Origin of the sequence: Dokdonia sp. Hel_I_53, from assembly GCF_007827465.1 — a bacterium.
Classification (GTDB): domain Bacteria; phylum Bacteroidota; class Bacteroidia; order Flavobacteriales; family Flavobacteriaceae; genus Dokdonia.
Map to the genome: position 1 here is coordinate 2,367,743 of NZ_VISL01000001.1, position 115,343 is coordinate 2,483,085.

A 115,343-nucleotide genomic window follows, 5' to 3' on the forward strand; every position below is an offset into this window, starting at 1 on the left:
GATGTAACCATCGTATCTTTTGGAAAGATTATAAAAGAAGCTTACAAAGCAGCAGATGAACTTGAAAAAGAAGGGATTTCTTGTGAGATCATAGATTTACGTACGGTACGACCTATGGATTATCAAGCAATTTTTGATTCTGTAAAAAAGACAAATCGATTAGTGGTTCTTGAAGAGGCGTGGCCTTTTGGAAACATATCTACAGAAATTACCTATCAGGTTCAAGATAATTGTTTTGACTATCTAGATGCGCCTATTCAAAGAATTAATACAGCAGATACACCAGCGCCATACTCACCAGTATTACTTAAGGAGTGGTTACCTAATAGTGAGGATGTTATTAAAGCTGTTAAAAAAGTGTTGTATAAATAACGCTTTCGCGAAAGCGGACTTATCTTTGACCCTTTCCAGAAACGAAAGGGTTTTTTATTTAATTAATGTTTAGACTATTAGATGCATTCTAAACGACTCAAATGTATTCCTTTTTTATGCAGCTCCTACTGGCTGTGAGGTTGAAAATGAAAAATCTATGAGACTAAAACATTTTTGTGCGATAGCAGCCCTACTTTTTGCTACGTTGTTAGTTGCCCAAACAAAAGTAAGCGGCGAAGTATTTGACACTACTGGTAACCCAATACCATTTGCAAATGTCATTTTTGTAGGCTCTAACGAAGGTACTATTACTAATGAAAATGGTCGATTTTACTTAGAATCTGATGCAAGTTGGAACCAAGTACGCTTTTCCTTTATAGGCTTTTCAAATAAAATACTGGATCTTGACAAAAGCGTGAATTATGATCTAAAAATCACCTTAGATGAAGAACAAGGCACGCTAGATGAGGTAGTTATATTTACAGGTAAGACAGACAAGAAAAACAATCCTGCGATAGATTTGCTTCGTAAAATTTGGGATAATAAGCGTGAGAACGGATTAAAGCAATACAACCAGTATGCTTATGATAAGTACGAGAAATTAGAATTTGACTTAAATACCATTGATAGCTCTCTCATTAATAGCAAAATATTTGATGGGATGGAATTTATTTTTGAGCAGACAGATACGAGTAAGATTACAGGTAAAACCTACCTTCCCATATTTGTAAACGAGGCTTTCTCAAAAGTATATGGAGATAATATAATAAATAAGGAAAAAGAAATTCTTGAAGGTAATAAGAATAGTGGCTTTAGTGAGAATCAGACCATTATTGGTTTTGTAAAGAGTTTGTACAGTGATTATGACATTTATGATAATTACTTACAATTTTTTGATAAAAGTTTTACCTCTCCACTTTCACGCACGGGTATACAAACGTATAACTACATACTAGCAGATAGTGCTTACAGAGAAAATAAGTGGTGCTATAATATTATTTACTATCCTAGACGCAAAAATGAACTCACCTTTAAAGGTGACTTTTGGGTAAACGATTCTACCTACGCTATAAAGGAGATAAATATGCAACTTTCTAAAAGTGCAAATGTAAACTGGATTAAAGAGATTTACATGGAGCAAGAATTTGATATTGTAAATGATTCCACTTTTTTACTTTCTAGAGATTATTTCCTGTCAGATTTTGCCATAAACAAAAAAGAATCTTCTCGAGGTATGTATGGTAAACGTACAACGCTCTATGACAATCACTCATTTAATAATGAATTAAACAAAGATTTTTACGACAAGGAAGTATACAATTACGATAAAGATATTTATAATCGTGATGATGCTTTCTGGGAAGAAAACAGACTCGAGAAGCTAAGTGATGATGAGCAAGGTGTTTATAAGATGCTAGACACGCTTAAAACTGTTAAAAAGTTCAGAAACTTATATAATGTAGGTTCTATTTTGGCTTCTGGGTATTATGAGATCCCTAGTCTTAACTTTGACTATGGTCCTATTTTTGCAACTTTTGGTTTTAATGAGGTAGAAGGATTAAGGTTAAGAGCTGGAGGTAGAACATACTTTACGCAGAATGATCCTTGGAGATTAGAAGGTTTTGTGGCTTACGGATTAAAAGATGAACGTGGTAAGTTTGGGATTTCTGGAAAATGGTTGTTAGACAAGAAAAGTAGACTTATACTGTCTGGAGGTTACCGTCAAGATGTAGAGCAAATAGGAGCAAGCTTAACGACCTCTCGAGATGTGTTAGGTAGAAATCTAGCATCTTCATCATTAGTAAACACAGCAACTAATGATAAATTGACAAATATCCAGCTCGTTAATGTTGCCGCCGAAATTGAGGTAGTACGTAATTTACAAGTTCGTACAGACTTCTCATTACGAACTTTAAAATCTGCTTCAGAAACATTTAGTCTTGATTATTATACTGATGAGACAGAAACCACCACCACTGGTGAGCTAAAACAAGCAGAATTTGTTTTTACCACTATCTGGGAACCTGGAAAGAAAACCTCTGGATTTGGAGTAGAACGTAGAGTGACTAATGAATGGTTTCCTAGTTTTTACGCCAGCTATACTAGAGGAACAGATGGAGTTTTAGGGAGTGATTTTAGTTATGACAAGGTGCAGTTTTCTGCAAGAAAAGCCATACGTCTAGGAGGTATAGGAACATTAAATGCCTCTACAGAAATAGGGAAAACCTTTGATGAAGTACCATTAGCCTTATTAAGTCCAGTACCCGGGAACCAATCTTTGTTTTCTATATTTAATACTTTTAGTCAACTTAATTTTTATGAGTTTACTACAGATGAATATGTTTCAGTACAATTAGAGCATAATTTTGGTGGTCGCATCTTCAATAGAATACCATTTCTAAAAGGTCTCAATTTGAGAGAGATTATAGGAGTACGCGGGATCATCGGTGATATCTCACAAGGTAATATTGATTTAAATAGACCTGCCTTTCAAGATTTATTATTTGAAGAGGGAGATATCATAACTGCGATTACTCCAGAGATGATAGCACCTAATCTTGAACCTTATTATGAATATAGTATTGGCGTTGGTAACATTTTTAAAGTGTTTCGTATCGATTTTAATTTTAGAGGAAATTACAGGGAATTACCAGACGCTAGAAAATTTGGAGTGACAGGTAGCTTTGGATTTTACTTTTAAAACTTAAGGTTAAAAATAATCTTCTAATCTTGCTATTACTGTTATGTAACCTAAACTTAACATGTAAAATTTTGGCAGTAAAGCTATTTCAGTGTATTTTTGCACCCCGAAAGAAATACTTTTGATTATTTTGGGTATAACAATCTGATTTATAAAATATTAAAAGTTCGCTTTCGCGAAAGCGTAATAGTAACCACATTTTAAAAATTTCTCAAACAATTTAGGAATGAGTGATTATTTAGATGTTTTTTCAAAAGATATGACAGCAGAAAAAGTAACAACATTTGATGTATTAATTGAGATTCCAAAAGGAAGTCGAAATAAATATGAATACGATTTTGAATTAAAAAAAATACGATATGACCGTATGATTTTTTCTTCAATGATGTATCCAGCAGATTATGGATTTATACCTGAAACGTTAGCACTTGATGGAGACCCTCTAGATGTTCTAGTACTTGTAACAGAGCCTACATTTCCAGGATGTGTGATTGAGGTAAAACCTATAGGTGTCTTTCATATGGCAGATGAAAAAGGCCCAGACGAAAAAGTAATTTGTGTACCTGTTACAGATCCGTCTGCAAGTAAACTAACAGATCTTTCTGACTGTAACCCGCACCTTATTAAAGAAATTGAGCACTTCTTTCAAGTTTATAAAGATCTTGAAGAGAAAAAAGTTGATGTCGGAGGATGGGGAGATGTACATGAAGCAAGAGAGATTGTCGCTAAATGTATCGTACGTTACCAAGAATCTGACGTACCTCGTAGTGAGGTAAGTATCTATTAAATAATATTGATGTGATTTAAAAATCACATTTCCACAGAGTTAGCCCCAAGCCTCAACGCATTGCGTTGAGGCTTTTTTAGTTTGAGTGATTTTCCTACATTAGCAGGTGTTAAAAATTTTAAGGGATTTATTGAAAATCCTTAACTAAACCAATTAAAAATTTATGGAATCAATAATGATTTACGTTCCTATCGCGCTAGCAGCTCTAGGTCTTATTTTTATGCTTGTGAAACAATCTTGGGTAATGAAACAAGATGCAGGTGATGGTAAGATGAAAGAAATATCTGACCACATTTATGAAGGTGCTCTCGCTTTCTTAAAAGCAGAATATAAATTACTTACCTTTTTTGTTATTATCGTGAGCATCTTACTAGCTGTGGTATCATTTATTGTACCTACTACACACTGGTTAATTGTCATTGCATTTATATGTGGTGCTGTCTTCTCTGCATTTGCTGGTAATATAGGGATGAAAATTGCTACAAAAACAAATGTACGTACGACACAAGCAGCTCGGACAAGCCTGCCTAAAGCACTTAATATATCTTTTGGAGGAGGAACAGTAATGGGACTAGGTGTTGCAGGACTTGCAGTATTAGGCTTAACTGCATTTTTTATATTTTTCTTTCACTTCTTTATGGGTGGTGTATGGACAAATACTATGGATATGACCATTGTTTTGGAAACACTAGCCGGATTCTCCCTTGGAGCAGAGTCTATTGCGCTTTTTGCAAGAGTAGGAGGTGGTATTTATACTAAGGCAGCAGATGTAGGTGCAGATTTAGTGGGTAAAGTGGAAGCAGGAATTCCTGAAGATGACCCTCGTAATCCTGCAACAATTGCAGATAACGTGGGAGATAATGTAGGAGATGTAGCTGGAATGGGAGCAGATTTATTTGGTTCATACGTTGCTACCGTACTTGCTGCGATGGTGCTAGGTAACTACGTAATAAAAGACATGGGCGGAAATATAGCAGATGATTTTGGCGGAATAGGTCCAATACTGTTGCCAATGGCCATTGCAGGTGTAGGTATTATCATTTCTATAATAGGGACGCTTTTAGTAAAAATTAAAAGTAATGATGCTAAGGAAGCCCAAGTGATGGGTGCACTTAATATAGGTAACTGGACTTCCATTGTTCTTGTAGCTTTGGCTTGTTTTGGATTATGTATTTGGATGCTTCCAGAGACGATGCAAATGGAGTTTTTCGGAGAGGGATTAGTAGAAATATCCTCAATGCGCGTATTTTATGCCACCCTTGTAGGTCTAATTGTGGGCGCGGTAATTTCATCAGTGACAGAATATTATACAGGATTAGGAAAATCGCCTATTCTCAAAATCGTACAACAATCGAGCACAGGTGCAGGTACAAACATCATAGCAGGTCTTGCTACTGGTATGATTTCTACATTTCCATCTGTATTATTATTTGCAGGAGCTATCTGGGCATCTTATGCGTTTGCCGGATTTTATGGAGTGGCGCTTGCTGCTTCAGCAATGATGGCTACAACAGCTATGCAACTTGCCATTGATGCCTTTGGACCTATTTCTGATAATGCTGGAGGTATTGCAGAGATGAGCGAGCAAGAGCCTATCGTACGAGAGCGCACAGATATTCTTGATTCTGTAGGAAACACGACTGCGGCTACTGGAAAAGGCTTTGCTATTGCATCTGCAGCTTTAACTTCATTAGCATTATTTGCTGCGTATGTTACATTTACTGGAATTGATGGTATTAATATTTTTAAAGCACCAGTCCTCGCCATGTTATTTGTGGGAGGTATGGTGCCAGTAGTTTTTTCTGCTCTGGCAATGAATGCTGTAGGTAAAGCTGCTATGGAAATGGTTCAAGAGGTACGTCGCCAGTTTAAAGAGATTCCAGGAATCATGGAAGGTACTGGAAAACCAGAATATGATAAATGTGTGGCAATCTCTACTGAAGCTTCCTTAAAACAAATGTTATTACCAGGGGTGCTTACCATTGGGTTTCCATTAGTAATTGCTTTTGTTCCACTCGCATTTGGGATGAACCCTCTTGATATAGCAGAAATGTTAGGTGGATATATGGCTGGAGTAACTGTGAGCGGTGTGTTGTGGGCAATTTTTCAAAATAATGCAGGCGGAGCTTGGGATAACGCTAAGAAGTCTTTTGAAGCTGGTGTAATGATTAATGGAGAGATGACTTACAAAGGTTCTGATGCACACAAAGCAGCAGTTACTGGTGATACAGTAGGGGATCCTTTTAAAGATACTTCTGGTCCATCCATGAATATATTAATAAAACTTACCTGTCTCATAGGTCTTGTGATAGCACCTATTCTAGGTGGTCATACGGATGATATTGCTTTAAAAGGTGACATAGATATGGCCGTAGCAGTTATAGAAGCTGGGACTGACGCTAGAGAGTTTAAAGAAGTTCAAAAAGAAATTCGTTTCTCAGTAGCAGAACGTGCGAATTCATTTGTAGGGACAGTTGAGGTGATCACAGATGATAACGGTGTTAAAACTACAGAAACAAAAGAATTTACAGGAACAGAAGCTGAGGTCAAAGCACAGATGAAAGCATTTGAAAACCAATTGAGGAAAAAATAGCTATTTTTTCACTTTATTAAACCAATTCTAACCGCAAGACTTCCTAGGTCTTGCGGTTTTTTATGCACAACAGTTAGGGTTTAATAAAAGTAACGTATAGCCGTAAATAAATTAAGGTTAACAAACCTTTACATTCTCTTTAAGGCTTATTAGTATGGTCTATAACTATCTTTAAATAAAAAAAGATATGATTTTACCTAGAAGCGAAATGCCAAACTTAGAACTAGAGTTAATAAATGGAACTAATTGGAAATTATCTGACCAAAATCCTGAAAACTTTACACTGCTTACTTTTTATAGAGGACTTCATTGCCCAGTTTGCAAAAAGCAGTTAAAAGATCTCACCTCAAAGATTGAAGACTTTACAAAGCGAGGTGTAAACTTAATTGCAATAAGTATGGATTCAGAAAAGCGTGCAAATAAAGCCTCAGATGAGTGGGAGCTTACCTCACTGCCGCTGGCTTATAATTTACCTGCAGAAAAGGCAAAAGAATTAGGTCTACATATTTCTGAGGCCGTTTCAGATAAAGAACCAGATTTTTTTAGTGAGCCAGCGATGTTTCTTGTGCGTCCAGATGGGACACTGTATTTTTCATCAATCCAAACGATGCCTTTTGCAAGGCCTCAATATGAAGATGTTTTAAATGCTATAGATTTTGTTCTCAAAGAAGACTATCCTGCACGTGGAGAGCTTAAAGGTATCCCAAAAGCAGTGTCATAGTATGCAACTAATTTTTAATTAAAATTAATCCATACGCTTTCGCGAAAGCGTAACCTCATAACAACCCATATAGCATATGTTTTCAAAAAATAAAGACCCCATTCAAATAGACGGCTATCAATCTTATGGTACAAAAGATCATCTGTATCTCATAGGTAGGGCATTAGAACATGAGGGAGTTAATTTAGAGAAAACAGGTTTTATTTCTGCGTTTAAAAACGCTTTTAAGCAATTTGCTACAGATGAGTTGAGACATGCTAAATTAAGAGTAACATTGCCCGATGATAGCGTTTTTTATACCACTACTGATGCAGAAGGCTATTTTAAAGTAGATGAAAAAGTAGAAGGTCTTGGAGAGTTAACTAATAGTGAGGGATGGCTACAATTATATGTAAGTTTTGATGATGTAGATAAAGATGTGGTAGTGATTGGAAAAAATAAATTCCCTTGTGAGATGCTCATTCCTTCTCAAACCGCAGAGTATGGTGTTATAAGTGATGTAGATGATACAATTTTGCACACAGGTGTGGCATCATTGTTAAAATGGCGGGTTATTTTTAATACTCTTTTTAAGGACGTTGGAAAGCGCACTTCGCTAAAAGGTGCCCCCGAGTTATATCAAAAATTACATAGAGGAAAGTCTGGAACAGCGGCAAATCCAATGTTTTACGTAAGTAATAGTCCTTGGAATTTATATAAATATTTAGAAACTTTTATACGTAATCAATTATTCCCTAAAGGACCTATCTTACTAAGAGATTTTAGAGGACCCTTTGAAAAAACACCAAAGCCTGAGAAGCCTCATAAGCAGCATGAGATTCGCAATATTCTAAAGACGTATCCAGATCTAAAGTTTGTGCTTATAGGTGATAGTGGTGAGCATGATGTAGATATATACCTAGAAGTTGCACAGGAATATCCAGAGCAGATTCTAGCGGTATATTTGAGGAGTGTAAATCACAAGAAAAAAGTGCTGCGAGTTCAAGGTGTTCTAAAGAAATATGAAACTACCCCCGCAGTACTCGTAGAGAAAAGTGAATTTGCAGAAGAACATGCAAGATCAATCGGTTTGATTAAGTAACTATAAATAAAAAAGGCTGTCTAAGAGACAGCCTTTTTTATATCTAAATAAGATGGTTGTTTTACATTAAAAAAGCCCATTTAATTCCGCATCAATACGGTTGATAATGTTTCCAAGATCCTCGGGGTTATCTACAAAATTAATATTATCTACATCAATGATCAGTAACTTCCCTTTATCGTATCCGTGTATCCATGCCTCATAACGTTCATTAAGGCGACTCAAGTAATCTATAGAAATAGAATTTTCATATTCCCGCCCACGTTTATGTATTTGTGATACTAGGTTAGGTATAGAACTACGTAAATAAATCATAAGATCTGGAGCATCTACAACACTCTCCATTAAGTCAAATAAAGATTTATAATTATTAAAATCACGATTTGTCAATAAGCCCATTGCATGAAGGTTAGGCGCAAATATGTACGCATCTTCATAAATTGTGCGGTCTTGAATGATTGTTTTTTTACTATCACGAATGTCAAGTAACTGACGAAAACGACTGTTTAGGAAATATATCTGTAAATTAAATGACCAGCGCTCCATCTCGTTGTAAAAATCGTCGAGATAAGGGTTGTCTACTACATCTTCGTATTGCGGTGTCCACTTAAAATGTTTTGAGAGAAGTTTCGTCAAGGTAGTTTTACCTGCCCCGATATTACCGGCGATGGCGATGTGCATATGATAACTTATTTAGCTAATTTAATTCTGAAGGCTTTTACCTTTTGGTGGCTGTAAATATACAGGATTTCATTATTCAAATAAAGTTGTTCTAGCGGTAATTCTGGTAAATTTATCTTTAAAAATTCCCTTGCATTTTTCTTTTTGTATTGAAATATTGTATTTGCAGATAGTAGTAAATTTCCATGAGACTGGCTCATAAATTCAATATTCTTTAAGTGATTTTCATCCAGAAAACTGCCATAAATATTATACTCAGAGAGTGAGTTATCATCTGCAACCCAGGCAAAATTAAAATTACTCACTACTAAAGTTTCATTAGACTTTCTAGGAGGAAATTGAGTAGTAATTTTTCGTAGTCCCCAGTCATAAATTTCTAAGCGTTGTTCATCTGTGTTAAAAATCCAAAGCTTACGGTCCCCCGCATTAGATGCATGACTTATATTTCTATATGCAGGAATAGTACTAAAGTTAATCCGTTCTATTTCTGAAAGGGTATTGTCAAGAATTACCACTGTATTTGAATTGTCATAAAAAACAATAATCTTTAGAGGATTGAGGATATCTATAGAAGTAATTTTTCCTAACTGTAATGCACTAAATTGCATAGTTATGTCATCCCATTGTTTAATTATTTGATTGTCTTTTGCGTAGTACAAGGCATTGTAATCATCTACTCCAATAAAAAAATCTGCTTTAAGGGGCATCTCAAAAACAAGTTCAGCCGAGTATTCTTGAGCTCTAGATAGTATGGCTGAAGTAATTAAAAGGATGAAAATCATCTTTTTCATAAGAAGGCAAAGTACAAAATATTAGTCTATCTAGTATCTTCACATCATGAAAGAAGATCTTAAAAATAGAGAGGATGTGTATTCCCTTGTAACTAACTTTTATACAAGAGTGAGAGCAGATGTACTTTTGGGACCTATATTTAATAGGCACATTAAAAATTGGCCCTCCCATTTTGAACACCTTACAGATTTTTGGGAAGGTAACCTTTTTATGAAACGTATTTTTATAGGGCACCCATTGCGCGAGCATAAAAAAGTAGACCGCGCAGAAGGGTATATTATAAATGAACAACATTTTAACCTCTGGTTAAAACATTGGGAGCAAACTGTGGATGTTTTGTTTGAAGGCGAAAAAGCAGAAACTGCAAAGTTCAAAGCGAGAAAAATAGGTGGATTTTTCTTGGTACACTTATTAGATATGAAACCTTAGCACTAAGTATTTGAGTTATGCTTTTGCGAAAGCGTGACTAAAAAAAAGCGATCTCTATTTATGAGATCGCTTTATTAGTTTAATATAAACTCTTTAATGTTTATTAAAGATTAAACGCAGGTTTCACCTTATCTACATAATCTAACTTTTCCCAAGTAAATAGCTCCACTTCGACATCTGTTTTCTTACCGTCAAAACTCTCAAATGTTTTTGTCACAACCTCATTTGTTCTACCCATATGACCGTATGCGGCAGTCTCGCTATAAATAGGGGAGCGTAATTTTAGTCTACTTTCTATAGCAGATGGACGCATATCAAAAAGTTCGGTTACTTTTTCTGCTATTTCTCCATCAGTAAGATTGACATGCGAAGTTCCGTAAGTTTCTACAAAAACTCCCATAGGTTCTACTACACCAATAGCATAAGATACTTGCACTAAAATCTCATCTGCAACTCCAGCAGCTACAAGATTTTTTGCAATGTGACGTGTCGCATACGCGGCAGATCTGTCTACCTTTGAGGGGTCTTTTCCTGAAAACGCTCCGCCACCGTGAGCACCTTTACCTCCATAAGTATCTACAATAATTTTTCTACCTGTAAGACCAGTATCTCCATGAGGGCCACCTATTACAAATTTACCAGTTGGGTTGATGTGATACTTAATATTGTCATTAAAAAGACTAGCGATATCTTCAGGTAACATACCCACAACTCTTGGAATTAAAATATCTTGTATGTCACCTCGTATACGTCCTAGCATTGCCTCATCTTCATCAAATTCATCATGCTGTGTTGATACTACTATAGAATCGATGCGTTGAGGTACATTGTCATCACTATATTCAATGGTGACTTGTGCCTTAGCATCTGGACGTAAATACGTGATTTCATCGTTTTCACGACGTAAATTTGCCAGTTCTTTAAGAAGTCTATGAGATAACTCTAATGCTAAGGGCATGAAGTTATCTGTTTCTTTGGTGGCATAACCAAACATCATACCTTGGTCACCTGCTCCTTGCTCTTCTTTTGTTTTTCGATCTACTCCACGGCTAATGTCGTCAGATTGTTCGTGTATAGCAGAGAGTACACCACATGAATTTCCGTCAAACATGTATTCTCCTTTTGTATATCCAATCTTATTAATGGTTTCGCGGGCTATTTTTTGAACGTCTAGATATGCTTGACTCTTAACTTCACCAGCAAGTACTACTTGCCCTGTAGTTACAAGGGTTTCACAAGCAACTTTAGATTCGCTATCAAAAGCTAGAAAATGATCAATTAGTGCATCAGATATTTGGTCTGCTACTTTATCTGGGTGTCCTTCAGAAACAGATTCTGAAGTAAATAAATAAGCCATTTAGTATGGTTTTTAAATTCTTGTTTGTACTCTAGAAGGTGATTTGACGTATGCGCCTCAAGAAAATTACACAGAAAAGAATATTCTATGAATATTTCGATTTTAGGCATTTTTTTATGAGGTTGCAAGCAGTCAAATCTGTCCTCTTTACTTATGCAGCAAATGTATAAGGAATTTAATTGGTATGCAAGGTTACGGTAACTTCCTCATGTATGTAAACGTGTTTGAATAAAAAACCCGCTCTACAATTATAGAACGGGTTTTGCATTATTAAAATTTTCGCGAAAGCGTAACTAAATTATTTTTTCGCTAGGAATGGATACCTATAATCCGTAGGTGTGACAAAGGTTTCCTTAATCATACGCGGGCTCACCCAACGTAGTAAATTTAAAGCAGAACCTGCCTTATCATTTGTTCCAGATGCACGAGCACCACCAAATGGCTGTTGCCCTACAACTGCTCCCGTAGGTTTATCGTTTATATAAAAGTTACCAGCAGCATTTTTAAGCGCTTTTGTAGCTTCTTGGATTGCATAACGATCTGTAGATAGTACTGCGCCAGTTAAAGCATATTCACTTGTTTGATCTACAAGCTTAAGCATCTCGCTCCAGTCTTTATCCTCATATACATATATTGTCATTACAGGACCAAAAAGTTCTGTGTGCATAGTAGCATACTTTGGATCTGTAGTTACGATAACTGTAGGCTCAATAAAGTATCCTTTTTTCTTATCGTGACCTCCACCTACAATAATCTCTGCATTTGCATCCTCCTTTGCTTGGTCAATATATTTGGCAAGCTTATCAAAAGAATCTTCATGTATAACGGCCGTAATAAAATTGCTCATGTCTTCTGGAGATCCCATTTTAAAAGATTCTACATCTTTTATCACAAGCTCTTTTATCTCTTCCCATCTAGAAGCAGGAATGTAACCACGACTAGCTGCACTACATTTTTGTCCCTGGAACTCAAATGCACCACGAGAGATTGCTGTAGCTACTTGTTGTGCCGGTGCACTTGGGTGTGCTACAATAAAATCTTTTCCTCCAGTCTCACCTACAATACGAGGATACGTCTTGTAGGTGTGTATGTTTTCACCAATCTTCTTCCAAATATCTTTAAATACATGTGTAGAACCTGTAAAATGCAACCCAGAAAAGTCTGGACTTGCCAGTACTGTATCTGTAATCATTACCGGGTCACCGTGTACTACTTGAATCACACCATCTGGTACGCCAGCCTCACGGAAAATATCTAAAATAATTTTTGCAGAAAGCATTTGGCTATCAGAGGGTTTCCATACAACTACATTGCCCATTAATGCACAGGCAGCAGGTAAGTTTGCCGCGATTGCCGTAAAGTTGAAAGGAGTAATTGCATAAATAAACCCTTCGAGTGGTCTATATTCTAATCTATTCCAAGCTCCAGAAGTAGACTCTGGTTGCTCGCTATAAATCTCTGTCATAAACTGTACGTTAAAACGTAAGAAGTCTATTAGCTCACAAGCCGCATCAATCTCAGCCTGATAGATCGTTTTAGACTGATTGATCATTGTAGCGGCATTGATCTTAGCACGATAAGGTCCTTGAATGAGCTCTGCAGCTTTTAAGAAAATACCTGCGCGTTGCTCCCAAGGCAGTTCTGCCCAAGCAGTACGAGCTTCTAAAGCTCCAGCGATCGCCTGATCAATATGTGTTTTTTCTGCTAGATGATATTCACCTACAACCTTTTTATGATCATGTGGTGGGTGAATGGTACGTGTATCTTTGGTGCGTACTTCTTTCCCGTTGATGTACATCGGTACTTCTGTATGCGCGTTAAATAATTCTTTATAAGCTGCAGCAACGGCCTCACGCTCTGGAGAACCAGGAGCATACGATTTTACTTCTTCATTGACAGCAATTGGAACTTGAAAAAATCCTTTTCCCATAGTTGTTTTGTGTTTTTATTTTAAGAGCTGCAAAGTTACAAATTCTTAAAGGGATGCTATATTGGTTTAAGATCCCTCTAACAATTTGAGTAGTTACGCTTTCGCGAAAGCAAAACTGCATACCATTTTAGATTTTATGTCTACTATAGAAACGCTGAAACAAAGTTTCATGTTTTTGAATTTGATACGTTTAACCATTTTTTAGGCAAAAAAAGTCCGAAGCCTAAGCTTCAGACTTTTAAGTATGGATAGTGAACTTCTAGAAAATCCCTCCTCCTTCTTTTTCATCTTTGTTACGTCTCTTTCTTGATTTTGCCCGATATTTATTGCTGCCTAACCTCACAGAAAGTGCTGCATTAATAGTGTTACTTTCCCAATTGAACTGTATGTTCTGATTGAAAGGCCTTGTTCCTGTGCCTTGAAATTTCATAGTATTAAAAACGTCATTGTAGTTAAGGCTAAAGGTTGCTTTGTCTTTCCAGAAAGTATAGCGTGCTCCTACGTTTGTCATGAACATGGGGTCTATATCAAATTGAACATTTTGGTTGGGACCTCTATATAACAAGAAAGCAGAAAAGCTAAGTTTTTTTGTAGCCTTAAAATTGTTGAAAACCCTAAAATTGTATACAACATTGTCAATCTCAAAATTTGCATCCTCAATGTCATTTACTGTTGGGTCTGTAATGCTTGGATCTATTGTTTCTGTGAAAGAGGTCTGTTTTTGAGCAAATAGGTCAAAGCTTGCATTTATGCTCCACCATTTTGTAGGCTTATAGTTAGAAGAAACTTCTACTCCATAAGATGCCGTATCATCAAAGTTGTCATTTGTAAATACTAAGCTGTTAAGGTTAGGATCTGTACGATTGTATAGTAGGGCTTGATTAATCATATCTGAAACTTTACGATAAAAAAGGCCTGCAGTAATTGATCCCTTTTTTAAGGTGCGGGTATAGTTTACCTCGACTGAATTTGTGAATTGTGGAACTAATGATGGATTTCCAAAGCCTGATAATAAAGGAGTACTAAACTCTCTGATAGGGTTCACTTGTCCTATGCCCGGACGATCTACGCGACGACTATAGCTAAATTGATATTGGTTTTTTTCTGAAGCGCTATAGGTAAGAAAAAGGGAAGGGTAGAGCTGTTGGTAATCATTTCCAAATATTCTAATTACACTATTTCCTGCTCTAGTCACCTTTACAGAAGGATCTGTTTCAAAACTAGAAAGATCATCTGTAACAATACCTTCTTCAAAAGTTTCATTTGTTCTAGCATTTACAGAAACAGACTCTACTCTAAGTCCAAATTGAGCAGACCACTTATCCCATTTTTTGTTTAAGGATCCATATAAGGAATAAATATCTCGTGAATAATCAAAATTTGTGGATGGAGAAGGGATAAATGTTTCAGGATCAGAATTGAGATTAAAGGGGTTGATCACGAGCTGATTGGAAGATCGATTTATTTTGGAGTCAAATATTCTAGCTTGAGCTCCAGCTTCTACTTTTAAACTTTCTGATATTGGATGTTCATAATCCAAATTAATAGTAGTTCTATTGCGCTCTGTATCAATTAAGTCATTATAATCTTGCGCAGTATTTACTCCCAAGAAACGAAAGTCACCACTCTCATTTCCATCAAAAATGTTATGGTCTATTTCAAGTTCTACATAGCTACCTTCTTTAGCTAAATCTACTTTATAATCCACGTTGTATTGCTCTGAGGTATTTTTATTCCCGTTATGAAAAGTTTGAAAAACATCATTTTCATCTACGTTAAAATCAACATCTGCAGTGCCATCTACATAACCATTAAAGAGATTTTGATTTGTGAATATAGAAAGCGTGTTCTTATCGTTTATATAATAATCTACCCCTACTTTAAATAAATTGGAATTGTTGTCATTAAAAAATCCAAAATCTTGATAGATGCTCTCATTAGGTCTATCTACAAAACCGTAGTTCCTTTCTTTATTGTAATTTCCTCCCCAACTGCTATAGAGATTTACTTTTCCATTTCTGTAATTGAGATCTACTCCAGCATTCCATTTAGGGTTGTCTTGATACGTAAACCCTGTATTTAAGGTTGCATTATACCCTAAGTTCGAGTTCTTGTGAAGTATAATATTTATGAGTCCGCTCATTCCTTCTGGATTGTATTTTGCAGAGGGATTGGTAATCAACTCTATCTGCTTGATAGATGTAGATGGTATTTGTTTTAACAATTGGTCAACGGGAACATTAGATAGTTTTCCGTCTACCATTACTTGTACATTTTGATTTCCTCTAAGTGACAAGGAACCAGTTTGTTGATCAACACTAACAGATGGAAGGTTATTCATAATATCGCCAGCTGTTGGACCTGTAGTAGAAAGGTCTTTTCCTATTGTTATTACTTTTCTATCTACTTTTTGCTTGATAGTCGTTACCTCTGCAACCACAGTCACTTCGTTTAGTGTGGCGGCTTCTTCTTCTAAAGCGATGACCCCAAGATCTATCTTTTTGTTCTTTTTGGTAACATCTATTTTTTGAGAGTATGTTTTATAACCTATAAACTGGATTGCAACGGAGTGCTTACCTTCAGGAATCTTATCTACAAGAAAATTTCCATTATCATCAGAAATACCCCCAGTAATAATACCTCCATTTGCGTCCAAGATTGTTATAGTAACAAATGGTAATGGCTCTTGTAATTGTTTATCTATGATAGTTCCATTTATACTTCCCGTACTTTCTGGTGGTTCTGCTATGTTAGAATAGCTAAGGTTTGTGAGGAATAAGAGTATTCCTAAGATTAAATTTCTCATGTGATTAAATTTTTTGATTGATGAAATGCGAGGTGATATGTAAAACAAATTACTTTGTAATGCATACTAGATATTCACAATTAGTTTGGTTTATATTTAAAAGACTAGAATTTCGAAGTTTTGTTACATCATTTAATCTTTTATTTATAAAAATCTTGCTTTCAGTTTAGATTTGAGAAATATTATCTCGTATGTTTCTAAAAGAAAATCAGAAATTGATGGATAAAATTCTAGGGTTGAGATTTATATAACAATTTGGTTTTACTTAAATAACTATTTCCATAGATTCATGTCCATTAATTACAATGCTTACAGTTTCTTGCAGTTAGTAAAGAAGAAGGGAAGTTTGATATCTTTCTAACACTGGCTGACATACTTGGAGAATAAATAAAGTGTAGAATTAATTGAGCGCAAAAGGAGCGCTTAATTTAAACGTAGGAATGCATACTCTAAATTTACGAGTAGTAGTAAAATTAACCATTTGATAAAACCCTTCCATCGCCCCAAATGGGGACATTAGTAAGCATCCAGAAGTATAGGTGTGAGATTCTCCAGGTTTCAACACAGGTTTTTTTCCTATTACGCCTTCCCCTTCTACAGTTTCAGGTAAATTTAATGCGTCTGTTATTCTCCAGTGGCGTGCCATCAATTGTACGCTATCTTTACTTTGATTTTCAATAGTTATAGTGTACCCAAAGGCAAAGTGCATTTTATGATTTTTATAAAATGTGCCTTCAAAAGATGTCTCTACTGAAATCTTAATACCTCTAGTAACTTGTTGTACCATTATTAAAATAAAATCGCTGTAATCGCAAAAAAGAAGAAGGCAAATACAGATGCCCCCATCATAAACACGAAATTTAAAAATACAAATTTTATTAATGTAATGAGTCTCTGTTGTTTATAAAAATTACGAAGTGCTTTGTAAAAATAGAAAGGTCCTATAAATAGGATGATAATGCTGGAAAGTAAGTGATCGCCAGGTAGAAGTATATCTGGTAACAAGCAAATAATTAAAACGACAAAAATCCAACTGAAAATGTGAAATATAAACACCAAGTGTTCCATATAGTTTGCTTTCTTTTTACTATAAATAATCCAAAAGAATAGCGCAAAAATAGGGGCGAAGAAAAATAGAAAAAAAGGTGTTTTTGAAGCTAAATAGCTGGCAAATCGCACAGGATTTTCTTTAATTCTATCATAGTCTTTGTTTTTTGAATACAACCATAAGTTCATCTTTGTTTTTTCGTAGTGAATACTATCTAAAGCTAGATCTGCATTCTTAATGTCTGTGGTTTCGTAAAACGAATGAAAAAAAGCTCCTTTTTTTGCTAAACGATTAATAAAATTATGTTTTTTTATCTCTTCTTCAGAAATGTAGACATAGGTGTTGTCTTCTTTTTTATCCTTACTTTTTTTAATAGAAACAATTCCAGCTTTTATTTCTTGATTAAGTTTTTCTTCGGCTGTATTTAATTCGGATTCATTTGTGATGTTTTTTAGACTTTTTAAATCTAAATTAAGTGAGTCTTCATTTATAGTGTTTAAAGGAACCTCTTCACCGTTTACAGTTATTTTATTGTCCGTAAAACTAATCTCTTGAGGGGTTTCAAAAAATCCTACGATGGCAAGTAGAATAAAGTAAAAAATAGAAGCACTTAGAAAAAAGCGAAATGGATTTGCATATTTCAGGCGCTTCCCTTTAGCATAATTTTTTGTTATCGTACCTGGTTTAAAAAGCAGGTCTTTCAGGGTGTATCTAAAACGTGAATCATAGGTAAAAACACTCAATACAAATTCATTAAAGAAGTCTGCCAGAGATAGCCTTTTTGTGGTATTAATTTGCCCACAATAAGCACAAAATCGATCCGTAAGGTCGAGAGGATGTCCGCAATTGAGGCACTCAACACCACGATAGTGCATCGCTTTACGGCTAGATGGCTTGATATCTGTTTCTTTCACAATATAAATATAATGGTTTTATATAGTTGACGTGAAATTTTAAGCAGTGTTACGCTTTCGCGAAAGCGTACACTAAAAGAAATTTAGTTTTAGGTCCATTAGAAGTGAGATAGTTTATCTTATTTTAATTAGTTATATCAGAAGAGTTAGTCTGCCCGTATCCTAATAACTCATCATATCTGCTGCCAGGGCGGCGATAGTAAGCAAGTATCTTGTAATTATTTTCTGTTTGCCAGTAATTACCATCTATATTATTCTCTTGATCTCTTGTGCCATCACTATTTAAAATAACATACCTATAGTTGTAAAATCCTTGCTTAAGTAAATAGGGAAGTTCATACCGTTGCGTTTTTGGGTTAAAAGAAAGCTTTGTACCTTCATCTGTAACATAATTATTGAAACCACCATAAATATGCACTGTCTGATTATCTAGCAATTTTGGGTGAGCCAGTGAGAAATGAATCCAAACATATTCTGACTCTGTAACAGGTGTACGACCTTGTAATGTGGTAATAACAAAACCTCCATTTATATCAGGATTATAAGTATACGATTGGTCATATCGTGCAGGGTCTGTATATAAGTAATTGTGATATAAGCTTTTAAGTTCTATACTTTGTATAGCTGCTGTTGCTGCTCTCACATCTTTATTTTCAAAGAAGAAGAATTCATTTCCTGCCCAGAAAGCTGTTTCCTCATCATATCTGTATTCTAACTTAGAGCCCATAGTATACTGAGGCTGCACTCCAGTAATAGCATTTCTCAAGTCATTATTTTGAACCAGTAGGGTATGAAGATTCCTCTTTGGGTTGATGATAGCATTATCACCGCTATCTATGAAAAACCTAAGCGTTTGCTTGGTGTTAACATATTGTAAGTCGCGAGATCTCTTAACTTGAGCACCTATAGAAAAAAGAGGGTCATATACCATAAATTTTCTAGAAAAAACAAGTTGTTCTTCTTCGTCATAAATACTTAACAAGTAGTTGCCACTCTTTAATAAGCGTTTAGTCATGTTATTAGGGATTCTCAGCTTATAGTTTGTATACAATTGTAATGTGGCAACAGAGTTTTCAAAATTGAGTATTCGTACATTGTCCATCCCTAGCATATATTCAGAGCGAGCGAGTATACTGGGAGTCCAGTCTGCATTATGGTGGGTAATCTTATAAAAATAATCTCGCTCATCTCCTATAATATCATCAAAAGATAGCTCTAGGGATTCTCCTAATCTTAGTATAGGAAGCTGGCCAGTTTCTGAGCCTCCGCGCAATTGTATCGTTTTTATAAATGGAGGTTCGGGAGTCTCTTGAGCAACTTGTGCAATTTGAGAAAATGCAACAAATAATAAAACAAGGGTAAGAGGGTATTTCATAAATATAACAATAGGTGTTAAAGATAAACAAATTTAATGCCGAGCTACGCTAGCCATATCTTAGAGGTTATATTCGCTTTCGAGAAAGTTTAACCCCCACTATACTTTACGATCATGATAGCGAACAAGACTAGGAGGTATCATTATATGATAAAAAGTTTCAATAGTTAGAATGTCAAAATTCTGATATTATTTAGAATATTTATAAATAACACTTTCCCTAGGTCCTACTCGGAAAAAAGTCTTCTATGTTGTAAATTTGCACACCTCAAATTTAGAGGATTTTAGATAACATTAATCTACTGACATATGTCTAAAGACATCAGAATCAAAAAGGGTCTTGATATCCGATTAGTGGGCGAAGCAGAAAAAACAATTTCTGAAGGACCTAGATCGCGTACCATAACTATTAGACCTTCAGATTTTCATCTCGTAACTCCAAAAATGGTGCTTAAAGAAGGGGCGACTCTACAGGCCGGAGACGAGATTTTTTATTCAAAATCTCAAGAAGAAATCAAGTTTTTGTCTCCTGTAGCGGGTACAATCACAGAAATTAAGCGTGGCGCACGACGTGTGATCACAGATATCGTGATTGAAGCTGATTATAATGGGTTGCAAAGGGATTTTGGGATCTTGCCTGTTAATGCAACAGCCGATGAAACCAAAGAAAGATTGCTTGAGGGTGGCGTTTGGCCTTTTATAAAGCAGCGTCCCTACGATGTGATTGCAAAACCTACAGTAACTCCAAAGGCTATTTTTATTTCTGGTCTTAACACGGGGCCACTTGCTGCAGATCTTGACTTTGTGCTTTCAGGTAAAACTGCAGAGCTTCAAGCGGCGGTAAGTGCATTAGCTAAGCTTACGGATGGTGGAGTGCATGTTTCTATCGCTTCAAGTGCTTCTTTATTCTCAGGATTGAGTGATGTTACTACATATACGGTTAAAGGACCGCATCCTGCAGGAAATGTAGGAACTCTTATTAATAAAACAAGTCCTATCAATAAAGGGGAAACTGTTTGGACGGTGGCTGCTCAAGATCTAGTGATCATCGGTGAGTTACTGTTAACTGGAAAATTTAATGCGCAACGTATTATTTCAGTTTCAGGATCTGGTATTAAAGCTCCTAAATATTACCGTACCATGATAGGAGCTGAGGTTTCTACATTTGCATATGATGCAGGTGTTGAGGGTGATAATAATAGGTTTATATCTGGTAACGTTCTCACCGGTAATAAAGTAAGTCCTGAAGGTGCTTTAGGTTTTTATGCAACTGAATTTGTGGCAATACCTGAAGGTGATGATTACGAATTCTTTGGGTGGAACAAGCCAGTTTTTGATAAAATATCGCCATCAAGAGCACTTACATTTTCGTGGATGCAACCTAAGAAAAAATATGATCTCGACACGAATACAAATGGAGAACATCGTGCCTTTGTAGTTACAGGGAATTATGAGGAAGTTTTTCCTTTAGATATCTATCCTATGCAAATCTTAAAAGCTTGTATGGTAGAAGATTTAGATGAAATGGAAGCACTAGGAATGTATGAGGTAGCTCCAGAAGATTTTGCTCTTACAGAATTCATATGTGTGTCTAAGCAACCACACCAAGAAATTATTCGTAAGGGATTAGATGTTATGTATAAAGAAATAGGGTAAGTTATGGGAATGAAAGAAAGTTTACATAAGCTTAAAATGAAGTATGAAGGCAAAAAAATGGCTCCGGCCTTTAATGCGCTTCACACTTTTTTATATGCTCCTAATGAGACTACACATAGTGGAGGTCACATACGAGCGGTAGATGATTTAAAAAGAACAATGAATACGGTAATTATAGCGCTTATTCCTTGTTTGATTTTTGGAATATTTAATGCAGGATATCAGCATTATTATGCAGTTGCTGAGGTAGCTGGTACTGCTGCAGAGTATAAAGTGACTAGTTTCTTTGATACAAATTTTTGGAACTGGGATAACTTTGCAATAGGAGCCTGGACGGTATTGCCATTAGTGGTTGTTTCATATGGAGTAGGACTTCTAGTGGAATTTATTTTTGCCGTAATTAAAGGGCATGAAGTAGAAGAAGGGTACTTAGTAACAGGAATGCTTGTGCCACTTATCGTACCTATTGATATTCCACTATGGATGCTGGCTGTAGCAGTTGTGTTTGGAGTCGTTATTGGTAAGGAAGTATTTGGAGGGACAGGAATGAATATTTTAAATCCAGCACTTACCATCCGTGCATTTTTATTCTTTGCATATCCTACGTGGATGTCTGGAGATAAAGTTTGGGTGCATCAAGCAGTAGAAATGGCAGGACAACCTGACGCAATATCTGGAGAAACTATCTTAGGTAGCTACGCGCAAAATAGTGCAGTGGTTTATGATTATTGGGATATGTTCTTAGGATTTATACCAGGTTCTGTAGGAGAAACTTCAAAAGTCCTTATCGTATTTGGTGCAGCTTTTTTAATTTTCACTAAGATTGCAAGTTGGAGAATCATAGTGTCTGCTATTGTAGGAGCACTGGTAATGGGTCTTGTATTTAATGGTGTTGTTGATGCGGGTTGGATTGATAATTCAAGCAAATTCTACGGATTAATGAGTGTTCCATTCTGGCAGCATTTATTAATAGGAAGTATTTTATTTGGTGCCGTTTATATGGCTACAGACCCAGTTACAGGATCTCAAACAAATAAAGGGAAATGGATATACGGATTTTTAATAGGATTTATCTCTATCATGATACGTGTATTTAATCCAGCATATCCAGAAGGAGTATTCTTAGCAATTTTATTAATGAACGTTTTTGCACCTACTATTGATCACTATGTAGTTCAAGGTAATGTGAAGAAAAGAATGAAACGTCTTAAACTTAAAACAGCATAACCATGGCAAAGACAGACGGAAACGGATATACAATTCTCTTTGCTACGATTATGGTAATCGTAGTAGGAGGTGTGCTTGCAGGACTAGCTACTGGTCTTAAGCCAGCTATTAAAGAAAATGAACGCTTTGAAAAGCAGCAGAATATTCTGTATGCAATGGGTGTGAATGAAAACGTAGAGGGTGAAGGGAGTGTAAACTTTATTCCTACTGATAGAGTAGAGGCAGAATATGACAAGTATATAAAGGAAGCTTACATAATTCAAAATGGTAATATTACTCAGAGTGACGAGGCTTTTACTGTAGATATGAAAAAGCAAAGTAAACTTCCTAAGAACGAACGCAAAATGCCTTTGTTTGTAGGTGAAAAAGACGGTCAGAAATACTACGTAGTTCCTATGTATGGAAAGGGGCTATGGGATGCGATCTGGGGTTACGTTGCATTAAATGATGAGCTAATTGTGCAAGGTGTTTATTTTGATCATAAAGGAGAAACCCCTGGACTTGGCGCAAATATTAAAGAGCGTTATTTTATGGATGATTTCACTGGAGAACGCATCATGCAGAAAACGCAATACAGCGGTATTACTGTTGCAAAAGGGAATAATGACCCAAAAAATGAGCGTAAAGATGACAATAAAGTAGATGCCCTTGCGGGTGCTACAATTACTGGAGATGGAGTAAGTGCAATGATTAAAACCACTCTAGGTAATTACGTTCCATTTATTAAAGATTTTAAAACTAAAGCATAATGGCGATACTATCTAAAAAAGACCAGCGTCTCATTCTTGATCCGCTAGCAGACGACAACCCAATTACAATTCAAGTATTAGGTATCTGCTCTGCACTTGCGATTACTGCACAGCTTAAAGCATCCATCGTGATGGCTGTTTCAGTATTATTTGTACTAGGTGTAGGAAATGTTGTGATCTCGCTTATGCGTAACATCATTCCATCTAAAATTAGAATCATTGTGCAACTTATCGTGGTTGCAACGCTAGTAATTGTTGTAGATCAAACGCTCAAAGCATTTGCTTACGAGCTTAGTAAAGAACTTTCAGTTTTTGTAGGTCTAATTATTACAAACTGTATCATTATGGGTCGTTTTGAAGCGTTTGCTTTAGGTAATGGGCCATACAGATCATTTTTAGACGGTATTGGTAATGCATTAGGATATGGTGTGATACTTATTGCTGTAGGTTTCTTTAGAGAACTTTTAGGTTCAGGAACCCTACTAGGATTTAAGGTGCTTGGAGATCCTATTGAGAAAACAGGTCTCTATGCATTTGGATATGAGAATAACGGTTTTATGCTCTTATCTCCTATGGCGCTTATCGTGGTAGGATTAATTATCTGGGTACAACGTAGTAAGAATCCAGCATTAGTAGAGGAAAACTAGTATAAACTTTTTCACGCTTTCGCGAAAGCGTAAACCTATAAAACAAAAGATATGTTAGAGCATATTGAATTATTTTTTAAATCCATTTTCATCGATAATATGGTATTTGCAACCTTCCTTGGGATGTGTTCATACCTAGCGGTGTCTAAAAAGGTATCTACTGCCGTAGGATTGGGAGCAGCCGTAATATTTGTACTTGCTGTTACTGTACCCATCAACTGGCTTTTAGATCAGTACATTTTACGTGACGGTGCCCTAGCTTGGTTAGGACCTGAATATGCAGAGTATGATTTGAGTTTCTTATCATTTATACTCTTCATTGCTACTATTGCAACCATGGTACAGCTAGTAGAGATTGTAGTGGAAAAATTTTCCCCTTCACTTTACAATTCTTTGGGTATTTTCTTACCACTTATAGCCGTAAACTGTGCTATTTTAGGGGGGTCTTTATTTATGCAGTCTAGAGATATTCAAACGTTAGGACTTGCTTTTAACTATGGAATATCATCAGGAATTGGTTGGTTTTTAGCAATTTTAGCAATTGCCGCAATACGTGAGAAAATCAGATATTCAAATGTTCCACCTCCATTGAGAGGGTTAGGGATTACATTCATCATAACTGGGTTAATGGCAATAGGCTTCATGAGTTTTGGAGGAATGCTCACTGGGGGTGATGAAGAAGAAGGTGTTGCTTCTCCTACAACAGAATCTGCACAGACTTTAGAAGAAAATGAAAACAATCAGCCGGTAGCTATGATCGATGCTGAAATTGCAAACGAAAAAGAAAACTAAATATGATACTACTAGCATCTATGTCTGGCGTTGTTATCGCAACCATTGTAGCTTTTTTAGTGCTAACTTTACTTCTTGTGGGATTATTGCTTTTTACAAAGCAAAAATTATCTCCATCAGGTCCAGTTACAATTACTATTAATGGAGAAAAAGAGGTTGAAGTTGCCTCTGGTGGAACTTTACTCTCTACATTAGGAAATAACAAGATCTTTTTACCATCTGCTTGTGGTGGTGGAGGTACTTGTATACAATGTGAATGTCACGTCCTTGAAGGAGGTGGTGAAGCCTTACCTACAGAAACACCACACTTCTCACGTAAAGAACTTGCTCATGGAGCACGTCTAGCTTGTCAAGTAAAGGTAAAGCAAAATATGAATATCACTATTCCAGAGGAGGTATTCGGAATTAAGAAATGGGAAGCTACAGTGGTTCGTAACTATAACGTAGCCTCCTTTATTAAAGAATTTGTAGTAGAGATTCCTGAAGATATGGGGTACAAAGCTGGTGGGTATATTCAAATTGAAATACCTGAGTGTACCATAAACTATAAGGACATCGATATTACAGCGCATCCAGAGGAGCACGAAACACCTGATAAATTTCAAGCTGAGTGGGATAAGTTTGGCTTATGGCCATTAACCATGAAGAATAATGAAACTGTTGAGCGTGCTTATTCTATGGCTTCTTTTCCAGCAGAAGGTCGTGAGATTATGCTCAATGTCCGTATTGCTACACCGCCATGGGATCGCTCTAAGAATCAATGGATGGATGTAAATCCTGGAGTAGCTTCTTCATACATTTTTGCTCAAAAACCTGGAGATAAAGTGACGATTTCGGGACCTTACGGTGAATTCTTTATCAACGAGTCTGAGGCAGAAATGCTTTACGTAGGTGGGGGAGCAGGAATGGCACCTATGCGCTCACACTTGTACCATTTATTTAAAACCTTAAAAACAGGACGTACCGTTACGTATTGGTATGGTGGACGTTCAAAGCGTGAATTGTTTTATCTAGAACATTTCCGAGAGTTAGAGAGAGAATTTCCAAACTTTAAATTTTACCTAGCTCTTTCTGAGCCTATGGAAGAAGATAACTGGAAAGTTAAAGAATCTACCGAAGGAGAAGGAGATGGTTTTGTAGGGTTTATACACCAAGTGGTTATAGATCAATACTTAAGCAAACATGAAGCTCCAGAAGATATTGAACTTTATTTCTGTGGGCCACCATTGATGAATAACGCTGTTCAGAAAATGGGTGAAGATTACGGTATTCCAGATGAAAACATCCGTTTTGATGATTTTGGAGGATAATATATAATTTCCTTTGAGAAATATTACAAACCCGATACTACTATGTGTCGGGTTTTTTTATGAAAAATTGCTGGATATCATGCATTACAATACTATGTAAATAATTTATGACTAGTATCTTTGTAGTATGGCAAAACTCCTTACAGAACAAGAGCTACATAACCTAGCGATGAACATCGTAGGAGATGATCTAAAGAGTCAAGGTTATGAATTTATGGCAGTAAATTCCAAACTTAAAAAAGATCCACAGTTTGTAGCATTAAAAGACAAAAAGCTACATTTTGTGATTGTACGTGCACGTACGTTTCCAGAAGATGCTAATGTGTATGATGAGGCACAGATGATAAGAATGCGAGATCATGCGCTCAAATTTGAAGCGCGTACTTTTTATGCCGGAGTAGGGTTAGGTCATGGAGATAATTATCAATTACCAGTCGAAAAGGACAAACCATATAGAGAAATTTATAACGGACTTCAAGAAATTTTATAATGCGTTTTTACTACTTTCTAGTTATACTAATATTTTTTAGTTGTAATCAAAAAAGGACTTCTGATGAGATAACTATTTCAGGACAAGCTTTTGGTACATTCTATTCGGTAATTTACTTTGGTAAGGGTAATGAGGCTCCCCGTATTCAGAAAGGAGTTGATAGTGTGATTTATAAGGTGAATAAATCAATGAGCACCTATATACCGGCTAGTGATATTTCTAAAATTAATCGTGGCGACAGTACAGTAGTTGTGGATGATATGTTTATAGATGTTTTTACGCTTTCGCGAAAGCTTTATAAAGCCACTTCAGGATATTTTGACCCTACTGTTGGAACATTGCGTAATGCTTACGGATTCGGTGATACGGAAGCTATTAGAATAATGGACAGCACAAAGTTAGATTCATTGATGCGATATGTAGGTTGGGATAAAGTAATACTTAATGAAGATCATACTATTACCAAGCGTAGTCCTGAGATTTATTTTGACTTTAATGCGGTGGCAAAAGGCTATGGTGTAGATCGAATAGCGGTGTACTTAAAGTCTAAAGGATTTGAGAACTTTCTTATAGATATAGGCGGTGAAATTGTTGCTTCTGGAATAAATTACAACAAGAATAAGCAATGGATAGTAGGTGTAGAGGGTATAGATTCAAACGTCTTAAATCGTTCCGCTATTGCTTCTGTAAGATTAGCGAATAAGGCTATGGCAGGATCTGGTAATTATAGAAAGAACCGTGTAGATGAAATTACGGGCAAAGAATATGTACATACTATCAATCCGCTTACGGGTTCTGCCGAAAAAAGTGATGTGCTTAGTGCAACTATTATAGCAAACGATTGTGCGACGGCAGATGCTTGGGCGACCGCATGTATGGCCATGGGGTTACAACGTTCTATAGAAGCTCTAAAAAACCATGATGTGGAAGCATATTTAATATATGACGGAGGTGTTTTTAAAACTGATAATTTTGAAGTTTTGAATCCATAAAAAAGTCATTCTAATTATATTTAGAATGACTTTATAAAGTTATAGCAATTTTTATAAGGTTATTCGATATCCACCTTAACATTCAAGTTAGAAGCACGTTGCAAAAGATTTTCAACAAGCATAACTTGTTGTTCTACACGATTCACTTCTGCCATACGCTCAGTATATTGAGCCTCAGATATAGCACGCCTCCTGCGCCTTTCTGTTAGGACTTCTAGAGCTTCATTTATTCGTTCCCTCGCAGTACGCGTGCGCTCTGTAGATACTCTTACCGTTCTGGTTAATACTTGTCTTCTTTCATCTCTTTTGAGTCTAGCTTGTCTAGCACGTTCTTGTCCAAATTCTCTACCAGTTAGATTTCCCTTATTACGACCGTAAGCATTTCCATTATTGTTATTACCATTTTTAATTTTCTTGCTCTTTAATTTTCCATTGTTGTCCTCGTCATAAACATCATCCGTAAAGATTCCATCATCATCATTGTAGACCTCACCATCATCATCATTATAATCACGTTTATCTCTTTCCTTTGATTGAGATTTACGACGGTTGTTTTGCGATGTATTCTTTTTAACTTTTGGGTTGTTCTTGTTCTTATTGTTATTTCCCTTACCGTTGCCATTTTGAGCAATAGCTGGTTGAAAAGCAAGTATTAACATAACAAGAATAATTTTTACTATTGCTTTCATACTTAATCATTTAATTCGTTTAACATGTCATCTAACTTTTCTGAAGATTTTTCAATTTGAATATTCAAAGAATCAAGTTCCTCAATTTCGTTATCTATTTCTTTAATTTCTTGTTCAACCGCTTCATTCATAGGCTCAGGTTGATTAGTTTCTTTTTTTTCTTGACATCCTACTAGCATTGTAAGTAGAAAAATCATTGATAGTATGTGTTTCATAATCTTATAATTAGACAATGAAAATACTATAAATGTGGAGAATTAGAAATTGTGTTATCATTAATTTATGATATACGTTAAACTGATGTTATACAGATATCACTTTAAAATGATTGTTATTTATAGCATATAGGTAATATCTCGCCAGGAGCTAGTCTATATCTATCAACTTCGTGACAAGAAAGCTGTTTTGTATAATCTATCTCTTCAACTTTAAAACCTATACTTCTTAGTTTGTCAAAGTAGTCGCGGCCGTAGACACGCACGTGATCATATTGTCCAAATATTTTAGCACGTTCATCGCGGTCTATAATGGTGTCATCTTCAAAAGTTATGGCTCTATCAAGTTCTTGCGGTATTTGTAAAATGGCCATCCCACCTGATTTTAAAACGCGATATAACTCTTGCATTGCCCTAGTATCGTCTGGAATGTGTTCTAAAACGTGATTACAGAATATGAGATCGTAACTGTTTTCGCCGAAAGGCAAATTACAAATATCTGCTTTTACATCTGCCAGTGGCGAGTTGAGATCAGTAGTAGTATAATTTAGATGATGGCTTTCGCGAAAGCGGGAATAAAAAGCTTGCTCTGGAGCAAAATGTAATACTTTTCTAGGAGTAGAAAAAAAATCTGTCTCTCGTTTGAGCCATAACCATAATAATCTGTGGCGTTCAAGTGACAGGGTAGATGGAGATAGCACATTTTCTCTAGGTGTACCGTAGCCGTATGGTAGAAACCTCTTAAATGTCCTACCATCTATAGGGTCTTCATATCTATCTCCCTGAAGTGCAAACGCTAATAGCGGGCGTACTAGGTAACTCAGCCTGATTAACACTGGCCGAGGTATTGTATTGAGGAAATATTTAAAGACTTTTTTCAACCTCTATAGCACTAAAGCTTGCTGTCGAAAAGGAGTTTCCTCTTCGCTTTCAATACCTAATGCTTTGTAGATGTATGCAAACGTAGAGAGTAATTCTGGTTTACCATCTATAATTGCAACGTCATGTTCAAAATGTGCACTGGGCTTATTGTCACGAGTAGTAATGGTCCAGCCATCACTATGTTGTTTTATATTTTTTGTTCCCATATTTGTCATAGGCTCAATAGCGACAACCATTCCTTCAATAAATTTTTTACCACGACCTCGACGGCCATAGTTAGGCATTTCTGGATCTTCATGCATTACAGCGCCTAGACCATGCCCTACAAGCTCTCTTACAACACCATAACCATGATCTTCTGTAAACTTTTGAATCGCATAGCCTACATCACCTACGCGGTTTCCCAACTTAAATTGTTCTATGCCTTTATATAAAGATTCTTTAGTAACTTCCAGTAATTTTTTTACTTCTGGAGTAACTTCTCCCACTTCAAACGTATACGCGTGATCACCATAATAGCCATTTTTTATAGCACCACAATCAATAGATATGATATCTCCTTCTACTAGTGGTGTGTTATTAGGGATACCATGTACTATTTGTTCATTAGGACTAACACACAAAGAATTAGGAAAGTCATACAAGCCTAAAAATCCTGGGATAGCATCTTGTGAGCGTATATATTCTTCGGCTAGTTTATCTAACTGAAGCGTGGTTACTCCTGGTTTCACCTCGCTTGCTAGCATACCTAAAGTCCGAGAAACTACTAGGGCACTTTCTCGCATTATTTCTATTTCTTCTCTTGTCTTTTGTATAATTGCCATTGTTATTTATCGTCTTTAAAAAGTTCTTCTATGCGCGATATGAAACTTTTATAAGTTTTCTTCTTTTCTGGTTTTCTCTTTCTTTTGTGAACTTCTTTACTGGATTGATGTGTACTCAAAAGTTGGTAAATTTCTCCCCAGCCCATCATGCCCCTCACATCACGATCGTCTATAAATACATCTGCATTTATTTTGCGACTTATTTTTGTACTATATTCCTCTTCTGGATAACTTTTGTTCACTGCGTAAAACACGATTCCATTTTTTGCACAAAAATCAAGAGCCTCTTCCAGTTTATTTCCAGATCTATAGGTCCATAAAATGATTTGATGACCTTCATGTTGCAATCTTTTGAGTGTGTCAAAAGCAAATAGCAATGGTTTACCTATTGCAGGATATGCATTTTCAACGATGGTTCCGTCAAAATCTACAGCTATGGTTATCGTTTCTTTAATGGGAAGTGATTTTTAAGCAAAGATAGTAATTAGCAAAAGAGATTAGCTTGTAGAAATATTCATAAAAAAGAAAACCTAATTATCAGTTTACTGAAATTAGGTTCTTTGATGAATTACGCTTTCGCGAAAGCGTATATATTCTTATTTAATTACTCTGCATATGCATGTGTGTAGTCTTCTCCAGTAAGAATTTTAACCATATCTTTTTCTAAACTCTCTAAAGGGTACTCAACTATACGTCCTAATTCCTCTCCATCTTTTGTGAAAATAAAAGTAGGTACATTTGTGATCTGTTTATCTTTAACTAGGTCTGCAGGTTCCTCTTTATCTTCAGAAACCATAATGAGGTTTACAGAATCACTGCCATAATCTATTTCATCTAGTATTTTGAAAAACGCAGGGACTTCACGCTGGCTGTCTTCACACCAACTTCCCATAAATACAGTAACACGTACGTCTTTAATATTTTCTTTTACAGCCAGTAATGAAGATTCATCTAGCGAATGTGCTTTGTAGTTCTCAATAAACCACGTATTGTAAGGATTAGCCTCAAGTGTATCACGAGTAAACTCGCCTAATAGCACAGGTATCTCTTCTATTACATTATTTATTGTATCATTTTCTTCTGCTACTTTCTCTTCTAGCTCTTCTGTAACTTCTTCTACAGATTTGTGCTCTTTACAGGCAACAGTTAGTAATAGTGTTACTAAAATGAGTATCCATTTATTTTTCATAAGCATGTTTATATGTTTCTCCATTAAGTATTTTAATCATATCCTTTTCTAAACTTTCTATAGGACGCTCTACTATACGTCCTATCTCTTTACCATCTCTTTTAAAAATAAAAGTAGGTACGCGTTTTATATTTTGACCTGAAGTAAACTCAGTTGGGTTTTGTTTCGTACGATCTACTGTAATAAGTTCTAAATCACTGTTATCAAAATTTGCAACGTCCAAAATTTTAAACATACGTGGTGTCTCACGTTTGGAATCACCACACCAAGTACCCATAAAGGTTGTTACCGTTACTCCATTAAGTCCGTTTGTAATATCTGGTATTAATGTTTTGTTTACACTATAATTAGAATAGTTGGTAGTATACCAGGTATTAAATGGAGCTTCTTCAAGCGCTTTCCTATCTTCTTTTCCAACTAACATTGTCCTCATTATTTTCTTCTCAGGTTCTGGTGAAGCAACTTTTTCACTACTTGTGTCTATAGCAACGGTCGTGGACTGGCTAGTATTATCTTTACTTGTAGATTTTGTACTTGAACAACTTAAGCAAACGATTGCTAGGCTTAAACTTAGTGTAACATTCTTCATTTATGGTGAGTTTTATTTTTTAGATTAAAGGTACGCAATCCATTACTTTTGGTTGTTCAACGCCAATTAATTTCAATATTGTAGGAGCCACATTAGACAGTATTCCGTTATTGATAGTAGATAATTCTTTGTCAATAAGAAGTATAGGCACAGGATTTGTAGTGTGTGCCGTGTTAGGTGATCCATCAGGATTTATCATTACTTCTGCATTCCCATGATCTGCTATAATAAGTACGGTATAGTCGTTATCTATAGCAGCCGTAACGATATCTTGAGTACATCTGTCCACAGTTTCACAGGCTTTAATGGCTGCATCCATAACTCCTGTATGTCCAACCATATCAGGATTTGCAAAATTGAGACAAATAAAATCGGCCTCGCTTTTACTAATTTCTGGGAGAATTTTATCCCTTATTTCATATGCACTCATTTCTGGTTGAAGATCATAAGTTGCTACCTTGGGAGATGGAGCGAGTATTCTAGACTCACCTTCAAAAGGTGTTTCTCTTCCTCCAGAAAAGAAAAATGTAACGTGAGGATATTTTTCAGTCTCTGCAATGCGTATCTGTTTTTTACCAGCCTTTCCTAGGGTTTCTCCTAAGGTATCTGTAAGATTATCTTTGTTAAATATGACATGCGTATTCTCAAAAGTCTCATCGTAGTTAGTCATTGTTACATAATGAAGGTCAAGTTTTTTTGTATACTGTTCTTCAAAATCTCTCTGGGATAGCATCTCTGTTAATTCCCGACCACGGTCTGTTCTAAAGTTAAAAAAGATAACAACATCCCCCTCTTGAATTGTAGACTTATGATCCTTCTCAAGTGTAATGAAGAGTGGTTTGAGAAACTCGTCTGTTGTGCCTTGGTCGTAACTTTCCTGTATAGACTTACCAATATTAGAGGTCTCTTTTCCTATTCCATTTACGATAAGATTATACGCAAGCGCAACGCGATCCCAGCGATTATCTCTATCCATTGCATAATAGCGACCTATGACGGAAGCGAGCTTTGCATTGTATTCCTTACTAAAAGTGTCTATGTCTTCAATGAATGATTTTCCAGATTTTGGGTCAACATCGCGTCCATCTGTAAAGGCGTGAATGTAGGATTGGGGGACACCAGCGTTTTTGGCAGCTTTAATGAGACCCTTGAGATGGTTGATGTGAGAATGCACACCACCGTCAGAAACTAATCCTAAAAAATGAACGGATTTGTTATTTGCTTTCGCGAAAGCGAATGTCTCTTGTAAAACCTTTTCGTCTTTAAGAGAATCTTCTTTTATGGCTTTATTAATTTTTGCAAAATCTTGATACACAATTCTTCCAGCACCTAAGTTCATGTGGCCTACTTCGCTATTACCCATTTGGCCATCAGGAAGACCTACATTTTCTCCGTGTGTGAGCAATTGGGCATGTGGATAGTTTTTAAATAAACTATCTATAAAAGGCGTATTTGCTTGATCTACAGCAGACACTTTTTTGTTTGGAGCCATTCCCCATCCATCAAGTATCATTAGAATCGTTTTTTTATTCATCGTTTTAGCGTTGAAAAGTAAAGATAAAAACAAAACCTCGTGAAGACGAGGTTTTGAGTATGTTTTGACGCAAACGGTTGCGTAGGGAATCGTTTTTATGCTTAGAGTTTTATTACATGGTTTTTGGACCTGTATAACCGTATTTTTGAATACTCTCTTCTATTTGTTCAATACGATTTTCTGGATCAGGGTGTGTGCTAGCAAATTCTGGTTGTCTACTACCACCACTTGCCGCTTTAAGAATTTTCATTACTCCAATCATTTGATACGGATCATATCCAGCACGTATCATAAAGCGTACACCTAGATCATCGCTTTCTAACTCATCATCGCGGCCATTACCCATAAGAATACTTTGTCCTATAGACCCAGCGGCTGCACCAGCACCTCCACCTACTTCGGCTCCCATAGAAATGGTTTGCCACATATCAGAATTTGCCATACGCTCGGCGCTATGTTTACCTAAAACATGGCCTATCTCATGACCTAATACGCCAGCGACTTGATCTTCATTCTCTAGCTTAGAAAGTAGGGCATAGGTGATAAAAATTTGACCTCCAGGTAATGCAAATGCATTTACCGTTTGCTCATCTCGTAAAAGATGAAATTCATAATTATAAGGTGTTTCCCTTGCCATAGTATTGTCTACCAGTTTCTTGCCTACTTGATCAACAAATGCCTGTAGTTGTTTGTCTGGGTGTAAACCTCCATGCTGTTTTGCCATTTCGGGAGCATATTGTAAACCCATAGCTATTTCCTCTTCTGGAGAGACAGAGATGGCCTGCACTTTTCCAGTATAGGGATTTTCTTCACGATTACTACAATTTTTAAAAAGCGCAAAGGCTACAATTGCGACACCTATTAATAGTCTAATTTTAAGGCCACTACCTCTTCCCATAATTCTGATGATTAGTTTGTGGCTCTAAGTTAATAAAAAAGTGAGTAGTGTTCTGGAAATAGCTTAGAGTTTAGCACCATTTTAAGGAAAACAAAAAAATCTCAATTTCAAGTAGAAATTGAGATTTTTTAAAGTATGAACGTATACGTTTCTTAGCGTTTTACTTTACAACAACCCTCCAGCCGTATTTATCCTCTGCTCTGTTATACTGTATATCATTTAGCATTTTTTTAAATTTCAACCCGTAGCTATTTTCGGGAGCATTGAGTTTATGGTTCACATCCTGATACCCAAAGCTCTTAAAAGGAACGACTACAGCAGCGGTTCCTACACCAAAAATTTCTTTAAGTTCACCAGCTTGTGCTGCCGCGACAATTTCTTTTACAGATACTTGTCTCACTTCAACGTCAATACCAGCATCTTTTGCAAGTTGAATAACGCTCTTACGTGTGATTCCATCTAAAATTCTATCATTTGTGGGAGCTGTAAGTAATTTATCACCTACGCGAAAGAATACATTCATCGTTCCTGCTTCTTCAAGAAACTCATGCGTACTTGCGTCGGTCCAGATTATTTGTTGATATCCCTCTTTTTTAGCAAGATCTGTAGGGTAGAACTGTGCAGCGTAGTTACCCGCAGCCTTTGCAAAACCTACACCACCATCTGCTGCACGACTGTATTTTTCTGCAAATACGACATTCACTTCTCCTGCATAATATGATTGAGCAGGTGAAAGTATAATAATAAATTTATAGCGATCTGAAGGTGATGCAGATACCCCAGACTGCGTCGCGATTACAAATGGTCGTATGTAAAGCGAGTTGCCTTCACCTGATTTTATCCAAGCATCATCAAGTTTTAAGAGCTCTTTGAGGCCCTCCATAAAAGATTCTTTAGGAAATTCTGGCATCGCTAGTCTAGCGGCAGACTTGTTAATACGAGCCCAGTTGTCTTCTGGGCGGAATAAAAATACTTTCCCATTATCATCTTTAAAGGCTTTCATTCCTTCAAAAACAGCTTGTCCGTAATGAAAAACTTTAGCTCCAGGATCCATGGGGATTGGTCCGTAAGGTATAATTTCAGATTGTTGCCATTGCCCATTTACATATTCACAAGAGAACATATGATCTGTAAATACACTCCCAAAAGGAAGATTATTAAAATCTACGTCACCTATCTTACTATTACTACGCTTTTCTATTTTAAGAGTTGATATTGTTTCCATATCACAAATTTAAGAATTTAGTATGCTCAACGCGCTTTATTTATCTAATTTTGCATTGTTGTAAACAAAAAGCAATGATTATGAAGATATTAGCAATGATTTTCTTAATAGCAGTATCAATAGTGAGCTGTAAAGAAGCGCAGAATGAGAATGATAACGCTTTCGGGAAAGCAGAAAAAGAAGAATTATTGACACCAGAACAAGAAAATGGTCAAAAAGGCTATGGTGAACCTATTAATTTAGATAATGTTTTGACAAAGAGTGAGGTAGCTCAAAGATATGCAGCTCTTAAAGAAGGAGATACTACTGTGTTAAAATTTAAAGCTCCTATCAATGCTGTGTGTGCAGAGAAAGGATGTTGGATGCGTTTAGACATCACAGATGAGCAACAGGTTTTTGTAAAGTTTAAGGATTATGGCTTTTTTGTACCTACAGATACAAATGGGGGACAGGCAATAGTTCAAGGAAAAGCATATTTAGAAGAGGTCTCTGTTAAGGAATTACGTCATATGGCAAAAGATGGTGGAGAATCTGAAGAAGAAATTGCTACCATTACTGAGCCACAGCGCGAGTTACGTTTTATGGCAGATGGAGTCTTACTTACCTCAGAATAATTAATAAACTTCCAGCACAACAAAGGGTAGGTGTAAACCTACCCTTTGTTGTGCTAAAGAGTTTTTTAGTATCTCATAACACGTTATTATAATGAAGCGAGAAATCATAACAACAGCAGACGGCTCAAAAACGATACACATTCCAGAATGGAATGAACAGTATCATTCCAAGCATGGAGCAATACAAGAAGCAAGACATGTTTTTCTTGAAACTGGACTTTCACATTATATGGGTAAATTTCCAGAACAAAAAGAAGTTGCGATTCTCGAGATGGGTTTTGGAACAGGTTTAAATGCATTGCTAACCTATTATGAAGTTGCAAAATATAATGTTTCATTCAATTACGTAGGTGCAGAAGCCTATCCGGTCTCCCTAGAAGAAGCATCAGCTATGGAATATGCCAGACAGCTGCAAGACGGTAGTGCAGAAATGATTTATACTAAATTACACAATGCAAGTTGGGAGCAAGAAACTAAAATTAGTGATAATTTTAAGCTTACGAAGCGCAAGCAGCGCTTTGAAGATATTGCAGATAGCGAGGTTTTTGATGTAATCTATTTTGATGCCTTTGGCCCAAGGGTTCAGCCTACATTATGGACAGAAGAGATTTTTACAAAAATGTTTAATGCCTTAAGGCCTAGTGGTGTTTTGACAACCTATTGCGCTCAAGGAGCTGCAAGAAGAGCCATGCAAACCGTAGGTTTTCAGGTAGAACGATTACCTGGTCCTCCAGGCAAGCGTGAGATGTTGAGAGCGACAAAGGTTTAGAAAAATAAATAGACAGCACCATAGCTGCCAAAAGATTTAAAAAACGGTATCCTGTGTTTCGTCCGTAAAAAGTTCCATAAATTTCATGCCACGATAAGAATTACCATGCGCATTTAATTTTGGACTCCATGTGGCAATCGTATATTGATGAGGTAATAAGGCAATCATACCCCCGCCTACACCACTTTTTCCAGGCAAGCCTACCTTAAAAGCAAACTCTCCTGCTTCGTCATAAAACCCGCAGGTTTGCATGATGGCATTGATACGTTTTGATTGTGAAGGAGTTACAATAATGTAATCTGTATTGAGCTGTTTGCCATCGTTTGCTAAAAAACCAAAAGTATAGGCGATCTCTTCACACGTCATTTCTATAGAGCATAGATGAAAATAGAGGTCAATGACTTGATCACAATCATTTTTAATATTGCCGAATGATTTAATAAAATTAACAAGCGCATAGTTACGATAGCCCGTTAGTCTCTCTGAAGTAGCAATTGCTTCACTATACTCAAGATTTTTAATTCCAGAAACCATTCTCAAATAGTCTAGTAACTCTCGTTTTGGATCTTTAAAGAGGTCACATAAAATGTCACAAATCACAATAGCGCCAGCATTAATTAATGGGTTTCTAGGAATACCATTTTCAGTTTCTAGCTGTACTAATGAGTTAAAGGCCGTGCCAGAGGGTTCAAAATCCATACGTTTCCATAGCTCATCTCCTAGTTTTGATAGAACTAAACTTAAGGATAATACTTTTGCAATACTTTGAATTGAAAATTTTGTTTTTGCATCACCAGCGGTATGTACGTGACCATCTATTGTAGTAATGCAAACCCCAAAATAATCTGGAGAAACTTTTGCAAGTTCCGGAATATAAGAAGCCACCGCTCCACTATCTGGAAGGGTTGCTATTCTAGAAAAGGTATTATTTAATATAGATTGGCAGCTAGACATGATTAATTATTTTGAGGTTGGAGTTGGTGTAATAGCCGTACCCCTTGTTCTGTTTTTTCAATAAGGTAGGAAGTGCTTTTTCCTTGATAAAATTCAGGGTATTTAGCGCTTTGTTTACGCTTTCGCGAAAGCAATTCTATTATAAATAAGTCATCTACAGTTTCAGTAACGTAGAGTTGATATATTGATCTTTGCTTGTCACCAGCTTTTTTAAAAGATTTTAAGGTACTAGGATTATATAGAAAATCACCATAGAAGTTTGAAAATTGCTGATTTATAAATCTTGTGATCTCTCCATCTAACCAAAAGGCGTAGGCTTGATTTCTGAAGCTTACCGTCTTTTTGCCAGTTGCAAATTGAGTAGTTGCAAAAGCTGGTTGCGTGGCTCTGATTTGAGCTATCGCATGCTCATAAATTTCACTGGTTTCTTGAGCAGTTATCAACTGTGAATAAAAAAATATACAGATAATGAGAACTACTTTTTTTATCATGAAATATGTTTTTTTATTTTTTTCCATATCGTCCATAGGGCAAATCCAGCAATGATTGTAAAGCTCAACGCAATACTTCCATTTTTTAAATTCCCATATAGAAAATAGCCAGTCGTAAAGAGTGCTCCATATACAAAAACACATCCCAAAAGCATTGCCAGTATACCTTGTGGAACGCTCCATTCAATACTGATGTCTGCTTTGTCTTCTGGTGATAGTTGATCAATCACTTTTTTCCAGCCAGGACCTCCTGGGGAAGTCCGTTTGTAAAATCTGGTAAGTGTCGCTTGTGTTTCTGGTTGTGTAAGAAAGGTCACCACTAGCCAAATAATAGATGTAATAAGTACAATAAAAGGAAATTGATAGTAGCCAGGCATAAGGGCATTTTCTCCAAAGAGATATGTACCTAGTGGAGTAAAAGTGAGTATCATAGATAGCGTTCCAGATGCAAACATGGCACTTATTTCTGTCCAAGCGTTGATGCGCCACCAAAACCATCTCAGAATGAATATGAGTCCTGTACCAGCCCCAAACATAATGATGATATTAAACAACTGTAGCGCATTTTGTAGGGCTAAGGCCATAAGTGCACTTATAATCATTAAAATAATAGTAGATAGTCTCGCGACGTATACTTGTTGATTTTCTGACGCTTTTGGGTTTACCTGTGCTTTATAAAAGTCATTTACAACATAAGAAGCTCCCCAGTTAAGATGCGTAGAAATAGTACTCATAAATGCTGCTGCCAAGGATGCCAAAACTACTCCTAATAGGCCGCTAGGTAACTTAGTTAACATAGCGGAGTATGCGAGATCTTGACCTAGTTTATCGTCAGAAATGTGAGGAAAGGCCGTTTGAATACTCTCTAAATTTGGGAATACAATGAGCGATGCAAGTGCAACTAAAATCCAAGGCCATGGTCGTAATGCGATATGCATAAAATTAAAGAAAAAAGTAGCTCCAATAGCGTGACTTTCATCCTTAGCAGCAAGCATACGTTGTGCCACATAACCACCACCACCAGGTTCACCGCCAGGATACCAACTACTCCACCACTGCACAGCGATGGGAATTATAAAAAGTGTTATGAGCAGCTCTTTTTCGTTTACACTGGGTATAAATGCAAGTTTATCTACCACGTTGGGATGTGCTACAAGATTTCCAAGACCACCTACTTCTGGTAAATTTATGATGTAATAAGCAGCACCTATAGCGCCAGCCATTGCCACGAAGAACAAAATAAAGTCCGTGTATACCACCCCTTTAAAACCTCCAATCGTACTAAATAATAGTGTGATTGCTCCTGCAATTGTTATAGTGATCCATCCTTCGAGACCCAGCATCACTTCACCTATTTTTATAGCCGCTAGCATTACACCAGCCATGGCAAACATATTAAAAAACACACCGAGGTAAATTGCTCTAAATCCTCTTAAAAATCTAGCGGGCTTCCCGCCATATCTAAGTTCGTAAAATTCGATGTCTGTTTTTACATTGGATTTTCTCCATAGTTTTGCGTAGACAAAAACGGTAAGTAAACCTGTAATTAAAAATGCCCACCATACCCAGTTACCAGCAACCCCATTTGTACGTACGATATCTGTTACAAGATTTGGTGTATCAGTAGAAAATGTTGTAGCAACCATAGAAAGGCCTAATAACCACCATGGCATATTACGACCTGAAAGAAAAAATTGATTGGTGCTTTTTCCTGCAGATCGGCCCATATAGAGCCCCACTCCTAGAATTACTGTAAATAAAGCAATGATTATTGTTAAGTCAAGGATTGATAGATTGATCATATAATTTTGGTTTGAGCCTTTGTAATTCTTTGTGTGGAGAAAGATACTAATAAGCACTCAAAACTACGCGCTAGATTGAAGCGATACGCTTTCGCGAAAGCATAATTTGAATATAAACTGAAATGGATAAAAAAAGGAACAGCAGTTTATTTAACAAGACTGATCTGTTGTCGCTTTAAGGTAAAAACTAAACGATCATTGTATTTTTTATGAGCGCGACATAGTTGCTAAAGCAGTAACTTGATAATCTTATATAGGGCATTTGCCCCCTAGAATTAGCATTATTTTCTAATTAGATCACTCAAACTTTACTCTAATTTTGAAAGTAACAACTTGCCAGTCGAATAATTTAAGGTTTGATTGCAAGCAGGAAGCTTTTGGGAGAAGGCTCCCTTTTTTTAAGCTTACTGAAAATTAACAAGTTTAATTCTATGGTTTAAACAAACCATTTTTGAGTGCATAGATGACTAAACCAGTGCGGTTTTTAAGGTGAAGCTTTGCAAAGACACTATCTCTATAGCCTTGTACTGTCTTAGGGCTTAAAAACATAACCTCTGCTATTTCATTATAAGTCATCTCTGTACATGCATGCTTAATAAACTCTATTTCTCGATCTCGTAAAGCATCTATATTGTGACCATCTAATGATTTTACTAGGAGCTGGCTCACTGTATTTGAATGATAATAACCATTTGTAGCAATTTCATTTAAGGCATTTTCTAATACTGATTTTTCTGTGTCCTTAAGTAAATATCCTTTTGCGCCCGCTCGTATCATTTTCAAAATGGTGTGATCATCTTCTTCTACAGATAATGCAAGTACTAGCATCTCGGGAAAGTTCTCTCTTAGATAAGCTGTTGTTTCAATGCCATCCATAATAGGCATATTGACATCCATTAAAACAATGTCAGGTCTTTTATTTTCAAACCGGATTTGATCTATAAACTCTTGTCCATTTTTACAGGTGTATAGTACTTCAAAATCGTTAAAAGAATTTACCAAGCTGCTTATTGCCTGACTTAATAATGTATGATCATCTACTATTACAATTTTTTTCATACCGTTTGTGGTTTGTAAGTAAGGTTAATAATAGTTCCTTCTCCTAGTTGCGAGTTATATTCAATGTTAGCCCCTATTAATTTTACTCTCGTTTCTATATTAGTGAGACCAATGCCGTTTTTTGCACGCGCTGCTTCATAGTCAAACCCTACGCCATTATCTTTTATAATAACGTGCAAGGTGTCGTTTTTATACACAATAAGCACGTCTAGATTTGTTGCTTTAGAGTGTTTTATAGTATTTGTAAACAGTTCTTGTAAAATTCTAAAAATTATGATTTGAATTTTTTTATCAATGGTTATTGGAGTACCAGATATTTCTAAAGTGGGTATAAGGTATGCCATACGGTTAAACCGTTCAAGTTCAAGATCAATAGCTTCTGGAAGAGACATATTCTTGAGTGCTTCAGGATTAATGAGCTTAGATAAAGCTCTAATCTCTGTCAATCCTTTTCCTATGGTTGCGGCTGCTTCGTTGAGATCTTTCTGACTGCCTCCACAATTTTGAGTTTGAATTTTTGCAAGCGTAAGTAGTTGACCTATGTTATCGTGTAATTCCCAACTAATATTGCGTAAGGTCTCTTCTCTAATTTCTATTTGTGTTTCTGCAATCTCTTTTTCAAATCTTTTTTTTGCTTGTTCTTTTTCGATTAACAAGGTGTTTTTACGTTTCATAAACACAGAAAACAATACTATAACTATAACAAGTAGTAATAGCAATATAGTGATTGCTACGAGCACTATAAATAAAGTGCCGTTATCTTGATTTTGACTGCTAATCATAATACATTTTGGGGCTCTAATTTAGAGAATGTAAGATACTCAATACGTAAGAGTTTTCCGATAGGGCATTCGCCCCTAAAACTGAGATGTATTCACAAGAGTGATACTTAGTTAAAATTACTTATTCTCAAATTCACTACTTGAGGCTTCTTTTGTACTTATAATAAAGCCAAGCGAGAAGATGGAGTACATAAGTATTACTACAATAGCCATTAGATAACTTAACCCTAAAGAAGTAGAATCTTCACTAACATAAAAAGTTCTAGCCACCAATATAACTGGTGATGCTACAAAAAATAAAGCAAACCCTAATAAAAAGTAGGTGAATAGTTGCCGAAATGGATTTGTAGTTATATTAGATTGAAACTGGTTACTAATATAAAGGGAAAAGGATATTACACATATTAAAGGTCCTAAAGTTTTTGAAACAAGCCATACTTCGTATGATCCTTTGTAAATGAATTCTATTATAAATATCAACAAAGACAAGAAAAATAAGGTAATTGATGTGCTTTTCAATTTGTCTATATCAATTTTTTTATAGGTAATCCATAAAACGTAGTTTACTGTAATAAAGCTATACAGATTAACCAATTGGAAGTTCAGAAGACCAGCTTGTTTCAAATAAATAATCACCATCTCGTTTATAAATACATACCATAAATAGACTACAAAAAACTTAAGATTTGCTTCTTTAATTTTTTTATAATAAAGTGTAGCTCCTACTGCACATAGTAGCTCTGTTAAATAGGCTATTAATAGTAGCGTATTCATGTGGTAGATTATGTTAGCTATTAATGATAATCATTTGGATCGTTTGGTTTTGGTGGTGGTGGCCATCCAAGCTCATCACCAGCTAGACTTTGTGTATCACCTGTCTGCAGTATAAGATTAGCTCCTTTTGGGATTTTGTTGTCTAATACACTACCCACAGTAATCGCGGTTTTTTTACCATCGAGATTTGTATGTATAGCATAAGAGATATCACCTTCTATGCCTTTAAAAGGTTTTACTGGATTCATGTACACAGTTTCCCTACCAGGCTTTCCTTTTTTAGGTTTTGTAGCCCCAAAGTAGATACGCAATCCTGTAGGTTTTACACCAGCTGCCTTAGATTCTTGATCTATAAAAGCGATATAAGCTTTCATTTTTTCATAATCTGCCGTGACAAACCGTGTAGCTTCGTACGGCTTCTCAAGACCTTCAAAAACTTCATTTACTCCATTTTCTATAAACGGTGCACGGCTCCTGCCGTAGGTTTTGTAAAGACTATCTGCAGACTGCACTGTAATAATATTATCGGGTGCAGGAATAGCCTCTGGATGTTCTGTAGGTGGGGCTTCTTTATCTGGAAGCTCTTCACAAGAGAAAAAAAGTAATGCACTGCAACCTAAAATGGACAGTAGTTTTAATGTTTTCATAAAATTGTTAATTTGATTGGTTAATTAATGGTTCTAAGATAGTAATTTACAAGTATACCATCATTTACCAGTTTGAGGTAGGGGCAAATGACCCAATTTAAAATTCTGAGGGTATAGGCGCTTGCTTGTTCTATTGAAAGTAAAATATCCAAAGTATGTACATACTTTGGATATTTTTTATGGGGTTGCGCTTTCGCGAAAGCGGTGAAAAATCTGATATTAAAACGCTGCACTACCAGGAAAACGAGGATACGGTATTACGTCACGTATATTTGTCATGCCAGTTACAAATAGTACTAAACGTTCAAAACCTAGTCCAAAACCACTGTGAGTACAAGTCCCAAATTTACGAGTGTCGAGGTACCAAGAAAGCTCTTCTTCTGAAATATCTAGCGCCTTCATTTTCTCTTTAAGAACATCAAGGCGTTCTTCACGTTGAGATCCACCTACCATCTCACCTATGCCAGGGAAAAGTACGTCCATAGCACGCACGGTTTTTCCATCTTCATTGAGACGCATATAAAAAGCTTTAATATTTGCTGGGTAATCAAATAAAATAACAGGACGTTTAAAGTGTTTTTCTACTAAAAAGCGTTCATGCTCAGACTGTAAGTCTGCCCCCCATTCGTTAATAGGGAATTTAAATTTCTTCTTTTTATTAGGTTTACTATTACGTAAGATGTCTATTGCTTCTGTATAACTTACACGCTTAAAATTATTTTCTACAATAAATTTAAGCTTGTCACGCAGCGCCATAGGCGCACGCTCTGCTTCTGGTTTACTTTTATCTTCTTGGATTAATCTGTTTTCTAGAAATTCGAGATCATCTTCACAATTTTCTAACGCGTAGTTAATTACGTATTTTATAAAATCTTCTGCCACATCCATATTGCCAGCCAGGTCGCAAAAAGCCATTTCTGGTTCAATCATCCAGAATTCTGCAAGGTGACGAGAAGTGTTACTATTTTCTGCTCTAAACGTAGGGCCAAAAGTATAAATCTTACCAAGACCTAGTGCATAGGTTTCTCCTTCTAATTGGCCAGAAACAGTAAGGTTTGTTTCCTTCCCAAAGAAATCTTTGCTGTAATCTATTTTACCGTCCTCTGTTTTAGGTAAGTTTTCAGGATCTAGTGCGCTTACGCGAAACATTTCACCTGCTCCCTCTGCATCACTCCCTGTAATAATAGGTGTATGTGCATAGAAATATCCATTCTTATTAAAATATTCGTGTACAGCAAATGAAAGCTTAGAGCGTAAACGCATTACAGCGCCAAAGGTATTTGTACGCACTCTTAAATGTGCTTGCTCACGTAATTTCTCTAGACTATGACGTTTAGGAGAAAGAATGGTAAGTTTAACCTCCTCAGGATCTGCATCACCTTCAATTTGTATTTCCTGAGTCTTTATCTCGACGCGCTGTCCACCCCCTTGGCTTTCCTCAAGGGTGCCTTTAATTACTACAGCGGCGCCCACAGTAATTCGCTTAAGTAAGGCTGGGTCTGTATTTTCAAAATCAACAACACACTGTAAATTCTTAATGGTAGAACCGTCATTAAGTGCTACAAACTGGTTTGCGCGAAAAGATCGTACCCATCCCTTCACAGTAAATTGTTGATGAATTGCTTCACTTTCCAGCAAATCAACTATTGGTGTATGTGTCATTGTTATGATTTTTTATCGTTTTATGGGAGAAGGCAAATATAAAAGTTGTTTTAAAAATTACCATTGTAAACCTCCGCAAATGTGACGTTCTTTTAGTAAGACTACATCAGTATTTATAAGCGCTCATAATTGAGATTTGTTTAATGTTGTATGCTGAGTTGTGTGTGGCTAAAAAAGCTTTGAGTAATTTTAATTTTATGACAGATTTCTATAAAATACCCAGTAGTGGGTATTTTATAGAAATCTGACTAACAGTATATTTGAATAATAAACCATTGAGAATTTTGGGGGAAATATTGGTGGTTTCTACAATTCCTGCTGGAAACGGCAGGAATTTTATTTAGTATATCTCCTCAAAATTTTTGATTTTTTTCATATCTGAGATTTAGTATCAGATGGCTCATCATCATCATCACCATCTCTCTCAACAATTTGAAGTGAGGGTTCTTTAAAAGTTTCTTTGTTTGCAATGTCTTTTTCTAATGAAAGTAATAATGAAGGAAGTAGCAATAAATTAGCAAGCATCGCAAAAAGTAGCGTAGCGCTTACTAAACCTCCCAAAGCTACAGTACCTCCAAAACTAGAGATCATAAAGACCGAAAAACCAAAAAATAGAACAATAGATGTGTAAAACATACTCACTCCTGTTTCTCTTAAAGCTCCGTAAACAGATTTTTTTATTTTCCACTTATTAGCCTTGAGCTCTTGTCTATACTTTGCTAGAAAATGTATGGTGTCATCTACAGAAATTCCGAAGGCGATACTAAAAACCAAAATTGTTGAAGGTTTGATAGGTACGCCTATAAAACCCATCATCCCTGCGGTAACAAGTAATGGTAACAAGTTGGGTACTAGAGATACGATGATCATGCGCAAAGATTTAAACATCCAAGCCATAAATAGTGCAATTAAGAGTATAGCGAGTGATAGACTTATTACCAGATTCATTACGAGATAATCAGTTCCTTTTTGAAACACAAGTGCTTTACCTGTCATAGTTACATCATAACGATCTTTTGGAAAAAGTTTATCTATTTTCAGTTGGATATTCTCTTCAGCACGCTCCATTTTATCAGTTCCTACATCTTTCATAAAGGTGGTGATACGTGCATATTGCCCCGTGCTATCTACATATGCACCCATAAGATTTTTTTCATTATTAAAGCTTTTTGCGTAAGGAAGAATAAAATTTCGCTCATTACTTGTGGGAAGTTGGTAGTATTTAGGATTCCCATTAAAGTAGGCTTGCTTTGCATATTTTACCAAGTTAACGATAGAAATAGGTGCAGAGAGCTCAGGTTGCTCTTCTATAGTGATGCTAAGCTCGTCCATGCGCTTGAGAGTAGATAGCTTCATAACACCTTGCTTACGCTTAGTATCTATGAGTATTTCTAAAGGCATAATTCCATCAAACTCTTCTTCAAAAAATTTAATATCCTTATAGAAACCTGTTTTTTTAGGCATATCCTCAATGAGAGAGCCAGAAACACGTATTTGATAAATACCTATGATACTTAACGCAAGCAAAAATACACTCGTGATATAAATGGCGATTCTTCTGTTGCGTACCATTTTTTCCATCCAGTTCACAAAACCTTCCATCCAGTTTTTACCTAAATGTTTAAGGTGTTTGTCTTTTGGTGGAGACATGTAGCTATAAATGATAGGTATGATCAATAAACACAATAAGAAAATCGCGATTATATTAATACTTGCAACAACACCGAACTCTTTTAGAAGAGAACTCTCAGTAAGAATAAAGGTGGCAAAACCAGAAGCAGTTGTGATATTAGTCATTAAAGTAGCATTGCCAACTTTTGTAATGACACGTTGTAGCGCTTTTACTTGGTTACCATGATTCTTATATTCTTGCTGGTATTTATTGATAAGAAATATACAATTAGGAATTCCAATCACAATGATAAGAGGAGGGATAAGTGCCGTGAGCACAGTAATCTCATAACCCAATAAACCTAAAAAGCCAAATGCCCACATCACACCTATGATTACTGTAATCATTGATATAAAGGTGGCTCTATAAGACCTAAAGAAAAAGAAGAAAATAAAAGATGTTACTAATAATGCAGCGCCAACAAATAAACCAATTTCATCTACGATATTTTGAGCGTTAAGTGTACGTATGTAAGGCATACCGCTAGTACGCACCTTAATGCCATATTTTTTTTCAAATTGTTTTATTGCAGGAACTAAGTCTTCTACGATAAAATCTCTTCGAGCTGCAGTATTTATTATAGCTTTGTCAAGGTAAATGGCAGAGCGTACCGTTCCAGTTTCTTTATTATAAATAAGGTCTCTATAAAACGGGAGATCATTAAATAATTTCTCCTTATAATTTTTAGCAATTTGAGCAGTAAGTGTACGATTACTCATAAATGGTTCTAGGTCAAAACGCTGGGGATCTTCCATTTTTTTCAAAACTTTCAGATCCTCAAGTGAGAGGGTAAGAGTTACAGCGGGTGACTCAGCAATCTGGGAAGAAAGTGCATTCCATGCAGATAGCATCTTTGGTGTAAACAAGCTGTCATTTTGAATGCCTAGGACAACTAGATTTCCCTCTTCACCAAATTTATCTAGAAAAGCATTGTATTCTAAATTTACTTCATGGTCATCTGGGAGAAGGTTTGCCTCAGTATACGTAAAGCGCATATGCTGCCATTGAAATCCAAGAAAAACAGTTATTCCGGTAATAAGTAGTAGAATAAAGAGCCGGTTACGTAAGATCATACTTGCTATAATCTCCCAGAAACCTCTACTTAAAAATTTTGCCATTGCCTTATCTTAAAAAGTACAAAGATATTGTTTTCAAGAATAGTATGTTTGAGCTGTGTTCGCTTTCGCGAAAGCATACTTATAAGTACAGAATTCGTTCTTACAATTTCAAATTAAATGTAAACTTAAAGGCAAGGTTATCTTCCCAATCTGGCAAGTGGTAGGCTCCATAACGATAGGTGAGGCTAGTACCAAAGCCAAATAGTAATTTATTGATTTCAAAACCAGACTCTGTGTAACCTTTTTTTAAGGACTCAAAGCTGGTGTCAAGGTGATCTTCAGGCCGACTTATATCACCTATTGCAAAGCGCGAAATGAAAACCAGTTCTGGTTTAAAATTATGACTTATATTAAAGGGGCGTAGTCTGTGTTTGATTTGGGCTGTAATAAGCTTATCAGAAAAAAACTCACCAAAGTACATCGTTTCAAAACTATTGACACCAGCGACTGAAAATCGCTGTAAGATCGTTTCTTTTGTGGGTGCATTTGGATACGCATGGAATAGATGTGTGAGTGGAATGTCTCCAAATCCAATATTTCCTTCAACCAAAAATTCTGTTGCAGATTTATTTAATCTGTCAAAACGATAATATGCTTTTGCACCTAATCGCGTAAAGGATAAATCACCTCCTAACCCTCTAACAGCTTGTGAAATTTGTCCAGAAAAAATAGGGTACCCTTCATAAACGGGTAGGACATCACTTTCTGTTTTTAGGTATTTATTAGAGGGACTCCACCTAAATGCGGCTGTGGCCTCTGTAACATCATAATTACGTATAATTGTCCCGTTATGATTGTATCTATAGGGATTTACTTGATCGATGCGCCTATTTGAAATTTGAAATTCTGTGAGCATTCGTGGTGTGAGCCTATACTCTAAATTTACACGTGAAGTTCTATGTTTATAGAATTGAGTTATATTTACTAGACGAGGTTCAAATAGGGAATACACACGTCTGTCTGTGAGGTATGAAAAATTACCTACTTCTTCAATATCGCTATTAAAGGTTCCAGAAAGCCACATTCCTGTATCTGGGTGCAGTAAATACCCGCCACCTAATCCATATTTAAAATTTTTATCCTTAAAGCCATAAGCTCCATAACCTTCTACTCTAAATCTCTCAGAAAATGCAGCATTTGTCACGCCTCCAAGACCTAAACGTAGTCCTTCGTAGTTGTTAAATTTAACTGGATATGTGAGGTCAAAATCAAAAGCCTCCACGCTAAAGTAGCCTATACTAAAATTATTAATGGTACCTAAACGTCGTTCAATGTTTTCTGCATTAACTATTTTTTCTAATTCTGAAAAACTACGAACATCTTTGTTAGATAGCGAATCTACACGATATGACCGCCAGAATGTTTCATTCTTATTGTTTGCCTCAGGTTCAAATGTAATGGCATAATTTGTTGAAGGGATATTAATGACTTGGTTTACTTTATAACCTGTCATTTCTGTTGTCGAAATTAAGAATTTCCGATTAACCATATCCTCAAGGACTTCTGTCTCTATGGTTCCTATCGATATTCTTCCACCAAAAAAAGATAATTTTCTATTATCGCTGCCTTTATCTAAAAATAGTTCCCTATTTGATGGGACATAAACCCGCGCGTCTTTTAAATAAGTATAGCGTTGATTGAGTTGTATATTCAGTTTATCATATATGATAACGTTGATGTCCTTAAGGGCATACGTTTTTTTATCGAGTACCATTTGGCCAGTAAGTCCAGGAACACGCTTCGGTTTTTTTGGGGAAAAGGCGATTAAATAATCACCTTCTTCTGTTGTGCTTACAACTTGATAATTGTAATTATCTAATCCTCTTTTAGAAAGTATACCTGCATATTTCGTATTAAAAATGACAAAATAGTGATCATAAAAAGATCGAGATTGGACATTTACAGCAAACACTTCATAGCGGGGTTTCTCAAATCCAGCTAACTGATATCCTATAATTTTTTCTGTAAAGCGATCTTCATCTGTATATTGAAATTTACTCACTTTTTCAGAAAAAAAGCTGTGAGTACTTCCGTTAAGACTATCTGTTATTACCGTCTTTTCGTATGCTCTGTAGGTGTAATTGTCTAAAACCTCTCTTGGATCATTCAGAGTTCTATTTACAATAGCTTGACTTACAATCTCAGAGGCAGAGGAAGATGACGTCTGTGAGTAAGAGAACGCACTAAGCAAAAAAAACATAAAAGAAAAGAACTTTGCCATACATTCAGTTGAGACGTAAATGTATTAAAAAAGCGACCTAAGGTCGCTTTTTTTGTATTTGTTTAACGTCTGTATTATACAGTCATAATCTCTGCTTCTTTAGTATTAAGGACATCTTCAATTTTTTTAATATGTGCGTCCGTAAGCTTTTGAATGTCTAATTCAGCATTTGCTTTTTCATCTTCAGAGGCGTCGTCAACCTTTTTGATATCATTATTTGCTTGCTTTCGGTCATTTCGCACTCCTACTTTAGAGTCTTCTGCTTCACTTTTAGCTTGTTTAACAAGATCTTTACGACGCTCCTCTGTAAGTGGCGGGACATTTATTATAATGCTCTCCCCATTATTCATAGGGTTGAAACCAAGGTTTGCGTTAATAATAGATTTTTCAATTTCTGGGATTAAATTCTTTTCCCAAGGTTGTACTGAGATGGTTCTTCCGTCTGGTGTAACAACATTTGCCACCTGGCTTAGTGGTGTAGGACTCCCATAGTAATCTACCATTACTCCTTGCAACATTGCAGGGCTTGCTTTACCAGCACGTATCGTTAATAATCTTTTGCCTAAGTGTGTAATGGCATTATCCATTGCTTCCTTAGCTGTATCTATGATAAATTTTAAATCTTCGTTCATTAGTTTAATATTGTAGTCACAAGTTTACAAAAATCGATCCAATTTTAGACATTACTTTACGGTTGTCCCCACTGCGTCTCCAGAAACAACCTTCATAAGGTTACCTCTTTTATTCATGTCAAACACAATAATAGGAAGCTCATTCTCTTGACTTAATGTGAAAGCAGTGGTGTCCATAACTTTAAGTCCCTTTCTCAACACGTCATCAAAAGAGATATGATCGTACTTGATAGCTTCTTTATCTTTCTCAGGGTCAGCATTATAGATCCCATCTACGCGTGTGCCTTTTAAGATAACATCTGCCTCTATTTCTATCGCTCTAAGTACGGCAGCACTATCTGTAGTGAAATAGGGATTACCTGTACCCCCACCAAATATTACAACGCGTCCTTTGTTGAGGTGAGCCATCGCTTTACGACGTATAAATGGCTCTGCCACTTCATTTATTTTTATAGCAGATTGTAATCTTGTTTTGATGCCATTTTGCTCCATAGCATCTTGTAAAGCTAGGCCATTAATTACCGTAGCGAGCATTCCCATATGATCACTCTGCACGCGATCCATACCTTTTGAAGCGCCAGCAACACCGCGAAAAATATTTCCTCCTCCTATAACAATGGCTACTTCTACACCTTTGTCAATGATCTCTTTAATGTCCTCAGCATATTCTGCTAAGCGTTGAGGGTCTATACCATACTGTCTATCGCCCATTAAGGCCTCGCCAGATAATTTGAGAAGGATTCTTTTATATTTCATAGTAGTGTAAGATTGTGCAAATATAATATATAATGAAGAAGATATTATAGAGATTTTTAGGTTGGCAGAGATAACTTCTTGAGAAAATTTAAATTTCATTGTAATGCCTTATTCCAAACTTTGGGGTATTTCAAATTAATTTTAAACTAAAAACGCCTCCAATTGGAGGCGTTTAGATATTGATAAAGAGGTAAGTAATTATACTAAAGAAACTCTTTTAAATGCAACAACAGTAGCATTACCTTTAGAAGCTACATATTCTGCAACATTCTTACTTTCATCCATGATAAAACGTTGATCAAGTAATGCTTTCTCGTGATCTAAGGTTGTGTTATCTGCAACAAAACGAGCTACTTTTCCAGGTACAATGTTATCCCAGATTTTTTCTGGTTTCCCTTCAGCGGCAAGTTGCTCTTTAATGTCAGCCTCAGCTTTTGCTAGTACTTCTGGAGTAAGCTGTGACATAGAGATATATTGTGGTACGTTCTTTTGAGTTTTCCCAAGACGTCCAAGTTCAATATTTTCTTTTTCGATAGCTGCAATACGTGCTTCTGTTTCTGACGCTACAAAAGCAGAATCAAAATCTTTGTACGAAAGTGTAGACGCTCCCATAGAAGCAACCTGCATAGATACACTCTTAGCAATTTCTTCAGCATTAGCTGTAGCTTCAGAAAGACCTGTAAGAGCACCAATCTTATTACCGTGTACATAAGAACCTACAAATGGCGCTTCTAGTGTTTCATACCCACCAATCTCAATTTTCTCACCTATCACACCAGTTTGCTCAATAAGCTTATCTGCAACAGTCATTCCGTCAAAGTCTGCTGCAAGCATTTCTTCTTTAGAATTTACAGAAAGCGCGATGCCTCCCATTTTATTTGCTAGCTCTACAAAAGAATCATTCTTTGTTACGAAGTCTGTCTCACAGTTAAGTGATACAACAACGCCACGAGTGTTGTCTGCATTTATTTTTGCTACAACAACACCTTCAGAAGAATCTCTATCTGCTCTCTTTTCTGCAACTTTTTGTCCTTTCTTACGAAGTACAGTTACTGCATTATCAAAATCACCTTCTGCTTCAACGAGGGCTTTTTTACAATCCATCATTCCAGCTCCAGTAGCTTCTCTTAATCTTTTTACGTCTGCGGCGGTAATATTTGCCATTATGTATCAGTTTTAAAATTAAAAAAAGTCGTCTATTCAATTTCAATAAAGAAAAGAAGTAGACGACCTTTACGTATTATCTTGTTGATTTACTCTTCTTCTTCACTTGCAGCGACTTTCGCTTTTGGAGCTGCAGCTTTTTTGGTTTTCTTCTCCGCTTTTGGAGCATCATTACCTTCATTGCTAGCATCTTTTCCAGCTTTACGCTCTGCAAGACCTTCAGAAATAGCGTTAGAAACGTATCCTACAATCTTATCGATAGACTTAGAAGCATCATCATTAGATGGGATTAAATAGTCTACTTCTCTTGGATCAGAGTTAGTATCTACCATCGCAAATATTGGAATGTTTAATTTCTGAGCTTCTTTAATCGCGATATGCTCTCTCTTAATATCTACTACAAATAATGCACCTGGAAGGCGAGTCATATCTGCAATAGAACCTAAGTTTTTGTCAAGCTTCTCACGAAGACGATTCATTTGTAGTTTCTCTTTCTTAGAAAGTGTATCAAAACGACCATCTTGTTTCATGCGGTCGATTGTTTGCATTTTCTTAATCGCTTTACGTATCGTGATAAAGTTTGTAAGCATTCCACCAGGCCATCTTTCTGTGATGTACGGCATGTTTGCATTACGCGCTTTTTCAGCTACGATATCTTTAGCTTGTTTTTTGGTAGCTACAAAAAGTATTTTTCTACCAGAAGCAGCAATCTTGTTTAGAGCCTCGCAAGTCTCTTCAATTTTTGCTGCAGTTTTGTAAAGATTGATAATGTGAATCCCATTACGCTCCATATAAATATACGGTGCCATGTTAGGATCCCATCTTCTTGTGAGGTGTCCAAAGTGAACTCCTGCATCAAGCAAATCTTTTATTTCGATGTTGTTTGCCATTTTTGTAATAGTTTACGTTCCGTTGAGAAATTAATAGTAGCAACTCCGAGCTCGTCGGGGTTTAGATGCTAAACTAACCTTGATTCATTTTACTCTTTCGCGAAAGCGAACCAAGCAACGACAACATTTCAATTAATTTTAAATTTAAATAGTAATCAATTCTAATTCTACTCTTTCCAGCTTGCGCCAGATAGGAGTAAAGCGGTATATTAACGCTTTGAGAATTGGAATTTCTTACGTGCTTTCTTCTGACCGAATTTCTTACGCTCTACCATTCTTGGATCACGAGTAAGAAGCCCTTCTGGTTTAAGGATCCCACGGTTTTCTTCGTCTAGTTCACACATTGCTCTAGAAAGAGCAAGTCTGATAGCTTCAGCTTGACCAGTGATACCTCCACCATATACATTTACATTAATGTCAAAGTTCCCTTCATTGTTTGTTAAAACAAGTGGCTGGTTTACTTTGTACTGTAATGTACCTGTAGGAAAGTAGTTGTTCAGTTCCTTTTTGTTTACAGTAATGTTTCCTTTTCCTTCAGAAAGGTAAACACGAGCTACTGCAGTCTTACGACGACCGATTTTGTGTAAAGTCTCCATTACTTAATTTCGTTAAGGTTAATGGTACGTGGCTTCTGCGCTTCCTGCTCGTGCTCTGCTCCTGCATACACTTTAAGGTTGCGGAAGATAGCACTTCCCAATTTGTTTTTTGGTAACATCCCTTTCACGGCAGCTTCTACTACACGTGTTGGATCTTTTTCGTAGAGTTCTCTAGCTGTAAGACTACGTTGCCCACCTGGGTATCCAGTGTGACGGATGTATGATTTTTCCGTCCACTTGTTTCCAGATAATTGCACCTTTGCAGCGTTTATGATAACAACGTTATCTCCACAATCTACATGAGGTGTAAAACTAGGCTTGTACTTACCGCGTAAAAACTTAGCTACGATAGAAGACATACGTCCTAGCGTCTGTCCCTCTGCATCTATCAAAACCCACTCCTTGTTTACGGTAGCTTTGTTTGCAGATACTGTTTTGTAACTTAATGCGTCCACACTAATTAATTTTAATTAAACATTCCATTTCCCGCCTAAAAACGGGTCTGCAAAAGTACAATTATTTTTACAGCTACCAAATAGCTGAGCCACTATATTTTAATGTCTTTTTTATCAACCCTATTTATAGTTAATCAAATATCACAAAAAGTGCCTTTTAGCTCCATTTATTCAATCAAAAAAGATACATATACGCTTTCGCGAAAGCGTACTATTTCCTTTTATTTGTTAATGTACTCTTAAAAATATGTGATTAGTGTCACATAGATTGGCTTGGTCCGTCTTTTAAATACATCAATCAAAATTATTTTAATGTTACTAACCACTCATTCATTAAGAGCATTTAGCATGCTTTCATTATTCTTTTGCATAACGTTACATGCACAAGAAGACTCTACAGAAACTATTATTGAACGTAAGGTCTATACCACTAAAGCGGTACAAGGAACAGCTCCTTCTATAGACGGAGACCTTGCAGATAGAGCATGGGAAGCCGTGCCATGGTCTACAGATTATACACAATTTCAACCTGATATAGGTAAGCCCCCTACGCAACAAACCAAAATGAAAATCACATATGATGACAAAAACTTATATGTAGCGTTTCTATGTTATGAAAGTGATTTGTCTAAAATCGAAAAACGACTAGGAAGAAGAGATGATTTTCCAGGCGACTGGGTAGAGATAAATATTGATAGTTATAACGATGACCGTACAGGTTTTTCATTTACAGCCTCAGCCTCTGGAGTCAAAGGGGATGAGTTTATTTCTAACAATGGTAATTTTGACTCCAGCTGGAATCCTATCTGGTATCTCGCCACTGCAGATCATCCAGAAGGGTGGACAGCAGAGATACGCATACCACTTAGTCAGTTGCGCTTTAGTGCAGAGGATGAACAGGTGTGGGGTATACAGTCCACCCGACGTTACTTTGCAAATGAAGAACGTTCTACTTGGCAAGAACTGCCAGCAAACCCTCCTGGATGGGTGAGTGAATTTGGAGAGTTACATGGCATCAAAGGAATCAAGCCTCAAAAGCAGTTAGAGATTCAACCCTATGCACTGGCGCAATACAATACGTATGAGGAGGAAGAAGGAAATCCTTTTAGAGATGGAGATGATTTTAGTGGGAACGTCGGGCTAGACGCAAAAATTGGGATTACGAACGACTTAACGCTTGATCTTACGGTAAATCCAGATTTTGGACAAGTAGATGCAGATCCTGGAGCGATTGCACTTGATGGTTTTGAAATATTCTTTCAAGAACGTCGCCCATTCTTTGTAGAAAATAAAAGTGTTTTTGATTTTAGAGTAGGTGGTGGATCTGATAATGTATTCTTTCCAAGACGTATTGGGCGTACACCACAAGGTTATACCACTAGAGATGGGAGTAAAGCAGAGTTTGAAGATTTCCCTAATAACTCAACCATTCTTGGTGCGGCAAAGTTTAGCGGTAAAACGAAAGATGGTTGGACTATAGGGGTGCTAGAAAGTGTGACTGCTAAGGAGTATGCAGAAATAGATTTAAATACGCGTGAAGAAATCACCCAGCCATTAGCAGATATCAATGAACTTGGTACAAAGCGTAGAGAATTAGTAGAACCACTCACTAATTATTTTGTGGGACGTGTTCAAAAGGATTTTAATGATCGCAATTCCTTTATTGGTGGGATTTTTACGGGTACGCATAGAAACATGGAGCGCGGCTTAGATTTTCTACATACCCAGGCATATTCTGGAGGTGTAGACTTTAGACATAACTGGAATAATCGCAAGTATTATATAGAAGGAAGGGGGATCATAAGTCGGGTAAATGGTAATCCACAAGCGCTCCTTAATACACAAACATCGCTCACGCATTTATACCAGCGTGTAGATGCAAGTCATCTTGAAGTAGATGAAAGTGCCACCAGTTTGTCTGGTACAGGCGGAAATCTCGCTGCAGGTCGTAATAGCGGTAAATGGAGGTATGAGTTGGGAGGGAACTGGAGATCACCAGGGCTAGAGCTCAATGATATAGGTTTTTTACGTCGCGCAGATCGTATTGTACAATTTGCAAACGTACGTCGTTTTTGGAATAACTCGACTTCTTGGTATAGGCAAGCAAACGTTGGTTTTGAGCAAACCACACAATTTGATTTTGAAGGGAATTATAACCGAATTCAATACCAGTTAAATGGTAATATCAATTGGAAAAATAATTGGTTTACAGAAGTAGGAGGAGCGCATAAGCCACGTATTTTTATAAATAGTTATTTGCGAGGAGGACCGCGATGGGCATTTGCCGAAGAAAATTTTGGATTCTTATTCGCAGGAACAGATCAACGTAAAAAGTTTTCAGCAATTGCTGGATATGTCTATTCTCAGGCAAAACAAGATAACTTTAGCCTAAAGCGTTACGAGCTACGTTTAAACTGGCAACCACTAGATGCATTGAGTCTCAATTTAAGCACCCAATATGAGATCAACCCCAATAAAACACAATATGTATCCCAGCAATCTTATGCTCCTGTAGATTATGGAACCCGTTATATCACAGGAGAAATAGATCAAGAAACACTAAGTACTACCTTGCGTGTGAATTACAATATAAATCCAAACTTTACGATACAATACTACGCACAACCCTTTATAGCAAAAGGAACCTATTCTAAATTTAATTATGTAGCAGATAGTGATAACAAAGATCTAAATAAACGCGTGGCCTGGTATACTGAGAATCAGATTTCTGAAGATCAGGGAGTGTTTAGTATAGATGAAAATGAAGACGGTAACGCAGATTATGCCTTTGGCAAGCCAGATTTTAACTTTGTCCAGTTCCGATCAAATCTTGTAGCAAGGTGGGAATATATTCCAGGATCTGAACTATTTTTAGTGTGGTCACAGGGAATAGAAGGTGGAGCCTCCATAGACGAATCTCTTTTTGATGCTGCAGATAGCCAAATACTCGGCCAGCAAATTAGAAATACCTTTTTAGTAAAGTGGACGTATCGATTTGTGTTATAGACGAATCAAATCTCAAAATAAAAAATCCCAAATTCCAATGTATTGGAGTTTGGGATTTTTACTTGTTAAACTCTTCTCTTTATTATTACAAAAACGGTTATTTTTTTTCTGCTTGTAATAAGAAAAAAATAAAGGAGCGTGGAAAGAAGATTATGATCAAAGGATATTTTAAAATACAGGATATTAATCTAATCATTTTTGCTATCAAGTTTATTCAATAATTCCTTCGCATCAATTAAGCCATATCTTACAGCCTCTTTTAGGTGTTTTTGGGCATTTAAAGTATCTTTTAATTTGAGATATGCTTGGCCTATCCAACTTTGGATGTCTCCTACTTGATAATTTTTATTTAACGAAAACTTTAAATCTTCAATACCAGAACTATAACTTTTATTTAAAATGTGAGAAATACCTCTTTCATAAATAATCTCATAGTCTTTCATACGATAGTCAGCATCGCTATCCCATCTACCTGCGTAATTAATGAATAGTCGTATACTATCACTCTTTATTGCACCCTCTGTTTTAAGAGCTTCGTTATAATAATTTATCGCTATCTGATACTTCTCAATGCGCTTAAAATTATTACCAATATTATTTAAGACCATAGTGTTATCCGGATCAAATGCAAGAATAAGTTTGTAGTCCTCAATTGCACCCTCAAAATCACCGATCATAGATTTGTCAGCACCGCGATTTATTAATGCTGGGCGAAAGTTTCTTCTTTTGTTAATAGCTTTATCAAGAAGTTTTATTGCTTCTTCGTATTTGCCGTCATCTTCCAGATCAAAAGCCTCATTGAAATAATAATCCGCACTTCTAATATCGCAAGAACTGAATAAAAGAGAAGCAAATAGAATTATTAAATATTGTCGCATTTTTTCTAATATTTAATGCGCTTCTAGCCAGTTTTCACCTAGACCAACTTCTACATCCAGTGGCACTGCCATTTTAAAGGCGTTTTCCATTTCTGTTTGTATCAATTCTTTCATTGCGTCCAGCTCCTCATTAGGCACGTCAAAAACCAATTCATCGTGCACTTGTAAGAGCATTTTTGTCTTGTAATCGCTATTTTCAAGTTTTTTAAAAATATTGATCATTGCGATTTTGATAATATCTGCTGCACTTCCTTGTATGGGTGCGTTTACAGCATTACGCTCTGCTGCGCCTCGCACTACTGCATTGCTTGAATTTATTCCGTTGAGGTAGCGACGGCGGTCTAGAACTGTTTTTACATAACCATTTTCGCGAGCAAATTCTACAAGTTCGCTCATGTAGTTACGCAGTTTTGGGTAAGATTTGTAGTAATTATCAATAAGTTCTTTGGCCTCACCACGTGATAAATCTGTTTGATTGGAAAGTCCAAAAGCAGATACTCCATAGATGATTCCAAAATTTACTGTTTTGGCATTACTTCGTTGTTCACGAGTAACTTCATCAATGGGTACGTTAAAAACTTTTGCAGCGGTACTCGCGTGAATGTCTTCGCCATTTGTAAAAGCTTGTATCATATTTTCCTCATCACTTAAAGCGGCAATAATGCGTAATTCTATTTGAGAATAATCGGCAGCGAGTAGGGTGTGGTTTTTATCTCTTGGAATAAAGGCTTTTCGTACCTGACGCCCTCTTTCTGTACGGATTGGGATATTTTGTAAATTAGGATTATTAGAACTCAAACGACCCGTGGCAGCAACCGTTTGCATATAATCGGTATGCACACGGCCATCACTAGCAACTTGCTCTGGTAGGGCATCTACATAAGTTGACTTTAATTTTGAAAGACCGCGATAATCCAACACCTTTTGAATGATTTCATGATCTTTTGCTAAGTAAGAAAGGACATCTTCTGCAGTGGAGTATTGACCTGTTTTTGTTTTCTTAGGCTTCTCCACCAACTTCATTTTATCAAACAAAATTTCGCCTAATTGCTTTGGAGATGATATTTTAAATTCCTCTCCTGCCTCTTCATAGATCTCAGAAGTAAGTCGCTCGATGTCTGCATTGAGGTCGCCAGATAGACTTTGCAAGAATTCTACATCAAGATTTATACCCTCCACTTCCATTGCAGCAAGTACACGTAACAACGGTATTTCAATCTCATCAAATAGCTTGCGAGTTCCAGCTTCTTCTAGTTCTTTTTCGAAGTGCTGCTTGAGTTGCAAAGTAATATCAGCATCTTCTACGGCATATTCTGTTTGCTCTGCAACTGGAACGTCGCGCATGGATTTCTGATTCTTCCCTTTTTTACCAATAAGCTCAGTGATAGAAACTGGCGTATAATTAAGATAGGTTTCTGCTAGCACATCCATATTATGTCGCATATCTGGATTTATCAGATAATGAGCAAGCATGGTATCAAAGAGTTTCCCTTTTACGGTGATCTGATACTTAGCTAGTACTTTAATATCGTACTTTAAGTTCTGGCCAATTTTTTCAATGGAAGAATCTTCAAAGAACGGGCGTAACTCTTCAATAAGTTCTTGGGCTTCAGTTCTGTCTTCGGGAAACGGAATGTAAAAACCCTTGCCAGCTTCCCATGAAAACGCAATACCAACAAGTTCTGCAACTAGTGGATCAAGTCCGGTGGTTTCTGTGTCAAAACAAACTGAGGATTGCTTGAGGAGGTTTTGCAGAAATAATTTTCGCGCAAGCGGACTATCCACTTTTTGATAAAAATGTTGGGTATCTTTAATAGTTTTGCGAGTAGATGCATCAGAAACAGCATCTGCAGTGGCACCACCATCTCCACCAAATAACGAAAACTGCCCTGCTCCTGCATTAGTAGCAGCTGCTTTTTTACCAGAATGTGTAGAGCTTACTTGCGTCCCTTGGTCTGCCTCACCAGAGAATATCTTTACAAACTGATCCTTCATACGACGGAACTCAAGCTCGTCAAACTTTTTTGCTACAGCATCTGCATCTGGCTCAGAAAGTTCGTAATCTTTTGCATCAAAAGTAACATCACAGTCTAGCATTATGGTGGCTAGTTTTTTTGAAAGTAGACCTAGCTCTGCATTTGCAATTACTTTTTCTTTCATTTTGCCCTTGAGTTTATCTGTGTTCTCAAGAAGGCCTTCCATAGAACCGTAAGCGGCAATGAATTTCTTAGCTGTTTTGTCACCTACACCTGGCAAACCAGGAATATTATCTGAGGCGTCACCCATCATCCCTAGATAATCAATTACTTGCTCTGGCCGCTCTACTTCAAAACGTTTTTGCACTTCTGGAATTCCCCATATTTCAATACCGTTACCCATACGGGCTGGTTTGTACATGAAAATATTCTCAGAAACTAACTGGGCATAGTCCTTATCTGGTGTGACCATGTATATTTTAAAACCTTCTTTTTCGGCTTGCTTAGATAAGGTTCCAATAAGGTCATCTGCTTCAACACCTTCCCGCTCTATAATAGGAATGTGCATTGCCTTTAATATTTCTTGTATATGAGGGATTGCTACACGAATAGCCTCTGGAGTTTCATCTCGATTTGCCTTATAATCTTCAAAAGCTTCTACACGCGCAGAACTACCACCCTTATCAAATGCAACGGCAAGATGGTCTGGGCGTTCTCTTTTTATAACATCAAAAAGACTGTTTGTAAATCCCATAATGGCACTTACGTCCATACCTGTACTGGTGATACGAGGATTCTTTATTAAAGCATAGTAGCCGCGAAAAATAAGGGCATATGCATCTAGAAGAAATAATCTCTTTTGGGTATTTTCTGTGGTGTTTGTCACTTGAAATGGTTTTGAATTACGCTTTCGCGAAAGCGAATTGCTGCAAAACTCAAATGTAAGAAGTTGTAATGGGAATCACAGACCGTGTTAATAACTAAATATGTAACAATAGACTTGATAGATGGTTTGCGATAAGATAGTTCTATCTTAGAAGTTTAGTCTTTCTTTGGGTGTGGGAAGCTCACTGTGAATGTAGAACCTTCACCCTCACTAGAGTCAACAGAAAGAGAGCCCCCCATTTTAGCTACTACTTTATTGACTATAGATAAACCAATCCCATAGCTACCTTTATTAAGAGCATCATCCTTATCGACCATGTAGAAAATATCAAAAATTTTGCTCAATAGATTTTTAGGGATTCCTCTTCCATTATCTTTTATTGAGATATGAACTGATGATTTTTTTTCAATTGCATCTATTTCAATAAGTCCATTTTCTTTATTACTATATTTTATAGCATTTGACAAAAGATTTGTAAGAACTTGTTGAAGCGCAATTTTTGATATTAAAATAGAAGGTAAGTCCTCTGAAATTTTAATGGTTATATGTTCTGGAACAACTGTAGTGCGTATTAATTTAGAGAAAAAAGCGTTTAGATCTACTGTTTCCTTATCCAGCTGTATTTGATGAGTTGCTTTACTGTATTGAAGCACTCCTTTTATGTATTCTCTAGCGTGTATAGCGTTTTCACTTAATAAGCCTAATACTTTCTTACCTTCATCATCAATAAGGTCTTTATATTCATCAATAATTATATCTGCAAATAGCCCCATATTTCTAACGGGTGCTTGAATGTCATGAGCGACAATGTTTGCAAAATCATTTAAATTGTCAAAAGACTCTTTAAGCTCTTTTTTTGAATTAGACAGTTCTTGATTGCTTTTTCTTAGTTCGAGAAGTTGTACTATTTGCGTTGCAAGTATATCTAGTGCTTCTAATTGTTCTGATGTGATTTCTCTAGGATTATTATCTAAAACACACAGCGTACCAAGGGCGTGACCTTCACCTGTCACTAATGGAACCCCAGCATAAAATTCTAATTTTGCAGGTCCAGTAACAAATGGATTATCTTTAAATCGCTCATCCTCTAACGCATTTTTGACAACAAGAGGTTTCTCAGTATCTAATATGGTGTGAGAACAAAAACCCAATTCTCTAGGTGCAGATGTGCCACCTAACCCTAAGTTTGATTTGAACCACTGTCGCTCTTCATCAACTATAGTGATAATAGAAATAGGAGTCCCACAAATTGCAGAGGCTAATTTTGTAATAGAGTCATATTCCTTCTCAGGTATAGAGTCCAATATGTCGTAAGAATACAATGCTTCTAAACGAGATTTTTCATCGATGGGTGCAGCAGGGCTTATCATTATCTTTTAAAAGTAATGCAAGTTACTTAATGTTAAAAGTAGCGAGAAGTAGTTAACATTTATTTGACACTAGTTACGCTTTCGCGAAAGCGAATTTCTGCATAATTCAGTTGTAAGAAATTATAACGAAAATAGCAGTTCTACATAAAACTAAAATAAAAAACTCTTTTCTAGTTCCCTAAGAGCGAGGCAGAGAAACGGTAAAGGTAGAGCCTTCATTAGCTTTGGACTGAACACTTACAACGCCATTCATTTTTGAAACAATTTTCTTAACAATGGATAATCCTATACCTGAACTTCCTTTTTTTATGGCATCCCCATCATCTACCATCACAAAAATATTGAAAATTTTGTCTAACATATGGTTTGGAATACCTCTACCATTATCTATTATTGATATATGGTTAGACTGATCGTCTTGAGTAATTACAATTTTAATAAAGCCCTCTTTCTTATCATTGTATTTTACAGCATTAGATAGTAGGTTATTCATTACTTGCTGCAGGGCTATTTTAGAAGTGCGTATCGAGGGCATATTGTCCTGCATGTGAATTGTGATATGACCAGGCACTTTAATGAGTTCAAGAATTTTATCAAAAAATTGGTTTAAATCAATATTGTCTTTAACATTTGGTGCATTATACGTAGCTCTACTATACCTCAGAACGCCATCTACATACTCTCTTGCACTGTTAGCATTGTCACTGAGTAATGTTAGAATCTCCTTACCTTCCTTATCAAGAACATCGTTATAATCATCAAGTATGATATTTGCAAAAACCCCCATATTGCGAACAGGTGCTTGAATATCATGTGCAACAATATGCGCAAAATCATTAGAACTCTCTATAGAGCGTTGTAGCTCTTTTTTTGTTTCTTCAAGTTCTTTTACTGCTTTACGTAACTCAAATAGTTTTACGATTTGCTTTGCAAGAATCTTCAAGGCTTCTATTTTACTTTCTTCAAGCTTTCTAGGGTTGTTGTCAATCACGCACAAGGACCCCAAGGCAAAACCATCGTTAGTGACTAACGGTATGCCTGCATAAAATTCCACATTCGGTTTTCCAGTCACTAGAGGATTATCAAAAAACCTTTCATCTTCTAAAGCATTATTTACTATAAGAGGTTGGTGTGGTTCTAGAATACCGTGCGCACAGAATGCATCTTCTCTAGAGGTTTGATCTACATCTAGACCAATACTAGATTTAAACCACTGTCTATTTTCATCTACTAATGTAATTAAAGATATTGGTGTGTTGCAGATTTCTGAAGCTAGTTTTGTTATAGCGTCAAATTCCTCTTCCGGTAAAGTGTCTAAAATCTTATAAGAGAATAAAGATGAAAGGCGTTCTTGTTCATTATGAGGAATTTCTGGAGCGATCATTACTATGTAATTTTACCGTGCAATTTACCGCATAATCAAATCTTGAATTTACCTCTTAACATACAATTCACAATTAGTTTGAACTTAATTTAAAATTGCAGTGCTTTATTGATGTAATTCTATTTAAAAGTAAATAAAATAAAGAAAGCCAAGCAAAGATGCTTGGCTTTCACCCCAAATCATAATTGATTATTTTAAAGTCAATTACAACAGTCATAAATATTTTTTACCCAAGGGCGTACACAAATATAACAATTCTTTGAGGAGAATATTGTAAACTTTTATGGAATGAATATAGCCTTTTAAATCTAAAACACTGGTTTTTAGCAGATAGAAATAAAGCGTTTAAAGAATGAAATTACAATAAGTACTTTTAAATGGGCTTATATGTGTCGTTGGTCGATAGAAAGAAGTAGGCTATCTAATTTAACATAAATGGGACAAATTTTCTGTTTTCGGGAGAATTGATGATTGAAATATTCTTTTTTATTAGGTCATTTCAATAGCGTATTTATCATAGGACGCTATAAAATCTTAAGAGTATTTTTTAGACTGAAAGTATTTCTATGCCTTTAACTACATAATCGAATATATAGTTATATAAATAGTTCTTGCTTTTCAGCCCACTCGGTCCATGAACCATCGTAGACAGATTTTTCACGATTAGAGATGAGTTCTAAAGCAAATAAAATTATACAAGCTGTGACTCCAGAGCCACAAGTAAATACAATCGGTTTTTGTGTAAGATTGAGATTTCTGAATATATTATTTAACTTTTCTTCCGATTTATATTTCCCATTTTCAAGTACTGTGGTGTAGGGGAGGTTTATAGAATTTTCAATATGACCACTCTTTAAATGAGGTCTTGGCTCTGGAGCGATACCGTCAAATCTACCTTTAGAGCGAGCATCTATAAGTTGGAAATCGCAAGATTTTCTATTCTTTAAAATTTCATCATAGTTCTTTAAGGCAGTAGGATTAAAATGAGCTGTAAAATCACCTATTTGGACATTTCTGTTGTTTGAAATTGCGGTAGGATACCCTTTGTTTTTCCATTCAGGTAATCCACCATCAAGAACAGCAATATTTTTAAACCCCATTGTTGTAAACATCCACCACACTCTTGGGCTATAAAAGATTCCTTTATTATCAAACACGACAATTGATGAATCGTTGTTAATTCCTAATTTTCTAGCTTCTTTTTGGAATTTTGCTTGACTTGGAAGGGTGTTTGGGTATGAACTCTTTTCATCACTAAAAGTATTTGCAAGATCAAAATGTTGTGCGTATGAAATAGTATGATCATTGTCAAAATCAGCACTTGCATCAAGTATAATCAGGTTATTATCATTTAAATGATTGTTGAGCCAATCAACACTAACAAATTTATCAACCATAACTTTTTTAAATATATAATACCTAAAGATACCGACTCTAAGCTATATACAAATCATAAAATATTGGGGTGAATCTTCGATTGAGATTGAGGGAAACAAAAAAGGTGCTGTATTACCACAGCACCTTTTTAAATTTTAATTTAAGATCATCTAGTCATTTAATTTCAAAACAGCCATAAAAGCCTCTTGAGGTATCTCAACATTACCTACTGCGCGCATACGCTTCTTACCTTTTTTCTGTTTTTCTAGAAGTTTACGTTTACGGGAGATATCTCCACCATAACACTTTGCAGTTACATCTTTACGAAGTGCCTTTACAGTCTCACGAGAAATTATTTTTGCACCTATGGCAGCTTGTATAGGAATATCAAATTGTTGTCTCGGGATGAGTTCTCTAAGTTTCTCACACATTCGTTTACCTATGTCATATGCATTGTCTTGGTGTAATAACGCAGATAGTGCATCTACAGGTTGTGCATTTAAAAGTACATCTACTTTTACAAGTTTTGAAGCGCGCATTCCTATTGGTGTATAATCAAAAGATGCATATCCTTTTGAAACCGTTTTTAAGCGATCATAAAAGTCAAATACAATTTCTGCAAGCGGCATATCAAAGGTAAGTTCTACACGCTCGGTGGTAAGATAAGTTTGGCTTACAATCTGACCGCGTTTTTCTATACAAAGAGACATTACAGGTCCAACGAAATCAGATTTTGTAATTATAGTCGCCTTGATAAATGGCTCTTCTACTCGATTCATCGACGATGGATCTGGAAGGTCAGATGGGTTGTTTACCAGAATAATGTCATCTGGATGTTTATGGGTAAAGGCGTGGTAAGATACGTTGGGCACAGTAGTAATTACCGTCATGTCAAACTCACGTTCTAATCTTTCTTGAATAATTTCCAAGTGCAACATTCCTAAGAATCCACAACGAAAACCAAAACCAAGTGCTGCAGAACTCTCTGGTTCAAATACCAAAGAAGCATCATTAAGCTGCAACTTTTCCATAGAAGCTCTTAGCTCTTCATAGTCCTCTGTGTCTACTGGATAAATCCCAGCAAATACCATTGGTTTTACATCCTCAAATCCACCAATAGGATTTTGAGTAGGATTTTTTGCATCCGTAATAGTATCACCTACTTTTACCTCACGAGCATCTTTAATTCCAGTAATTAAATAGCCTACATCACCAGCTTTTATCTCCTTCTTAGGTGCCTGTGTTAATTTAAGAGTACCTACCTCATCTGCTCCATAGGTGTTTCCAGTAGCAACAAATTTAATTTGTTGATTTTTCTTAATGCTACCATTCATCACTCTAAAGTAGGTCTCTACCCCTCTAAAAGGATTATATACACTATCAAAAATTAGTGCCTGCAATGGCTCATCCACGTTCCCTTTAGGTGCTGGAATACGCTCAATAACTGCTGTAAGTATATCTTGAATTCCTATACCTGTCTTTGCAGAGGCAGGAATCACTTCTTCAGGTTTGCACCCTAACAGATCTACAATATCATCTGTAACCTCTTCTGGATTTGCACTAGGTAAATCTACCTTATTAAGTACGGGAATAATTTCGAGATCATTCTCTAGGGCAAGGTATAAATTTGAGATGGTTTGCGCTTGTATACTCTGCGCGGCATCTACTACAAGCAATGCACCTTCACAAGCAGCAATACTTCTAGATACTTCATAAGAGAAATCTACGTGCCCAGGAGTGTCAATAAGGTTGAGAATATAAGTCTCACCTTCATGAACATATTCCATTTGGATAGCGTGCGATTTAATGGTAATCCCACGTTCACGCTCCAAATCCATACTGTCTAGTAATTGTGCTTGCGCCTCACGTTTCGTAACCGTGCCGGTCTCATCTAGTAGACGATCTGCTAGTGTACTTTTACCGTGATCAATATGGGCAATAATGCAAAAATTTCGAATATTCTTCATAGTCTCTCAAATAGGCTGCAAATATACGGGATATGAGAGCATATTATACGCACATTCTCTATAACTGGATTATTTAGATTCTTATATATATTAATTTGCTATATCCAGTTATATTCTTATGCTCACCAGTCAACCCATCTTGAGGTAAGTTAACTTTTAAAATTAATCTATTATCCGATAATTCCGAAATTTCGGTCTCAAATTCAAAGGCTTCTTCTTCTTCTGGATTTTCATCAAACGAAGTAATGATTTTTCCATTTTCTAATCTCCATTCTCCAGTATGCCAACCTCCTTGAAAATTTGCATCTGAAATTATCGTGTAGCTATTTTCAAAAACAAAAGCGCTATCACCTTCACCCCTAATTTCTTCCGTATTCACTAAAACTGTTCCTAAAGTTGTTATTCTCATAGGCTGTGTTGTGATTTCCATTTTATAATTATAGTCTTCTCCGGTTCCAGTATATTTATAGGGTATAGTTATATCATTATCATAAATGAGATTACCAACTTCGATGGCTTCATAACCTACTAAATTCCATGTACCCACAAGCTCACTGGCAACTTGAGAATCGTCTAAGATGATTTCATTATCAGAATTACATGAAATAATTATTAATAAGAATATGGATAGTACTGTGGTTAAAATGATTTTCATGAATATGTTTTACAAGATTTATTAAATAGTCCTATGAATTTCGATTGAGGATTATTATACAAGTATACAATTATTAATAACCATATAACTCGATTTAATTATAAGTATATTTTAAATCAAAATGATGGATCAAATTTAGTCCAATAACCTGGTGAAGTACGTGAGGTCTTTTCCTCATTTTATACACTTAAAAAAAGGAATTATCTTTGTAAGGTTTGAAAACGCTTTCGCGAAAGCTTAATACAGACCTTACCATTTCATTTCTTACCAATATGTAGGAATGATATAAACTTTGAGATTGCAAAATGGCAAAAATAGGAGATATAGATGTAGGAGATTTTCCATTGTTACTTGCACCCATGGAGGATGTTAGTGATCCACCTTTTAGAGCCTTATGTAAAGAGCAGGGGGCAGATGTGGTGTATACTGAATTTATTTCTAGTGAAGGGTTGATACGGGATGCTGCAAAGAGTGTGATGAAGCTAGATATTTATGAAAAAGAGCGTCCAGTGGGTATTCAAATTTTTGGTGCTGTTGAAGAGTCTATGTTGCGCAGTGTAGAAATAGTGGAGGCTAGTGGTCCAGATATTATAGACATTAACTTTGGCTGCCCTGTAAAGAAAGTGGTCTCAAAAGGTGCAGGTGCTGGAATTCTAAAAGATATAGACCTCATGGTGAGTTTAACAGAGGCTATGGTAAAGCATACCAAACTTCCTGTCACTGTAAAAACTAGACTTGGTTGGGATCATGATAGTATAAAGATTGTAGAAGTGGCAGAACGATTACAAGACGTAGGCTGTGCAGCGATTTCTATACATGGACGTACTCGCGCACAAATGTATAAAGGAGATGCAGATTGGGCGCCTATTGCAGAGGTTAAGAATAACCCACGTATGTATATTCCAGTTTTTGGTAACGGAGATGTAAATACTCCGGAGCGTGCCGTAGAAATGAGAGATAAATATGGTCTTGACGGTGCGATGATAGGAAGAGCGAGTATCGGTTATCCATGGTTTTTTGATGAGGTAAAGCACTATATAAAGACTGGTACACATAAAGCACCGCCTACATTGCAAGATCGAGTTACTGCTGCGCGTAGGCATCTTGAAATGTCTATCGCTTGGAAGGGGGAAGTTCTAGGTGTTTTTGAAACACGTAGACATTACACAAATTACTTTAGAGGTATCCCGCACTTTAAAGAATACCGAATGAAACTTGTAACTTCAGATAAAAGTGAAGATGTTTTTGCAGCACTGGACCTTATAGAAAAGCAATTTGCTGGGTATGAATTTGTATAAACTGTGTTAAGGAATAGCGATAAGCTTTTTGTTAATTCTCGTTGCAGCTAGGCGTGCAGCCAGTAGGCCGAGAACTAATATAGTAGTAAGTACAATCATCAAATTGATTAGCTCAAATTTTACAGGGTACGGGAGTGTAGCGGTAATGGGTATAAAGCCAAATTCTTGTTGTAAAAGAATAAGTGCTGATCCAAGGAAGATTCCAATAAATCCACCTATAATAATCATAAGTGTGCCTTGTGTAAAAAACGTTTTACGTATGGTAGGCAAGCTCGCTCCAAGATCACTTAGTGTTTTAATGTGCTTGCGCTTATCTATTATAATCATGATCAAACTTCCCACAAAGCTAAAAAGCGCAATTATTAATACGAGCGTACAAATAAAATAAAGTGCGAGATTTTCTGTATTGAGCATTTTGTATAGCGCATCATTGAGTTGTATCCTATTTTTAATAATGACTTGGTCAGAAAATATGCGCTCTAACCTTATCCGTAAAAGTTCTTCGTCAATACCTTCCCTCATTTTAATTTCAAGGCTACTTATTTTATCAAGAGGATATTCTAATAAAGCACCTACGAAATCGATATTTGCAAAAATATGATCGTTATCTAGTGCCTCACCAGCTTGAAAAACTCCACTTGCAATAGCCTTAGAGGTATTAAAAGCTTGTGATGGATCTGTGAGTTGCCCTGTACCGGGTTTTGGCGTCATAATTTTCAATAAACTACCATAATCTCCTACGTTTAATGATAACTTTTTACGTACTAAAAAACCCATAGCAACTTCAGGCTCTCCCACACTAGGCCACGTTCCGTAAAAAACGGTGCTATCAATACTCGTGACATCTAAATAATGCTCATCAACACCTTTTATGAAAGCAAGTGCTGTTTTGCCTTCATATTCAAGATACGCACGCTCTTCGATTATTTTGGAAAAAGCATGAACCTCTTCTAAAGATCTCAAATCATTTTCTTGCTCTTTGGTAAAAGTAATCGTCTTACCAGAGGCTGGGATTATTTTTAAGTCTGGATCAATCACAGAGGTGATTGAAAGGTTAAACTCTTTTAACCCTGAAAATGCAGAGAGTACTATAAAAAGAACCATTGTTCCTATAATAATACTTATGACAGAAATAAGCGTGATAATATTAACGGCATTTGTACCGCTTTTAGAAATAAGATATCTTTTTGCAATAAAAAGAGGAAATCTCATTTACGATTTTTTACGACGAGGAAGTAAACTTGGATCTTCTAGCGGATTTTCTTCTCTCTTAAGAGACCGCTCAATTCCGTCAAGATATTCTAACGTATCATCTATAAAAAACTGTAACTCCGGCATGCGCCTTAATTGATGACGCGTACGTTGTGAAATTTCGTGACGTATTGTTGATTTTACTTGATTAATTTCAGTAAGAATGTCTGTAGCTTTATCATTAGGAAAAACGCTTATATACACTTTAGCCATAGACAAGTCTGTAGGGACTTTTACCTTTGAAACAGAAACAATAACACCTCCTTTTCCACTATTTCTCAATGCATTTTGTAATACTTCGGCAAGGTCCTTTTGAAGAACACCAGCCACTTTTTTCTGTCTATTTGATTCCATAGGTGCAAAAATACGCTTTTTATAGATTATGTTATTTTTGAAGTAGCACAATTAATGAATTACATTTTTATATGCTTTCGCGAAAGCATCTAAACCAACAAAGAAATAATGAATAAAATAGAACACATTGGTATTGCTGTTAAAGATCTAGACGTAAGCAATAATTTATATACACAACTACTAGGTATATTGCCGTATAAAATGGAAGTGGTTGAATCTGAAAGAGTCAATACTTCTTTTTTTAAAACAGGACCTAATAAGATTGAGTTGCTCCAAGCGACAGATGAAAATAGCGCGATTGCAAAGTTTATTGCAAAGAGGGGAGAGGGAGTTCATCATATCGCTTTTGCCGTAGATGATATTGTTGCAGAAATGAACCGTTTAAGAGACAAAGGATTTATTTTACTTAATGAAAAACCTAAGAAAGGGGCTGATAATAAGCTAGTCGCATTTGTACATCCTAAATCTTCTAATGGTGTACTTATAGAGTTGTGTCAAGAAATTGACAATAAAGACTAAAATTCTTTGGTTAGGTCAGTATTTGTATTAAATTTGCACCCGTTTTAAAGCTAACTCTGTTGTCTGTTAAGATTGCAAATATCTTTATTACTGGTCCCATAGCTCAGTTGGTTAGAGCATCTGACTCATAATCAGAGGGTCCTTGGTTCGAGCCCAAGTGGGACCACGAAATTACATTATAAAACCCTTCGCATTGCGAAGGGTTTTTTGTTTTCAATGCTTTGAGAGATAGAATTTAAAATTATTTTTTTGATTAAAAAGAACTTTTACTGTTAGAGTTGCGTATATCTTTAAAAGCTTGTGCTTCGTAAGCTCAGAAATCACTATAATTTTTAAATGATGGATTGCTTTTTTTAAATAAAAACTATTTCTATATTGTTTGTAAGATTTATTAATTGTACTTTTTTGTTTTAATAAAACTCTCAAGCTGCACTTTAGAAAAGTTGTATTTTTGATAGCATTAGCATAGTGTGTTTTGTTTAAAGCCATTACAATTTAATGTGAGTTAGTTTTAACAATACCTGCAATAATTATCTAGAAGGTTTCGTTTAGAAAGAAGCCCTTTATAATTTAACAAACTCTTGAATATCATGAGCCCCAAACTCAGAAATTTCATTATAGTACTCTGCCTCTTTTTTGTGGCAATGCTGGGATATGGTCAAAAAGGACCGCCACCTCCAGTTACGAGGGCAGCACCGCCACCGCCAGGACTTGCAGTGCCTATAAATGAAAATATTCTTATACTTTTAGTTTTGGGAGTTTTTCTTGGAATTTACTTTTACGTGATTAAATACAAGAAGGTAATTAAATCATCTAATAGCCAGCTGTAAGTCGTTTTACATATTTACCTATTACGTCAAATTCTAGGTTTACCCTCGTGCCCACTTCAAAATTCTTAAAGCCAGTGTTCTCATATGTATAGGGAATTATAGCAACACTAAAAGAACCTTTTTTTGAGTCTACTACTGTGAGACTTGTTCCATTCACAGTGATAGATCCTTTTTCAATGGTCACATTTTCTAGAGCAGTATCATATTCAAAAGTAAACCTCCAGCTTCCTTCCTCATTAACTTTTGCTACACAGATACCTACTTGGTCTACATGACCCTGTACGATATGTCCATCTAGTCTTGCGCCTAGTTTCATAGCTCTTTCTAGATTGATGACATCTCCTTTATTTAGATCTATGAGGTTAGTCTTTTCTAAAGTTTCTTTAATAGCTGTAACCACATAATTAGATCCATCAATGGCTACTACGGTTAGGCAGACACCATTATGTGCAACACTTTGATCAATTTTGAGCTCTGCGGTGATTGAACTTTTAATTGTATAGTGCAAATTTTCTTGTTCCTTATTAATTGAAATCACCGTTGCTAGATCTTCTATAATGCCTGTAAACATAAATGGATTTAATTTGGTTACTTTTGTCTTGTAAAAATACAAAACGCAATAGGCATCTTATGAAGAAGGAGCAAAAAGTAAGGGTGGGAATTTCTATCGGAGATTTAAATGGTATCGGTACAGAAGTGGTAATGAAAACTTTTTCAGATCCCCTTATGCTTGATTTTTGTGTTCCTGTTATTTTTGCTTCGGCTAAGACATTAAACTATGTTAAGAAACAGTTGGGAATGCAGCTGGATTTTTATGGAATAGACGCTTTCGCGAAAGCGGCAGAAAATAAAATTAATGTCTATAATTTATGGAAAGAGTCAGTAACGATAAACTGGGGAGAAGCTACAGAGACTTCTGGGGATTATGCTCTCAAATCTTTTACAGCAGCAACCGAAGCGCTCAAAAATGGTGATATAGATGTTCTAGTAACAGCTCCTATTAATAAATCTAATATTCAAAAAGAAGATTTTGTGTTTCCGGGGCATACAGACTACCTAGCTCAAGAGTTAGAAGGTGATGCAATGATGCTTATGGTCACAGATACACTCAAAGTAGGTTTGCTTACAGACCATGTGGCAGTAAAAGATGTTGCCGAAAAAATTACACCTGTCCTTATTGAAAGTAAGATTCAAACGCTATATCAGACGTTACAGCAAGATTTTGGAATTGATCGACCTAAAATTGCACTATTGGGCATCAATCCTCATGTGGGAGATAATGGCGTAATAGGAGATGATGATGATAAAGTTTTAATACCTACCTTAGAAAAGATACGGAGTACAGGAAGGCTTGTATACGGGCCCTATGCGGCAGATAGTTTTTTTGGTTCTGGAAATTATAAAAATTTTGACGCGATTTTGGCAGCGTATCACGATCAGGGATTAATTCCTTTTAAAACGTTATCTTTTGGAAAAGGAGTAAACTATACTGCAGGATTAGATAAAATACGTACATCCCCAGATCACGGTACCGCATATGAAATAGCTGGAAAAGGGGAGGCAGATCCACGCTCTTTTAGACAAGCGGTATTCACTGCTATAAATATTTATAAAAAACGCTTAGAATATAAAGAGCTCACTAAGGATGTTCTAAAAGTTTCTCCTAAAAGGTTAGGCCGGGAAAGGTCTGGAAGACCACACGCTAAGAAAAAATAATATTTAGTTCAAGATTAGTGTCTTAGAAATAAATTAAAGTAAATTAATTTTATCCCGCGCTTTAGTAATATAAAAAATTATGTATCTTTGCGCGCTCCAAACGGCTGATGTGATGAAAGGATTAAAACCATACACCATACAATACGTAGGTTTAAAAGAAGGAGAGCATACATTTGAATATACGATTACAAAATCGTTCTTTGATCTTTTTGAGTTTGATGACTATAATGAGTCTAATGTAAGTGCAAAACTTACTTTGACAAAGAAGTCAACTTTAATGGAGTTTGACTTTAAAGTTGAAGGAACAGTTAATGTAAATTGCGATATTACAAATGAACCATTTGACCACCCTGTAAAAGGGGAGTATGAGCTTGTTGTAAAATTTGGGCATGAGTTTAATGATGAGTTTGAGGACATATTGATACTTCCTTACGGGGAGTTTGAAATTAATGTAGCTCAATACATTTATGAACTTATAGTATTGTCTATGCCTAACAAAAGGGTTCATCCTGGAGTTGTAGACGGGACTCTTAAATCAGATATTTTGGATAAGCTTGAAGAGTTAAGCATACCAGATCAAGAAGTAAAAGAAAAAAAAGAAGATACAGATCCTAGATGGGATTCTTTAAAAAAACTATTAACAGATAAATAAGAGTACGTAATGGCACATCCTAAAAGAAAAATCTCGAAAACAAGAAGAGATAAAAGAAGAACGCATTACAAGGCTGCTGTACCGCAAATAGCTGTAGATCCTACAACTGGAGAAGCGCACCTTTATCACAGAGCACACTGGTTCGAAGGTAAGTTGTATTACAGAGGGCAAGTAGTGATTGATAAAACTGAAGAAGTAGAGGCATAGTCCTCACTTTTAAGAAGATAGAACTCCCATTGAAATGGGGGTTTTTTTTATGCGCTAAAATTGGCAAAAAAAGTTAATTTTAAACTCATTTTGATCAATTTTTAGTAATTTCCCCTTCGATTTTAATCAAAAATGATCAAAATCGAAACAAATTTAATCAACGCAAATGACTAAAATCTCAGCAGCAATTACCGCTGTGGGCGCATACGTTCCAGAATATGTGTTAACTAATGATATTCTGGCAACAATGGTCGATACAAATGACGAGTGGATTACCACTCGAACGGGTATAAAGGAACGTCGCATTCTAAAAGAAGAAGGACAAGGAACCTCCTTCTTGGCAATAAAGGCAGCTCAAGATTTGTTAAATAAAAAAAATCTTGACCCAGCAGAAATTGATATGGTTATCGTAGCAACCGCTACACCAGATATGCCTGTGGCCTCCACTGCTGTATATACAGCAACGCAAATAGGGGCTGTAAATGCGTTTGCATTTGACCTTTCTGCAGCTTGCTCCAGTTTTTTATATGGAATGTCTACAGCTTCTAGTTACATCGAGTCTGGTAGATATAAAAAAGTTTTATTGATAGGGGCAGATAAGATGTCCTCAATAATTGATTATACAGACAGAACCACGTGTATCATTTTTGGTGATGGTGGTGGTGCCGTACTTTTTGAACCTAATGAGGAAGGTCTTGGTTTGCGAGATGAGTATTTACGCTCAGACGGAATAGGGCGTGATTTCCTTAAAATAGATGCTGGAGGAAGTATCTTACCTACCTCGCAAGAAACATTAGATAATAAACAACATACGGTATTTCAAGATGGTAAAACCGTCTTTAAATTTGCAGTGTCAAATATGGCAGATGTAAGCGATAAAATTATGAAACGCAATAACCTTACTGGTGAAAGCGTGGACTTTTTAATAGCGCATCAAGCCAATAAACGAATTATAGATGCTACTTCCAGAAGGATGGAACTTGATGAGGACAAAGTTCTTATCAATATTCATAAATATGGAAATACGACATCAGCAACCTTACCACTGCTGATGAGCGACTATGAGAAACAATTGAAAAAAGGAGATAATATCATATTTGCTGCCTTTGGCGGCGGATTCACTTGGGGTTCAATTTACCTCAAATGGGCATATGACTCTAAGTAACCTAAACTGACTAACTCAGAAAATTATGGATTTAAAAGAAATTCAAAACTTAATCAGATTTGTTGCAAAATCTGGCGCTAGTGAAGTAAAACTAGAGATGGATGATGTAAAAATCACTATCAAAACTGGTGACGACGAAAAAGCCGCTACTACTATTTTACAGCAAATGCCAGCCATGCAACCTATGCAAGCAGCAGCTCCAGTAGCCCAAGCTCCAGCAGCAAGTGCTCCAGCTCCAGCAGCAGAAGCAGCCGCTCCAGCAGAGGATGATAATTCAAAATATATCACTGTAAAGTCTCCTATCATTGGAACATTCTATAGAAAACCAGCACCAGACAAACCAACATTTGTAGAAGTTGGTAAGCAGATCGCAGAAGGGGATGTACTTTGTGTAATTGAGGCAATGAAACTTTTCAACGAAATTGAAAGTGAAGTTTCAGGTACCATCGTAAAGATTTTAGTGGATGATTCTTCTCCAGTAGAATTTGATCAACCATTATTTTTGGTAGATCCATCATAATCCCTTGCGGGTATTTTAATCATTGAAGTGCTTAGTTGATGTTATGCTTTCGCGAAAGCGTAATCAAATACCTTCTAAGCATCTACAATAAAAACTAAACACTATGTTTAAAAAGATACTTATTGCAAATCGTGGTGAGATTGCACTACGTGTGATACGCACTTGTAAGGAGATGGGCATCAAAACAGTAGCTGTATACTCTACGGCAGACCGTGAGAGTCTTCACGTAAGATTTGCAGACGAGGCAGTTTGTATAGGTCCTGCACCTAGTGCAGAGTCGTACCTTAAAATGTCTAATGTAATTGCAGCTGCAGAAATAACTAATGCAGATGCCATTCACCCAGGGTATGGTTTCTTATCTGAAAACGCAAAGTTTTCTAAGATATGTGAAGAGCACGATATTAAGTTTATTGGCGCTTCCGAGGGAATGATCTCAAAAATGGGAGACAAGGCTACCGCAAAAGAGACAATGAAAGCAGCAGGTGTACCTTGTGTACCAGGATCTGACGGAATCATTGCAGATTTTGAAGAGTGTAAACAACTTGCTATCGAGACTGGTTACCCTGTAATGCTTAAAGCCACCGCTGGTGGTGGAGGTAAGGGAATGCGTGCCGTTTGGAAAGAAGAAGATCTGCTCAAAGCTTGGGAAAGCGCAAGACAAGAAAGTGCTGCAGCCTTTGGAAATGATGGTATGTACATGGAGAAGCTTATTGAAGAGCCTCGTCATATTGAAATACAAATCGTAGGAGATAGCAACGGTAAAGCATGTCACCTATCTGAAAGAGATTGTTCAGTACAAAGACGTCATCAAAAACTTACAGAAGAAACTCCGTCTCCATTTATGACAGATGATCTCCGTGAGCGTATGGGTGAAGCAGCCGTTAAAGCAGCAGAATTCATTAATTATGAAGGCGCAGGAACGGTTGAATTTTTAGTAGATAAGCACCGCAATTTCTATTTCATGGAAATGAATACGCGTATTCAAGTGGAGCACCCTATTACAGAGCAAGTAGTAGATTATGATTTGATACGAGAGCAAATTCTTGTCGCCGCAGGTGTACCTGTTTCTGGTAAGAATTATTACCCACAGTTACATTCTATAGAGTGTCGTATCAACGCAGAAGATCCGTTTAATGACTTTAGACCTTCACCAGGACGTATCACAAATTTACATGCACCAGGTGGACACGGAGTACGTATTGATACCCATGTATATAGCGGGTATATGATACCGCCTAACTATGACTCTATGATTGCAAAGTTGATCACAACGGCGCAAACCAGAGAAGAGGCGATAAGCAAAATGAAAAGAGCTCTTGATGAGTTTGTAATCGAAGGTATTAAAACAACAATTCCTTTCCATAGACAGTTAATGGATCACCCAGATTATATCGCGGGTAATTACACGACGAAGTTCATGGAAGACTTTGAAATGAAACCCTTAGATTCAGAATAATTAAAAAATCCCGATAGCAATATTGGGATTTTTTGTTTTACGCTTTCGCGAAAGCGAACTCTCAGTTAATCTACTTGTTGAGAAATCATATTATCTCTTACATACTCTTTACAAAATCTAAAAATACCTTTTTGTGTTTTTCAAGATCCATATTTGCCGAAAGGGAAGCGCGCACAATATAGTCTTTGTCTCCTTCTTTTGTGGTTCCTTGGGTAGACGTTGCTGGTATGGTCCAGTAAACACCTTTTAGTTGACCGTAACTTACACAATACTTACTCTCTTGCGGTATTTGTGTAATCATCATATTAATAAGCTTCAAGTTTAAAGCTCTTCGGTTTTGTTCAATTTCTGCAGGTGAATTTCCTTTTGCAGGAAGTTTAAGCGAAAAAACAGACGGTGTAAATCCACGCTGTGCAAGCTCCTCTGAAACAAAATTAATTTTTGCTTCTGGAAGCACTTCTGCTATAAAATCTACGTATTTGCGAGTGTTCTCATAGGCTTCCGCAATTCGTTTATTCATAGAAGGGAGTTGCTGGGCTAGAAAATGATATTGTTCAGTAGTAGCTTCGTTATCACAAAGAAGTAAATGCTTTTCGATCGCCGGCATTAAGTGGGCTGCAATATCATTAGACACCACATAACCAGCAGTCACTTTGCCACCACTCGGAAATTTGGAACCACTCGCATATGAAATGGCTTGCACACTAGAAAGTATATCACCTTCACCTAAGAAATGTACGTTGGGACAAAAGGTCTGATCGAGTATAAATAGTGGAGGAGTAGCATCTTCACCACTTGCCGTTTGTCTCTTTTTTGCGAGCGCATCTTTTAAGGCATCCAAATCTGGAACCTCGACTCTGGGATTTGTAGGTATCTCTGCAATGATATAGGGAATAGCGTCTTCATGTGCAATTTTAGACAACACCGTATGTAAGCTTTGCACCATGTCATTATCACCATCTACTGGGAGATCTACGACATCAACATTTTGGTGTACCGCTGCCACACGTCTTGCTTGATCATTGGTTCCCCCATAACAATTTGGAGGAACGATAAATTTTATCGCCTTACCGTCATGATGTTGTTGTGCATGATCTACTAGCCCCATCATAATCGCATATTGCATAGACAATCCGCTAGAAGCCACTAGCGGTGTAGTGGTAGTATTTGTAATCTTTGATAATAAACTTTGTACTGATGATTTGTTTTCGGCTTCTGGATGTGTTACATTTTCTTCAGGCTTCTTTACAATTCTTTTCAATGCTTTGAGTGCATTGACTGGGTTCATGGCAATGCTTTCTCGCCTTCTTACATGTTGTATATCTGATATATATTCAAAATTAGCTTGACCATTTACTATTAAGATACTTCCCAAAGTGTCGTGAAGATGAACATAGAAATCCACCTTTTCGCTTAAAGCGAAATTATCATAATCAGTTTGTGTTGAAACTACAATAGTACTGCCATCGAAAGCAGGGATGTCATCGGTGCTGGTAATTCTACTGACTTCAAAAGTATAGCCGTACACATTTTTTATGACCTCCTCATCGAAACCCTTAGGTAAGCTTTCCGTATACAGGAGCTGTGTTTTTTTGCCTGACAGCAGATTTTTACGGAGCACGGCTAAAACAGGCATGGTTTGAGAAGAAAAACTAATCACTGCCTCTGCAGATAACCCGAATGACTTAGCGATCTTCCACTCCAGTAAGGTAGAAAGCGGATGGCCTAAACGTATGTAATCATATGCGGTAGGCAAACTATGGAGTGCCTCTGTTTCAAAATTATTAGCTTTAAAGAGGGTTTCAAATTTCTCTAAAAATTCCGATTTGGCTTGAGATTCATCATAGATATCCAGGCGATGTGTCGTCAGATGAAGCCAATCTGATGGAAAATTTTGAAGTACATTTTTTATATAAGTAGCTACTTGAGTATTGTGCATATAGGAATTTGATAGTTAAACGTATCTAGCTTTCGCGAAAGCAAAAACCTTTATACAAAATTATGGAAACGAATAGACAATAGGGAATGATAAGCCGATGACTTCTATTAGCTGAGTGTCTAAAATGTAATGGAGATTTATATCCATAAAAAAGGTGGTGAGACTTGAGGTCTAACCACCTTTTTAAATTTGAATAATTTATAGTTTATACGAGTATTGCTACTTCTTTTTCAGGAGTGTTTATGGTCACTTTTACCTCAAACTGATTTGACGTATTTTTTGTTCCACCAGCTTTCAGCGCTTTATCACCAGCAAAAAACCCTTTGTGGTCGTCTCCTAGATCAGACCCCGCCATACGTTGGTGTTTTACACAAGAGACAGACTTTCGTATCTCTTGACGTTGTACTCCTTTTACATACGCCAGCATCCCTTGCTCTCCAAAATATCCCTCAGTAAGGTCATTCATGTGTAATGCTGTGGTGTGATAGGTAGGAAGGGTGATGAGGTGGTGGAAAATCCCTGCTTCTCTGGCACTATCTTTTTGAAAAGAACGAATGTTTCTATCTGCTCGGTATGACAATTCTGAAGTGTCATACTGCGCATCCATCAAGTTATTTCTATCATATCCCGTCATGTTTTCTCCTTCTGCACACATTTCTTCATAAGCTTGATTGCGGAAATTTAGTGTCCAGTTAAATGATGGAGAATTGTTGTACACTAGTTTTGCATCTGGCACCACTTTTCTCACACGATTTACCATATGCGCGATTTGTTTCACATTAGGCGTAGGTGTTTCAATCCACAGTAGATCTGCACCATTTTGTAGGCTGGTGATACAATCTAATACCACGCGGTCTATGTTGGAACCTTCTTTAAATTTGTACAATCCGTTTTCTAAACGAAGTGGGCGCACTAGTTTTCCATCACGTTTAATAAGGACATCATCTTCTTTCGCGTCAGCGATGTCAATCTCTTCTGCATCTACAAAGGCTAGGTACTGTGAAGCTAGATCACCCGGTTCTTTACTTACAGGGAGTTTTTGAGTAAGGCCAGCACCTTCAGAATCTGTACGCGCTACGATCACTCCATCTTCTACGCCTAACTCTAAAAAGGCATATCTAATCGCATTAATTTTTGTGATAAAATCTTCATGAGGTACCGTCACTTTTCCATCTTGATGACCACATTGCTTTGCGTCTGAAACCTGATTTTCAATTTGAATAGCACAAGCTCCTGCTTCAATCATTTTTTTAGAAAGCAGGTACGTAGCCTCCTCATTTCCAAAACCTGCATCAATATCGGCGATGATTGGAACAATATGGGTTTCATAATTGTCAATCTGATCTTGCACATCCTCTCCGTTGTCTAATCTTCTAAAGAGGTCATTTAATTCAATCGCATCTGCCTGGCGGAGGAAGTCATAAATCTCTTCTATTAATTTTGGCACCGATGTTTTCTCGTGCATCGATTGATCTGGAAGCGGTCCAAATTCAGAGCGAAGTGCCGCTACCATCCACCCAGATAGGTATAAGTATTTTTTTGAAGTTGTTTTATGATGTTTTTTTACCGCAATCATTTTTTGTTGCGCCACAAACCCATGCCAGCATCCAAGAGATTGTGTGTACTGTGTATTGTCTGCATCATAGGCAGCCATGTCTTTTCTCATGATTCCTGCAGTATAGGCTGCAATATCTAGACCTGTCTTAAATCTATTTTGTACCATCATACGAGCCGCGGCATTTGGTGTAATCGCATTCCAAGTAGCTCCGTATTTTTGTTTTAAATTCCTTACGGTTTCTAGTGCAGAGTTGTAGGTGGGTTGTTGTGGATTTTTCATAATTTTGAGATACGTTATTGAGTTTTAATAATGAGATCCTGTAGATTGTTGCCGCAATCGCGGGATTGTTTTTTTTAAATATATTGGTAAGCGGGTAGGGTTAAGAACTCTACAAACTCTTGAGCGCGTATGGAGTTATTAAACAATTCAATGGCCAGTGGAAACTTGGAGTGAACCATACTTTGTTCACCCACCTCCTTGAGTATTTTTTCAATTTCATCATCTAGTAGATCCTGATAATAATCAAGATTAAATACCTTTCCATTTTCTAAAGTAACTTCATTTTTAAGCCACTGCCATACTTGTGTTCTAGATATCTCGGCGGTGGCCGCATCTTCCATGAGGTTATATAGCGCCACTGCTCCATGACCTCTTAACCAAGCCTCTGTGTATAAGATACCAACGTTGATGTTCTTTCTCACACCAGCTTCAGTAATGGTTCCTTGAGGTATAGCAACCAAATCCTGTTCACTAACAGTTACATCATCTCGCTTTACATCCAGCTGATTTGAGGTAGGCATATGCTCATTAAAAACATCCATCGCAATGGCTACTAATGCGGGATGTGCTACCCACGTACCGTCATGACCATTTTTTACTTCACGTTCTTTGTCTTTTTTGACTTTATCGAGCGCAGCTTGATTGGCCTCAAGATCATTTTTAATAGGAATTTGAGCTGCCATACCACCTATGGCGAGAATATTGCGCTTGTGACAGCGTTGTATCACAAGTTTTGAATAGGCATCCATAAATGGAGCATCCATGCCTACCTGATCACGGTTAGGAACCACAAAGTTTTCATGATTTCTAAATTTCTTGATATAGGAAAAGATATAATCCCAACGGCCACAGTTTAAGCCTACGATATGATCTTTGAGCTCGTAGATAATCTCATCTAACTGGAAACTAGCGGTAATGGTTTCTACTAATACGGTTGCTTTAAAAGTTCCTATAGGAACAGCTAAGTATTCTTCTGCAAAAGTGAACACTTCGTTCCACCAGCGAGCCTCTAAGTAGTGCTCTAGTTTAGGTAGGTAAAAATAAGGGGCTGTGTTATCTTCAAGAAGGACTCTTGTATTGTGTATCACATATAAACCAAAATCCACAAGGCTTCCTGATGCCTCTTCGTTATCAAACAACAGATTCCTTTCATTCAAGTGAAGTCCTCTAGGTCTTACCAGTAACACAGCAGTTTTCTCATTTAATTGATACGATTTTCCTCTAGCCTCATCTACGAGGGAGATGGTTTTTTTATTGGCATCCAATAAATTCTGTTGTCCTTTAATGACGTTGTCCCAAGAGGGAGCCGTGCTATCTTCAAGGTCTGCCATAAAAGTTTTTGCACCAGAATTGAGGGCATTTATGATCATTTTTCGATCTACCGGACCCGTAATTTCAACCCTGCGATCTTGTAAGTCTGAAGGGATAGCTCCAGCTGTCCACTCAGCATTTCTAATGGCTACAGTTTCTCTTGGAAACTCAGGAAATTTACCTTGATCAAAAACCTTTTGTTGTTCTTCACGCCTCTTGAGTAGCGCTAGCCTACTGGCATTAAATTTTTCGTGCAATGCGCTTATGAATTCTAAGGCTTCATCCGTTAGGATTTCAGGATAATAATTTGTGACAGCGTTAGAAAAGGAAATTTGTGAAAGTGCTACCGTATTTTTCATTTGTGTTGCTATTTATACAACAATATTAAAACAAAGAATTCATAAAAACAAGCGAACGTTCGCTAAAAATATAAATTCGCTGAAAATTATATTTTCGCAAATAAGAGTATCTTTGTATTATGGAGGAGAATTACATCAAGCTTATTTTTGGCTTAAAGCTTAAGCAGATACGCAATGACAAGAAATTATCTCTGTTTGGATTATCCAAACTTACGGGCATGTCTAAGTCGTATTTAAATGAAATTGAAAATGGAAAAAAATATCCTAAACCCGATAAAATTGCCATTCTCTCCGAAAAATTGGAGGTTCCGTACGATCAGTTTGTTTCGCTTAAGCTAGATAAAAATTTGGCGCCTATTGGTGAATTACTACAATCCAATATTCTTAAAGAAATTCCCCTAGAGCTATTTGGCATCAAAGAAAGTAACCTTATTGATATAGTGGCAAATGCACCTGCAAAGGTGAATGCATTTATAAGTACCATTATTAAGATTTCACAAAATTATAATGTAAGTAGAGAAAGTTTCTTCCTAGCATCCGTACGATCGTATCAAGAGGCCAACCAGAATTACTTTGATGACTTAGAGAAGAAGGTCGCACAGTTTGCAAAAGCCTATCACATTGATTTACTAAGGCCTATCACGTCTGCTATTTTAGAAGAAATACTGCAGGAAGAATTTGGGTACACCATTTTAAATGAAGAATTATCAAAGTATGAAGACCTAGAAAACTTAAGATCTGTATTTATCCCTAAAACTAAAACTTTATTACTCACAGACGGTATAGATGAAGCACAACGCACCTTTATTTATGCAAAAGAGTTGGCCTTTCATTTTCTAGAGATCAATGAGCGTTTATATACGTTCCCGTGGATTAAGTTTGACACCTTTGACCAAGTATTAAATAATTTTTACGCTTCCTATTTTGCCGGCGCGTTAATGATTCCAGCCACTTCGCTCAAAGAGCAATTAACTGCAATTTTTGAAAAAGATCATTTTGATAAAGAAGCATTCTTAAACTCCATAGCCTCCTTTAACGCCTCACCAGAATCGTATTACCAGCGGCTTACGAATATACTACCCCAAGCATTTAATATTCAAAATCTTTTCTTTTTACGCTTTACCCACAAAGCAGGCAGCGACCGCTTTTATCTTAAAAAAGAACTGCATTTATCCCACCAGCAATCGCCTCGAGCAAATGAAAGCAACGAGCATTATTGCAGGCGCTGGGTGTCTTTAAATATTTTGAAGGAAATAAGTCACAGCAAGAAGGATCATGCATTTGATTTACAAATTTCTAATTACGAAAGTGATGGAAACAGCTATCTGGTGCTCTCCTCTGCCACCAAAGATCCCTTTAGAGAGCAGTATTACAGAAGCATCAGTATTGGATTGTTGATTAATAGGCAACTCAAGCGAAAATTAAATTTCCTTTCAGACCCAAAATTGGAACGTCGTGAAGTAGGTGTTACCTGTGAGCGTTGCGCCATTACAAATTGTGAGCTTCGAGCTGTGCCCGCACGTTTCCTAGAGAAAAATAATAAAAATAAGCAGATTGAAACCATAGTGGAGGAGTTGCAAACTCAATTTAGCAAATAAGAGAAATTGTCATCTTAATAAAAGTGATTATTACGCTTTCGCGAAAATTTAAATTGGCTAAAAAAAGGGAGAGACAATTGCAGAGTGTAATTCTAAATTTTAGTTATGCGATGTGTAAGTGGAAGAATTGTTTTGAGATTTGTGGTGTTCTAATTCCTAAGTTGAAGAAAAATCTACGATGAAAACCATAGATCAAAATTAGCTTAAAAGCATGTGCTGAGCTTGTCGAAGTAGGTTTTTTTTAACTCAGTTCTTTGTTGCCATACGTTGTTTTATTCAGACACATAGGTTTGATTAAATGCTTTCACTCGATTTCTATCGTTTTTGCTTAAAATATCATAAATCCATACTGGAATTAGTAATCCGCATGCAACTGCAATAATTCCAATGACTGTTTTCATTTCGGAAACTATTTCCATCACAAAATAAATTCCGATCAAAGTACCTACTAGGAATATAATTCCAGCAAGAATTGAAATCAGTTTGGATTCCTTTGCGTAAAATTTATTAGCATGCAGAGTAGAATTCTGATTACATTTTTTACAGTAAGTTTCTCGGATTTTTCCATTTTCCATGGCATAATCAATACGAGTACTCGATTCTGTTTTTAATCGGTTTTCATAGTTGCAATTTGAACATTTAAAATATACTCTCAAATTTGGTCAATATTTTTTACAAAAAGCCACTGCATAAAGCGATTGCGGCATACTTCGACAAGCTCAGCATAAGCTTTGCTAATTTGCTTTACGTGTGGGTCTGTATTTGTTTTGTCTAAATATACATTTTTTTGTGAATCTGTGAGCCGCACATATAGTACTTTGACAATCTCAGTCAACCACTTTCAAAATTGCTCCCTTATCATCGACGAGGGAGGTCGACTGTGAAGATGATGCTAGTAGCAGTAAAATTTACTTTTGATGGATACCTCAAGTTTTGATAAAGCCAGATACTTTATTGTTTAAGTAATGCGTAAGATGGTTATGAATTTTACAGCGGAGCCATACGACAAAGCGGTAATGAGCTGATGTGGAAATACCTTCGATAGCTATAGCTATATGCATTTATAAATAAGTGAGTATTCTTGATAATTAGACTGCCGCAATTAATTATAAACCGCATAGTGCAACGTTATTTTATTATTTCTTCCAAAAAAATTATTCCAGCGTGTTTAGATCTTTCTATTAAAATACTTTTAGCATTTAATAGTTCTGGATTTTTAGATTTTTTGAAAAGATGTTTTTTTATTTTGGAATTATTTTTTTCAAAATGTAATACAGTATCTAATCCTTCAAGATTTTCTGCAACCTTCTTACTCAAATTTTTAACTCCAATTACGTTAAATTCTTCACGAATTTTTTCTTTATCTTCCAAGTCTCTTTTTACCGAACGAACAAAAGCATAATAGGTCAAAAATATTGTTAGCGCAACTCCAATCACAACTATAATTATCATTGTTGGACTTTTGTACATTGGTTCTGCAACGTCTTCTAAATTTCTAATAGTTCTTTTTTTATCAAAAAATTTAATAAAATTCCAAAGTTCAGGTGGAGCAAATAAAGCAGCGATACCTAAACCAGGAGCAATGATTGATGTTTTCTTGAGTTTTGAATTTCCTTTTTCATACTCTTTTTCAATAGCTTTCAACTCTTCAGGAGTCATTGGTAAAGTATTATTATTCATGATTCTAATTAATATTTTAGGACAGGCCACTACAAAAAGCAAGTGCGGCATACTTCGACAAGCTCAGCACAAACTTTACTGATTTGCCTTACTTGTAGTTCTGTATTAGTTTTTTTTAAAAATACACTTATTTATGAATTTTGTGGCCGCACATTGAGCACTTCGACAAACTCAGTATACCATTTTCGAACTTGTCTCCGACGAGTTAGCTTTCGCGAAAGCGTAACGGGAGAAAGGCACAGGTTCGCTTTATGCTTGAGTTCTTGTGTAGAAAATAGTATACTTTTTGATAAGCAACTCACTCGAAAACCCATAGACCTTAATTTTATCAATAATCAATTTGCTACCTAAGTTTGTGATTAATTTTTCCGATTAAGTTTTTTAATCCAATATGATATATAGACACTTCCAATTACTCCTGGTAAAAGCCAATTGAATAAATACGGTAAAAACTGATTAACCACAAAGAATGCTGTTATAGAGGCTATGTAGCCTCCTGTCATTTTACCCACATGAAGCGTTAGCCATTTCTCTCTTAGTTTGTGTTTATTTTGAAATAAACGAATGTCTCTAATGCCAAAGCTAATACCCACAAGTCCGAATATAAGTAATACAACATCAACTCTTTCATGAAAAATAATAGGATAAATAATCATGATTAGTCCAGTAATAACCATAGTTACAGCAATCAATTTATCAATAAACACATTGTGAGTTTTATTTCTAAATTTTAAGCTTCTATATCCTCCAAGTAAGAAATACGTGCTAAACATACCTACAGAGAATAAAAAAGGACTTTCGTGATTCGGCATTATTGAGATTATGAAAGCTGTTAACGCAGAAATAAGCATAGCGTAGTAGAAAATAAGACCTGCTTTTTTGTGAGTCCTATTTCCTTTTTTAACAATAAGTGCCACTCCACCAGCTAATAGAGCAACTCCACCCATGGGAGCATGTATGTAATAAATTAATATTTGAGCTATTTTTTCAATTTCCAAAAACATTATTTTGTTAGTTTTAAATTGTTTGTAAACTCTCCAATAATTTTAATGTAAGCTTGTTTATCTTCTTTTAAGGCTTGAAGGTGTCCACCTTTATGTACCCAAAGTTCTTTAGGTTCTTGAGCATTTTTGTAATTTAATTCTACTTGGGCAAATGGTACAGTTTTGTCCTCTCTACTATGAATAAGTAATTTAGGTACATCTTCTATTTGTTTGATATCTTCTTTCACTGAGTAAGGTGAAGTAAGATATTGTTTAATCATTGGTTTTTGAGTTTCAGGCGCTTGCGATAACGCTATATCTGTAAAGGAACTCATACCACCATCTATAATTAGTCCACTGATTTTTGTTTGATTGTTTTTAGTGAGATGTGTAGCTACTTGACTCCCTAATGAAGCTCCGTAAATTACAATTCTGGTGTTTTTAATTTCTTCCTTTTTTAACAAATTATCAAATACTAATTGAGCATCGGAAATTACATTCATGTGTTTAGGTACACCTGATGAAAGACCATATCCTCTAGGTTCAAATATTAACACTTGATACCCTAGAGAAAGTAACGAGCTTGCCATCGAAACATATTTAGAAGCATTTCCACTAGCGCCTATAAATAATAAAATTGAAGTATGAGTTTTTTGTTTTGGTTTAAGCCATAATGTATGAATTTTTACAGCCTCAATTTCAAAAAATAAATCCTCGTGATCTACAGCATCATTTATAGAGTAGTCTTTAGATGGGAAATAAAATTTCTCGTCGAATTGTGCATTTAATGTATTGCATAGCCCAAGAAATGTGATTGTGATAATTAAAAATTTGTTCATAATTGTTTTCATTTTAAATTAGAATGTGGAACAAGAATAAAACAAAAAGCCTCGCAGACAGCGAGTTTGTGACAAAACACAAGACTTTGTGATAAGTTGCATTTTGAAGTGAGGTATTTTAGCTTTTATCGAACTTTGCGCTAAATGATTTGATATGATTTCTGGAAACAGGCACTTGAATTTTTCCGTTTTTAAGATCTAATTTGTAGCCTTGAGCATTTCCATTTACTTCTTTAATTTGATTTAAATTTACAATGAAAGCTTTATGGCTTCTAAACATAGAATCGAAATCCACTAATTGTTTTTCAATATCTTTTAGAGTATTGCGTATTGTCTTTTCTAAAATCTTCTCATTATCAACCCACCTAATAGTTGCATAATTTCCAATGGATTCAATAAACATCAAATCAGAGATTGTTGTTGTAATATTATCCTTCCTATTTGATGCAAAGATTATCAACTCACCATCTGGTTTTTTTTTACTAACCTGATGGGTCAACTTTTTATTTAGCTGTGAAGCATGGCTTAAGTTTTTAGCTAATTTTTTATTATGTGACAAAATGGTTACAATAACTAGAGGGAAGATCGCTGTAACAAACGTGTAAAGAAGAAAACGTAGAAAAATGTATAAGTCATTAGGAAAATCTATCACGTAAATAGAGTAGCAGTAATTGAGAATGGTAATTAGAAAGACATTCCAAAGCAACCAAATAATTTGAGAAAAAACCGTCCATTGCTTTTCAATAAAAATAGAAGGGAATAGTAGCGGTGCTATATGTTGATTAAATCCAACAGCAAGAAAGGTTATAAAACCATAACCTAAAATTACCCATATTTTGTGCTCGATATAGAGCGTGTGTAAACCAAAAGGTTGGAAAGCAAATAGAAAAAATGCAATAAAGAATCCTAAAGTGATTGCTTTTTTCCATGAATATAGATGAAGTGGATAAGGGTTTTTTAAAATTCTAGTCATTTCTGTTGTCGCAATTTATGTAGCAAACCTTTAGTAGATGAAAGTCTGGAATTTTTAAATAATGAATTTCCAAATTTGCGCTTGCTATTGCAAAATCAGGAAGACAATACGATGAAAACTATAGAACAAAATTAGCTTAAAAGCATTTGCTGAGCTTGTCTAAGTAGGCTTGTATTTTAACTCAGTTCTTTGTTGTAGCACGTTTTGTATTCATTTAGCTACAAAATTCAGTCCGCAATTTTTACATTCAGTTTCATTTGTCAAAATTCCGCTTTTACAGGCAGGACATTTGTCAGCCACGATAATAATTTCCTGATTATATTCTTTTTGCAATTGATTTAGAATTTCAACATTTTTTTCCTCAATAAATTGCATAGTCCGTTTTTTAAATAAAGTAAGTCTAGTTTGAACTTCTATCCAGTATATTTTATATTTCTTTTCAGCTATGCAAAAACAGACAATCTTGTATTGCGTTCTTAAAGTAAATAATTCATCAACTGAGAATCCCTTAGTTCGGTTAAATTGATTTCTTTGTTTTTCTGTACTATTTAGAGTTTTATATTCAATAAATGAACATTTCTTTTCTTCAAGAAATTTAAAAATTTCAGATGATTTTATTTTTGGTTTAAAAAATATTGGAAATAGTATATACCTTGCAATAAGGTACCATATTGTAGCTATAAACAGAATTAGTATTATTATATATGCTATTCGAAAAAATGGTTCCATTCAGTTTTTAAATGTGTTACAACAGGCCACTGCATAAAGCGAGTGGGGCATACTTCGGCAAGCTCAGCACAAGCTTTGCTAATTTGCTTTACTTGTGGGTCTGTATTTGTTTTGTCTAAATATACAGGTATTTGTGAATCTGTGAGCCGCATATAGCGCACTTCGACAAGCTCACTATAACACTTTCGAAATTGTCTCGGTTAAGTTTCGCTTTCGCGAAAGCGTAATAGAAATACTACTAGGCAGAGTGCTGCTCGTTATTTACATAATCCATTAAATCTACATCATTGCCCAACAATACTTGTGTGGGATTAATACGTCCTTTCTCTGGGCCGTTTTCTAGCTTAAGCACGCCACGCGGGCAAACGGCACTACAAATACCACAACCTACACAGGAGGAGCGTACTATGTTTTCTCCCTTTTGTGCATAGGCACGTACATCAATCCCTTGCTCACAATAAGTGGAGCAGTTACCACAGGAGATACACTGCCCTCCATTAGTGGTGATTCTAAAACGAGATTTAAAGCGTTGTACAAAACCAAGATATGCAGCAAGCGGGCACCCAAAACGGCACCAAACTCGATTTCCAAAAATAGGGTAGAAGCCGGTTCCTATCACCCCAGCAAACCACGCGCCTATGAGAAAGCTATAGGTGTCTTTTATCCAGTTTGTGTTAATGCCTAAAAAAGCTTGAGCTCCAGTAAAATAGCAATATAGAGTAACGAGTGTCATTACAAGGGAGAACACTAAAACACTGTGTATAAGCCAGCGCTCTAGTTTCCAAGCTTTCATGGTTTTGTTTGAATGCTGGCGGTAGGGATCTCCAAGTGTTTCAGCAAGACCACCACAACCACAGACCCAACTACAGTACCATCTTTTTCCAAAAAAATAGACCATAACGGGTACAATGACTAGCGTAAGCACAATACCCCAAACGAGAATAAAAATTCCGAGTCCGCCGCTAGCGGTTAAGGTATTTAGATTCCATTCAAAAAAGAAGTCGTAATCTAGCGGGAATGCATTTTTAAAATCGTAGCCTGGTTTCCCAAGACTAGACATTATCTCTGGAATGAGAAAGGCAAAGACAATTTGGAAAAATAGCACGGAGGTGGTACGTACAATCTGGTATTTATTATGTCTGTATTTTATGTACATACGCACCGCCATCGTGATCATAATGACACAATACATAAAACCATACACAAACCACTGGCTCGCATCGCCACCATTGAGCGCTCTACTTATAGGGTCTAAAATAAAGGTCCAGTTTACAACATAGTCTGAATAAAAGTAAAGCACAAGATAGAACGCCACTAAATAGATCAAAACCAGCCATGCTATCCACCCGCGATTGGTAGCACTATTGTGATAGATATGGTCATTTTTAATGCCTGGTTGTCCTAAGAGCACCAGGTTAGGAAAAATGAACATAAGCGCGCCAAGTATTCCCAGTCCAAAGGTTAAAATCCACATAAGTCCTGGATTTTCTCTTACAAAACCGGTTCCCGCTTTCTTTGCCAAATTAAAAGTGAATGCTTGAAAATCTCCATTATTAATTCTGTACTGATATTGCGCCCCTTTTTTGTCCCATTCCTTGGCAGCATCATATTTGGCAATTTGCTCATCGTAGTACACATTGTTGTCGGTAAGTGCGCCACGTATGGCACTCGAAAATCCAAAGGTGCCAAAGGTTTCACCCACAACTTCTTCTTCAAGTGTTTTGGCTAAGAGTTCGCTCTTGATTCCTTTTTCTTCTATAAAGCTATCTAACTGCTCTTGAGTAAGAGAAAATTCTCCCATAAAAAGTGCTCCGGTCCAGATAGCCATTCCTGTAAGGAAGATAATAAGGCCTATAATTTTAATCGTTTTCATATGATATTTTATGGGAAGGTTTAAGCAAAAATTCGTTTCCAGCTCTTTTTCTTTGGGACGATTGAGGTACCATAGGCCTTATTATATGCTTCTAAAATTTCAGATTCGTAGTGCTTGTAAAATTCTGGATCAAAATTGGCATCTTTAAGATGCTCTAATACATAATCTGTGCTTCTTCCTTCTGTGAGCCATTTGTCTAGAAGTTCGTGACGCAACCGTATGTCAAAATTATTAATACCTAAAAACGTGCGAGACGTTTCCTCCATTTCAATCGTAATACATTTATCATCGTCTTTATGGATCCAATGAAAATGAGTATTTCCTGCTTTCGGTTTAGCAAAAACCCAGCCGTAAGTTTGGTACTCTATATCCATAAACTTGGCACTATTAAACCAGTGGCCGGGATTGTATGGGGTGGGATTGCCTGTGAGCGTTTGGGCAAGAGCTTCGCCCATCATTCTACCCGTGTACCATACCGCTTCTATGGGTCTCCTTCCATTAATACCTTCGTGTTGCTCTGCACAGTCTCCTATAGCATAAATATCTTTTATATTGGTTTCCAGCATCGGGTTTACTTTCACACCTCTACCTATTCCTATCCCGCTATTTTTTAAGAAATCAACATTTGGTGTAACGCCAGCTGTAAGTCCCACTACATCACAAGCAATTTCCTCACCTGTTTCTTTAATGATTATTGACGTAACGTTGCCCTGCGCATCACCTTGGATGCTTTCTAAATTTACCCCTAAACGTAAATCTACATGATGACTTTTAATATGTCTATTGAGCATCGCACTCTCACCTTCTGGCAAGACGCTATTCCAGAAGCTATGCTCCCGCACTAGAAATGTCACGGGTATATCTCGTGTGAGTAACATCTCAACCATTTCTATCCCAATAAGTCCACCGCCCACTACGACAGCGCGCTTGCAGGTTTCATTATTAGGAGCATTTTTTTCTAGTAAATCTAGATCCTGCTTAGAGTACAGACCTTGAACGCCATTGAGATTTTCGCCAGGCCAGCCAAATTTATTAGGCTTTGACCCTACAGCAAGAACCAGCTTGTCGTAACTCATCTGTTCTCCTCCAGAAAGGTGTAATTGTTTATTTTGATGATCTACGTTTTTTACAAAAGCACGCTTTAAATCAATGCGGTTTTTTTTCCAGAAATAATCTTCATAGGGTTTGGTATGTTCATATTTCATGTGACCCATATACACATACATCAAGGCGGTACGTGAGAAGAAATAATCTGTCTCAGAAGAGATGATCGTAATTTTTTTGTCTGAGGCTTTTCTGATATGCCGTGCGGTGGTCACACCAGAAATTCCGTTACCTATAATGACGATGTGTTCTTGCATACTAATGGGTATTTGTACAATCGTAAATATATCTTTTTAAAAACACATTTTGGGTGTGTTACTATTCTAAATACGCTTTCGCGAAAGCGTATATATTTTTTAAGCTAGTTAAATTCTTGTTGGGTAGTTTTAAATATAGGAAACTCAGAGCTCTCAAAAGTTATTTAAAAAAAATGCTTGGATCACTGGAATAGACCTTTAGACGCAAATTAAAAATTTAGAAAGCAGAATAATGAAGGTCTTGTCAAATGGTGTATCTTTCAAAGAAAAAGTAAGTAAGGTGAATCTTATTATAAAAACATTTATTTTTATTCTTCTATGTTCCTGCAGTGCGCAACCTGTACCAGAGATGAAAATTAAGGGAGTAAGCTTTGTCGCAAACCGAAGCCCTGTAGATAGTACCCATGTTAAACCAGTAAAAGATCTTCATGCAAATTATGCTGCGGTGATGCCTTTTGGATTTATACCAGAAAAGGATGCTCCGCAAATTGTTTATAACACAGACCGGCAATGGTATGGTGAGACTAAAGAAGGAGGGCGCAATTATATTACCCAGTTGCATAAGGGGAATATAAACGTTATGATGAAACCTCAATTATGGATTCGTCACGGAGAATTTACCGGCTATCTCAAAATGCGTACAGAAGAGGATTGGCTAGCCCTAGAAGAATCTTACAGGGTTTTTATCATAGAGTATGCAGTGCTAGCTCAAGAAGAGAATACAGCTATCTTCTGTATAGGCACAGAGCTTGAAAATTTTGTAAGCAACAGACCAGAATTCTGGAAGCAACTTATTATTGATATCAGGAAAATCTATAATGGCAAACTTACATATGCGGCAAATTGGGATGAATATAAGCGAACTCCTTTTTGGAATCAGCTAGATTTTATTGGAGTAGATGCATATTTTCCTGTATGCGATGAAGAAACACCATCTGTAGCCTGTGCTAGGGAAGGGTGGAAAAAGTGGGGAGGAGAGCTAGCTGCTTTCGCGAAAGCAAAAGACCGTAAAGTTATTTTCACAGAATTTGGGTACAGATCAGTCGATTATACGGGTAGAGAACCTTGGAAAGCAGACCGATCTATGACTGGGGTAAATCTCCAAGGACAAGCAAACGCAACTCAGGCATTGCTAGAAACAGTTTGGCAAGAAGAGTGGATGGCAGGTGGGTTTGTCTGGAAGTGGTTTATTCATCATGATGAGGTAGGTGGAGAACAGAATAATCAATACACCCCCCAAAACAAACCAGCAGCCGAAATTTTGCGTACTTATTTTGAACGTGACTAGCTGAGATTTAAATACTACAAAGCACTTATCTTTAAAGTTAAGACAAGCGACCTATTTTACCTATGAAATTTCTTTGGATTGCCCTTTTAGTAAGCGTTACTTCTGTTTGTAGTGCACAGCATTTTACCGTAAAAGAAATCTCGTTTGAGGGGTTAAAGCGGGTGGATGAATCGCTATTAAGGCATTTGATAAAGGTGCATGTTGCTAGGCCTTATGACTCACTCCAAGTGGTTACAGATCTTGAGCGATTAAATCGCTTGCCCGCAATAGCAAAAGCTTCTGTTGTAAAAATTATAAACGAAGATTCTACTTATACCTTACGCTATAAAATTATTGAGAATTTTGCCATTATTCCAGGCTTGCGTATAGGGCAAGCAAATGATGATAGTTTTGCCTTTCGTGCAAGTGTATTTGATTTTAACTTCTTGGGTCAAAGTCAGATTATAGGAGGATTTTTCCAAAAGGATGTTTTTAGTTCTTTTGGGGCGTATTGGGAGGCTCCATTTCTGTTTAGTAATAAGTGGGGTCTTGGACTTAACTATATTGATAATATTACATTTGAACCTGTCTATTTTCAGGATGAGCCTTTTAATTATAAAAAAGAGGATCGCGGTCTTGAAATGTATATTTTGTATGAGATCGATTTTCACAACAAGGCAGAATTAGGTGTACGATTTTTTGACGAATCATATGTATATAATGAAACCCCAGCGGCTGAAAATCTCCCAAATGACCTTAATGCAAATAAAACATTCTATCGAGCTCAATATGAGACCAATTTTTTAGATATTGATTATCAATATGTAGTAGGTTTTAGAAATATTTTTGATGTAAGTTACCAGACTGGTGGTGATGGATTGCTAGGAGATACCTTCATAGCAACTAACTCGTTCGAATATTTTAAAAAACTAGGTGAGAGAGGAAACTGGGCTAATAGGCTACAACTAGGCTATTCATCGTTTACAAAAACAGAATTTGCTCCTTTTACGATAGATAATCAATTCAATCTTCGCGGGTCTGGAAATGACAGCAATCGTGGTACTTCGTTTGTTTTTGTAAATACAGAGTACCGTTATACACTTTTAGAAAAAGATTGGTTTGTAATGCAAGGAAATACATTTGTTGATGCAGGTATACTCCAAGAACCCAAAGGAAGTCTAAGTACAATTACTCCCAAATCTTCCTTTGAAATATATTCTGGGATAGGCATTAGGTTTTTACATAAGCGCATATTTAACGCCGTAATTAGATTAGATTACGGCGTAGGAATAGGATCACGTGACAGTCGTGGATTTGTTTTTGGAATAGGTCAGTACTTTTAGCCTATCTATTTTCTTTCATAGACTTCTTATAGTCTGTTGCTAGGTCTTCTTTCTGAGTTTCTGAAAAAACTTTACCTGCGAGTTGGAAAAAAGTATGTTCTTCATCTTCTAAATGATGCTCCACTTTTTCACATAATTGCTTTGCATATGTGAGCCAAGCTGGAGAGTCTAGATCTGTGTCGTCTATTTTTGCGATAAGTTCATCCATCTCGTGATGTTCTGCAATTCCATGTCTTGCATGTTCTTGCATCATATCATTACTTATAAGTGGTTTGTAAAAATGGCGTTCTTCTGCCATAGCGTGTACCTGTAATTCGTTTTTAAGACTTTCCCACATTTCTTTCCGTCCTTTGCTTTCTCCAGAGGTGCTTGTGACTAGGCGACAAAGCTCTCTCTGTTTATCATGGTCTTTACGTATAGCTTCAAATATATTCATAGGGTTGTATTTAGTTTTGCTTAAAAATACAATAGATCCCCAAGGCTAAATCTTAGATTTTTCTTAAAATTGAGAATCAGGAGTCTTTGTAGCTATTAGAGTATGTAGAGGAGTACGCTTTCGCGAAAGCTAAAAAGTCTTATACAACGAGTCTATGGAGGTTATTAGCGATGGTATGTCTAAATTTATGAATGTCGTAGGGTTTTACGATAATATCATTCATCCCAGAGGCGTATATCTGATCTCTCATTTCCTTGATCTCTACAGCGGTTAATGCAATGATGGGCACATTTTGGTTAAATTCTCGGATTTTCTCTGTTGCTTCCATTCCGTTCATAATGGGCATATTTACGTCCATTAATATCAGATCAAAGTGCGAGTGCTTTGCTTTCTCCACGGCATCTTTACCATTTCCAGCAATGGTGCATATGACATTTGATTTTTCAAGGATTTTTTGAGTAACTTTTTGATTAATGCGATTATCATCTACAATGAGAATTTCTTTATTCTGTAGGCTAGTTGAGGTTCCTAGGGGAGCATTTGCTTCGGGTCTTTCATTGATTTGAGCTATCGAAAAGTCTAACTCAAAATAAAAATTAGAACCTTCACCGTATTTACTTTCTAACTTAATTTCGCTATTGTGAAGTGCTAATAATTTTTTTACAATGGGCAATCCTAAACCTGTTCCCTGATAAGAATAGTGTTTTGAACCTATTTGAGAAAATTCATCAAAAATACGTTCTTTTCGTTCCTGAGGAATTCCTACGCCATTATCTTGGATGGAAAAGTGTAACCTACACTTATTTTTTGAAACCGATACAGCTTTTATCAATACAGTTATGGTACCGTTCTCTGTAAATTTACAAGCATTACCTATCAAGTTCATAAGAATTTGTGACAAGCGTATCGTGTCACCTTTTATATAGGTAGGAACATCTTCTTTTATAGAGGTTATAATCACATTATTATTTTGCAAGCGCATGTATTCAAAACTGGAGGTAATGGTTTGAATAAGCTCTCTTACATTAAATACTACAAACTCTTCTTTTAATGACTTTGAGTCTACTTTATTAATCTGTAACACATCATTGATAAGCGCTAAGAGATAATCTGCAGAGAATTTAAGAGATTTTATGTCTTCTTCGTGTGATTTGAGCGCAGGGTCGTCTAGTAAGATTGTACTCAGACCTATAACTCCGTATAGTGGAGTTCTAAGTTCATGACTTACTGTAGAGAAGAACTCAGTTTTTGATCTGGATAGTTCTTCAGATTTTTGCTTTGCTTTGAGGTAGGCAATGTTTTTAATTCGCAAATTTCTTACATATTTTTTTCTGGTAAAGAAAGCATAGAGAAGAATTGCGATTAATAAAAAAAAGAAGATTACTACCACAAGGAGAATTTGATTCACTCTATCCTTATTTCTAACATTATTGGCTTGTAGTTCATTTTGAAGCTCTGTGCGTTCAATGTCTTTTTTGTATTGCGCTACTTCATATTGTGCTGCTACTTTTTGAGATTTTTCTGTTTGTAATTGATCAATATTTTTTTCAAAAAGAGATTGGTATTTATCACCTGCTTCATAAGCCTCTTTATATCTTTTTTGAGCGTAAAGGCTCTTAGAATATAGATCATAAGAATCTGCAAGGTCAAGTTTAGATTTATGCAACGCAGTGTCAAGAAAAACTTCTGATAAATAATAATCTACTTTCTCATAATCCTTTTTTTCAAGGTAATATTCTGCCCATGAGTTTTGTATCCCGGCTCTTAAATTGATATCTAAAGCGTATTTGTATTTATCTGCTTCGTACAGGTAAATAGCCGCAATATCAGGCTTGTCATGATCAAAAAGAGTATAGGCAGTATTATAATAAGCTGTTCCTAGATTGAGAGAGTCATTACTAGCTTTAAAAGTTTCTATAGACTTTTTGTGATATATGAGCGCCTTTTTTAATTGATCCTTAGATGACCCATATAGATTTGCTAAATCCATATAACTTAAACCTAATGTCTGAGTATCGTTAATGAGATTTGCAAGTGATTGCGCTTTTTCAAAACTATCCCGAGCACGTATGGTATCATTAAGCATTAAGTAATCATATCCTAAATAACGGTAGCCGTTTAGTAGATTACCCGTATCGTTTATTTTTTCTGCTGCTTTTATAATCTTGATGGTTAGCTCTAATGATTTGCTATGATTACCCGTATTGTAGAACGTTGTAGCAGAATCTGTAAGTTTATTAATATAGTCTCTATCTATACTTGTGCTATCTTGTGAGAGTATTGTAAGTGAGAAGAGAAAAAAGACAGCAGAAAGTGTAAGATTTCTCAAAAGTGGAGTTATTTTAAACTGTGGAAATATATAAAAAAGAGGAAATCCCATTTGTTAGGTATTAAACATTTTTAAGCTAACTCTTTAATATGCGCTACGTTTTTGATGATCGTACGCTTAAATTTAGAGATGTCATAAGGCTTTACGATAATATCAGTCATACCAGATTCATAGATTTTTGTTCGCATTTCTTTAACTTCAACAGCTGTTAGTGCGATAATGGGGATGGAGTTGTCAAATTCTCTTATTTTCTCTGTAGCCTCCATACCATTCATAACCGGCATATTTATATCCATAAGGATCAGATCAAAATTTTCTTCTTTTGCTGCTGCTATTGCTTCCTCTCCATTATTTGCAACTTGACACAAGACATCAGATTTTTGCAAAATTTTTGTAGTTACAATCTGGTTGATACGGTTATCATCTACAATAAGTATACGTTTTCCTCTTAAAGCATCTTCATCGATGGACAGTGTGGGTTCAATACGGCTTTCTGCAACTGCATTATCTAATTCTAATGTGAAGAAAAATACAGAGCCTACACCCATTTCACTTTCTACATTTATTTTTGAGTTAGATAATGCCAGTAGTTTTTTTACAATAGGTAAGCCTAAACCTGTACCTTGATATGTATAATGCCTAGAATTTACTTGGGAGAATTCATTAAAGATACTAGATAATTTTGATTCTGGAATACCTATTCCAGTATCTGCTATACTAAATTTTAGTGTTGTAGTTTCTTTAGAAATAGTTTTTACATCTATTGTAATGTTGATGATGCCATTATCTGTAAACTTAAGCGCGTTACCTATAAGGTTCATTAATATCTGAGATAATCGTGTTGCATCACCACGTAAAACTCGCGGTACTTTTGAATCAATATCAATATTAATTATATTTTTATTTTGAAGTCGCATGTACTCAAAAGAAGAAACAATATTTTTTATAAATTCTCTTACATTAAAATTTTCTTCATTTTCTTCCAGCAATTTTGAATCAATTTTACTTATCTGAAGCACATCGTTAATAAGGGCCAACAAATAATCTGCTGAAAATTTTAAGGATTTGATGTCCTGCTCGTGCGATTTCAATTCTGGGTTGTCTAGTAAGATCGTGCTTAAACCAATGACACCATATAATGGAGTCCGAAGCTCATGACTTACCGTAGAAAAAAAGGCAGACTTAGATTTTGAAAGTTCTTCGCTCTTTTCTTTAGCTAATAAATACTCTTGATTTTTGAGAGTTAATTTTTTAATAAATACTTTTCTATTTTTATAAGAGGTATAGAATAGTATTAGAAGAAGAACACACGCTATAACGAGAGCCGTTAAAAAATTATTTAAACGCTCCTTATTAACCATTATTTCCTGCTGCAGTTGGTTTTTTAGTTCTTTACGTTCAATATTCTTTTTATACTCATCTACTTGAAAACTCGCTGCAGCATTTTGCGAAGATGCATTTTGTATATTTTCTAAGGTTTCAGCCTCATACGCTTCAAATTTTACTCGGGACTCATATGCTTCCTTGTAAAGTTTCTGGTTGTAAAGGTTGAAGCTGAGTTTTTCATAAGTATCAGCTAGATCTGTACTCGTTAGGCCATTGAGCGTATCTTTAAGAACTTCTTTGAGGTAAAAATCAACTTTATTGTAATTTTTATTTTGAATATAGTACTCCGCCCATTGATTGAATAACTTATTCTTATAGTTACTTATGCCAATCCCTATTAGTTTGTTTGCTTCTTTAAGGTAGGGTAATGCAGCGTTATATTGCTCGTGATTATATAGTGTGATGATGGTATTATAATAGGCCTTTCCAAGATTTACAGAATCTTTAATCTTTTTAAATAGTGTGATAGACTTATTGTGGTAGCGTATTGCTTTCTCATAATCATTAGGAATGTTAGAAAATAAATTAGCAAGATCCATATAGGTCTCAGCGACTAAAGTATCATTCTCAATAAGTTGTGCATATTGCTGTGCTTTTTGAAAATTCACACGAGCAAGCTCTAGGTCTTCAAGTATAAGATAATCATAACCTAAATAACGATACCCTTTCTGTAAGTATGCAAAATCGTTGATTTTTTCTGCATTTTCTACAATGGCAATATTGTTAGATAGAGATTTCACATAGTTGCCCGCACTATAATTAATAGCTGAAGAATCTATAAGCTTTTCAATATGATTCTGGATGGAAAGTGTATCTATCTGAGCGTGTGAGGTCAGCGTTGCAACAACGCATATAAAATACAAAGAAAAATTTCTCATCGGGGAGCACTGAGTTACTATATGCAATGATAGTGAATTTTAAAGGAAAAATGCCATTCGTCGGAGATTAATTGCATTATATCGATAATTTTACATTTTTGATTTTCAGTAGAATGTAAAGGAAAACAGTACTATTTACCTTATTTAGATTACAAGAGCACAATATTAATAGTATAAAACATAATGGCGTGTTAATATCTAGCAGCGTGTTGTTAACGTTGTCTCAATTGCAAATTCTTTAACTGTAGAACCTTTATTGATCATTTACATTTGTACAAACTATTAAAAACAATCAGAATGTCATTACTCATTATTATCTTAAGTATTTTACTTCCACCACTAGCAGTAGCATTAACAAAAGGTGCAGGTAAAGATTTACTTATAAACATATTACTTACATTACTAGGCTGGCTTCCAGGAGTCATTCATGCCTTTTATGTAAACAGCAAATAAAGAATAACAAACTAAAATTAAATTATGATGAAAAAATATCTTTTAAGTATAGCAGTAGTAACAGCATTAATCAGCTGTGATATCGATAAAAAAGGACAAGTTGAACTTCCAGAAGTAGATGTAGATGTAGACGCAGAGGCAGGAGATCTACCATCATTTGACGTAGACTGGGCAGATGTAAATGTAGGAACTAGAACTAAGATGGTAGAAGTGCCAAAAGTAGTAGTTGTAATGGAAGAAGAGGAAATTGAAGTTCCTTATGTAGATGTAGATATGCCTGAAGATTATGAAGATAAAGAAAAGATGGAGCGTACGCTACGTGTAGAAGCAGAAGTAGATGACGTTGAGCATAATCTTGATATCAAAGAAATAAGAGCTTACAACAATAAATTATATGTCATTGCTGAGTTAGAAAAAATGACTCAAAGTATTGCAGGTAAAACAATGAGAGTTCAAGATCAAATTGAATTGAATGCACCAAATATGAATGTAGAATATATAATAGTTGGTGAAAAGCCTAACAGATTATTCAATAATCAGTATAGGTACTTATCTAGTATGAACGATCTTGATGATGAAATTGCAAATGCAAAAGTTATTTACAATAGGTAAGATAACTGAAATAAGAATACTGAAGAGCAGCCGGAAGGCTGCTTTTTTTTTTGCTTTCGCGAAAACGTACTATTTTTAGATAAATTCTTATTGATCATAATTATTTTCAATTTGAAAATTTTTGTAAGTTCACACCAAAACTAATAAGTTCTTCATTGCTATCTATGCGTACTATCGCTTTATTTCTTTTCTTATTAAACTGTTGTTTGTTACATGCCCAAGAGAAAATTTTAAAACCTTTTGATATTGAAGCAGACCTTTTTTATGGAACTATTTTAGAACATAATCCGGACATTTCTCACCTTATTACAGAGCATCCCACAGGTATAATGCTTGCGTATAACCGAAAGACCTATGGGTTTGAGGACTGGGAAAGAAGGTATAATTTCCCAGATGTAGGGTATACGTTTGCATATCAAGATATGAAGAACTTCTATCTTGGGGAGTTATATTCTGGTTATGCCCACTACAATTTTTATTATTGGAAACGAAGATTGCAATTTCGGATAGGACAGGGATTTGCTATTGCTACTAAGCCCTATGACCGCGAGACAAACTTCATTAATAACGCCTATGGAACTCGAGTTTTAAGTAGCACAATGCTCAAGTTTAGTTATAAGCAAAATAATATTTGGAGGGGCTTTGGCGCGCATGCAGGATTCTCTCTTATACATTATAGTAATGCAAATCTAAAAGCACCTAACAATTCGACAAATACATGGGCCTTTACTGCGGGTATCAATTATTTTCCCAACCATGAGAAAATGCCTGATTTTATTCCTATGGGAGAAAAGACCAAATATTCAGAACCACTTCATTATAATCTAGTCGTAAGGAGTGGTGCAAACCAAAGTGATATTAATAATTCTCCAAGATATGGCTTTGTTACCCTAACAGGCTTTGTGGATAAACGCATCAACCACAAATCAAGCTTAACCGGAGGGGTGGATGCTTTCTTTGCAAATTTTTTAAAAGAACTTATTCGTTATGAATCTGTAGCCTTCCCAGAGGGAGAGGTGAGTGGTGATGAAGACTGGAAACGTTTTGGCGTTTTTGTGGGGCACGAGTTGCATTTTAACGAGATGTCATTTGTTTCTCAATTAGGATACTATGTGTACTATCCCTATGATTTTGAAGGAAGATTTTATAATAGACTTGGTTTAAAACGAACGTTTGGAAAGCATTTTAGAGGGAGTATGGTTGTAAAAGCGCATGGTGCAAAGGCTGAGGCTGTAGAATTTGGAATAGGTTATCGATTTTAATATGAAGAACTTTTGTCAATATATCGTTTTGCTATCTTTAGTTTATCTCACTTTCATATCCTGTGATACAGATAATACTTTGACGTGTCTCAAAGCTACTGGAACTATCATCACAAAAGAATATGAGTTAGAGGACTTTGACAGTATTGTAGCTTTTGAACGACTACAACTTATAGTAAAAGATGCTTCAGAAATTTCTGTGCAATTAGAAACAGGAGAGAATTTATTAGAAGATTTTGATGTTTTTGTGGAGAATAACACTCTCCATATACGTAATAATGGAGCTTGTAATATTGCCAGAGATTATGATACTTCTAAAATATATGTTAGCCATCCCGATCTCAAACAAATAAGAAACAGTAGCGGCCAAACGGTTTTAGGTGATGGTATCTTAAGCTGGGAAAATCTGAATTTAATCTCTGACGATTTGATAGAGGAGGACTTTTATCATAAAGATGGAGATTTTCGCCTTGAGCTGGATTCAGAAAATGTGTTAGTACAGTGTAATGGATTGTCTAATTTCTTTTTATCTGGTACTGTAACTAACCTTCAAATTAACTTGCTTGAAGGTGATAGTAGATTACCGCTTGAAAATCTTCTGGTACAAAATGTAATTCTTTTTCATCGCGGAACAAATGATATACTCATTGCTCCACAACAATCTATTACTGGAGAATTACGTAGCACTGGAAATTTAATTTTACTTAATAATCCACCAGTAGTAGACATCGAAGCCTACTTTACCGGTGAAGTTATATTTGATTAAACGGAGCGTCAATATTGAGTGAGAATTTTAATAGAAACTAATGACTCTTAAAAGTTCTGATTATACTTAAATATTCTCCACAATTTTCTCGAGAGCTATCCTAGATTTAGGCTTTATACTTGGTTGGTTTTGATCATCTTCTGCTCTGTGACCTATTGCCACTGCAACTAGCGTTTGATATTTTGTTTGGTCTAAAACTTTGTCATAGTTTTCTGGCTCAATACCTTCCATTGGTGTAGAATCTATGCCCATCGTTGCACAAGCACTTAAAAAGACGCCTAGAGAGATATAAACCTGTTTATCAAACCATGCTTTTATATTTTCTTGACCCATTGGCTTTTTATTTTGTTCATAATATTCAAAAGCGCGTTCTGGTAGTTCTTCTTTTAATTGCTGCTCAAAAAAAGATAAATCATTTATCCTACTGAAGACAACTACAGTATCACACTTTAATACCTTCTCTGTGTTTATTTTTGAATACTTTGAGAGCTTCTCTCTAGTAAGCTCATCTGATACAAAAGTGAATCTCCAAGGTTGACTATTTATAGAAGAAGGTGTGAGTCTAAGAATTTCCTTTAGCTCTTCAATTTTTGAAGCTTTTATTTTTTTGTCTGGATTATACTTCTTAGTTGTATATCGCTCTTGCATGGCCTTAAGAAAATTCATGGGTAGTTATTTATAGTTAAATTAATACTGTGAAGTTACAGATAGCGAGCCTTGAAGCCAATTTTTAAACTTTAAAGAAATCGTAAAGTTTTAAGTAATCAAAAAACAATTTAAACGAATTGAGAGCAAGTAATACATTCGTTTTAAGAGTTTAAAACGAATATGGATTTAAAGGTAAGTACGCTTTCGCGAAAGCGTAACTTTTAAGAAACCTTTTTAAGGTAAAATTGATGAAGTTCTTCTGGACTTGCGCCAAACCACTTCCGAACATATATAGACCAAAAATAGTATTGTAATTTCCAAATACCATTTTCTTCATATCGCCTGGCAGAAGTGGTGAGCCATTCTTGTATGACCACAAATTCGTTGCGAGCGTACAATTTATTTATAAGATCATTATCTTCATAAATAATGTAGCGTTCGTCAAATCTTCCTAGCTCGTTAAAAAGGTTTTTGGTGATGAATTGGCTCTGATCACCACCCCGGCAAGCGCGCCATTCAAACTGAGTAAGCCACCCTGCGAGACGTAACCACCAGTGATTTGAGTCAAATTTCATTTTAAAACAACCGGCCTCATTACCCTGCTCAACTTCTTTTATAATAAGGTGGTCATAATCTTGTGGAGGGTAGGAATCTGCATGCAGAAAATATAGGATATCACCCTTTGCGCTTTCTGAGCCAGTATTCATTTGAGCAGCACGCCCTTTTTTAGAATGTAATATTTTAATGTGACTGTGATCTTGCTTTCGCGAAAGCGTAGCTACTTTCTCAAAAGTGTCATCATCACTACCGCCATCTACTACAATAATCTCACTAATATTTGAAATAGAAAAAGCCTTCTGCTTCAAGTGTTCTAGTAGCTCAATAATCGTTGCAGATTCATTAAACACAGGAATTATAATTGAAATAGAAGACTTCATTAAGTGTATTATATCCTTACAAACTTACGTAAAAAACAATACTCAAAAAGCTATTGTTGATCATTCAAATCCCAATTGTAGGGTAGGAATGTGACAGCTGCATTTGTATTAACTTTTACGGTTGCATATTCGTTTATGTATGGTATCAAGCTCTCATTAGAGCCACGATAAAAGTCTTTTGTGTAAAAGTCAAATATTGAAGATAATTCAACATTGTTTTTTTTGATATTATTTTTTTCGCTATTTATAAAGTCACGTGTTGCTCGATCTAGTTGTTCATTTATGGAGCCGGCTGTATAGGCTTCTCTTAAAAGTGGCGGGCAAGAAATAGAGGCACAATTTATAGCGAAATGGATACGCGGTTCATTCATTTTTCGTAAAATTCCGTTTTCTATTCCTGCAAGCGATAAATTACGTCCATTCACGGTAACTCTGTTTTTTGTCCATGGTGCATCTGTGTCTTTTATACTTTTTACATTTGGATTATCTAATATCAAATCTACCGTTACAGCATTATATAAGTTTATGTAGTAAGCAAGTAGTTCTTGTACACTCCAATTGTTAGAGGGTGATAATGATGATAATTGATCTAAATAAGACGTAAGTGCAGCACGATCGTTTTGAAAGCCTTTATAATCGACAAGACCTTTTTTATTAACGTATTTCTTGAGGAGGATGTCCCATTTAGAGTGATCTACATTCACAGATGAATTTGCTGTGGTGGATGTAAGTGTACCTTCAACTTCCTTAGTAGGTTGGCCTTGACTCGTAATTCCTGCGGCAGATAGTAGCGAGCAGCTTTCAACAATGCAAAGAATACTTAAAATTGTAAAAAGGTGTAATAAGTTTTTCATCATATGTAATTTTAGTTGCGAATGTAAATTGCATCTTGCTATATAGCACACTCTTTAATAATAATTTAGGTCATTTTTTACAACATAGTACTATACCTACGTAAAAAATATAGGTAGAGATGTGACTTTTTTTAAAAAGAATACACTTATACTATAAAAGCAACCATCATTGACTACAAAAGAATCAAAATTTACTCAGCTTATAAAAGATAATGAGGGTATTATCTATAAAATAGTGATGACTTATGCTGATAATCGAGAAGACCAAATGGACTTATATCAAGATGTCGTTTTGCAGTTATGGAAGGGTTACGATAGCTTTAAAGGAGATTCTAAAATAAGTACTTGGATGTATCGTGTGGCACTTAATACCTCTTTCAGTTTTATACGTAAAGAAAAACGTAAAGTAAAGTCAATTGCTTTAGATCATATTCATCTTGTTTATGAAGTAAAGGACCAATTACTAGAAGAAAGGGTTAGGGAACTTTATGCTCAAATAAAACAATTAAATGATATAGAAAAAGGTATTATGTTGTTATTGCTAGAGGGTAAGAAATATGAAGAAATTGCAAACATAACAGGATTTTCAAAAACAGCTATAAGCACTAGAATCTCACGCATTAAAGAAAAACTAAAAAAGCAACTTGTTAACTAGAGATTATTATGGATTTAGAACAGATGCAGAAAACTTGGTTACAAATGAGCAAAGAGCTCGACCAGCAAAAAAACCTCACAAATGAACTTATTATGAAAATGGCACAACGAGATTATAATTCAAAAATCAACAAGTTAATACGCACAGAAACTATAGGTGCAGTTATCTGTCTAAGCACTATAGTATATGTACTCTATAATTTTTCAAAATTTCAATCGTGGCAATCACAACTTTGTGCAATTATATTAATCATTACACTTCTCACAATGTCAGTAGGATCTTTCTTTTTACTTAAGAAGTTTAAAGAAATAGATTTGCAAAGAGATAGTTTGAAAATAACTGTGGAGAAATATACTAGATACAAAAGAATAAACCTTCAATTTCAAAAGGCAAGTATAATGGTAGGCTTTATAATGTTATTTGTTTCAACAGCAGTTTTTTCCGTATTGTTTTCTGGCAAAGATTTATTTATCGACAAGAGCTGGCAAGAATTCATTTTCCCAATGACTTTAGGGTTATTATTGTTTGGGGTCATCGCATATATAGGGTCAAGATATTATGCTAAAGCTCTCAAAGGAGCACAAAACATCATAAACAGCGTAGATGCTTAACGGAAACTTCTTAATTGTTTAACAACCAATTATAGTCTTTATAGCGAACGCGAGCAGAAGGGTTAATTTTTGTATTTGCATATTTGTTGAGATAGTCTACAACTGAGCCAGCTGTTTTAAAATCTTTACTAAACCATTTAAAAATCATAGAGATTTCAACAACATCTGGAGTGATTTTATTACGGACTGGATCATTTATAAATCTAGTAGTCAGAGTATGCAACTGGGAATTTACTTTGCTAGCGGTAAATGCTTCATTGAGTAGTGGCGGGCAAGAAACAGAGGCACAATTAATTCCAAAATGAATACGAGCATCCCCCATTTTTCTTAAAATATCATGTTCAATTTCATTTAAATTGTAATATTTGTCACCTAGTTTCCAAAAACGTTGATCCCAAGGGTTTTTGATGTCTTTAATGCTTTCTAGGGGCTGGTGGCGTAATATTAAATCTATGGTCATGGCATTATACGCATTCATCCAATAAGCTAATTTTTTATTTTTTGACCATTCATCAGTAGGAAGGTTTGCTCCTAAATTTGCAATGTACGCTGTTAGTTTAGACCAATTTTTTTTAAATCCATTGTAATTAACATCACCATTAGAATTCACGTGGGCCCTTAATAATGCATTGAAAAGGTCATGGTTTAGAGTGTTGAGCGTATCTTTTTTAGAGTTGGGCAGTGATTTGGTCTCTGGTAGGATTTCCTGAACTTCAACTTTTTCTACCACTTCTACCACTTCTACCGCTTCTACCGCTTCTACCGCTTCTGGCAATTCTGTTTTTACTATTATTACTTCCTCTATTTTATTATCTACCACGTCAGATTTTATATTTGCGGGCACTACAACCTCTATACTTTTTAGCTGTTTAGGTACATTTAAAGTATCAGTTTTCACAACAGTCTGTGAGGTGTCTACCACAGTTTCAGTAACAATCGCTGGAGTTGTAGTTTCTGTATCTACTACGACATTTTTTGGAGTTCCACATTCCGTCAATAAAGTGATAATTATTAGGTAAGCTGTAATTTTCATAAGCATATTTTTTGCTACGCTTTCGCGAAAGCGATTGTCTTTCAATCCTAAAGTCTAAGTTACGCTAAAAACCCATTTCAATTAACGATTCGACTCGAAACAATTTTGCACTAGTTAGGGAGCCTTTAATGCTCTTTTTTCTTATGTATGGGGTATGTGATTTGGCCCATAAAGTTTTCAGGAAAATTAGTGTCTCCTTCAAACCCTAACTCGATATCCCTACCATCATGGGGTACATGACTGGTACCAAACAAATAATCCCATGCACTAAGAGTTAAACCGAAGTTCATTCCATATTTGTGGTTATCAGGTAGTTCCTTTGCGTGATGCCAAATGTGCATTTTTGGGTTGTTAAGTATATATTTTAAAGGTCCATAATCCCAGCCTATGTTTGCGTGATTAAAATGCCCAACCGTAAGCGCGGTAAAATGAACTATCGCAACATATTGCAGGTCAAAACCTCCTACTACTGCGATAGGGATGTAAAGTAGAGATTTATATACAATAGGCTCAACCCAGTGATAGCGCATTTGGGCAGCAAAGGCCATCTCCTTTGTGGAATGATGTACTTTGTGGAAATTCCACAAAAATGGAACGCGATGTAAAAGCCGGTGTGTATTCCATTGTACAAAATCAGAAATAATAAAGAAAATGAGTAAGCCAACTCCAAAAGGGAGTTCATCTACATCAAAAACTTGTAGATCTTGAAGCTTTAATCCTATAAGTCCCATGATGTCATTAAAAAATAGCTCAGCGGTGTTAGAAAGCGCTATAAAAACAATAAGATTGAGTAGAAAAAAGTTGAAGAACATATAAAATGTGTCCAGCCAGAAATCCTTTCTAAAGATCTTTTGTTGCTTACGCCACGGAAATGCTATTTCTAGCCCCCATACAATTAGTGACACGATAATTAAACCCCAAAAATAATTATCCCAATTATTTTCAAAAAAAACCTCACGCTTGAAGTAGCTCCAATAGTCTGTGTAAGACTGTAAAAAGGTGTCAATATATTTATCCATCACATTTCAAATTTACAAAAAGCAAAAGGCACAACTTGAGTCGTGCCTTTAGGTAATTCCTTTCATTGCGCGTCTAGCAACAACCGCCACCATCATAATGGTAGGTGCTTTCACTTATAAAAATATCATTACGTCCTAGAGCAGCAAGCGCTGCAGCTGTTTTATCGCAAATAGCCAGCGGCTGATTTTTATCTAAAACATGTCCATTTTTATCATCAAAATATGACTCTGAGCCATAGTAAATAGCCGCTTTCCCAGTAAATATACAAGGTCCATCTTCTGGCATGGGATCTTTAATAGCAGCAACTTCTATGGATTCAATATAGATAAGTTCGTCTGTAGGATATTCTTCAGGGCTCAAAATTCTGTAAGGTTTGCGAGCGCGTATCTCAATAGTTCCAAAGCCTGCATCAGTTAAAGCCTTTACATATTCTTTAATAGGTAAGCTTCCAGAGAGACACAGCGCACGTAAACGATCATCATTTCTTAGCGCCTCGTTCATTTGCTGTTCACACGTAGGATCGCTCATTACTAACCTACCTTGCGGTTTTAAAACTCTATACATTTCGTCAATAGCCTTTTTAAGATCTTCTGCTTTGAAAATATTGAAAAGGCAATTTTGCGCCGCAACATCTATGGAGTTATCTGCTTCGGGGAGGTTGAGTGCATCTCCTTTCTTTAGCTCAACAAAATCACTTTTAAACCATGGATTAAGTTGCTCTGCCTCTTTGAAGTTTTTGCGAGAAGCCTCTAGCATTTCATCTACAACATCTACACCTACTACGCCACCTTTTGTACGATTAAAGTAAGAAAACTGCAATAGCTCCATACCACCCCCTACACCTACATATAACATTTTTGGTTCGTTAGTAAGATCTCTAGAGTTTACCGTGCTACCACATCCATAATTCATCTCTTGCATGATTTGCGGTATCTTTAATCCTGGCAACTCCCAAACTGGATTTGTGGTGCAGCAAAGTCCCACATCTGGGGTAATAGCGGCTTCCTTATATAATGTATTTGTAGCATCTAAATAACTCATAGCACTTTAATTTGTTTTTTGTGACTGTTGCGTTTGCCGCACTCAGTTGTGGGTTAAATGTAAGCACGCTTTCGCGAAAGCGTATTTATAAACTTTTAATTAGCTCTGTAAATAGCGTTATCATTGCGGGCTCTGCTTTACCAGCCATTTCAATAATTTCAGGAATATTCACAGGTTTCAAGTTATCAGGATCACACTCATCTGTAAGTACAGAAACGGCCGCTACGGGTAGACCAAGATGGTTTGCAACGATAACTTCTGGTACCGTGCTCATGCCAACAGCATCTGCTCCAATAATTTTTAGATAGCGATACTCAGCACGCGTCTCTAGCTGTGGTCCCACTACAGATGCATAAACCCCCTCATGTAGATTGATAGCATTATTTTTTGCTATTGATTTTAATTGGGTATTCATTTCACTATCATAAGGAGCGCTCATGTCTACAAAACGCTCTCCCATTTTTTCAACGCCTTTAAAAGCAAGCGGGGAGCCTCCTTGTAGATTAATGTGATCATCTATGAGCATTAATTCCCCTTTTTTGAAGTCAAAGTTAATCGCCCCAGATGCGTTAGAAACTAACAATTTTTTAATTCCCAAAGCGTGCATTACGCGCACAGGATAGGTCACATCAGTAAGTGAATAGCCTTCATATACATGAAAGCGACCTTGCATAACAATAACTTTCTTGCCCTCTAAAGTTCCGTAAATTAATTTACCCGTGTGAAACTCTACAGTAGCTGTTGGGAAATTAGGTATGTGATTATAACTTACTGTTTTCTCAATATCAATTTTTTTTAATAACTGCCCTAGGCCTGTTCCTAGTATGATACCTACTTCGGGATTCTCAAAACCTTTGTTTCTAAGATAATCTGAAGTTTCGTTTATAAATTTTTGCATAAGTATATATTGTCTTGTAAAAGTACGATTTTAGTCTTTTTGTAAATATTGTTGAAAAATTGGGTATGGTGCTAGATCTTCAGCATAATCTATATCGTTAAGCATTGCAAGGTTGTGAACCCTCTCAGTACTTAAATCTTCCATTGTTTGTTTGTAAACTGAATCTCCGCCCCATTCTTTGTTGTAAAATACATCTTTTACAAGTTTATTCATACCTAATAGGTAATAGCCTCCATCTTGCGCTGGGCCTATTACTGCGTCATTAGTATGTAGCGCGTTAAAAGCTTCCTTTATATGAGAAGCGCGCAAATCGTAGAGGTCACTACCTATAATGAGTACGTTGTCGTATCCATCCGCAAAGGCTTTCTCAAAAGCATTATACATACGCACCCCTAGATCTTCGCCTTCTTGCTGAAATTTTTCAAAAATAGAATTATCCCACATGTCATTATTGCGGACCTTTATAGAGTAGCCTACGCGTTTTGTACAATTTATAGTGCTCACTACGTCCTTAGTATGTGATAAAAGTTTCTTATAAATCTCCAGGGCACTTGCCTGGCCAACACCTTTGGCTAGCCGGCTCTTAACTTTGCCTAATTCTGGGTTTCTGGTGAATATGAGTACTATATTTTTTTTCATTGTTGTTTTCTATAATTATATACCAGATATAAAAACATAACTGCCATTGTAATGAGCTGTTGGTACATACTTACGTTAGAAGACCAACCTAGGTTTTCAAAATCTAGCTTGCTTACAGTAAGTATGAGTAATAGGATAAGAAGTATGATAAATATGAGAATGATTTTCTTTTTAGTCATTACTCATCATCTTTTTTTGTCCACTGGTCACTTTTTTTAATGGCTATAAACATCCCAATATTTGCTGTAATTATTAAAATACTAGAGAGATAATCCTTCCAGTCTGAGGTTTCATTAGTAAGATGATAAGCCAGTAAAGCAAATCCTATTATGGTGAGTCCTATAAAAATGAGTGGTATATATTTATTCATCTAGTAAACTTTATGTCCTGTTTTTAAATACTTTCCCCATACTTTGGAAAATACGTGAACAGAGTCGGTTGGTTGTTTTTTCTTGTTTTGAATTTCGTAGCCTTCATCTTTCCAAGCAAATATGCTTCCGTATAGATTTTTGACGTTTGTAAATCCTTTCTTCTTCAGTCGCTCGCCAAAATCTTCAGAGCGTATCCCTACTGAGCAATAAACGACGATGGGTTGATTTTTTTTTGCTTTCGCGAAAGCGTACAAACTATCATTCACCTTCTCAGAAACCCACACCGCGCCGGGAATATGACTTACCTCATACTCTTCTTTTTTACGGGTGTCGAGTATGAGGTAATCCTCTAGTTCCATCTTGAGCTGTTGCACCGAAATGTAAGGAACAGAGCGGGTGTTGTACTGTTTTAAAAGTACATCCATATCCGACTGTCCAGACGTAATGGCGGAAACCAATAAAAGTAATATGTAAGCGATATGTTTAGTTTTCACATTTTATAATTTTATGCCAAACCCCTGCAATCCACTCTCTACAGCTGGCAGTATTTCTGTGTTATCCCAGATGCCAGTTACGATGGTACGCGCATATTCTTCTGGCAGTAAGCCGTTTTGCATTAACTGGCTCGTGAGCTTGTAATTATATGCAAAGGTATGATGTTCATAGCTAAGATTGCCAGAAGTGTCATCTAGAATGGCATACCAGACTTCGGTAGAGCCATCATTTGCTGGCATCCCAATCACGCCAGGGTTGAGCCAGAGTTTATCTTCTTTCTCCGTATGAAACGGCAAACCGCAATGTCCCGCAATAATCACATCACTTTGTGTTGTATCAAAATTTGAACCTTTTATTTCCCAAGGCGTAGATTTAAATATAAATTCAGAAATATGATGGTACGAGCCGTGTACAACCGTAACCTTTTTACCAGCGTAGGTGAATGTAATATGGTCTGGAAGCGCCTCGATGGTGTCTAGCGAATTCTTAGAGAGTTTGCTTTGTGCGTATGGATACCACAGCTGGCTAAAACCATCACAACGCGATCCTTCTCTAAAGTCACACCCACAATCTTCTGCGCCCTCACTCAGTTGTTTTTCTACATTACCTGCAATACCGTGCGTTCCCCATATTTTATAGAGTTGTACGGTTTCTTCGGGCTGCGCACAATATCCCACAATGTCTCCTGTGCAGATGCAATTTTCTGGTGCAATCCCTTGTTCCTCCGCTATGGATTTTAGTTTCTCTAGCGCTTGTAGATTGCTATACACACCGCCATACAGCAATACTTTGCCAGTGAGATTGCCCGTGTTTTTTATCTTTTTATCCATCGTGGTATGAGGTATAATATGGTACAGGCTGTGATGCCCCAGACGTTGGTCCAGAGTAACGCAGCATAAGATCCTGTTGTAAATTGTAATGATAGTGGTAAGGCATCAAAAACTAATATGAAGCCAAAAATGATACCAGTTACTACACTCAAGTAATAGCTAATTTTTGGGGCTGGCTTTCGCCAAAATAAAAATACTGGCGTAAGTCCAATTACCATCGTTCCAGATATGGTCGTGGCGCTTAAAATCTCTGCATTAAGAAATACGGGAATGGTTCCCAATATGGCAATTACAGCCATAGACAATCTCCCAAACGAAAGATTTTTACCCAAATTTAAATCGACTGAAAGTAATTTTGAAAATGATGAGAATGTACTGTCCAGCGTAGATGCCGCCGATGTAATCATAATAAAATTGATGACTAGTAATATGACTACACCAAAAGCTTTGCCAACTTCTACCGCGGCTTGACCTGTCATTCCTTGTGACTGGGCATAAACACCTATAACACTAAATAAGATAATACAAGCAGCACCCAATACGGAGGCGATTAGAAAGCTACGCAAAGTAACCCTAGGCGAACTTAAAAAAGCTCTATCTGTCAATACTGGATCGTGAAAGGGATAGGAAAATGATTGTAACAAGGCTGCAAATAGCAAATTAAGACCAAGATCAAAACTCCACGTTCCAGAAGTCGCAACCTCCTTCACACTAAAATCATCTACCGAAAATATGCTATATAATATCACACATAGCAGTATGGAAAATAATCCCATCTGTATCACATCTGTAAATATAGAACTGCTCAATCCGCCCTTGAGCGCATAAGCCAGAGTGAGTATCGTAAAGACCAGAATCGCCCAATAGTACGGAGTGCTTCCCATCTCTCCAAAATAAGACCCTATCACCATCGTGTTACTCCACACCTCATTAAAAAGCCTAATGGCTATGAGTACAGAAAATAAGCGCATCGCTCCTTTTCCAAATCGAGAAGTCAGAAACTGATGTATACTTGTAAATCCACCTTGCAGGCGCATCTGGTAGATAATCACACCAGCCACAGCAAAGGAGAGGTA

Annotated in this window: 107 protein-coding genes and 1 tRNA gene (2 of these 108 running past the window's edge); 37 read left to right on the forward strand and 71 right to left on the reverse strand. The window is 36.2% G+C overall.

What is annotated here, in order from left to right; all coding sequences use genetic code 11:
- From OD90_RS10590 to OD90_RS10615, 6 genes are all read left to right on the forward strand, one after another.
- A protein-coding gene (locus OD90_RS10590) for a pyruvate dehydrogenase complex E1 component subunit beta (RefSeq protein ID WP_144669140.1) crosses the window boundary here: on the forward strand, positions 1-372 show its final stretch. The gene continues 606 nt to the left of window position 1, outside the view; only the last 372 of its 978 coding nucleotides appear in the window; its start codon lies off the left edge, out of view; its stop codon occupies positions 370-372.
- A 157-nt stretch (positions 373-529) separates the two neighbouring features.
- Complete coding sequence (locus tag OD90_RS10595; RefSeq protein WP_144669141.1) at positions 530-3,073, forward strand: DUF5686 and carboxypeptidase-like regulatory domain-containing protein; 2,544 nt, start codon at positions 530-532, stop codon at positions 3,071-3,073.
- Between the two features lie 259 nt (positions 3,074-3,332).
- A complete protein-coding gene (locus OD90_RS10600; RefSeq protein WP_144669695.1) occupies positions 3,333-3,860 on the forward strand; it encodes an inorganic diphosphatase in 528 nt (175 codons plus the stop codon).
- Between the two features lie 163 nt (positions 3,861-4,023).
- A complete protein-coding gene (locus OD90_RS10605; protein WP_144669142.1) occupies positions 4,024-6,453 on the forward strand; it encodes a sodium-translocating pyrophosphatase in 2,430 nt (809 codons plus the stop codon).
- 187 nt (positions 6,454-6,640) lie between these two features.
- Positions 6,641-7,174 carry a peroxiredoxin-like family protein gene (locus OD90_RS10610; RefSeq protein ID WP_144669143.1) on the forward strand — a complete coding sequence of 178 codons (534 nt, stop codon included), beginning with the start codon at positions 6,641-6,643 and terminating at the stop codon, positions 7,172-7,174.
- 76 nt (positions 7,175-7,250) lie between these two features.
- A complete protein-coding gene (locus OD90_RS10615) occupies positions 7,251-8,255 on the forward strand; it encodes an App1 family protein (protein ID WP_144669144.1) in 1,005 nt (334 codons plus the stop codon).
- 66 nt (positions 8,256-8,321) lie between these two features.
- On the opposite strand, the gene OD90_RS10620 is transcribed toward OD90_RS10615, so the two are convergent.
- Together OD90_RS10620 and OD90_RS10625 are read right to left on the reverse strand one after the other, a co-directional pair.
- Positions 8,322-8,936 carry a deoxynucleoside kinase gene (locus tag OD90_RS10620; protein WP_144669145.1) on the reverse strand — a complete coding sequence of 205 codons (615 nt, stop codon included), beginning with the start codon at positions 8,934-8,936 and terminating at the stop codon, positions 8,322-8,324.
- An 8-nt stretch (positions 8,937-8,944) separates the two neighbouring features.
- On the reverse strand, positions 8,945-9,727 hold the full coding sequence (locus OD90_RS10625) for a hypothetical protein (RefSeq protein ID WP_144669146.1): 783 nt from the start codon (positions 9,725-9,727) through the stop codon (positions 8,945-8,947).
- Between the two features lie 46 nt (positions 9,728-9,773).
- On the opposite strand from OD90_RS10625, the gene OD90_RS10630 reads away from it, so the two are divergent.
- On the forward strand, positions 9,774-10,157 hold the full coding sequence (locus tag OD90_RS10630) for a group III truncated hemoglobin (protein ID WP_144669147.1): 384 nt from the start codon (positions 9,774-9,776) through the stop codon (positions 10,155-10,157).
- Between the two features lie 103 nt (positions 10,158-10,260).
- On the opposite strand, the gene metK is transcribed toward OD90_RS10630, so the two are convergent.
- The 6 genes from metK to OD90_RS10660 all read right to left on the reverse strand — a co-directional run bounded on the left by metK (position 10,261) and on the right by OD90_RS10660 (position 19,587).
- A complete protein-coding gene (gene metK, locus OD90_RS10635; protein ID WP_144669148.1) occupies positions 10,261-11,514 on the reverse strand; it encodes a methionine adenosyltransferase in 1,254 nt (417 codons plus the stop codon).
- Positions 11,515-11,812: 298 nt separating this feature from the next.
- A complete protein-coding gene (gene pruA / locus OD90_RS10640; protein ID WP_144669149.1) occupies positions 11,813-13,444 on the reverse strand; it encodes an L-glutamate gamma-semialdehyde dehydrogenase in 1,632 nt (543 codons plus the stop codon).
- Between the two features lie 259 nt (positions 13,445-13,703).
- Positions 13,704-16,250, reverse strand: coding sequence for an outer membrane beta-barrel family protein (locus OD90_RS10645; RefSeq protein ID WP_144669150.1), 2,547 nt, complete (start codon positions 16,248-16,250; stop codon positions 13,704-13,706).
- A gap of 400 nt (positions 16,251-16,650) precedes the next feature.
- Positions 16,651-17,037, reverse strand: coding sequence for a Co2+/Mg2+ efflux protein ApaG (gene apaG, locus OD90_RS10650; protein ID WP_144669151.1), 387 nt, complete (start codon positions 17,035-17,037; stop codon positions 16,651-16,653).
- Positions 17,038-17,039: 2 nt separating this feature from the next.
- Positions 17,040-18,212, reverse strand: coding sequence for a DUF3667 domain-containing protein (locus OD90_RS10655; RefSeq protein WP_144669152.1), 1,173 nt, complete (start codon positions 18,210-18,212; stop codon positions 17,040-17,042).
- A 124-nt stretch (positions 18,213-18,336) separates the two neighbouring features.
- Positions 18,337-19,587 carry a DUF5103 domain-containing protein gene (locus tag OD90_RS10660; RefSeq protein ID WP_144669153.1) on the reverse strand — a complete coding sequence of 417 codons (1,251 nt, stop codon included), beginning with the start codon at positions 19,585-19,587 and terminating at the stop codon, positions 18,337-18,339.
- Between the two features lie 309 nt (positions 19,588-19,896).
- On the opposite strand from OD90_RS10660, the gene OD90_RS10665 reads away from it, so the two are divergent.
- From OD90_RS10665 to OD90_RS10700, 8 genes are all read left to right on the forward strand, one after another.
- Positions 19,897-21,243, forward strand: coding sequence for a Na(+)-translocating NADH-quinone reductase subunit A (locus OD90_RS10665; RefSeq protein ID WP_144669154.1), 1,347 nt, complete (start codon positions 19,897-19,899; stop codon positions 21,241-21,243).
- A 3-nt stretch (positions 21,244-21,246) separates the two neighbouring features.
- Complete coding sequence (locus OD90_RS10670) at positions 21,247-22,470, forward strand: NADH:ubiquinone reductase (Na(+)-transporting) subunit B (RefSeq protein ID WP_144669155.1); 1,224 nt, start codon at positions 21,247-21,249, stop codon at positions 22,468-22,470.
- A 2-nt stretch (positions 22,471-22,472) separates the two neighbouring features.
- Positions 22,473-23,219 (forward strand): Na(+)-translocating NADH-quinone reductase subunit C, encoded by a 747-nt coding sequence (locus tag OD90_RS10675; RefSeq protein ID WP_144669156.1) that lies wholly within the window; start codon positions 22,473-22,475, stop codon positions 23,217-23,219.
- A complete protein-coding gene (locus tag OD90_RS10680) occupies positions 23,219-23,866 on the forward strand; it encodes an NADH:ubiquinone reductase (Na(+)-transporting) subunit D (protein WP_144669157.1) in 648 nt (215 codons plus the stop codon). Before OD90_RS10675 ends, OD90_RS10680 begins: the two co-directional genes overlap by 1 nt.
- A 51-nt stretch (positions 23,867-23,917) precedes the next feature.
- Positions 23,918-24,658 carry an NADH:ubiquinone reductase (Na(+)-transporting) subunit E gene (nqrE, locus tag OD90_RS10685; protein WP_144669158.1) on the forward strand — a complete coding sequence of 247 codons (741 nt, stop codon included), beginning with the start codon at positions 23,918-23,920 and terminating at the stop codon, positions 24,656-24,658.
- 2 nt (positions 24,659-24,660) lie between these two features.
- On the forward strand, positions 24,661-25,968 hold the full coding sequence (gene nqrF, locus OD90_RS10690; RefSeq protein ID WP_144669159.1) for an NADH:ubiquinone reductase (Na(+)-transporting) subunit F: 1,308 nt from the start codon (positions 24,661-24,663) through the stop codon (positions 25,966-25,968).
- Between the two features lie 127 nt (positions 25,969-26,095).
- Positions 26,096-26,458, forward strand: coding sequence for a Na(+)-translocating NADH-quinone reductase subunit F (locus OD90_RS10695; protein ID WP_144669160.1), 363 nt, complete (start codon positions 26,096-26,098; stop codon positions 26,456-26,458).
- Positions 26,458-27,450 carry an FAD:protein FMN transferase gene (locus tag OD90_RS10700; RefSeq protein WP_144669161.1) on the forward strand — a complete coding sequence of 331 codons (993 nt, stop codon included), beginning with the start codon at positions 26,458-26,460 and terminating at the stop codon, positions 27,448-27,450. Before OD90_RS10695 ends, OD90_RS10700 begins: the two co-directional genes overlap by 1 nt.
- A 59-nt stretch (positions 27,451-27,509) precedes the next feature.
- Here the strand turns inward: OD90_RS10700 and OD90_RS10705 are convergent, their stop codons facing one another.
- The 10 genes from OD90_RS10705 to OD90_RS10750 all read right to left on the reverse strand — a co-directional run bounded on the left by OD90_RS10705 (position 27,510) and on the right by OD90_RS10750 (position 35,495).
- Complete coding sequence (locus OD90_RS10705) at positions 27,510-28,139, reverse strand: hypothetical protein (protein WP_144669162.1); 630 nt, start codon at positions 28,137-28,139, stop codon at positions 27,510-27,512.
- Positions 28,140-28,141: 2 nt separating this feature from the next.
- Positions 28,142-28,354 (reverse strand): hypothetical protein, encoded by a 213-nt coding sequence (locus tag OD90_RS10710; RefSeq protein ID WP_144669163.1) that lies wholly within the window; start codon positions 28,352-28,354, stop codon positions 28,142-28,144.
- Between the two features lie 116 nt (positions 28,355-28,470).
- The gene (locus OD90_RS10715) at positions 28,471-29,235 is read right to left on the reverse strand and encodes a class I SAM-dependent methyltransferase (RefSeq protein ID WP_144669164.1); all 765 of its coding nucleotides are present in this window, start codon (positions 29,233-29,235) and stop codon (positions 28,471-28,473) included.
- A 3-nt stretch (positions 29,236-29,238) separates the two neighbouring features.
- Positions 29,239-30,060 (reverse strand): type I methionyl aminopeptidase, encoded by an 822-nt coding sequence (map, locus tag OD90_RS10720; RefSeq protein ID WP_144669165.1) that lies wholly within the window; start codon positions 30,058-30,060, stop codon positions 29,239-29,241.
- 2 nt (positions 30,061-30,062) lie between these two features.
- Positions 30,063-30,515: a BT0820 family HAD-type phosphatase gene (locus OD90_RS10725; RefSeq protein ID WP_186434781.1), complete on the reverse strand. Its 453-nt coding sequence runs from the start codon at positions 30,513-30,515 to the stop codon at positions 30,063-30,065.
- A 149-nt stretch (positions 30,516-30,664) separates the two neighbouring features.
- Complete coding sequence (locus OD90_RS10730) at positions 30,665-31,273, reverse strand: thioredoxin family protein (RefSeq protein WP_144669167.1); 609 nt, start codon at positions 31,271-31,273, stop codon at positions 30,665-30,667.
- Entirely contained in the window at positions 31,239-31,838 is a 600-nt protein-coding gene (locus OD90_RS10735) for a thioredoxin family protein (protein ID WP_144669168.1), read from the reverse strand. The genes OD90_RS10730 and OD90_RS10735 overlap by 35 nt, the downstream gene beginning before the upstream one ends.
- Before the next feature lie 19 nt (positions 31,839-31,857).
- Positions 31,858-33,372, reverse strand: coding sequence for a 2,3-bisphosphoglycerate-independent phosphoglycerate mutase (gpmI, locus tag OD90_RS10740; RefSeq protein ID WP_144669169.1), 1,515 nt, complete (start codon positions 33,370-33,372; stop codon positions 31,858-31,860).
- 112 nt (positions 33,373-33,484) lie between these two features.
- The gene (locus OD90_RS10745; RefSeq protein WP_144669170.1) at positions 33,485-34,270 is read right to left on the reverse strand and encodes a M48 family metalloprotease; all 786 of its coding nucleotides are present in this window, start codon (positions 34,268-34,270) and stop codon (positions 33,485-33,487) included.
- Between the two features lie 160 nt (positions 34,271-34,430).
- On the reverse strand, positions 34,431-35,495 hold the full coding sequence (locus OD90_RS10750) for a branched-chain amino acid aminotransferase (protein WP_144669171.1): 1,065 nt from the start codon (positions 35,493-35,495) through the stop codon (positions 34,431-34,433).
- An 80-nt stretch (positions 35,496-35,575) separates the two neighbouring features.
- On the opposite strand from OD90_RS10750, the gene OD90_RS10755 reads away from it, so the two are divergent.
- Complete coding sequence (locus OD90_RS10755; protein WP_144669172.1) at positions 35,576-36,109, forward strand: DUF4920 domain-containing protein; 534 nt, start codon at positions 35,576-35,578, stop codon at positions 36,107-36,109.
- Positions 36,110-36,200: 91 nt separating this feature from the next.
- Positions 36,201-36,878 (forward strand): tRNA (5-methylaminomethyl-2-thiouridine)(34)-methyltransferase MnmD, encoded by a 678-nt coding sequence (gene mnmD / locus OD90_RS10760; protein WP_144669173.1) that lies wholly within the window; start codon positions 36,201-36,203, stop codon positions 36,876-36,878.
- 36 nt (positions 36,879-36,914) lie between these two features.
- On the opposite strand, the gene OD90_RS10765 is transcribed toward mnmD, so the two are convergent.
- The 16 genes from OD90_RS10765 to rplM form a co-directional block, all read right to left on the reverse strand.
- Complete coding sequence (locus OD90_RS10765) at positions 36,915-37,832, reverse strand: glutaminase (RefSeq protein WP_144669174.1); 918 nt, start codon at positions 37,830-37,832, stop codon at positions 36,915-36,917.
- A 2-nt stretch (positions 37,833-37,834) separates the two neighbouring features.
- Entirely contained in the window at positions 37,835-38,323 is a 489-nt protein-coding gene (locus OD90_RS10770) for a hypothetical protein (RefSeq protein WP_144669175.1), read from the reverse strand.
- A complete protein-coding gene (locus OD90_RS10775) occupies positions 38,320-40,125 on the reverse strand; it encodes a sodium:solute symporter family protein (RefSeq protein ID WP_144669176.1) in 1,806 nt (601 codons plus the stop codon). The genes OD90_RS10770 and OD90_RS10775 overlap by 4 nt, the downstream gene beginning before the upstream one ends.
- A 429-nt stretch (positions 40,126-40,554) precedes the next feature.
- Positions 40,555-41,184 (reverse strand): response regulator transcription factor, encoded by a 630-nt coding sequence (locus OD90_RS10780; protein ID WP_144669177.1) that lies wholly within the window; start codon positions 41,182-41,184, stop codon positions 40,555-40,557.
- Positions 41,181-41,966: a sensor histidine kinase gene (locus OD90_RS10785; RefSeq protein ID WP_144669178.1), complete on the reverse strand. Its 786-nt coding sequence runs from the start codon at positions 41,964-41,966 to the stop codon at positions 41,181-41,183. The genes OD90_RS10780 and OD90_RS10785 overlap by 4 nt, the downstream gene beginning before the upstream one ends.
- A gap of 117 nt (positions 41,967-42,083) precedes the next feature.
- Entirely contained in the window at positions 42,084-42,740 is a 657-nt protein-coding gene (locus tag OD90_RS10790; RefSeq protein WP_144669179.1) for a hypothetical protein, read from the reverse strand.
- Positions 42,741-42,760: 20 nt separating this feature from the next.
- A complete protein-coding gene (locus tag OD90_RS10795) occupies positions 42,761-43,387 on the reverse strand; it encodes a hypothetical protein (RefSeq protein ID WP_144669180.1) in 627 nt (208 codons plus the stop codon).
- A 219-nt stretch (positions 43,388-43,606) separates the two neighbouring features.
- Positions 43,607-45,049 carry an asparagine--tRNA ligase gene (asnS, locus tag OD90_RS10800; protein ID WP_144669181.1) on the reverse strand — a complete coding sequence of 481 codons (1,443 nt, stop codon included), beginning with the start codon at positions 45,047-45,049 and terminating at the stop codon, positions 43,607-43,609.
- Between the two features lie 372 nt (positions 45,050-45,421).
- Entirely contained in the window at positions 45,422-47,839 is a 2,418-nt protein-coding gene (locus OD90_RS10805) for an efflux RND transporter permease subunit (RefSeq protein WP_144669182.1), read from the reverse strand.
- 100 nt (positions 47,840-47,939) lie between these two features.
- Positions 47,940-50,060 (reverse strand): DUF5686 family protein, encoded by a 2,121-nt coding sequence (locus OD90_RS10810; protein WP_186434750.1) that lies wholly within the window; start codon positions 50,058-50,060, stop codon positions 47,940-47,942.
- 74 nt (positions 50,061-50,134) lie between these two features.
- Positions 50,135-50,692: a ribosome recycling factor gene (gene frr / locus OD90_RS10815; RefSeq protein WP_144669183.1), complete on the reverse strand. Its 558-nt coding sequence runs from the start codon at positions 50,690-50,692 to the stop codon at positions 50,135-50,137.
- A 51-nt stretch (positions 50,693-50,743) separates the two neighbouring features.
- A complete protein-coding gene (gene pyrH, locus OD90_RS10820) occupies positions 50,744-51,448 on the reverse strand; it encodes a UMP kinase (RefSeq protein ID WP_144669696.1) in 705 nt (234 codons plus the stop codon).
- A gap of 198 nt (positions 51,449-51,646) precedes the next feature.
- Positions 51,647-52,612, reverse strand: a complete 966-nt coding sequence (gene tsf / locus OD90_RS10825; RefSeq protein ID WP_144669184.1) for a translation elongation factor Ts — start codon at positions 52,610-52,612, stop codon at positions 51,647-51,649.
- Positions 52,613-52,701: 89 nt separating this feature from the next.
- Entirely contained in the window at positions 52,702-53,502 is an 801-nt protein-coding gene (gene rpsB / locus OD90_RS10830; RefSeq protein ID WP_144669185.1) for a 30S ribosomal protein S2, read from the reverse strand.
- 209 nt (positions 53,503-53,711) lie between these two features.
- Positions 53,712-54,098: a 30S ribosomal protein S9 gene (gene rpsI, locus OD90_RS10835; RefSeq protein ID WP_144669186.1), complete on the reverse strand. Its 387-nt coding sequence runs from the start codon at positions 54,096-54,098 to the stop codon at positions 53,712-53,714.
- The gene (gene rplM, locus OD90_RS10840) at positions 54,098-54,553 is read right to left on the reverse strand and encodes a 50S ribosomal protein L13 (RefSeq protein ID WP_144669187.1); all 456 of its coding nucleotides are present in this window, start codon (positions 54,551-54,553) and stop codon (positions 54,098-54,100) included. The genes rpsI and rplM overlap by 1 nt, the downstream gene beginning before the upstream one ends.
- A 312-nt stretch (positions 54,554-54,865) precedes the next feature.
- Here rplM and OD90_RS10845 point away from each other — a divergent pair, with 312 nt between their 5' ends.
- The gene (locus OD90_RS10845; RefSeq protein ID WP_144669188.1) at positions 54,866-57,559 is read left to right on the forward strand and encodes a DUF5916 domain-containing protein; all 2,694 of its coding nucleotides are present in this window, start codon (positions 54,866-54,868) and stop codon (positions 57,557-57,559) included.
- A 188-nt stretch (positions 57,560-57,747) separates the two neighbouring features.
- Here OD90_RS10845 and OD90_RS10850 read toward each other — a convergent pair whose 3' ends face one another.
- The 7 genes from OD90_RS10850 to OD90_RS10880 all read right to left on the reverse strand — a co-directional run bounded on the left by OD90_RS10850 (position 57,748) and on the right by OD90_RS10880 (position 68,052).
- The gene (locus OD90_RS10850) at positions 57,748-58,437 is read right to left on the reverse strand and encodes a tetratricopeptide repeat protein (RefSeq protein ID WP_144669189.1); all 690 of its coding nucleotides are present in this window, start codon (positions 58,435-58,437) and stop codon (positions 57,748-57,750) included.
- Positions 58,438-58,449: 12 nt separating this feature from the next.
- Positions 58,450-61,299, reverse strand: a complete 2,850-nt coding sequence (gene polA / locus OD90_RS10855) for a DNA polymerase I (protein ID WP_144669190.1) — start codon at positions 61,297-61,299, stop codon at positions 58,450-58,452.
- Between the two features lie 155 nt (positions 61,300-61,454).
- Entirely contained in the window at positions 61,455-62,669 is a 1,215-nt protein-coding gene (locus OD90_RS10860) for a sensor histidine kinase (protein WP_144669191.1), read from the reverse strand.
- A 178-nt stretch (positions 62,670-62,847) separates the two neighbouring features.
- The gene (locus OD90_RS10865) at positions 62,848-64,053 is read right to left on the reverse strand and encodes a sensor histidine kinase (RefSeq protein ID WP_144669192.1); all 1,206 of its coding nucleotides are present in this window, start codon (positions 64,051-64,053) and stop codon (positions 62,848-62,850) included.
- Positions 64,054-64,649: 596 nt separating this feature from the next.
- Positions 64,650-65,450: a sulfurtransferase gene (locus OD90_RS10870; protein ID WP_144669193.1), complete on the reverse strand. Its 801-nt coding sequence runs from the start codon at positions 65,448-65,450 to the stop codon at positions 64,650-64,652.
- A gap of 150 nt (positions 65,451-65,600) precedes the next feature.
- Complete coding sequence (gene lepA / locus OD90_RS10875; RefSeq protein ID WP_144669194.1) at positions 65,601-67,397, reverse strand: translation elongation factor 4; 1,797 nt, start codon at positions 67,395-67,397, stop codon at positions 65,601-65,603.
- 73 nt (positions 67,398-67,470) lie between these two features.
- Positions 67,471-68,052 (reverse strand): hypothetical protein, encoded by a 582-nt coding sequence (locus tag OD90_RS10880; RefSeq protein ID WP_144669195.1) that lies wholly within the window; start codon positions 68,050-68,052, stop codon positions 67,471-67,473.
- 305 nt (positions 68,053-68,357) lie between these two features.
- Between OD90_RS10880 and dusB the strand changes: the two genes are divergently transcribed.
- Positions 68,358-69,350, forward strand: a complete 993-nt coding sequence (gene dusB / locus OD90_RS10885; protein WP_144669196.1) for a tRNA dihydrouridine synthase DusB — start codon at positions 68,358-68,360, stop codon at positions 69,348-69,350.
- A gap of 6 nt (positions 69,351-69,356) precedes the next feature.
- On the opposite strand, the gene OD90_RS10890 is transcribed toward dusB, so the two are convergent.
- Entirely contained in the window at positions 69,357-70,562 is a 1,206-nt protein-coding gene (locus OD90_RS10890) for an ABC transporter permease (protein ID WP_144669197.1), read from the reverse strand.
- Positions 70,563-70,955 (reverse strand): 30S ribosome-binding factor RbfA, encoded by a 393-nt coding sequence (rbfA, locus tag OD90_RS10895; RefSeq protein ID WP_144669198.1) that lies wholly within the window; start codon positions 70,953-70,955, stop codon positions 70,563-70,565. It lies immediately after the preceding gene.
- Positions 70,956-71,063: 108 nt separating this feature from the next.
- On the opposite strand from rbfA, the gene mce reads away from it, so the two are divergent.
- From mce to OD90_RS10910, 3 genes are all read left to right on the forward strand, one after another.
- Entirely contained in the window at positions 71,064-71,474 is a 411-nt protein-coding gene (mce, locus tag OD90_RS10900; RefSeq protein WP_144669199.1) for a methylmalonyl-CoA epimerase, read from the forward strand.
- A 92-nt stretch (positions 71,475-71,566) separates the two neighbouring features.
- Positions 71,567-71,640: transfer RNA gene (locus OD90_RS10905), tRNA-Ile, on the forward strand.
- Positions 71,641-72,064: 424 nt separating this feature from the next.
- Positions 72,065-72,304, forward strand: coding sequence for a hypothetical protein (locus OD90_RS10910; RefSeq protein ID WP_144669200.1), 240 nt, complete (start codon positions 72,065-72,067; stop codon positions 72,302-72,304).
- Here OD90_RS10910 and OD90_RS10915 read toward each other — a convergent pair.
- On the reverse strand, positions 72,288-72,875 hold the full coding sequence (locus OD90_RS10915; protein WP_144669201.1) for a riboflavin synthase: 588 nt from the start codon (positions 72,873-72,875) through the stop codon (positions 72,288-72,290). The genes OD90_RS10910 and OD90_RS10915 overlap by 17 nt on opposite strands.
- Before the next feature lie 59 nt (positions 72,876-72,934).
- Here OD90_RS10915 and pdxA point away from each other — a divergent pair, with 59 nt between their 5' ends.
- The 6 genes from pdxA (at position 72,935) to accC (ending at position 78,020) form a co-directional block, all read left to right on the forward strand.
- Positions 72,935-74,020 carry a 4-hydroxythreonine-4-phosphate dehydrogenase PdxA gene (pdxA, locus tag OD90_RS10920; protein WP_144669202.1) on the forward strand — a complete coding sequence of 362 codons (1,086 nt, stop codon included), beginning with the start codon at positions 72,935-72,937 and terminating at the stop codon, positions 74,018-74,020.
- Between the two features lie 112 nt (positions 74,021-74,132).
- The gene (locus OD90_RS10925; protein ID WP_144669203.1) at positions 74,133-74,672 is read left to right on the forward strand and encodes a YceD family protein; all 540 of its coding nucleotides are present in this window, start codon (positions 74,133-74,135) and stop codon (positions 74,670-74,672) included.
- A 9-nt stretch (positions 74,673-74,681) separates the two neighbouring features.
- Positions 74,682-74,879: a 50S ribosomal protein L32 gene (gene rpmF / locus OD90_RS10930; RefSeq protein ID WP_144669204.1), complete on the forward strand. Its 198-nt coding sequence runs from the start codon at positions 74,682-74,684 to the stop codon at positions 74,877-74,879.
- A gap of 166 nt (positions 74,880-75,045) precedes the next feature.
- The gene (locus tag OD90_RS10935) at positions 75,046-76,044 is read left to right on the forward strand and encodes a beta-ketoacyl-ACP synthase III (protein ID WP_144669205.1); all 999 of its coding nucleotides are present in this window, start codon (positions 75,046-75,048) and stop codon (positions 76,042-76,044) included.
- 25 nt (positions 76,045-76,069) lie between these two features.
- Entirely contained in the window at positions 76,070-76,564 is a 495-nt protein-coding gene (accB, locus tag OD90_RS10940) for an acetyl-CoA carboxylase biotin carboxyl carrier protein (RefSeq protein WP_144669206.1), read from the forward strand.
- A 103-nt stretch (positions 76,565-76,667) separates the two neighbouring features.
- On the forward strand, positions 76,668-78,020 hold the full coding sequence (gene accC, locus OD90_RS10945; protein WP_144669207.1) for an acetyl-CoA carboxylase biotin carboxylase subunit: 1,353 nt from the start codon (positions 76,668-76,670) through the stop codon (positions 78,018-78,020).
- Between the two features lie 97 nt (positions 78,021-78,117).
- Here the strand turns inward: accC and OD90_RS10950 are convergent, their stop codons facing one another.
- The 3 genes from OD90_RS10950 to aceB all read right to left on the reverse strand — a co-directional run bounded on the left by OD90_RS10950 (position 78,118) and on the right by aceB (position 83,466).
- Entirely contained in the window at positions 78,118-79,959 is a 1,842-nt protein-coding gene (locus OD90_RS10950) for a PLP-dependent transferase (RefSeq protein ID WP_144669208.1), read from the reverse strand.
- Between the two features lie 205 nt (positions 79,960-80,164).
- A complete protein-coding gene (locus tag OD90_RS10955) occupies positions 80,165-81,796 on the reverse strand; it encodes an isocitrate lyase (RefSeq protein WP_144669209.1) in 1,632 nt (543 codons plus the stop codon).
- A 74-nt stretch (positions 81,797-81,870) separates the two neighbouring features.
- Positions 81,871-83,466: a malate synthase A gene (gene aceB, locus OD90_RS10960; protein WP_144669210.1), complete on the reverse strand. Its 1,596-nt coding sequence runs from the start codon at positions 83,464-83,466 to the stop codon at positions 81,871-81,873.
- A 119-nt stretch (positions 83,467-83,585) separates the two neighbouring features.
- Here aceB and OD90_RS10965 point away from each other — a divergent pair, with 119 nt between their 5' ends.
- Positions 83,586-85,064: a helix-turn-helix domain-containing protein gene (locus OD90_RS10965; RefSeq protein ID WP_144669211.1), complete on the forward strand. Its 1,479-nt coding sequence runs from the start codon at positions 83,586-83,588 to the stop codon at positions 85,062-85,064.
- Positions 85,065-85,336: 272 nt separating this feature from the next.
- Here OD90_RS10965 and OD90_RS10970 read toward each other — a convergent pair whose 3' ends face one another.
- The 8 genes from OD90_RS10970 to OD90_RS11005 form a co-directional block, all read right to left on the reverse strand.
- Complete coding sequence (locus OD90_RS10970) at positions 85,337-85,639, reverse strand: hypothetical protein (RefSeq protein ID WP_144669212.1); 303 nt, start codon at positions 85,637-85,639, stop codon at positions 85,337-85,339.
- A 553-nt stretch (positions 85,640-86,192) separates the two neighbouring features.
- Positions 86,193-86,744, reverse strand: coding sequence for a hypothetical protein (locus OD90_RS10975; RefSeq protein WP_144669213.1), 552 nt, complete (start codon positions 86,742-86,744; stop codon positions 86,193-86,195).
- Between the two features lie 359 nt (positions 86,745-87,103).
- Positions 87,104-87,742, reverse strand: coding sequence for a DUF2306 domain-containing protein (locus OD90_RS10980; RefSeq protein WP_144669214.1), 639 nt, complete (start codon positions 87,740-87,742; stop codon positions 87,104-87,106).
- 5 nt (positions 87,743-87,747) lie between these two features.
- Positions 87,748-88,566 carry an alpha/beta hydrolase gene (locus OD90_RS10985; protein WP_186434751.1) on the reverse strand — a complete coding sequence of 273 codons (819 nt, stop codon included), beginning with the start codon at positions 88,564-88,566 and terminating at the stop codon, positions 87,748-87,750.
- A gap of 118 nt (positions 88,567-88,684) precedes the next feature.
- Positions 88,685-89,539, reverse strand: coding sequence for a LytR/AlgR family response regulator transcription factor (locus OD90_RS10990; RefSeq protein ID WP_144669216.1), 855 nt, complete (start codon positions 89,537-89,539; stop codon positions 88,685-88,687).
- Positions 89,540-89,749: 210 nt separating this feature from the next.
- Complete coding sequence (locus tag OD90_RS10995) at positions 89,750-90,268, reverse strand: hypothetical protein (RefSeq protein ID WP_144669217.1); 519 nt, start codon at positions 90,266-90,268, stop codon at positions 89,750-89,752.
- A 238-nt stretch (positions 90,269-90,506) separates the two neighbouring features.
- Entirely contained in the window at positions 90,507-92,141 is a 1,635-nt protein-coding gene (locus OD90_RS11000; protein WP_144669218.1) for a 4Fe-4S binding protein, read from the reverse strand.
- Positions 92,142-92,161: 20 nt separating this feature from the next.
- Positions 92,162-93,502: an NAD(P)/FAD-dependent oxidoreductase gene (locus tag OD90_RS11005; RefSeq protein WP_144669219.1), complete on the reverse strand. Its 1,341-nt coding sequence runs from the start codon at positions 93,500-93,502 to the stop codon at positions 92,162-92,164.
- Between the two features lie 232 nt (positions 93,503-93,734).
- On the opposite strand from OD90_RS11005, the gene OD90_RS11010 reads away from it, so the two are divergent.
- Both OD90_RS11010 and OD90_RS11015 read left to right on the forward strand, forming a co-directional pair.
- Positions 93,735-94,790, forward strand: a complete 1,056-nt coding sequence (locus tag OD90_RS11010; RefSeq protein WP_144669220.1) for a glycoside hydrolase family 113 — start codon at positions 93,735-93,737, stop codon at positions 94,788-94,790.
- 62 nt (positions 94,791-94,852) lie between these two features.
- Positions 94,853-96,112 carry a POTRA domain-containing protein gene (locus OD90_RS11015; RefSeq protein ID WP_144669221.1) on the forward strand — a complete coding sequence of 420 codons (1,260 nt, stop codon included), beginning with the start codon at positions 94,853-94,855 and terminating at the stop codon, positions 96,110-96,112.
- A 1-nt stretch (position 96,113) separates the two neighbouring features.
- On the opposite strand, the gene OD90_RS11020 is transcribed toward OD90_RS11015, so the two are convergent.
- The 3 genes from OD90_RS11020 to OD90_RS11030 all read right to left on the reverse strand — a co-directional run bounded on the left by OD90_RS11020 (position 96,114) and on the right by OD90_RS11030 (position 101,126).
- On the reverse strand, positions 96,114-96,548 hold the full coding sequence (locus tag OD90_RS11020) for a hemerythrin domain-containing protein (protein WP_144669222.1): 435 nt from the start codon (positions 96,546-96,548) through the stop codon (positions 96,114-96,116).
- Positions 96,549-96,687: 139 nt separating this feature from the next.
- Positions 96,688-98,928, reverse strand: coding sequence for a response regulator (locus tag OD90_RS11025; RefSeq protein ID WP_144669223.1), 2,241 nt, complete (start codon positions 98,926-98,928; stop codon positions 96,688-96,690).
- A gap of 20 nt (positions 98,929-98,948) precedes the next feature.
- A complete protein-coding gene (locus OD90_RS11030; RefSeq protein ID WP_186434752.1) occupies positions 98,949-101,126 on the reverse strand; it encodes a response regulator in 2,178 nt (725 codons plus the stop codon).
- A 312-nt stretch (positions 101,127-101,438) separates the two neighbouring features.
- On the opposite strand from OD90_RS11030, the gene OD90_RS11035 reads away from it, so the two are divergent.
- The 4 genes from OD90_RS11035 (at position 101,439) to OD90_RS11050 (ending at position 104,234) form a co-directional block, all read left to right on the forward strand.
- On the forward strand, positions 101,439-101,594 hold the full coding sequence (locus OD90_RS11035; RefSeq protein ID WP_144669225.1) for a YqaE/Pmp3 family membrane protein: 156 nt from the start codon (positions 101,439-101,441) through the stop codon (positions 101,592-101,594).
- A gap of 24 nt (positions 101,595-101,618) precedes the next feature.
- Positions 101,619-102,206: a hypothetical protein gene (locus OD90_RS11040; RefSeq protein WP_261374499.1), complete on the forward strand. Its 588-nt coding sequence runs from the start codon at positions 101,619-101,621 to the stop codon at positions 102,204-102,206.
- A gap of 164 nt (positions 102,207-102,370) precedes the next feature.
- Positions 102,371-103,468 (forward strand): acyloxyacyl hydrolase, encoded by a 1,098-nt coding sequence (locus tag OD90_RS11045; RefSeq protein WP_144669226.1) that lies wholly within the window; start codon positions 102,371-102,373, stop codon positions 103,466-103,468.
- A gap of 79 nt (positions 103,469-103,547) precedes the next feature.
- Positions 103,548-104,234, forward strand: coding sequence for a head GIN domain-containing protein (locus OD90_RS11050; RefSeq protein ID WP_186434753.1), 687 nt, complete (start codon positions 103,548-103,550; stop codon positions 104,232-104,234).
- Between the two features lie 66 nt (positions 104,235-104,300).
- On the opposite strand, the gene OD90_RS11055 is transcribed toward OD90_RS11050, so the two are convergent.
- The 3 genes from OD90_RS11055 to OD90_RS11065 all read right to left on the reverse strand — a co-directional run bounded on the left by OD90_RS11055 (position 104,301) and on the right by OD90_RS11065 (position 106,677).
- Positions 104,301-104,900 (reverse strand): nitroreductase family protein, encoded by a 600-nt coding sequence (locus OD90_RS11055; protein WP_144669228.1) that lies wholly within the window; start codon positions 104,898-104,900, stop codon positions 104,301-104,303.
- Positions 104,901-105,103: 203 nt separating this feature from the next.
- The gene (locus OD90_RS11060) at positions 105,104-105,820 is read right to left on the reverse strand and encodes a TIGR04283 family arsenosugar biosynthesis glycosyltransferase (RefSeq protein ID WP_144669229.1); all 717 of its coding nucleotides are present in this window, start codon (positions 105,818-105,820) and stop codon (positions 105,104-105,106) included.
- Positions 105,821-105,870: 50 nt separating this feature from the next.
- On the reverse strand, positions 105,871-106,677 hold the full coding sequence (locus OD90_RS11065; protein WP_315897476.1) for a DUF547 domain-containing protein: 807 nt from the start codon (positions 106,675-106,677) through the stop codon (positions 105,871-105,873).
- A gap of 166 nt (positions 106,678-106,843) precedes the next feature.
- Between OD90_RS11065 and OD90_RS11070 the strand changes: the two genes are divergently transcribed.
- Both OD90_RS11070 and OD90_RS11075 read left to right on the forward strand, forming a co-directional pair.
- Positions 106,844-107,329 carry an RNA polymerase sigma factor gene (locus OD90_RS11070; RefSeq protein WP_144669230.1) on the forward strand — a complete coding sequence of 162 codons (486 nt, stop codon included), beginning with the start codon at positions 106,844-106,846 and terminating at the stop codon, positions 107,327-107,329.
- An 8-nt stretch (positions 107,330-107,337) separates the two neighbouring features.
- Entirely contained in the window at positions 107,338-107,940 is a 603-nt protein-coding gene (locus OD90_RS11075; protein WP_144669231.1) for a hypothetical protein, read from the forward strand.
- 10 nt (positions 107,941-107,950) lie between these two features.
- On the opposite strand, the gene OD90_RS11080 is transcribed toward OD90_RS11075, so the two are convergent.
- From OD90_RS11080 to OD90_RS11125, 10 genes are all read right to left on the reverse strand, one after another.
- Complete coding sequence (locus tag OD90_RS11080) at positions 107,951-108,973, reverse strand: DUF547 domain-containing protein (RefSeq protein ID WP_144669232.1); 1,023 nt, start codon at positions 108,971-108,973, stop codon at positions 107,951-107,953.
- 125 nt (positions 108,974-109,098) lie between these two features.
- Positions 109,099-109,992, reverse strand: a complete 894-nt coding sequence (locus tag OD90_RS11085; RefSeq protein WP_144669233.1) for a sterol desaturase family protein — start codon at positions 109,990-109,992, stop codon at positions 109,099-109,101.
- Positions 109,993-110,065: 73 nt separating this feature from the next.
- On the reverse strand, positions 110,066-111,034 hold the full coding sequence (gene arsM / locus OD90_RS11090) for an arsenosugar biosynthesis arsenite methyltransferase ArsM (RefSeq protein ID WP_144669234.1): 969 nt from the start codon (positions 111,032-111,034) through the stop codon (positions 110,066-110,068).
- Between the two features lie 85 nt (positions 111,035-111,119).
- A complete protein-coding gene (locus OD90_RS11095; RefSeq protein ID WP_144669235.1) occupies positions 111,120-111,932 on the reverse strand; it encodes a purine-nucleoside phosphorylase in 813 nt (270 codons plus the stop codon).
- Positions 111,933-111,962: 30 nt separating this feature from the next.
- Complete coding sequence (locus OD90_RS11100) at positions 111,963-112,571, reverse strand: TIGR04282 family arsenosugar biosynthesis glycosyltransferase (protein WP_144669236.1); 609 nt, start codon at positions 112,569-112,571, stop codon at positions 111,963-111,965.
- Complete coding sequence (locus tag OD90_RS11105; protein ID WP_144669237.1) at positions 112,568-112,750, reverse strand: hypothetical protein; 183 nt, start codon at positions 112,748-112,750, stop codon at positions 112,568-112,570. Before OD90_RS11105 ends, OD90_RS11100 begins: the two co-directional genes overlap by 4 nt.
- Positions 112,750-112,941 carry a hypothetical protein gene (locus OD90_RS11110; RefSeq protein WP_144669238.1) on the reverse strand — a complete coding sequence of 64 codons (192 nt, stop codon included), beginning with the start codon at positions 112,939-112,941 and terminating at the stop codon, positions 112,750-112,752. Before OD90_RS11110 ends, OD90_RS11105 begins: the two co-directional genes overlap by 1 nt.
- Entirely contained in the window at positions 112,942-113,436 is a 495-nt protein-coding gene (locus OD90_RS11115; RefSeq protein WP_144669239.1) for a rhodanese-like domain-containing protein, read from the reverse strand.
- A 3-nt stretch (positions 113,437-113,439) separates the two neighbouring features.
- Positions 113,440-114,267: a metallophosphoesterase family protein gene (locus OD90_RS11120; RefSeq protein WP_144669240.1), complete on the reverse strand. Its 828-nt coding sequence runs from the start codon at positions 114,265-114,267 to the stop codon at positions 113,440-113,442.
- On the reverse strand, positions 114,252-115,343 hold the 3' portion of the coding sequence (locus tag OD90_RS11125; protein WP_144669241.1) for a sodium:solute symporter family transporter. It continues 243 nt past the right edge of the window; the window shows 1,092 of its 1,335 coding nt (coding positions 244-1,335); its start codon lies off the right edge, out of view — the gene reads right to left on this strand; it ends in the stop codon at positions 114,252-114,254. The genes OD90_RS11120 and OD90_RS11125 overlap by 16 nt, the downstream gene beginning before the upstream one ends.

Excerpts from the sequence above, each read along its gene's own strand:
- OD90_RS10865 (WP_144669192.1), bottom strand. The coding sequence starts at position 64,053 with ATGATCGCTCCAGAAATTCCTCATAATGAACAAGAACGCCTTTCATCT.
- OD90_RS10625 (WP_144669146.1), bottom strand. The coding sequence starts at position 9,727 with ATGAAAAAGATGATTTTCATCCTTTTAATTACTTCAGCCATACTATCT.
- dusB (WP_144669196.1), top strand. The coding sequence starts at position 68,358 with ATGGCAAAAATAGGAGATATAGATGTAGGAGATTTTCCATTGTTACTT.
- OD90_RS10780 (WP_144669177.1), bottom strand. The coding sequence starts at position 41,184 with ATGAAAAAAATTGTAATAGTAGATGATCATACATTATTAAGTCAGGCA.
- OD90_RS10950 (WP_144669208.1), bottom strand. The coding sequence starts at position 79,959 with ATGCACAATACTCAAGTAGCTACTTATATAAAAAATGTACTTCAAAAT.
- OD90_RS11095 (WP_144669235.1), bottom strand. The coding sequence starts at position 111,932 with ATGCAAAAATTTATAAACGAAACTTCAGATTATCTTAGAAACAAAGGT.
- metK (WP_144669148.1), bottom strand. The coding sequence starts at position 11,514 with ATGGCTTATTTATTTACTTCAGAATCTGTTTCTGAAGGACACCCAGAT.
- OD90_RS11035 (WP_144669225.1), top strand. The coding sequence starts at position 101,439 with ATGTCATTACTCATTATTATCTTAAGTATTTTACTTCCACCACTAGCA.
- OD90_RS10915 (WP_144669201.1), bottom strand. The coding sequence starts at position 72,875 with ATGTTTACAGGCATTATAGAAGATCTAGCAACGGTGATTTCAATTAAT.
- OD90_RS11085 (WP_144669233.1), bottom strand. The coding sequence starts at position 109,992 with ATGGATAAATATATTGACACCTTTTTACAGTCTTACACAGACTATTGG.
- OD90_RS10750 (WP_144669171.1), bottom strand. The coding sequence starts at position 35,495 with ATGGAAACAATATCAACTCTTAAAATAGAAAAGCGTAGTAATAGTAAG.
- OD90_RS10965 (WP_144669211.1), top strand. The coding sequence starts at position 83,586 with ATGGAGGAGAATTACATCAAGCTTATTTTTGGCTTAAAGCTTAAGCAG.
- OD90_RS11020 (WP_144669222.1), bottom strand. The coding sequence starts at position 96,548 with ATGAATATATTTGAAGCTATACGTAAAGACCATGATAAACAGAGAGAG.
- apaG (WP_144669151.1), bottom strand. The coding sequence starts at position 17,037 with ATGGTACAACAAGTTACTAGAGGTATTAAGATTTCAGTAGAGACATCT.
- OD90_RS11015 (WP_144669221.1), top strand. The coding sequence starts at position 94,853 with ATGAAATTTCTTTGGATTGCCCTTTTAGTAAGCGTTACTTCTGTTTGT.
- lepA (WP_144669194.1), bottom strand. The coding sequence starts at position 67,397 with ATGAAGAATATTCGAAATTTTTGCATTATTGCCCATATTGATCACGGT.
- OD90_RS11080 (WP_144669232.1), bottom strand. The coding sequence starts at position 108,973 with ATGAAAATTACAGCTTACCTAATAATTATCACTTTATTGACGGAATGT.
- OD90_RS10925 (WP_144669203.1), top strand. The coding sequence starts at position 74,133 with ATGAAAGGATTAAAACCATACACCATACAATACGTAGGTTTAAAAGAA.
- OD90_RS10770 (WP_144669175.1), bottom strand. The coding sequence starts at position 38,323 with ATGATAAAAAAAGTAGTTCTCATTATCTGTATATTTTTTTATTCACAG.
- OD90_RS10785 (WP_144669178.1), bottom strand. The coding sequence starts at position 41,966 with ATGATTAGCAGTCAAAATCAAGATAACGGCACTTTATTTATAGTGCTC.
- map (WP_144669165.1), bottom strand. The coding sequence starts at position 30,060 with ATGGCAATTATACAAAAGACAAGAGAAGAAATAGAAATAATGCGAGAA.
- aceB (WP_144669210.1), bottom strand. The coding sequence starts at position 83,466 with ATGAAAAATACGGTAGCACTTTCACAAATTTCCTTTTCTAACGCTGTC.
- OD90_RS11060 (WP_144669229.1), bottom strand. The coding sequence starts at position 105,820 with ATGAAGTCTTCTATTTCAATTATAATTCCTGTGTTTAATGAATCTGCA.
- pdxA (WP_144669202.1), top strand. The coding sequence starts at position 72,935 with ATGAAGAAGGAGCAAAAAGTAAGGGTGGGAATTTCTATCGGAGATTTA.
- OD90_RS10765 (WP_144669174.1), bottom strand. The coding sequence starts at position 37,832 with ATGTCTAGCTGCCAATCTATATTAAATAATACCTTTTCTAGAATAGCA.
- OD90_RS10600 (WP_144669695.1), top strand. The coding sequence starts at position 3,333 with ATGACAGCAGAAAAAGTAACAACATTTGATGTATTAATTGAGATTCCA.
- mnmD (WP_144669173.1), top strand. The coding sequence starts at position 36,201 with ATGAAGCGAGAAATCATAACAACAGCAGACGGCTCAAAAACGATACAC.
- OD90_RS10630 (WP_144669147.1), top strand. The coding sequence starts at position 9,774 with ATGAAAGAAGATCTTAAAAATAGAGAGGATGTGTATTCCCTTGTAACT.
- OD90_RS11105 (WP_144669237.1), bottom strand. The coding sequence starts at position 112,750 with ATGACTAAAAAGAAAATCATTCTCATATTTATCATACTTCTTATCCTA.
- OD90_RS10985 (WP_186434751.1), bottom strand. The coding sequence starts at position 88,566 with ATGAACAAATTTTTAATTATCACAATCACATTTCTTGGGCTATGCAAT.
- OD90_RS10890 (WP_144669197.1), bottom strand. The coding sequence starts at position 70,562 with ATGAGATTTCCTCTTTTTATTGCAAAAAGATATCTTATTTCTAAAAGC.
- OD90_RS10620 (WP_144669145.1), bottom strand. The coding sequence starts at position 8,936 with ATGCACATCGCCATCGCCGGTAATATCGGGGCAGGTAAAACTACCTTG.
- OD90_RS10595 (WP_144669141.1), top strand. The coding sequence starts at position 530 with ATGAGACTAAAACATTTTTGTGCGATAGCAGCCCTACTTTTTGCTACG.
- frr (WP_144669183.1), bottom strand. The coding sequence starts at position 50,692 with ATGAACGAAGATTTAAAATTTATCATAGATACAGCTAAGGAAGCAATG.
- OD90_RS10660 (WP_144669153.1), bottom strand. The coding sequence starts at position 19,587 with ATGAAATACCCTCTTACCCTTGTTTTATTATTTGTTGCATTTTCTCAA.
- OD90_RS10695 (WP_144669160.1), top strand. The coding sequence starts at position 26,096 with ATGGCAAAACTCCTTACAGAACAAGAGCTACATAACCTAGCGATGAAC.
- OD90_RS11025 (WP_144669223.1), bottom strand. The coding sequence starts at position 98,928 with ATGGGATTTCCTCTTTTTTATATATTTCCACAGTTTAAAATAACTCCA.
- OD90_RS10970 (WP_144669212.1), bottom strand. The coding sequence starts at position 85,639 with ATGGAAAATGGAAAAATCCGAGAAACTTACTGTAAAAAATGTAATCAG.
- OD90_RS10955 (WP_144669209.1), bottom strand. The coding sequence starts at position 81,796 with ATGAAAAATCCACAACAACCCACCTACAACTCTGCACTAGAAACCGTA.
- OD90_RS11055 (WP_144669228.1), bottom strand. The coding sequence starts at position 104,900 with ATGAATTTTCTTAAGGCCATGCAAGAGCGATATACAACTAAGAAGTAT.
- OD90_RS11075 (WP_144669231.1), top strand. The coding sequence starts at position 107,338 with ATGGATTTAGAACAGATGCAGAAAACTTGGTTACAAATGAGCAAAGAG.
- OD90_RS10790 (WP_144669179.1), bottom strand. The coding sequence starts at position 42,740 with ATGAATACGCTACTATTAATAGCCTATTTAACAGAGCTACTATGTGCA.
- OD90_RS11010 (WP_144669220.1), top strand. The coding sequence starts at position 93,735 with ATGAAGGTCTTGTCAAATGGTGTATCTTTCAAAGAAAAAGTAAGTAAG.
- OD90_RS10845 (WP_144669188.1), top strand. The coding sequence starts at position 54,866 with ATGTTACTAACCACTCATTCATTAAGAGCATTTAGCATGCTTTCATTA.
- pruA (WP_144669149.1), bottom strand. The coding sequence starts at position 13,444 with ATGGGAAAAGGATTTTTTCAAGTTCCAATTGCTGTCAATGAAGAAGTA.
- OD90_RS10665 (WP_144669154.1), top strand. The coding sequence starts at position 19,897 with ATGTCTAAAGACATCAGAATCAAAAAGGGTCTTGATATCCGATTAGTG.
- OD90_RS10675 (WP_144669156.1), top strand. The coding sequence starts at position 22,473 with ATGGCAAAGACAGACGGAAACGGATATACAATTCTCTTTGCTACGATT.
- OD90_RS10795 (WP_144669180.1), bottom strand. The coding sequence starts at position 43,387 with ATGAAAACATTAAAACTACTGTCCATTTTAGGTTGCAGTGCATTACTT.
- arsM (WP_144669234.1), bottom strand. The coding sequence starts at position 111,034 with ATGAGTTATTTAGATGCTACAAATACATTATATAAGGAAGCCGCTATT.
- OD90_RS10910 (WP_144669200.1), top strand. The coding sequence starts at position 72,065 with ATGAGCCCCAAACTCAGAAATTTCATTATAGTACTCTGCCTCTTTTTT.
- OD90_RS10870 (WP_144669193.1), bottom strand. The coding sequence starts at position 65,450 with ATGGTTGATAAATTTGTTAGTGTTGATTGGCTCAACAATCATTTAAAT.
- accC (WP_144669207.1), top strand. The coding sequence starts at position 76,668 with ATGTTTAAAAAGATACTTATTGCAAATCGTGGTGAGATTGCACTACGT.
- OD90_RS10730 (WP_144669167.1), bottom strand. The coding sequence starts at position 31,273 with ATGGAGAAACATATAAACATGCTTATGAAAAATAAATGGATACTCATT.
- OD90_RS10975 (WP_144669213.1), bottom strand. The coding sequence starts at position 86,744 with ATGAATAATAATACTTTACCAATGACTCCTGAAGAGTTGAAAGCTATT.
- OD90_RS10935 (WP_144669205.1), top strand. The coding sequence starts at position 75,046 with ATGACTAAAATCTCAGCAGCAATTACCGCTGTGGGCGCATACGTTCCA.
- accB (WP_144669206.1), top strand. The coding sequence starts at position 76,070 with ATGGATTTAAAAGAAATTCAAAACTTAATCAGATTTGTTGCAAAATCT.
- OD90_RS10615 (WP_144669144.1), top strand. The coding sequence starts at position 7,251 with ATGTTTTCAAAAAATAAAGACCCCATTCAAATAGACGGCTATCAATCT.
- nqrE (WP_144669158.1), top strand. The coding sequence starts at position 23,918 with ATGTTAGAGCATATTGAATTATTTTTTAAATCCATTTTCATCGATAAT.
- rpsB (WP_144669185.1), bottom strand. The coding sequence starts at position 53,502 with ATGGCAAACAACATCGAAATAAAAGATTTGCTTGATGCAGGAGTTCAC.
- OD90_RS10705 (WP_144669162.1), bottom strand. The coding sequence starts at position 28,139 with ATGAAAGCAATAGTAAAAATTATTCTTGTTATGTTAATACTTGCTTTT.
- OD90_RS10990 (WP_144669216.1), bottom strand. The coding sequence starts at position 89,539 with ATGACTAGAATTTTAAAAAACCCTTATCCACTTCATCTATATTCATGG.
- OD90_RS10805 (WP_144669182.1), bottom strand. The coding sequence starts at position 47,839 with ATGGCAAAATTTTTAAGTAGAGGTTTCTGGGAGATTATAGCAAGTATG.
- OD90_RS11100 (WP_144669236.1), bottom strand. The coding sequence starts at position 112,571 with ATGAAAAAAAATATAGTACTCATATTCACCAGAAACCCAGAATTAGGC.
- OD90_RS10745 (WP_144669170.1), bottom strand. The coding sequence starts at position 34,270 with ATGGGAAGAGGTAGTGGCCTTAAAATTAGACTATTAATAGGTGTCGCA.
- OD90_RS10680 (WP_144669157.1), top strand. The coding sequence starts at position 23,219 with ATGGCGATACTATCTAAAAAAGACCAGCGTCTCATTCTTGATCCGCTA.
- OD90_RS10605 (WP_144669142.1), top strand. The coding sequence starts at position 4,024 with ATGGAATCAATAATGATTTACGTTCCTATCGCGCTAGCAGCTCTAGGT.
- nqrF (WP_144669159.1), top strand. The coding sequence starts at position 24,661 with ATGATACTACTAGCATCTATGTCTGGCGTTGTTATCGCAACCATTGTA.
- OD90_RS10880 (WP_144669195.1), bottom strand. The coding sequence starts at position 68,052 with ATGAAAATCATTTTAACCACAGTACTATCCATATTCTTATTAATAATT.
- gpmI (WP_144669169.1), bottom strand. The coding sequence starts at position 33,372 with ATGAATAAAAAAACGATTCTAATGATACTTGATGGATGGGGAATGGCT.
- OD90_RS11120 (WP_144669240.1), bottom strand. The coding sequence starts at position 114,267 with ATGGATAAAAAGATAAAAAACACGGGCAATCTCACTGGCAAAGTATTG.
- OD90_RS10850 (WP_144669189.1), bottom strand. The coding sequence starts at position 58,437 with ATGCGACAATATTTAATAATTCTATTTGCTTCTCTTTTATTCAGTTCT.
- OD90_RS11000 (WP_144669218.1), bottom strand. The coding sequence starts at position 92,141 with ATGAAAACGATTAAAATTATAGGCCTTATTATCTTCCTTACAGGAATG.
- OD90_RS10755 (WP_144669172.1), top strand. The coding sequence starts at position 35,576 with ATGAAGATATTAGCAATGATTTTCTTAATAGCAGTATCAATAGTGAGC.
- OD90_RS11065 (WP_315897476.1), bottom strand. The coding sequence starts at position 106,677 with ATGATGAAAAACTTATTACACCTTTTTACAATTTTAAGTATTCTTTGC.
- rpmF (WP_144669204.1), top strand. The coding sequence starts at position 74,682 with ATGGCACATCCTAAAAGAAAAATCTCGAAAACAAGAAGAGATAAAAGA.
- rpsI (WP_144669186.1), bottom strand. The coding sequence starts at position 54,098 with ATGGAGACTTTACACAAAATCGGTCGTCGTAAGACTGCAGTAGCTCGT.
- OD90_RS10775 (WP_144669176.1), bottom strand. The coding sequence starts at position 40,125 with ATGATCAATCTATCAATCCTTGACTTAACAATAATCATTGCTTTATTT.
- OD90_RS10860 (WP_144669191.1), bottom strand. The coding sequence starts at position 62,669 with ATGATAAGCCCTGCTGCACCCATCGATGAAAAATCTCGTTTAGAAGCA.
- OD90_RS10810 (WP_186434750.1), bottom strand. The coding sequence starts at position 50,060 with ATGGCAAAGTTCTTTTCTTTTATGTTTTTTTTGCTTAGTGCGTTCTCT.
- OD90_RS10670 (WP_144669155.1), top strand. The coding sequence starts at position 21,247 with ATGGGAATGAAAGAAAGTTTACATAAGCTTAAAATGAAGTATGAAGGC.
- tsf (WP_144669184.1), bottom strand. The coding sequence starts at position 52,612 with ATGGCAAATATTACCGCCGCAGACGTAAAAAGATTAAGAGAAGCTACT.
- rbfA (WP_144669198.1), bottom strand. The coding sequence starts at position 70,955 with ATGGAATCAAATAGACAGAAAAAAGTGGCTGGTGTTCTTCAAAAGGAC.
- mce (WP_144669199.1), top strand. The coding sequence starts at position 71,064 with ATGAATAAAATAGAACACATTGGTATTGCTGTTAAAGATCTAGACGTA.
- OD90_RS10645 (WP_144669150.1), bottom strand. The coding sequence starts at position 16,250 with ATGAGAAATTTAATCTTAGGAATACTCTTATTCCTCACAAACCTTAGC.
- OD90_RS10700 (WP_144669161.1), top strand. The coding sequence starts at position 26,458 with ATGCGTTTTTACTACTTTCTAGTTATACTAATATTTTTTAGTTGTAAT.
- OD90_RS10735 (WP_144669168.1), bottom strand. The coding sequence starts at position 31,838 with ATGAAGAATGTTACACTAAGTTTAAGCCTAGCAATCGTTTGCTTAAGT.
- pyrH (WP_144669696.1), bottom strand. The coding sequence starts at position 51,448 with ATGAAATATAAAAGAATCCTTCTCAAATTATCTGGCGAGGCCTTAATG.
- OD90_RS11045 (WP_144669226.1), top strand. The coding sequence starts at position 102,371 with ATGCGTACTATCGCTTTATTTCTTTTCTTATTAAACTGTTGTTTGTTA.
- OD90_RS11040 (WP_261374499.1), top strand. The coding sequence starts at position 101,619 with ATGATGAAAAAATATCTTTTAAGTATAGCAGTAGTAACAGCATTAATC.
- OD90_RS11110 (WP_144669238.1), bottom strand. The coding sequence starts at position 112,941 with ATGAATAAATATATACCACTCATTTTTATAGGACTCACCATAATAGGA.
- OD90_RS10710 (WP_144669163.1), bottom strand. The coding sequence starts at position 28,354 with ATGAAACACATACTATCAATGATTTTTCTACTTACAATGCTAGTAGGA.
- asnS (WP_144669181.1), bottom strand. The coding sequence starts at position 45,049 with ATGACACATACACCAATAGTTGATTTGCTGGAAAGTGAAGCAATTCAT.
- OD90_RS11005 (WP_144669219.1), bottom strand. The coding sequence starts at position 93,502 with ATGCAAGAACACATCGTCATTATAGGTAACGGAATTTCTGGTGTGACC.
- OD90_RS10610 (WP_144669143.1), top strand. The coding sequence starts at position 6,641 with ATGATTTTACCTAGAAGCGAAATGCCAAACTTAGAACTAGAGTTAATA.
- OD90_RS10995 (WP_144669217.1), bottom strand. The coding sequence starts at position 90,268 with ATGGAACCATTTTTTCGAATAGCATATATAATAATACTAATTCTGTTT.